Source organism: Pedobacter frigidisoli, from assembly GCF_032678525.1.
In the GTDB taxonomy this organism is placed as follows: Bacteria; Bacteroidota; Bacteroidia; order Sphingobacteriales; family Sphingobacteriaceae; genus Pedobacter; species Pedobacter frigidisoli_A.
Genome location: NZ_JAVTSE010000002.1, coordinates 1 through 115,343 on the forward strand (window position 1 = coordinate 1; position 115,343 = coordinate 115,343).

A 115,343-nucleotide genomic window follows, 5' to 3' on the forward strand; every position below is an offset into this window, starting at 1 on the left:
GAATCGACGAATAAACAGCGACCTAAGGGTGATGAGTCTATCCAGATATATTAATGACTGGTTTGTTTATTTATTGGTGGCAATTGGGATCTGAGTATTCAGCTATATGGTGACTGATTAGTCTAGTTATCAGTTGCAATTGCGGGATATGGATGGTGATCAGGTTAGGAAGCACTTATTATGTTTGGCATGATGGACAATTTTGCAATTTATTAATACTTTTACAGCCAATTTAAATCTAGACTGCTGATGAACTTGAAACTCTATGTTACACTTGCCGTTGTTGGGTTGGTGAAATTAGGTCACGCCCAGAATTTTAAGAATGAAGTTTCTGTGATCAGTGAAAATGATGCTTATGTAGATATCACCAGCGACCGGTATTATACCAATGGATTCTTCGTCAGGTATAAACATGCAGTTGACGGGAAGAAGTTAAGCGCTAACCCGACAAAAGAAATTCTTGGCTTTGAGGTGGGGCAAAAAATATATAACCCTTTTTACAGCTATGCACCTGATCCGGCAACTCACGACAGGCCTTTTTCCGCATACTTATATGGAGAAGTGAATTATAGCAGGTTCTACAGCCAACAACAAATGCTAAAAGTTTCTGCGCAACTTGGTATAAGCGGTAAAAATGCATTGGGTGAAACCTTTCAAAAGGCCTTTCATAAGCTAGTGGGACAGAATCAAATATCTGGCTGGGCCTATGCCTTGAATAGTGAGCCAACGATCAATCTTGGTGCGGAGTATAACAAAAGAATATTTAGCACGGAAAACGGGATACTGGATGGAACTGCAATGGCATCAGCATTTGCAGGAAACGTGACTACTAAAGCTAGTTTGGGAAGCATATTCAGATTTGGAAGATTTAATGAAATGGATGGATCAGCTGCGTTTGGTAGCCTGGTGAGTAATCATCACACCAGCAAAGCACAGCGAAAGTATGAGCTGTTCCTTTCTGTGATTCCACAAGTACATGCCGTTGCTTATGATTCGAGCATAGCAGGCGGTTTGTTCCTGAAGAACAAAGGGCCGGTTTCATTTCAGTCTAATCCTTTGGTTTTTACCGGCCAGGCTGGCCTGACGGTTTCTATAGCGAGATGGACAGGTAGTTATATGGCAACCTTCATTACCAATGAAGTTAAAAACAGCGCCCGGGGTTACCATTATGCATATTACAGTTTAGCCTATCGTTTCAGTAAAAGTTAATATGAGAAAACACCTACTAGCTATATTTTTTATTTTCGGGTTACTTTCAACACATGCACAGATTGCGCCTGAAAATCATTCCATCTTTTTCAAACCGGTATTTGGCACCCACATCAACAGCGATCAGGGGCATTTGTTTCAAGACCAGACCATTGGATTTGATGCTGCATATTTTAAAGACATCGAACAAAATAAAGATCACTGGATAAAAGCACTCGGTGCAAAATCTTATGGCTTAGGTTTTATTTTCAGAGATATCAGCCGGTTGAAAGGCGCAAAAGATACTTCAGCAAATTCTTTTGGTCAGGTATATGGACTGGTTGCCCAAATAGATTTTGAGCTTTTTAAATTAGGAAAGGCAAAATTTAACTTTACCCCGGGTATTGGCTTAAGTCTTACCAATAAATACTTTGGCAATCATCCGAAAAACAGATTTCTGGGAAGTCCGGTAAATGAAGCTATAAAAGCTGACCTGGGAATGGAATTACCAGTTGGCAAATACACCAGTTTACTCGCAGGATTTGGCTTCCTGCATATCTCGAATGGTGGGTTAACCGTACCCAATGGCGGATTAAATACCGGTAATATTTATCTCGGTTTAAAGCTAAATAACCCAAAAAACCCAACTGAGGAGAAAAGAAGCACATATGTTCCGTTACAAAAAAATTCAATCGAAATCAGTGCCGGTTTAGGCGCCAGAGGCGTTCCGCAGCAGAGTGATAAACATTTATTTAAAAGCGGCTTATATGCCGGATATAATTTTTATCTGAATGATATCATAGTTTTGAAGGCAGGTGCTGATGCCGTTTATTATTATACAGTTTACAATCCTGATGACTATGCCGGGACTTACCAGAACTACGGTACCTCTTACGACAGGTGGCGTACCGGTTTAAGTGTGGGTGCAGAGATCAACCTTTGGAGAATCACTGTAGGTGCCCAGGTAGGCAAGTATCTCCATTATAACAGATACAAGGAAGATGCCACCTGGTACTGGACATTCGGGCCAACTTACAATATTACCTCCCGTCTGGGCATTCAGGCAAAAACGTATATGCACTTTGCTCAGGCTGATTACGTAAACTGGGGATTGGTGTATCGCTTTTAATACTGTCCTGTACTTAACAAAACCAAAGTACAAGCTCTTACAGGCTCAATGTCGTGTTGATCGAGCATTTTTTCAAGCTCATAATTTTCTGTTCCCGGATTAAATATAACCCGTTTGGGCTTGGTTTCCAGAAGGTAGTTTTCATATTGAGGCTGCAAAGCAGGACCGATGTATAGCGTTACCGTATCAATATCCTGGTGAATTTCGTCAGGCCTTTCAATCTCAATTCCTGCGACTTCTCCTTTTTTAATCCCCACATTAATGATATCGTGATTGAACCTACGAAGCATGTGTGCCGCTTTATATGCATATCTGGATGGATCCGGAGATGCACCAATGATGAGTGTCTTTTTCATTCTAATATTAACAAGCCAGAGATTATAAAGTTTGTTAGGATTGACCTGGAATTGCATTGGCACAGTTAATCCCATCTATGGCGGCAGATACAATTCCGCCTGCATATCCCGCACCTTCAGCACATGGATAGAGTCCTTTTAATTGGGGATGCTGAAAAGTTTCCTTATCACGGGGGATACGAACTGGTGAAGAAGTGCGGCTTTCAACACCAACCAGAATCGCTTCATTGGTATAATACCCTTTTATTTTATTTCCAAAAAGTGGTAGCGCTGCTCTTAAGCTTTGCGACACAAATTCCGGAAGCAGGTTGTCGAGCATCACGCTTTTTGTTCCCGGAAGGTAAGAGTTTTTCGGAAGATCAATTGACAATCTGTTGTTTACAAAATCGACCATTCTTTGTGCGGGGGCAACCAGATTACCTCCGCCAGCTTCAAAAGAACGTTTTTCAATTTCAGCCTGAAAATTCAGCATACGCAGGGGGTCATATCCTTTAACATCATCTAAAGTAACCTGAACAACTGTACCAGAGTTGGCATAGGGGTTATTGCGTTTAGATGGCGACCAGCCATTTACTACGATTTCATTTTCCCCGGTAGCGCAAGGTGCAATGATTCCACCCGGGCACATGCAAAACGAAAACACGCCACGCGCACCTACCTGTTCAACAAGGCTATAGTATGCCGGAGGCAGAAACTCGGATCTGGTATCACAGTGGTATTGAGCAGTATCAATAATTTCCTGCGGATGCTCAATGCGTACACCCAAAGCAAAAGGCTTTGCTTCAATTAAGATATTTTTTTTATGTAAAAGCTCGTAAATATCCCTCGCCGAATGTCCGGTAGCCAGAATGATATGATCGGCAAATAGTTTATCCTGATAGTTAATTTCAATGCCTTTTACCTGACCAAATTCTGAAATGATATCGGTCATTTTTGCATCGAACATCACTTCTCCGCCTGCATTAAGGATGGTATCTTTGATCGATGTAATGATATGAGGCAATTTATTCGTCCCGATGTGCGGACGGGCATCAATGATGATATCTTTTTCAGCACCATGATCTACAAACACCTGTAATACTTTATTAATGTCGCCACGCTTGTTCGAACGGGTATACAACTTACCGTCAGAATAGGTTCCGGCACCGCCTTCACCATAACAATAATTCGATTCGGTATTAACCAGGCCTTGCTTATTGATTGCGGCTAAGTCTCTACGTCGTTGCTTCACATCTTTTCCCCGCTCAACGATCACTGGTTTTAATCCGTTTTCGATGCATTGCAAAGCTGCAAACAAACCTGCAGGACCAGCTCCGATGATGAGCACCGGTTTAGCATGACTTACATTTGGATAATTTATGGTATTGACTTCGGGGATTGGCTGTTCATCTACAAAGGCTCTGACCTGCAAACGGAAAATGACTTTCCGGGATCGTGCATCGATTGATCTTTTTAAGATTTCGTAACCATTGATACGATTTTCAGTAACCTTAAGCCCTTCGGCCAGTTTGGTTTTGATTATTTCGGTTTGCTCAACCTGATGGGGAAGCAAGGTGATCTCGATATCCTTTTGCATACAACTTGTCAGGTTTTTATCCTGAACCGATACAAAGATAAGATTTGATGCCGAAATAGCGCAGTGAAAATTCCGGAGGATCAGGATAGAAAACAAAATGTCACTTATTCTGATTAAATGTAACAAAGGCATGCAATTTGATATCTAATTCGTAAATTGAATAAATTTCAGTTGACATAACAAAAGACAAAAACCATAAAAATGAAAAGATTAGTATTTGGAATATTAGCTGCTGTGATTGCAGTTAGCACATTAAGTTCATGCGGTTATAATAGCATGGTTAAATTAGATGAGAATGTGAAATCGAAGTGGGGAACTGTGCAAACCCAGTATCAGAGAAGGGCTGATTTAATTCCAAACCTTGTGGCAACGGTTAAAGGGGCTGCCAAATTTGAGCAGGGAACGCTAACCGCGGTTACTGAAGCCCGTGCTAAAGCAACGCAGATGACCGTTAAAGCAGATGATTTAACCCCGGAAAATATTCAGAAATTTCAGGCCGCTCAGGGTCAGTTAAGTCAGGCATTAGGAAAATTATTATCTATTACAGAAAATTATCCTGAATTAAGGGCAACCCAGCAGTTCAGTGACTTATCGGCACAACTGGAAGGTACTGAAAACAGAATCACTGTTGCCCGTAAAGATTTCAATGATGCTGTGCAGGAGTACAATGGTAAGATCAGGTCATTTCCAACTAACCTGACAGCAGGTATGTTTGGTTTTAAACCTAAGGGCTACTTCGAGGCAGATGCTTCGGCAAAAGATGCTCCTAAAGTAGAATTTTAATTTTCAGTAATCATTTGAAGGGTAGTGGCTGTTTAATTGTGAACAACCTCTACCCTTTTTCATTTCATTTATACTATAGAAATGCCATTATTTTCAGATATAGAACAAGATAAAATAGCAAAGGCAATAGCTGATGCCGAAAGGGCTACTTCGGGAGAAATCAGAATTGCGATTGATAAGCATTGCAAAGCGGACCCCATTGAAAAAGCTGTGGAGTATTTCTCGAAGCTTGATATGGACAAAACAGCGAGAAGGAACGGTGTTTTAATTTACCTGGCCTATGCAGACCATAAGTTTGCCATTATAGGCGACTCCGGCATTAACAAGCTGGTTCCTGATGATTTTTGGGAAACCACTAAAATTGCCATGACCGCTCACTTTGCCAAAGGGAATTTAGCCGAGGGAATTATTGCTGGCGTTGCTTTGGCGGGAGAAAAACTTGCATTATTTTTCCCTCCACAAAAAGGTGACATTAATGAGTTGCCGAATGATATTGTATTTTTAGATCACCCGGAAAACAAATAAACCATGAGAAAACTATTGTTATTCATATTACTCGGGTTTACGTTTAGCTTGTCTTTTGGCCAGGATTTCCCGGCCAAACCGTCTACACTCGTTAATGATTATTCCGGCGTACTATCGGCCGATCAAAAACAGCAGCTGGAAAATAAACTAGTTGCTTTCGATGATTCATCTTCTACGCAAATTGCCATTGCAGTTTTAAAATCTGTTGGTGATTACGACATCAATGAGTATGCACTTGAGCTCGGAAGGAAATGGGGTGTGGGCCAAAGCGGCAAGAACAACGGAATTATGATTGTTGTAGCCGTGGGCGATCGTAAAATTTCTATCCAAACCGGCTACGGAGTGGAAGGGGTACTTCCTGATGTGTACGCTAAAAGAATCATAGATAATGATATTAAGCCTAATTTCAGGGATGGAAATTACTACGCGGGGCTGGATGAAGCTACAACTTCCATTATCAAATACACCAAGGGTGAATATAAAAACGACAAGCCTAAAACTTCTTCAAAGAAAGGAGCTGGTTTAGGTAGTGTATTTGTGATTATCATTATTGTGGTGATTATCATCATCATCAGCAGGCGTGGCGGCGGCGGTGGCAATCAGGTAATTGGCGGTCGCGGTGCATCTGATGCACTATTCTGGGCTATGTTATTTGGTAGCGGAAGCCGTGGTGGCGGAGGCAGTGGCTGGGGAAGCGGAGGCGGATCATCAGGTGGTGGTGGTTTCGGAGGCTTTGGTGGCGGTAGCTTTGGTGGTGGCGGATCAAGCGGTAGCTGGTAGGGTATATTTTTTTTATATTTACCATTATAATATTTAAATAGCTTGCATAGAAGAGAATTGATCATGGCGGAGATACAACGTTTGGCAGAGGTATTGTCGAAAATCATGGGCCTGAAACTTGAGGGGAAAACCGATGAGGCCAGCAGGCTCTTTGACCAAACCATCGTATCTAACTTCTCTCTTCCGGTTGAAGTACTGGAAGCTGATGGCGCAGATGCTTTTGATGAATGGCTGAAAGGTAACGAGATGCCTCCCGAGAAACTGGACTCATTAAGTGAATTTCTCTATTATGAACTGGGGTTAAGTGCTGAACGGAACAGCGTGATTGCGCCAAAGCTTAATTTGGTTTATCAGTATTTATCGGCTCATCACAAAATTGTGCACCTGGTAAATTTCCACCGTCAGCAAACCATACAACAATACCTCTAGGATTAAACCAACAGATTAAATTTAAACGAATGATTATAGAAAAGTGGCAAAAGCTTGCCTCTAAATATTTAGTAAGGGAGAGATGGGCAACCCTGAGGGTTGATGAACTGAAATTACCAAACGGAACGATCAAGGATGATTATTTTGTATTGGAGTATCCTGACTGGGCATCTGCAGTTGCGGTGACGGAAGAAGGTAAAATTATTATGGTTCGTCAATACCGCCATGCAGCCGATATTGTTTCATTGGAAATCCCAGGTGGAGTAATTGATGGTGACGAGGGTCCTGAAGCAGGAATAAAAAGAGAACTGGTAGAAGAAACCGGGTATACGTTTAAAACCTGCAGGCTCATCGCAGAACTTTATCCAAATCCGGCTACAGCGAACAACAAAACCTTTACTTACCTGTTAACGGGGGGCGTAAAAACCCATGAACAACATCTTGATGAGCACGAAATCCTGAATGTAGAAGAATATACCATCGACGAAGTAAAACAACTTTTAAAAGAGAATAAAATTGCACAATGTATTCATGTAGCTGCATTGCACTATGGGTTAATCGCTATAGATCAGGCACACATTTAATTACCTCGAATTAATTTAATATGCTGGAAAGTGCGGACTTGAGTCGGTCTTACTGCGTTGATAATGGCGGGGAACCCTTAATGATACTGCACGCAGCGGGGGATGAGCAGTAGCTGCGTAAAGGTACAGAAAGCGTTTGTGTTTAAGTAAATAAAAAAAGGGTGGTGATTTGAATATCAAATCGCCACCCTTTTTTTATTAAAAGTACAAGTGCAAATTAATTCTGCCCCGGACTAGCTCATTTTCAATTTCTTCTGGATATCGTGTACGTAAGCTTTGAACTTTTTATCCGTATCAATCAAATCTTCAACGGTTTGGCATGCATAGATTACGGTACTGTGATCACGTCCGCCAAAAAATGCACCGATTGTTTTCAAAGATGATTTTGTATGGCTTTTCGAAAGGTACATCGATATCTGACGGGCCTGAACAATTTCGCGTTTACGTGTTTGTGATTTCACCATATCAACAGGTACCTCAAAATACTCACATACCAGTTTCTGGATATATTCCATGGAGATTTCTTTGGAAGTATTTTTAATAAAGTTTTTCAACATCTGTTTAGCTAACGCTAAATCGATCTCTTTCTTATTTAAAGTGGCTTGTGCCAATAAAGATACCATAGCCCCTTCAAGCTCACGCACATTATTGTCAATGTTGTGTGCAACATACTCCACCACTTCTCCTGGCAGTTCAATACCATCGGCATACATTTTCTTTCTAAGAATTGCGATACGTGTTTCCAGATCCGGAATCTGCAAATCGGCAGATAAACCCCATTTAAAACGACTTAACAGACGTTCTTCTAAACCGGCTAAATCTTTTGGCGCTTTATCTGAAGTTAAGATAACCTGTTTACCAGACTGGTGCAGGTGATTAAAGATGTGGAAGAAGATATCCTGTGTTTTCTCTTTACCGGCAAAGTTGTGAACATCATCCATGATGATGACGTCCATTGCCTGATAGAAGTTAACGAAATCGTTTATGGTGTTGTTTTTTAATGAATCAACGAACTGCTGACAGAATTTTTCACAGCTTACATAAATAACCAGCTTATCTGGCATGCTGCGTTTAATTTCATTACCAATTGCCTGCGCTAAGTGGGTTTTCCCTAAACCTACTCCCCCGTAAATCATTAATGGGTTAAATGAGGTACCTCCTGGTTTAGCTGCAACAGCATAACCTGCGGAACGTGCAAGGCGGTTACAATCGCCCTCGATGTAGTTTTCGAAAGTATAGTTAGCATTTAACTGCGGATCTACATTTAATTTTTTTAATCCAGGTATGATAAAAGGATTTTTGATGTCCTTATTGATGGAAACCGGAATAGGCATAGATTGTACCTTAGCTTCAGCTCCGTTTCCATTTGATGGCATGTTAGTGGTATAAGGACTACCACTGTTGGATGATTTATCTACAACGATATTATATTCTAATCTGCCATCCTCTCCAAGTTGTTTTTTTACGGTCTTGCGAAGCAAGCCTACGTAGTGTTCTTCAAGCCATTCGTAAAAGAATAAACTCGGCACTTGTATGGTTAAAACCTTACCTTCTAATTTAAGGGCAGTTATTGGCTCGAACCAGGTTTTGAAACTTTGGGTCGGGATGTTATCCTTAATTATTTGAAGACAGTTCTTCCACACTTCTGTACAAGTTTTTTCCATTGCGATTTCTATATATTATTGATTTTCAGTACCGATTCGACATAAAGGGATGGTCCGTTTCGGGACTACGAATATTGATAAAATTATCAACATTTTAAACAAAATTCTGAAATAAATTGTAACCTACTGATAAGGAATTGAGTAGCCCTGTTAACCTCAATTTTTTATGTTGATAACTATTTATTAACATCGTTTTTCCACATTTATCACGATTTATTGGTTTCATCCAGATATTACTTCGGATCGCCACATGAAAAGCAAAATTCGCGCCATGAAGCCTTAAAACAAAGCAATATCGGCGAGTTTTAAGGTGTTAAACACAAAATACTGAGAATCAAGACACATATACCAAATGATTTTACCCGGAGATTATTTTGGATGGTATCATTGAAGAAATACATGGTATTTTAACCTCACACCGGACAAATATTTTGAAAATTATTCCCGATAAAATCCGCGAGCTAAACAGGGGTGAATGGCGGTGTAAGGTGCTGTAATATTAAGGTTTCAGACGACTCAACTGCGGGTGAACATGCAATTGATTAAGGGCGCTTTTAATACTCCCCAAATACGCTACGCAGTACATCGGCAATCTCTCCCAATGTTGCATATTCTTCAACTGCTTCAATGATGAACGGCATTAAATTGGCGTTTCCGCGGGCGGCTGTTTCTAAGGCAGCTAAAGCGCCAACAACGGCTTCATTGTTTCTGGATGCCTTCAGGTTGATTAGCTTGTCAATCTGAAGCTTACGGATTGAGTCGTCAATATTGAAAACTTCGGTTAAGCCCCCCTCTTCCTGGGTGAATTTATTTACGCCAACAGAGACTCTTTCGCCGGTTTCAATTTCTTTCTGGTATTGATAGGCAGCGCTGGCAATTTCATTCTGCATGTAATCATTTTCAATTGCTTTGACTGATCCTCCCATAACATCTATTTTTTCGATGTAAGCCCATGCGGCGTTTTCAATTTCATCGGTTAGGTTTTCCACGAAGAAAGAGCCTGCGAGAGGATCCACCGTATCGGTTACACCGCTTTCAAAGGCAATAATCTGTTGTGTACGCAATGCGATTCTGGCCGCAGATTCAGTTGGCAGAGACAAGGCCTCATCATAACCGTTGGTATGCAGTGATTGTGTGCCGCCGAGCACCGCAGCCATAGCCTGGTTACTAACCCTGATCACATTATTAAGTGGCTGCTGAGCGGTTAATGTGGAGCCTCCGGTTTGCGTATGGAAACGAAGCATTTGTGCTTTTTCATCGGTAGCCCCCAGATCTCTGGTTATTTTCGCCCACATTCTCCTTGCAGCCCTGAACTTACCAATTTCCTCAAAAAAATTATTGTGGCAGTTAAAGAAAAAAGACAGGCGTTTGGCAAAAACGTTGATATCCAAACCTTTTTCTATCGCGGCTTTGAGATATGTTTTCCCATTGGCCAGGGTAAATGCCAGTTCCTGTACGGCTGATGAGCCTGCTTCACGAATGTGATAACCGGAGATGGAGATGGTGTTCCATTTGGGCACTTCCTTACTGCAGAACTCAAATATATCGGTGATGAGCCGCATGGATGGTGTTGGCGGATAAATATAAGTTCCTCTTGCGGCGTACTCTTTAAGAATGTCGTTTTGGATGGTACCGGAAATCTGCCTGATGTCTGCTCCCTGCTTTTTTGCCAAAGCGATGTACATGGCCAGCAATATGGAAGCCGTAGCATTAATCGTCATCGAGGTTGTAATGTCTTTTAATGCTATTTTATCGAAAAGAATCTCCATGTCTTTCAACGAATCGATGGCTACCCCAACTTTACCCACCTCGCCGTCAGCCATGTCATGATCGGAATCATAGCCGATTTGGGTGGGTAAATCGAAAGCTACCGAAAGGCCGGTGGTTCCCTGTTTCAACAGATAATGATAGCGTTTATTGGATTCTTCAGCGGTTGAAAATCCGGCATATTGCCTCATCGTCCAAAGCCTGCCCCTGTACATATCCTTTTGAATGCCCCTGGTAAATGGAAATTCACCAGGTTGTTCTTCCATTGGCCTTGATGAAGTGTAAATTTCCTTTATCTCAATGCCGGATGTGGTGGTGTGTTTTTTGTGGCTCATGGTATATCTGGTTGAAGTTAAAATTATTTAACCGGTTGCGATGCGCAGCTAATGATCTGCGCAATGGTTAAAATAACACGGCAATATCTTTCTTAATCAGTTCGATTGTCAAATCGTAGGGATTGTCGCTAATGACAGCCATGTGCTGCAAAATAGCTTTGCTGAGTTCGACACCGCTGGCATTGACGGGCAATCCCTGAACTGCATTATTAATCATGGCTATGGTATCATCTTTCAGCTTCCGTACAACTGTCCAGGTTTGGCTAGCCACATATAACTGCTGCGTGATGTTGTGCTGATATTCAGAGCGGACTTCATTTAAAATTCCGGCCTGCAATGCAGCAATACTAATGCCCTGCTGATGCAAACGAACCAGTAAATTTGCAGGATTGATCCGATCGGTAAAAATAATCAGCCGTTCATGAGCCTGAAGCCGCAATGGCAGCAGATGTGCCCTGCTATCCTTATTCAGTTCGATATCTTTTAAATTAAAAAAGCGTTGTATATCGCCTTTTACGATATAATAGATTGCCATGAAGGCTAAAAAGATGCCGGCGAATAAAATGACTATATCAGTTAAAACTTGTTGAATGCCCATGCTTTGTTTACTTACGGTAATGTTAACGTTGAGTGAAAAGCAAAAATGTGCATTATTATTTATATTTCCTTTATGAGTACATATTCTCATTGATAAAAGAGCGAACGATAAATTGCTTTTTTATGATGTTAATTATTATACATATAAAAGCAATTTATCTAAGTTTGTAAAAGATAAAACTTGAAATAACATGAGCACAACAGTTGATACATCATTTGCACCGGTTACATTTTCGGAGGGTGCAACTAAAGAACTTACTAAATTAAGGGATCAGCAGGAAATTGGCCAGGATTATGGTTTACGCGTAGGCGTTGAGGGAGGTGGCTGTGCTGGTATGAATTACGTTCTGGGCTTTGACCAGAGAAAAGATGGTGATCAGGAATTTTTTATCGATGGCATTAAGGTTTTCATGAATAAGGCACATCAGATGTACTTAATGGGCATGATGATTGATTGGCAGGACGGGCTTAATTCACGTGGTTTTACCTTTGTAAATCCTAATGCAACCAGCACTTGCGGTTGTGGAACGAGTTTCTCGGCATAATTAAAAATATTATTGTAACATATATTGAAGTCCCGATGTCTAAACGTCGGGACTTTTTTATTGGCAGCGGATATAGCGGAGACATGAAGATAAACCAAATAGATTTCCCTATATTGACACTCAAATAATGAATTACAGAGAAAACATCAGACTGGCATTAGAATCTATTAAGGCAAACCGTTTGCGCACCATGTTAACGGCCTTAATCATCGCAATAGGTTTAATGGCCCTGGTGGGTATTTTAACTACGCTTGATGCTGTAAAGAAAAGCATGACTGATGCATTCAGTAGTATGGGTGCCAATTCTTTCACCATTAGAAATCGTGGTACTGGTATCAGAATCGGGAATGGAAAACGGCCAAAACCATTTAAATCGATACGGTATGAAGACGCAGTAAAGTTTAAAGACAGCCTGAATGCTCCGGCCACGGTTGCTGTGAGTGTTTTTGCCAGTGGTGGCTCTACGGTGAAATTCGGAAGTTTAAAAACCAATCCAAATATCAATATCCAGGGTATTGATGAAAACGGACTGGCTTCTCAGGGGCTTAATTTATCTGAGGGCAGAAATTTTGGCCTGTCTGAAGTATCACTGGGCAGCAATGTTTGCATTGTGGGTAATGAGGTTGTTGAGCGCTTGTTTAAGGATTCAGATCCGATGGATAAGTTGATTAACGTGGGGAATAACCGGTTTAAAATCGTTGGGATTTTAGAGAAGAAGGGTTCGAGTATGGGCTTTAGCGGCGACAGGGCTGTTTATGTTCCTTTGCTTAAAGCTAAACAAATCAATGCGAATGCTAACCCATCTTATACGATTACCGTTATGGTTGGCGACAACAATGACCAAGACGGTGTAATTGGTGAAGCCACTGCCTTATTCCGGAATATCCGCAAGGTGAAGGTGAGTGAATCGAATAATTTTGAGATTACCAAGAGTGATGCTGTGGCTCAAACCCTATTTGAGAATCTGGCATTTGTAGCAGTAGGTGGCATTGCCATTGGAATCATTACGCTGATTGGCGCTTCTATAGGCTTAATGAATATTATGCTGGTTTCGGTAACGGAACGTACCAGGGAGATTGGCATCAGGAAGGCTATTGGTGCAAATCCAAAAGTCATCAGGCGTCAGTTTTTAATTGAGGCGGTTGTAATTTGTTTGATGGGTGGCGTAATGGGTATTTTCCTGGGTATTGTTTTGGGTAATATTATCTCTCTCGCCATGGGGGGATCATTTCTTATTCCATGGGCATTTATTCTGGGCGGCTTTGTTCTGTGTGTATTGGTTGGCATTTTATCAGGATATTATCCGGCAAAAAAAGCGTCCCGACTTGATCCGGTTGAAGCATTAAGGTACGAATAAGCCTGCAGCCCCAGGGGCGGGCGAATAGTGAGCCTGGATAGAGATCCCGACGCATGGATGCGTCTTAAAGCAGTGTATTGTGCAACTGATGTTGCCCCAAAAGGCGTTGCATTAATGGTGTTGTCAGGCTATTTTCGAGTGCAGCGGCGTGTTTGAGGTGGTGCATATCGCTACCAATGAAATCTACCATATGATTTTCAACCATTTCTTCAGCCGTTTTTTTGGCGCCGGAGCCATAATATCCTGTCAGGGCAATAGAGTTCATTTGCAATAAACATCCTGTTTCCCTGATCTGATGGTAACTTTCGAAAGATGCATAATAGTATGGATACCTTTCGGGATGGGCAAGGATTGGTTGGTAACCGCTGTCCTGAATCAGTTTAATAAAGTCAAACAGATTTTGAGGCGGATTGATATAGGATAGTTCAAAAAGCATATAACCTGCCCCGAAGGTAAGGACATCTTTTTGTCTAACCTTTTTTTCTAAAGTTTCATCCAGATAATATTCTGCCGCTGCATCTATTTCTAGATCCAGTTGAATATCATCCAGACCTTTTCTTAACGTATCGAGTCCCCGATTGATGGTATCAGGCGTATTGCGAAAGTAGTCGGCCATGATGTGTGGTGTGGCGATCAACTTTTTGAAGCCAAGGGCCTTAAATTTATGCGCCAACGCCAACGAATCCTTTAAAGTTTGTGCGCCATCATCGATTCCCGGAATAATATGGGAATGCATATCGGTTCCAATACTGGAGAAGTTAAATTCGGGTACGATTTTTTTCTTTTTGAAGAATCCGAACATAAGAGGATACAGGTATTTAATTTATTTCTTTTGGCAAGTGAACATCAGCAGCTGCTGATGCCAGCTTGGTATCATAAATGCGTCTAAGCAGTTCGTTTAAATCATTGCTCAGATCGAACTGAATATCTTCATGGAGTTTTCTAAACTTATTGACTGTTACTTCTACGGTTTTGATGTAATAGGCAACAAAAAGGAAACCATAATCCCTGTAACCAAATGTTGATTTCCTATATTCAACCGGAATATGGTTTAGCACGAAAATTTTTAATTCGACTTCACCAACAGGATCTTTAGTGATTTTATAGAAACGGTTAACCGATGTAATCATTTTCCTGACTTGTGCCAGCGCATCTTTTGCGGCAAGCTTTTTCAATTCAGGAATGAGTTGAATTACATCGGCTTTAATGGTTTCTTTTCTATCTTCCAGATCACTTTCATCTTCCAGTAGTTTATAGTGAAGGTGTTCTGTGAGCACTTTATCTTTCGCGATTAAACGCAACAACAATTTGTCTTTTTCCTTTAGGGGTAAATCTGTGATTGCTGTTTTAAGATCTTTGTGCTCTGATAATTTCATTAATCAATTTTATTTAGCGAAGCAGGGGCTCAGCAAAGTTGTTCGTTAAAAGGGATTCGCTTTAATATACTTCTCCCACTCCCATGCCGAACGCATCATCTCATTTAAATCGAGTTGCGCTTTCCAGCCCAATTCGTCATTTGATTTCTGAACATCGCCATAAATCTGGACGATATCTCCGGCTCTTCTGGGGCCAATGTTATAATTTAATTTTTCGCCGTTCACTTTTTCGAACGCATCTATAATTTCAAGAACAGATGAACCTTTACCTGTTCCGATATTGAACACTTCATAGCCGGGTGATGTTTTGTTTTCGGCTAATCTTTTTACTGCGGCAACATGTGCTTTAGCCAAATCAACTACGTGAATATAATCGCGGATAGCAGAACCATCAGGCGTTTCATAATCGTCGCCATAAACCGTGATGGGGCCTCTTTTACCAATTGCAGATTGTGTAATAAAAGGCACGAGATTAGCGGGAACACCGTTTGGAAGTTCACCAATGAGCGCAGTTTCATGTGCACCAACCGGATTAAAGTAGCGAAGCGCAATCACGCGCAGATCGGGTGTAACTGCCGCAGTTTCTTCCAGAATTTCTTCAGCAATCTGCTTGGTATTTCCATAAGGAGATTCTGCTTTCTTTACAGGTGCCGCCTCAGTTACAGGTAAACTATCTGGCTGACCATATACCGTACACGATGAGGAGAATACGAAATCAATTTTGCTGTTGAAAGAAGTAAGCAGATTGATCAGGCCATAAAAGTTATTTCTATAGTATTTCAATGGTTTCTGAACTGATTCACCTACGGCTTTAGAAGCTGCGAAATGGATGATTCCTGTGATATCTTTATTCTGCTCAGCAAATTCCTGAACCGCCCTGTCATCCTGAAGGTCGATTTCCTGAAAATCGAACCATTTGCCTGTAATGGCATGAAGCTGGGTTAAAATTTTAATGTTAGAATTGGATAGATCGTCTACGATGACTACCTCATAACCTGCATTATGCAGTTCTACAACAGTATGGGAACCGATATACCCGGTTCCACCGGTAACTAGTATTTTTGACATCTTAAGGATTAAAATGGTAAAGTGCTATGCTGTGTAACCAATTGATTAGCGTATACAAAGCCTAATGGGTTTATATATTTTAAGCTTTTTAAATAAATTCGCTTTATCTTGCCACGAAGATAGGAATTTACAGCAATGCTTTTACTTTATATATTAGGAATTAGGGGTTACAATTTAATAATCCTGATTTTTTCTTTATTCAATACCAAGGCCAGATTATTCATAAACGGACGTAAGGATATTTTTAAAAAGATTGAAGAGCGCATCAAGAAAACAGATAAACCCATCTGGTTTCATTTTGCATCATTAGGGGAGTTTGAGCAAGGCCGGCCTGTTCTTGAAGCAATTAAAAGTGCACGGCCAGATAAAAAAATAATCGTTACCTTTTTCTCGCCTTCAGGGTATGAGATCAGAAAAAACTATACATTGGCGGAGGTTTTTTATCTGCCCGTAGACACAGCCTTTAATGCGCGCAAATTTCTTGACATAGTAAATCCGGAGATGGCCATTTTTACGAAATATGAATTCTGGCACTTCTATTTCCTGGGGCTAAAGGACCGCAATATTCCGCTATATGTAATTTCGGGAATTTTCAGACCTGGCCAGGCATTTTTTAAATGGTATGGTGGTTTTTATCGTAATATCTTAAAATCAGTAACCTACTTTTTTGTTCAGAATCAGGAGAGTGAAGAGCTGCTAAAATCTGTAGGTATAGACAATGTTACGATAAACGGCGACACACGGTTCGACAGGGTTTACGAAAATGCACAGATACCAAAACATCTGGCAGAAATAGAAAACTTTATTAAGGAGTCGCCAACCTTAATTTGCGGCAGCACCTGGCCAGAAGATGAAACATTACTTGCTTTGTTGCCTGGTAAATATCCTGACTGGAAGTTTATCATTGCGCCACACGAAATTCATGAGGGCCATATTGAAAACATTGAAAAGCTGTTTCCGGCAGGTAATATACGCTTCTCTGTTTTCAGTAAGCAGGCACAGGAGAATAATCTGCACCCGTCTGTTTTAATTATTGATAATATAGGTATGCTGTCCTCACTTTATCAATATGGTAAGGTAGCTTATATTGGTGGTGGTTTTGGCGCGGGAATACATAACACCCTGGAGGCTGCTGCATTTGGTAAGCCTGTTATTTTCGGACCGAAGTATGATAAGTTTCAGGAAGCGAAGGATTTGATCGCTATTGGTGCAGCAAAAAGTATTGCGAACTCCGCAGAACTGATTGAGGCATTTGATTTTTTCAAGGAGAATAAACCTGCAGCAGAGGCGTCGAAAAAGTATGTTGCGGATAAGAAGGGTGCGACAGCGCTTATTGTTTCAATGCTTACGAGATGAGTTTAGCATCAATGATTTCATCGATGATTTTACCAACAGGCTGATCGATTGAAACGGTAAGCACATCATTTTCTGCTGACCCAGGCTTTTCAAGCGTATCAAACTGACTTTTTAGTAAACTTGAAGGCATATACTGGTGTGATCGTTTACTAATGCGGTCGTGAATCAATTCAAAGCTACCCTCCAGGTAAACGAAGTGAATGGCAGGGTTATCCACCCTAAGTAAATCGCGGTAAGCTTTTTTTAATGCTGAACAGGCGATAATGCAATTTGCACCAGTTTCGGCATGCTCCCGCCCCACTTTTGCAATCAGTTTTAGCCAATCTAATCTATCTTCATCAGTAAGGGGGATGCCGGCAGCCATTTTATCTACATTTCTTTGCGAATGAAGATTATCGCCATCAATAAATTCGGCGTGAATAGCGGGCGCAAGGGCTCTGCCTACAACCGTTTTGCCACTTCCTGAAACCCCCATTAAAATGATGAACCTTGCCATAAATATATTATTTTATCATACCTGCTAAAGCATCGATGAACATTGGATTATCGTTCAAGCTTTCTACCAGCTGAACATGTTCTCCACCCAATGCCCTGAATTCTTCGTGATACTCAACCGTAATTTCGTAAAGTGTTTCCAGGCAATCGGCAACAAAGGCGGGACTGAAAACCAACAAACGTTTCTTGCCTTCAGCGGCAAGCTTTTTTAATACATCAGTTGTATATGGCTGTACCCAGGGTTCTTTTCCAAGTCTGGATTGAAAACAAACGGTATACTTATCTTTCGGAAGATTGAGTTCAGCTGCGATTAGTCTGGCTGTATCGTGGCCCTGCGCAGAATAGCAGAATTTATTGGTGTTGTTTAATGTCTGGCAGCAGTCGGCGCTTTTGAGGCAGTAATGACCCGTATGATCGCATTTTAGCAATTGCCTCTCAGGCAGGCCATGAAAGCTGAATAACACATGGTCATAACTTTCTACCTGATGTTTTCTTGCATTTTCTGCAAAAACCTTAATCATCAATTCGTTATCATGAAATGAGTTGACAAAAGAAACAGGCGGCACTGTGGGCCACTTACTTACCAGTTCCATTACCAACTGGATTACAGAGCCCGAGCTTGCAGATGCATATTGGGGAAACATTGGTATGACCTGAATACTTTCAACCAGACCTGCTTTAAGGTTTGCCAGGGCAGATTCAATTGAAGGGCTTTGATAACGCATGGCTAATTCCACATGATAATTGTTTCCCAACTTTTCCTGAAGCATTTTTGCCTGAATACGGCTATAGTATAAAAGCGGTGAACCGTTTTCATTCCATATTTCTTTATATAATTTAGCTGTTTTAGGGCTACGGAAAGGAACAATAATTCCTTTTACCAATAGTGTTCTGTTTAATTTAGGAATGTCAATTACCCGTTCATCCATTAGAAATTGATCAAGGTATTTCCTCACATCTGCAGTTGCCGGACTATCGGGGGTTCCTAAGTTGACCAGTAAAATTCCCTTTTTGCTCATTATTAATAAAGATATGTTTTGAAGCGCAAATATCGCTTTTTTATTGATTTTTGCCTATCGCTAACATGTGACGGCAAACATTTTTTAGTCAAATTTTAATCGGAGGCCGATATACTATTTGGTTTTATAGAGCTGCCACCAGGGTGTATAGGGTTTTTCGTGGTGTTCGAAATGGTAGCCAAAAAAGTAGCAGGTGATAAAGGCAAGGAAATGATTTTTTGGCAATGTTGAAGAATGATGTACATTATCGTGTTCCCCCTTGTGTGGAACGTAGGTCCCGAAATAAAATAACTGGAAGGTGCTTAACAAAGATGGCAGCACCCAGAATAAAAGAAGATTTGTTTCATCGATCCAGATTTTAAGCACATTGAAAGCTATTGCCATAATAAGGAGCTGGATAATACTTACGTAGTTTAGCATAAAGCTGAAATACCACCTCCAGAACCCATGGGGAGCATAGTCGGGATCTTCACCTGTATGAACATGCTGGTGATGCTGGTGGTGCTTGCGGTATAGCCTGTTGTAAAAGAAACCTGCATAAAGGAATACAGAAATATATCCAATTGCATTATTAACGAATTTATTTGATGATATGGTTCCATGCATGGCATCGTGTGCGGTGATGAACAAGCCGGTGTAGAGATGCATCTGCAAAAATATCAAAGGATACACCCAGTAATTATTCCATTGAAAATTTAGTTTGAGCAGAAAAAACAATAGTGCAAGCCAGCAGGAAATTACTGCTAATGCGATTACTATTCCAAAATTTGAAGGGGCTGTTTTCAATGGGTGCGTATTTATACTATAGCGATAACAGCAGAAAGCGGAAAAAGTTGTTTATTTAAATCTGCTCCAGCGCTGCTTTAACATCTTCCATGAGCCACATTGGGGTAGATGTGGCACCGCATATACCAACCTTATCGTTTTCTGAAAACCAGCTTTTGTCGATTTCTTCGACATTGGAAATGAAGTATGAGTTGTCATTGTATTTTTTACAAACATCATAGAGTACTTTTCCATTGGAAGACTTTTTCCCTGAAACAAAGACGATCTTATTGTAGTGACTTACGAAATCTTCCAGTTCCTCATAGCGGTTGGATACCTGCCTGCAAATGGTATCATTTGCTTTTACCTCATACCCGCGGCTCAGCAATTCATCTTTGATGTGATAGAATTTATCTGTGCTTTTAGTGGTTTGACTGTAAAGGGTGAATTTAGCTGGTAATTCAACGTTATCGAGTTCTGCAAGATCCTGAAAAACGATGGCCTTACCATCTGTTTGTCCTTGCAAACCGATTACCTCTGCGTGCCCATGCTTTCCAAAAATCAAGACCTGCTCATCATCATCATGAGAGTTTTTAATCCTGTTTTGCAGTTTTAGCACCACGGGGCATGAGGCATCAATGAGGGTGAGGTTATTTTCTAAAGCCAGTTGATAAGTAGATGGAGCTTCACCATGGGCCCTGATGAGTACTTTTTCATTGCGAAGTCCTTTTAAGATCTCGTGATCAATAATTTTCAACCCCCGGTTGGTGAGTCGTTCCACTTCCTCATCGTTATGTACGATATCGCCAAGGCAATACAAATAGCCTTCACTATCCAAGATATCTTCAGCCATTTCTATAGCGTAAACGACGCCAAAGCAAAAGCCCGATGATTTGTCGATACTGACTTGTAAGTTGTAACTCATTGTTGCAAAATTAAGCAAAAATATTTGTTCCGGCTGTCATGTATAAGACAACAAAAAAGATTAGCTGCGAAAGGAACATGGCTATGCCGATATACCGTTGTTGTTTGAGCCCTAAAGCGTAATAAAATTTCAAAAGAATGATTGAAACGATGAACCAGGCTATAAAATTCTGGAATGGTATTTCGTGCCAGTCCCACTGCCAGTAGTCGAACTTCATGGCAACCGGTTCGAGAAAGAAATCGAATAACACCAGAAGCAATGCGCCAAGTAATGACGCAAGAATGCTGTTCCTGATTTTGAGTGCCTTCATCATTTGTCCGACGCTGAAGATCAGTATTACCCAGTTAATGCCCATTAAAATAGGAACGGCAGCAATTTTATAGCCCAGGGTATTGCCATAGTAGTAACTTCCGAATATTTTTCCGGTATGGACGCCGAGTACTTCAACCAGAAATCCGCAAACGAATACTCCACAAACAAACAGGAGTAATCTTTTGATATCTGCATTATAAGTAAATACGATTACAGCAAACATTAACAGCAGGTGAAAAGGAACCAGCTTAATGAAGTAGGGTTGTGCTGCAGGAATCAAAAAACCAAGCAGACCAACTAAATGGAAAATAACAATTACAGCAACTGCAATTTTCTTAACTTTTAAATCGTCCTGATCGGTCTGCCCTTCCATGTACCTGTTTTTGAAATGTATTTTGTTATTGAAATCATTGAAATTATCAGAAAGAATAACATTTGAAAAGGATGCAAAATCAAATTTATCAAAACATTCTGTCCGGATAAATAGGAAATCATCATTCTGCTTAAAATGATCAATGTTAATGGCAATAACAGTAATGATAAATTAAAGTTTGCGATTAAAATTACTGGTCCGATAATCACCAAAAGCAGGTAAAATAGCAATATAAAGACGTTATTACCAAAACCTGCGAGTAAATTTTTACCAAAGCCAGCCAGGCTTTCGTGCAGATTCTTATACATTCTGCAATGTATCAAGCCATTAGCCAGCAGGGCTTCGGCATTAAATTTCTCCATCTTAACCAGCTTAATAATTTCCACATCTTCTACCACCTGATTTTTTACCTGTTGGTGCCATAATTGTTGACGGTAGTTGTCGGCATTGAAAAACATGCACTGTCCGCTGGCCGCTGCCAAAGCAGGATTCCGGGATATTCGGACTAACCTTAGGGGTAAGAGATTAAGTAAAATAAAATGCATTAAGGGAACAGTTAATTTTTCTCCCAGTGTTTTCATTACCTGATTGGTAAAAACACTTAACAATGCCAGGTTTCCCATCTCCATCCGGCTGATCAAGCTATTGATCAATCCTCTGTTTAGGGTTTCATCGGCGTCGACAAAGAGAAAATATTTACCCGTTGCTACTGAGGCCAGCTGATGGCAAGCATAGTTTTTGCCAAGCCAGTGTGCCGGCAGCGGTTCACCTTTGATAATGCTGAAATTAGGATTTACCGAACAGAATTCATTTACAAGTCCGAAGGTATTATCCTCGCTATGATCATCAAGTACAATGACTTCATAGTTGGTGTAGTCCTGATTTTTTATGGAATGAAGTAATGTTATTATATTTTCTTCTTCATTGCGGGCGGGAATGAGGATAGAAACTTTATCGTGATAATGCCTGATTACCCTCGGCAATTTCGGATTGGAGATAAAATTAAAAACTGTAACGGAAAATCTGATGACCAGAAAGATTAAAACTGCGTAGATAAAAAAGCTCATTCGATGATTTGTGTTTGTTTGACAACCGACTGATCATAGTGTTTATTGTAAGCGCTTTTTAACAGCTGCAAACTTACATATTCTTCTGTTTCCCAATTGTGGAGATAAGTTTGAACTACTGGTTTTCTTTTAGAAAAGTAATCGGTGAATGTGGCTGCAAATATGATGTTCATTCTCTTTTGACTGGAATTAATCATCTGCATAACACCCTTTTCGAAATGTATGTTTTTTACATGATTTGAATAGAGCTTTCCCTGCGGAAAAACAAGGACCAGGTTGTCTGGATTATCCAGCAGTTGCCCGGCATAATCTAAAGTTGCCAATACGTCTTTTCCTTTACTTTCTGCGGCAAAAGCACCAAGATATTTAAGAAATCCAACCTTTTTGTAATTCTCAGCACTTACCAGAACATGAAAATGTTTTTTAAAGAGCAACCTATTGAGGTAGAAAATAAAAAAGCCATCCCACCAGCTAAAGTGGTTGGCTAAAACCAGAATGGCAGCAGATTCTTTGATTTTCAGGTCGTTAAACCTAAAATCCGAAAAATCTTTTTTAATGATCAGCTTAATGTACCAGGAGAAAAAATTATAGATTAAATTATTTTTAAGCGGTCGATACATATATGGAAATTGCAAAAAATCTGTGTTAATTGCAAATTTTGCGGCATTTGATCATGGATTAGCTATGCCCGACAGCGATCTGATAAGATCCCTGGGACAGGTGAAGAAAATTTAGCTTAGATAAACCCTGTCTTCTTCTCCTTCAACATCCATGATTACATCGACATGCTCCTTCAACACTGTTGCGAGTTCAAGGCCGACAAAATCGGTTGCAATAGGGAATATTTTATGACTTCTGTCGATAAGTACTACGGTGCGTATTTTTTTATGTGGTGTATTCAGGAAAACGCCAAGGCCATAGGCCAGTGTTTTTCCACTGTTTAATACATCATCTACAATAATAATTACTTTATTTTTCCATTGCGTTTCATCGAGATCAGTTTTGGCAACCAGCTTACTGCTTTCTTTTTGAAGATCGATGCGAAGCATTGTTACTTTCAGTCCGGAAATTTTTTTCAGTACTTTTTCCAGCCGTATAGCCAGTTTATATCCACGATCCCATATACCTGCCAGAACAATTTCCTTTTCGTTCAGATTATCTTCTAAAATCTGATAAGCGATACGATCTATTTTCTGTTGAATCTGTTTCTGGTTGAGAATAAGTAATTGCGATGCCATGTATTTAAAGGTTGAATACAAAAAGAACGATTTTAAGGATGAAATTCAAACTATTTAAAAAATAATTTCGATTGGTTGCAACGTTTTGGCCCCAGGTGCGTCTTATGGATAACCTTAGAACAAAAACATGAAAACACTGACCAAATCTTCGCTGATTTTATTTTTAGTAACAGCCGGCTTTTTAGCCCGGGCACAGGAGGCAAAAAACTTTCCTGTAAAAAACTTTAACAGCATAGGTATAAGCAGTGGTATAGACCTGTACCTTACGCAAGGCGGGAGTGAAAGTGTAACTGTAAAATCGGATGCGGCAACCTTGAAAGATATTGTAGTTGAACAAAACGGCAGCAATATCAACATTAAATTTAAGGACGGCATTAGCTGGAGCGGCATGTTTAAGAACAGAATCATCAAAGCCTATGTAAGCTATAAAACTTTAACTGCTCTTGCTGCTTCAGGCGGTTCGGATGTGTTTACGCAGAACCTGCTTAAAACTGAGAAATTTGCTATCCGCTCATCAGGAGGTTCTGATTTGAAACTGGAAGTTTCCTGTGGAGATATCACCATTCAATCCGGTGGAGGAAGCGATATCGATTTAAAAGGAAAAGCCAATAATATGACTATTCAATCGAGTGGAGGAAGCGATATAGATGCTTACGAGTTTATTACCGATTATGCAAAGGTTCAGGTTTCCGGCGGGTCGGATGTTAATATTTATGTTAACAAAGGCTTAGAAGCGGCTGCGAGCGGCGGTGGCGATGTGAGTTATAAAGGCAATGCAGCATTGAGAAAAACATCAAATTCAAAGAGTGGCGACGTTCACCACATAAATTAAGAACTTTAGTTTAGTTAATGATAATTCGCCGTTTTGTGGATGCAAAACGGCGTTTTCTGTTTTCTGAGTGCTAGCCCCTACCCTTGTTGTATGGATAGTAAATGAAGTTTGCCCCTTCAGGAACAACCACAAAAATACACATGTGTTCTTCAGGACGTTTGTAGGCTTTTAAAAATGTATCCTTTTTTTCTTTATTGATAATTCCCTTTTCTACAAATTCCTCCAGGGTTGAGGCCTGTATTGTCCAATCTGTATTGAGTTCTTCTTTATTCAGGATCAGTTCGCCAATGTTTACTTCATGCTGGTGGGCAATGAAAATGGGATAAGCGGAAATCCCTTCAACCATAATTTCAACAGCTACCTCTTTAATGGCATCTGCATAGAATTGCAAATCTTTCTCCAGGCTAACCAACGGGCTTTCTTTTTTCCCCTGTGGTTCGCCGCTACCCTCGGGTGTAGCACTTAATAATTCTTCTCTATCCATATTGAATTTTGAATGAAATTCTATCTTCTAAATTTTAATAATACCACATTTTCTACATGTTGGGTATGTGGGAACATATCTACCGGTTTGATGCGTACCACATCATACTTTTCGTTGAGTAATTCCAAATCACGTGCCTGCGTTGCAGCGTTACAGCTTACATAAACAATTTTATCAGCTTCCATTTCCAGCAGGCGCTGCACCACATCTGCATGCATACCTGCCCTTGGCGGATCTGTGATCACCACATCGGGTTTGCCGTGCGCTAATATGAATTCTGCAGTCAGAATATCTTTCATGTCTCCTGCATAGAAGATTGTGTTATCAATTCCATTTAATTCCGAGTTAAACTTAGCATCCTCAATTGCAGTGGGTACATATTCTATTCCGACCACCTGTTTAACACTTTTCGCCACAAAATTGGCAATGGTTCCTGCTCCGGTATACAAATCGTAAACCAGTTCATCACCTTTAAATCCGGCAAAATCACGGGTGATTTTATATAATTCAAAGGCTTGCTCCGAATTGGTTTGATAGAAAGATTTAACACCGATTTTGAACCTGATGCCATCCATCTCTTCAAATATGTGATCGCGACCGGCAAAAAGATTGACCTCCTGATCAAAGATGGTATCATTTTTCTTTTGATTCACGATATAGAGTAAGGCGGTAATCTGGGGGAAAGCTTGTTTAAGAAATCCCATCAAGCCTTCTACCTGATCCTCTTCAGGATAGGCAAAAACCACCGCAACCATCACTTCTCCGGTACTGGATGTACGTATAATTAAATTACGCAGTGCCCCTTCATGGTTGCGTAAGTCGTAAAACGACAAACCATTTTCCAGTGCGTATTTACGTACTGCGTTTCTGATGGAGTTCGAGGGTTCGGCCTGTAAGTAGCAATGTTCGATATCGAGGATTTTATCGAAACGAAGCGGAACGTGAAAGCCCAGTGCGTTCATATCGAAATCTTCATCACGCTCTATATCAGTTCTATCCAACCAGCGTTTATTAGAGAAAGTAAACTCAAGTTTATTGCGGTAATAGCGGTCTTGTGCAGAACCTAAAATCGGCTCGGTATTGGAAGTATCTATTTTGCCGAGACGCTGAAGGGCTGCCTCAACATTTTTCTGTTTAAATTTTAGCTGAGAATCGTAACCCATGTGCTGCCATTTGCAACCGCCACAGGTACCGAAATGCGGACAGAAAGGCTCGGTACGTAATTCGGATTTTTGATGCAATTGCTCAATAATCGCTTCAGCAAAGTTTTTTTTCTTTTTGGTTAAGCGTACGTCAACCACATCTCCCGGAACTGCTTTATCTACAAAGATAACCAATTCATCGGCCTTGCCAACGCCTTTACCTTCTTCAGCAATATCAATTATCTGTACGTTTGGAATGATCGTTACCGTACCTGGTTTTCTTCTACTCATTATCGTGCAAAGATAAGGGGAAAAGCTGAAAGACTAAAGCCTAATGCTCAGGTAAGAATGAATACAAATAACGGCTTGCCCAGGGAAAGTTGTTAAGAAAAAGTTATGGCAGTATCATTTTATGCCGGATCAGGAAAACCCGGAATAAAGAAATCAGATTAAGCTCTACTTTCCGAAAAATTTGAATGCAGCTTCCCAGAAGCTATCTGACCAGTTAAACTTTAAGTCAAATTTCTCATCTACTTGTACAGAAAACTCTAATATTTCTTTGCTCATGATAAAAAACCTCCTCTATATTTACAATAATATCTAATTTATACCGGAAACCATAACAGTTCAAATTAAATTTATGTTAATTCATAGTCTAATACCATCAAATTACATTTGAAGGACAGACTGATAGTTTAAAAGCGGCAGTTACCATTATTGACACGGAATTTTCTTAGTATCTTTCGTTTTTAAATTACTGAATGAAAACGAAAATACTGTTTACGCTGCTTTTTGCGGCAGTGACAAGCTACGCACAAAATACAACTGATTCCTATTTCAAACTTACCCGCAAAGGTTTTAATGAAAAGGAGGCCTATCATACCACTGCATTTGTCGAGAAGTTCTTCCGTGTTCCGGGTAATACGGGTTTTAATGCGAGCATCCATCATATAGAACAGATTTTAAAAAATGCCGGATTTTCGGAGCAAAAGCAGAACGAATCGGAAGGCCTATTGACTTACCGCATTGAGAAGCGTCCAATGAAGAACAATACCTGGGAGCCTCTGGATGCGCGTATCGATATCGAAGGGAACCAGGAGCCTTTAATTTCATTCAAAAGCAACAGGAATATGATCCCCATCAACTGCGTGTCTACGCCTGCAGGAGGCATTAGCGCTGAAGTTGTATTTATCAATAATACGTCGGATCTTGAAAAAGCTGACGTAAAGGGAAAGATTATCTTTTCAGAGAATCATCCCTCCAGATTACTTGCTGCTGCAACAAAGGCAGGCGCGACGGGTGTAATCGGCTATGCGATGCCTAAATATACACAGCCTAAGATTCACCAAACTTCGATACAATTTAGCAGCATGAAAGTCAATAGCGAAGTATGGACATTATTATTGTCATATGCAGCGAAAGAAAGGCTTAAAGCTGCCTGCGCCAAAGGCATCACTAAATTGAAAGTAAATATTCAGACAAAGATTTATCCATCAGAGGAGTTAACTATTGTAGCCAACGTTCGTGGAAGTGAGCGGCCGGGCGAAAGGTTTGTATTTAGTGCCCATGTTCAGGAACCTGGCGCAAACGATAATGCGAGTGGAGTGGGTACACTTGCGGAAATGGCAAGGTTAACAGCAGATCTTGTTCAGACAAAAAAGATTGATCCTAAGCGAACAATTACCTTTTTATGGGGGGATGAAATTGTATCGACGAGGCGTTATATTACAGAAGACACTATCAGAGCAAAAGGTATTTTATGGGGCATGAGTCTGGATATGGTTGGGGAGGATACCAAAAAAACAGGAGGATCTTTTCTGATTGAGAAAATGCCTGATCCGTCGGCAATATGGACCCGGGGCACAGACAAACATACAGAGTGGGGGGCGGGAGATATGACAGAAAAAGACCTGTTTCCTCATTATTTTAATGATTTCATTTTCGACATCTGTAAGAAACAGGGCAAATTTGCCAACTGGACTGTAAACTATAATCCATTTGAAGGGGGCAGTGATCACACTCCGTTTTTACAGCATCAAATTCCGGGCTTGCTGATGTGGCATTTTACGGATGTATTTTACCATACTGATAACGACCGGATAGATAAGGTTTCGCCTACTGAGATGAAGAATGTTGGCGTGAGCGGTCTAACTGCTGCATATACATTAGTTTCTGCCAATGAATCGACAGCAGCGGCAACTGTTGCACAAGTGAAGGAAGATGCACTTGTACGTTTAAAAACCGAGTTCGAGCTGAGCAAAAAGGCATTATCGGCCGGCAAATCTGTTGCTGAAGAGCGGCATATTATTGAAGTATGGAGTAAGTGGTATGTTGATGCACTGGCCACCATTGGTAAGATGCCTGTTAAAGCAGAAACTACCAGAATCGGATCGGCTATAAAGGTTGCAACAGGTGATATTGAGAAGCAAACCGGTTTATATCTGAACGCATTAAAATAGGTTCTAAAGATAATTAAATATTTATCCTATTTTCGCATTATGCCAAAAGCAATAATTGTTGGTTCAGGGGTTGCAGGGATTGCTTCAGCCATCAGAATGGCTGTAAAGGGTTATGATGTAGCAGTATTTGAAGCCAACGGGTATCCAGGCGGGAAGCTCACGGAAATTTCTGTAAATGGATTCCGTTTTGATGCCGGACCAAGTCTTTTTACCATGCCACAATATGTGGATGAACTTTTCCGACTGGCGGGTAAAAATCCAGATGATTATTTCCAGTATGAAAAACTGGATGAAATATGTAAATATTTTTACGAGGATGGGCTTACATTAACCGCTCAGGCAGACCTGAACGAATTTGCCAAAGAGATTGAAGAGAAAACAAATTCAAGTGCTCAGGAAATCAAAAAATTTCTGTCAAAAAGCCAAACGATATATGATGTTACCCACCGGGTATTTCTTGAGCGATCTATCCATAAAATCAAAAGCTTTCTACATTGGGATACGCTTAAATCGGTATTTCGGTTTGGTAAAATTGATGCTTTCAGAACACAGGGAAAGGCTAATAATCTTTTTTTTAAAGATCAGAGAATAGCCCAGTTATTTAACCGCTATGCTACCTATAATGGTTCAAACCCTTATCAGGCACCCGCAACATTAAATGTAATTCCACATTTCGAATACCACTTTGGTGCTTTTTTTCCGAAAAAGGGGATGCATAGTATCACATTATCATTAATCCAACTCGCTAAAGATCTTGGGGTAAAATTCCATTTTAATTCAAAGGTGACTGAGATTGTGTATGATAAAGCGAAGGTTGCCGGGATTAAAACTGGTGGTACTTTCATTTCTGCAGCGCTAGTGATTTCAAATCTGGATATCTGGTTTACTTACCGTAATCTGCTGAAAAAACTCTCGCCTCCGACGAAATTATTATCACAGGAAAGAAGCAGCTCAGCACTGATTTTTTACTGGGGAATGAAGGGCAATTACCCCGAACTTGGCCTGCATAATATCATATTTGCGGAAGATTACAAGGCAGAGTTTGATGCGATATGGAGAGCCAAAACCATTTATCACGATCCTACGATTTATATTAACATCAGTGCGAAACACGTTAAAACTGATGCGCCGGATGGACACGAAAACTGGTTCGTTATGATTAATGTTCCAGCCAACAACAGTCAGGACTGGGATAGTTTAATTCTATCGGCAAAGCAAAATATCATCGCTAAAATTAGCCGTATTCTCAATAAGGATATTAATGGGAATATTTTATGTGAGGAAATATTAGATCCGCGGAGTATCGAAATGAAAACAGGCTCTTACCAGGGCTCATTATACGGAAACAGTTCAAACAACCAGTTTTCGGCATTTATGAGGCATTCTAATTTCAGCACTCAAATCAAGGGGTTATACTTTTGTGGCGGTAGTGTTCATCCCGGAGGCGGAATTCCATTGGCGCTTTTGTCGGCTAAAATAATCGATCAGGAAATAAAAAATGCTGAATAATTGAATTGTGCGTTTTTGCTATGCCTCTCCTTTTATTGCTGCCTCCAGTTTTTCGCCATCTAAGTCGAAAGCATCAACAATGATTTTTGCCTGTGTATAAAAGGGGTCTCTTTCAAGGAGTTTTACTTTTATAAATTCCAATAGTTGCTCATCGTTAAGATCTTTGATTAGCGGGCGTTTCTGGCGGTTGTGCAGCCTTGATACCAAGGCAGCCGGAGCCATTTGAAGATAAACCGTTTCGCCATGAGCATTCATCCATTGCATATTATCAAAAAAGCATGGTAAGCCCCCTCCCGTTGCTATCACACAATGTTCAGGATAATTAAATGTTTTAAGCATTTCACTTTCGTATTCCCTGAAGCCGCTTTCGCCAAATTCTGCGAAGTATTCGGCAATTGTTTTTCCGGTTCTGGAAACAATCTCTGCGTCAAGATCTATTACCGGACAATCCAGCCGGTGTGCCAGTTGCTTGGCTTTGGTACTTTTACCGCAGCCCATATATCCGACTAAAAAGATTTTCATCTGTATATTAATTTTAAAATTAATGTTAAGCTAATTTTATTCTCGGATCGATGTAAGCATATAAAACATCGACAAGAATATTGATGACTACAAAAACTAAGGCTATAAATAAGATTGAGCCCATTACCACCGGAAAGTCAGACATTTCGAGGGCTGCCACTGTTGTTCGCCCCAAACCATTATAACCAAAGATATATTCTACAAAAAATGAACCAGCCAATAGTGAGGCGAACCATCCTGAAATGGCTGTGATAACCGGGTTAAGTGCATTTTTTAAGGCATGTTTATATATGATCGTTTTGCTATCCAGGCCTTTTGCCCGTGCAGTACGGATATAATCCTGGGCGAGTACATCTAACATGGCGCTTCGGGTAAGCTGGACAATAATTGCCAGTGGACGGAGCCCCAGCGTAACCATTGGCAACCATAGGTTTCTTAATGTAAGTATTTCTCCATTGAAGGGGTCATAAGAATATAAACTGCCACTCATCTTCAATCCTGTATAATCGCTCAATACAAAGCCAAATAACCATGCAATAATGATTCCGGCAAAAAATGAAGGCGCAGATATACCCATGATGGCAAACGCATTTGCCGACTTATCAATCCAAGAGTCTTTATAAACGGCAGAGAGTACCCCCAGGAATACACCAATAATTGTGGCAAAGATCATCGCCGTTAAGGCGAGTATAAAAGTATTGGGAACAGTTTCTCCCAGAATATCCCGCACATCTCTTTTTGTTTGATAAGAGCTTCTGAGATAAGGCCACTTCAATACCAAAGCTTTGTTAGTGAAATTAATCAGCTTTACATATCTATATTTCTTCGCTGCAGCAGCATCGTTATCCAAAATGCTGAGGGGTGAGAGATCGTTTACATAAAGCAGGAACTGTTCGGGCCTGGACTTATCGAGACCAAATTCTTTACGAACAGCTTCCAGCGATTGCACATCGGCTCTTTGTCCCATGGTCATCCTGGCAGGATCGCCAGGGAGGATGTTGAAAAGCACAAAAACAACCAGGATGATACCGGCCATTACCAGTATTCCGTATAATAGTTTTTTTAGTGCGTATGCAATCATTATTTATCGAAATACTTTCTGCTCAACTGATCGAAGGTAGGTACATTGTGATTATGCCACTTATTCACCACCACGCCATTTCTTAATAAAATAACACCCGGGTTAGCCCTCACCATGCTCTTCAGGGGAACAGCATCGGCATAGAATACTTCTGAAAAAAGGTTGTTCTTTTTGATGAAGGCTTCAGCATCCTGAGCTGAATTGGAAGTTAATAAGACGGTTCGGATATTGAATTGCTGTGTTGCGTTTATGGCTAAAGCATTTAATTTTGCAATTGCATTTTCATTGGTATTACGCAAATCATAGGCTACAAAAACCAGACTGTAGTATGGATTTTCGATCAGTTCTTTAGTGTAATCGGTACCTGAGGCATCAGTGATAATCAGATCTTTAATTTTGGGTTCGTAGCCCTTTTTAACCAGGCGTTTAGTTGGCTCTCCTATTATTTCCCAGTTATTATCTTTCCAGATTTCTGTTTTAAGATAGGCCTTGTCGCTCATATCTTTTTCCTCTTTTGTTTTCTTGTTTTTAAGGTGATACATGATCTCAAATTCATCTGGTTTTTCTCCCGGAGGGATTACCATTAACGAAGGAATATGGGCACCCACTTTGTAGGGAAGAAAATCGATAACGGGCAAAACGTTATAGGTAAAAAGGCCGAAACCTAAAGAAACCAGGGTTACAACAACTGCAATATTGCGCTGAGTAGATTCTTTGCTGAAAAGTGGTTTGATGCGATCTTTGTATAAAAAGATCACGACGATTAATACCAGCAGAATCAAGTCTTTACTAAAGGATTGCCAAGGGGTTAGCGGGATGGCATCTCCGAAGCAACCGCAACTGGTTACTACTTTGAAGGCTGCAGAAATGAATGTTAAAAGGGTGAAAAATATGATTAATAACAATAAGCCCCATGCCACCTTTTTACTCCAGAAGCCCAGCAACAGAAGTGCACCAAGAACAATTTCGAGGGTACACAATAAAATGGCTATGGACGTGGCTGCGCCATTAAGAAAATTGAGATGAAAGACCTCGAAATATTCCTGCAACTTGTAGCCAAAACCTAGCGGATCGTTTGCTTTAATTAAGCCTGAAAATATAAAAAGTGCACCTACAAAAAATCTGGAAAAGCCTAAAGCAATATTTTTCATTATTTAACTCCTAATTTAATCAACGCAAAAACTGAATAGTTGAGCATATCCTGGTAATTGGCCTTAACCCCTTCTGATGCCAGGGTATGACCTTCATTGTCTTCTATTTGTTTGACACGGAAAATCTTCATCAGTATCAGGTCCGTTAAAGAACTGATGCGCATATCCCTCCAGGCTTCACCATAATCGTGATTTTTTGCAAACATAAGGTCTTTAGTTTCCTTAACTTTTTCCTCAAATAAGCGTTCCACAAGCTCATATGGCAGTTCATTCGGGTCAGTATCGGTTAATTCGAGCTGCATCATGGCTATGGCACAGTAATTTACAATCCCTATATACTCGGAGGTAGCTCCCTCGCCTACCAGACTCACCTTTTTTTCTTCTAATGTGCGAATACGCTGCGCTTTAATAAAAATCTGATCGGTAATTGAACTTGGCCTTAAGATGCGCCATGCAGTTCCGTAATCTTTTGTTTTTTTAAGAAATAACGACCTGCAAACTGCGATCACCTCATCAAATTCTATAGCGGTTTTTGTTTGTGCCAATTCGGTAAAATATTTAGTTTTAATGTATTTTTGCTGCGAAACAACAAAAGCTAAAGATACATTTTTAAAGCGAAACCCAAATCCCGAAAGGGTTTATTATGGCAGAAAAAAACTTTTTTGAACCCCGCCGAACGTTGAATATTCAAGGCAAATTAATTGATTTGAGCACGCCGAAGGTGATGGGAATCGTGAATATTACGCCTGACTCTTTTTATAGCAGCAGCCGTTCCAAATCTGCTGATGAAGCATTACGCAAGGTCGAACAATTGCTCGGTGAGGGTGCGACTTTTATTGATATCGGGGGATATTCTTCGCGTCCTGGTGCAAAGGACATTTCCACAGAAGAAGAGCTGGCCCGTCTAATTCCTGTTGTTGAAAATATCAGCAGGGAACTACCTGAAGCAATTATTTCAATTGATACATTCCGGGCCAAGGTTGCGGAAGAAACGATATCGGCAGGTGCCCACATCATCAACGATATTGCCAGTGGCGACATGGATAGCGGGATGTTTGAAGTTATTGCCAGACATCAGGTGCCCTACATGATTATGCACATGCAGGGGACTCCGCAAAATATGCAGCAAAACCCAGTTTACAATCAGGTAACCCTTGAGGTGATAGATTACTTAGCCAAAAAGGTTGCTGAGCTAAAAGCCTTACATATTCACGACATCATCATTGATCCTGGTTTTGGTTTCGGCAAAAGCATTGCCCATAATTACCAGTTACTGAATGAAATGGAGGACCTTAAAATATTTAATCTTCCGGTACTTGTGGGATTTTCAAGAAAAGGCATGATCCATAAAGTATTAGGCAATACTGCAGCTGACTCCTTAAATGGCACATCGGTACTCAATACCATTGCCCTGCAGAAAGGGGCGGGTATTTTGAGGGTACATGATGTTAAGGAGGCCGTGGAGTGCGTGAAACTGGTGGAAATGCTGCACGGATGATTTAACTATATAAAATTCAGAATTGTAAACTGCTCAGGGTTTTGCTATCTTGTGCCTAAATGAAAGGACTTGATTTCGATTTTGTGCAGTTTACGGTTACCGACGTGGTAGATATTGTGCTTGTGGCGCTTTTGATTTACTATGTCTACACCCTTATCCGTAATACCCTTGCTGTAAACCTATTGGTAGGAATGCTTATCATTGCGATTTTTTATCGTGTGGTGGATGCCCTGCATATGAAATTGCTCACCACCATTATTGAAAAGTTCATGAGTGTGGGTATTATTGCACTAATCGTAATTTTTCATCCGGAAATACGTCGCTTTCTGCTACTTATCGGTAAGAATGCTTTTCTGCAAAAAAACAAGGCCTGGTGGGGCTATCTTTTCGGCCGTAAAGAAATTGAGAGAAATAATCTGACACGGATAAAGCCTATCATCGACGCCTGTAAAAGCATGAAAAAAACCCGAACGGGTGCGCTAATCGTATTTGTAAAATTTTATGATGAGCAGTTTTTTGCGAATAGCTGCGAAGTGGTGGATGCAAAAATTTCAAAGCGCCTGCTGGAGAGTATATTTCAGAAAAACAGTCCGCTGCACGACGGTGCGGTGGTGATTTCTGAAAACAAGATAAAAAGTGCGAGCTGTATTTTACCGCTAACGGATAATGACCAGTTGCCTTCGCAATTTGGTTTAAGACACCGGGCAGGTATTGGTGTTTCTGAAACTACAGATGCCGTGGCGGTGATTATATCAGAAGAAACAGGCGAGATTTCTTATGCCAAACAAGGCAGGGTAAGAATGAATGTATCGTTTGGAGAGCTTGAGAAATTACTCAACAAAGATTTTTGAGTGAGGTAATATTAAAGAATGAAGAATCGGCAAGCGATATAATAAATCTTTATTGCCGATTCTTCATGATCATTTTCTAGCAATATTGCTCGAATGCACCGATCAGATTATCCGCGATCATTTGAGCCGGACGACCTTCGATTTGATGACGTTCGATCATGTGAACAAGTTTTCCATCTTTAAACAAAGCCATAGCTGGCGATGATGGAGGGAAAGGCATCATATGACTTCTTGCCTGATCAACAGCTTCTTTTTCCATTCCCGCGAAAACTGTTACCAGTTTATCAGGATGTTTCGAGTGAGCTGCTGCTGCTCTTGCTGCAGGACGAGCATTTGCCGCCGCGCAACCACATACAGAGTTTACAACAACAAATACAGTTCCCTCACCTTTAATGGCTTGATCAACTTCCTGTGCATTTTTTAATTCTTCAAAACCTACGTTAGTTAATTCCTTACGCATTGGTTCAACTAAATATTCCGGATACATTATGTTAGTTTTTTAATTACAGTTTTACCGTACAAAAATAAGAAAATCGGATGTGATGCAACATCCGATTTATATTTTTAAGGTAAAATTAAGTTAAGGGCTAATGAAAACCCTTAAAGAAATCATCGTATGCCTGAGGGCGTGTTAATGCTCCAACAACAGCTAGTACAATCAAAACGATAAACAGGACACTTAGAATGGTAGCAATCATTCCGCAGATTTTTCCTGCTTTTGCATTTTTATAGGAAGACTCGCTATACAATCCTGGGTTCTGATGATATTTTTTTACATCGCCGGCACCCAGAATCCAGGCAATAATACCAAAGACAATGCCGAATATCCCATAAAAGCAACATGCCGGGAGGGCAATAATTCCTAATACCAATGCAGCTGTTGCGTTAGGCAGATTCTGCTGTCCCATACCGAAACCACCCTGAAACTGTCCAAATGGAGGAGGTTGCTGAAAAGAAGGAGGTTGCTGAAATGGTGGAGGACCTGAAGACCCGGTATTAACTGGTTGTTCCGGAGTGCTTTCGTTTTTACTTAAATCTATAGGCTTGTGTTCCTGAGAATTATCTTGTTCTTCTGACATAGATTAGCTGATAAGTTGATGAGTAGATATTTTATAAATGTAGTTGATTAGGATAATTATTGCAATAGCTGCGTAAGCGATTTTGATTATCATGGCACCTGTTTTAATATTTACTGAGAGGTGCATAATGGTGAATAAGGCAATCATCAGAATAGGTATGGTTGCCGGATAAAAACGGAACGATTCCTCGAAATTCCCCTTGAATAATGAAATGACTGATCGCTGAAAGCCGCAGCCCGGACAATCAAAACCAAAGTAAGTTTTGAAAGGACAGGCAAAAAGATGATGACTGAGCCAGTGAGAGAAACTGTTATGATGCGCCATCGATGCTGACTATTTTACCTTGGCCCTCTTTCCAGGTTTTATATTCTTCGAGGTCTTTCAGCACCTGTTTATAAACCAGGTTTAAAACAAATATATCATCTATAAAACCTAAAACCGGAACAAAGTCGGGCACTACATCGATCGGGGATAGAAAATATACCAGGCCCCCGAGTATTGCAATAATTGAGCGTTTAGGAATTGCGGTGTAGTTTCCATTGATAAAGTCTTTCGAAACGGCTAACAGCAATACCATCTTATCCCAAACGCCTTCTAAGTCACTTCTATTGGAAACGGCTTTTCCGAGCGCATTTTCGACGGTGACGCTGACTTTTGATTTATCTTTTAGGATCGCTGATGCTCTGCTCTGCGATTTTTTGAAAAGATTCAGTATTTTATTTGTGTTCAGACCCATACACAAGATACAGCAATTACCAATCCATATTTTATTATGCAGCTGCAGACTTGAGTATTTCCAGGATATCATCCAGATACTTGCGTTCATTTGCCAGGCGTGGCACCTTGTGTTGCCCTCCTAATTTATCTTTCGATTTCAGCCAGTTATAGAAAGTATTGGGAGCCGCATTGTGCACTTTCGGCCTGCATAAAGCCATATCCTTAAATCGCTTTGCATCGTAGTCTGAATTAATTTCCCTAAGTGTTTGATCCAGGATATCGACAAATTTCTCGAAGTCATCTGGTTGTGTATCAAATTCAATGATCCATTCATGTCCACCGGCTTTCTCGCCCTCGAAATAAATGGGTCCGGCAGTATAATCTTTAATTTCAGCCCCGGTAGCACAGCAGGCTTTTGTTAATGCCTGTTCGGCATTATCTATGATCACTTCCTCACCAAAAGCATTAATAAAATGCTTGGTACGACCAGTGATTTTGATTCGATAGGGGGCCAATGAGGTGAACTGAATTGTATCACCAATCATGTACCGCCATAATCCGCCATTGGTAGAAATTACAATAGCATAATTTTTATGGAGTTCTACTTCTCCCAACAACAGGGCTTGTGGATTTTCCTCACCAATGTTTTCCATTGGGATAAACTCATAGAAGATACCATAATCCAGCATCAGTAACATTTCCTCTGAATTATCCTGATCCTGAATACCAAAAAACCCCTCTGAAGCATTGTAGGTTTCCAGGTAATACATATCATCTGAAGGAATTAGTTGTTTGAATTGCTCACGATAAGGTGTAAAATTAACTGCTCCATGGATGTAAACTTCCAGATTTGGCCATACTTCAAGCAGATTTTGCTTACCAGTTAATTCTAATACCTTTTTTGCCAGGACGATAGTCCATGTTGGAACACCCGAAATACTGGTTACATTTTCGTGAATGGTGGCTTCTGCCATCCTATCCATTTTGATTTCATAGTTATCCATCAGGGCAATGGACATATCCGGTGTGCGGTAAAACTCAGCCCAAATGGGAAGATTTTTGATTAATACGGCTGATAAATCGCCGTAAAAACAATCTTCATTTAGTTGGTTTACCTGATGGCTCCCTCCTAAAACAAGTCCTTTCCCGGTAAACATCTGGTTTTCCGGACAATTATTGCAATAAATAGAGAGCATATCTTTGCCCCCTTTGAAATGGCATTCTTCTAAACTTTCTTTGGAAACCGGAATAAACTTACTCCTGTCGCTTGTGGTTCCTGACGACTTGGCAAACCATTTAATATCTGATGGCCAGAGTATGTTCTGTTCACCTGCAAGCATCCGCTCAATATAGGGTTTCAGGGTATCGTAATTCTGGATTGGAACACGTTCCTGATATTGTTGGGGGGTTAGAATGGTTCTATAATCAAACATCCTACCCCATTCCGTATTTTCGGCACTATCAATTAAAGTGTGAAACCACTCCTGCTGTACATCGTGAGGATATTTCATAAAAAGCTCGATCTGGTGGATCCGCTTTTTCATTAACCAGGTAAAAATTGAATTTACAATTGCCATTAGCTTTAATTAGACATCGAATTTTTTACGTTTGAGCACAAAGTTCGAGCCAAGGTAAACCTTTCTAACCATTTCATTCTCTGCCAAAACTTCGGGCACCCCTTGCTCAAGAATTTTGCCCTCAAACAGCAGATAAGCCCTATCAGTAATTGAAAGTGTTTCCTGCACATTATGATCGGTAATTAGAATTCCGATATTCTTGTGTTTAAGTTTAGCTACAATACTCTGGATTTCTTCAACAGCAATCGGGTCTACCCCGGCGAAAGGTTCATCGAGCAATATGAAATTCGGGTTAGCGGCAAGCGCACGGGCAATTTCCGTTCTGCGTCGTTCCCCCCCGGATAATAAATCGCCCCTGTTTTTGCGTACTTTATGCAGACTGAATTCATTAATGAGTTCTTCAAGCTTATCTTTTTGTTCTTCTTTGCTCAGATTACTCATTTCGAGTATGGCGAGGATATTATCTTCTACAGTAAGCTTTCTGAAAACAGATGCTTCCTGAGCCAGGTAACCAATACCCTTTTGAGCACGGCGGTACATGGCATCTTCAGTGATATCTTCTTCCTCCAGGAAGATACGACCTTCATTTGGTTTGATTAAGCCTACAATCATGTAAAACGAAGTGGTTTTCCCTGCACCGTTTGGTCCGAGGAGACCCACAATCTCACCTTGACTAACACTAAATGAAACATCGTTCACTACAGTACGCTGCTTATATTTTTTTACCAGATTTTCGGCTCTTAATATCATATGTTTATTCGAAACCTTTAGGCTTATGATTTTAACTAATTAACTTTTATACCTTTTATATTGAGTTGCAAACGCCGCTTTTCCCTCCAGACGTTTTCTTCGATGGTGTAACAAACAGAAAACGGAACTTTTGGTTGAAGCAGATTCTGGAATTCGGCCAGACCAAACGCAATGCCTTCAAAAATAGGCGAATTTTGTTGTTTAATATTTATTTTTAAATGATTTGCACCCACTGTCATCGCAGGCTTACCGAGGTACACCTGGTGGGTTACAAATACGGGGGCTAAATTTTCGGGACCGAACGGCCCCATTTGTGCCAGGATGCGGTAGAACTTACCATCAATTTGAGATAATTCTATTTCTGCATCAATTTTAATCATTGGCGTTAACTGCTCTGAAGTAATGCTGGCGGATACAATTTCTTCGAACTTATCGGCAAAGGCATCTACATTATGCTCCTGCATGGTCAGGCCTGCAGCAAACTTATGACCTCCATACTGGTCAAGCAGATGGGAGCATCCGCTTAGCGCCTCGTAAAGATCGAAACCAATTACCGAGCGACAAGATCCTGCTACATGCCCGTTGGATTTGGTGAGTACTATTGTTGGCCTGTAGTACGTTTCGGTTAATCTGGATGCCACAATACCGATGACACCCTTATGCCAGTTTTCATTGAAAACAACGGTCGTTTTTTTATTTATGAGTACCTCACTATCCCCAATCAATGCCAGTGCTTCGCGGGTAATATCCTGATCGAAAGCTTTACGTTCAGTATTTTTAAGGTTGATGATTTCGCTTTGCTCCAGTGCGTTTCCATCTTCCTGGCACAGAAGCATGGCTACTGCATGTTTAGCATGATCTATCCGCCCGGCTGCATTAATACGCGGGCCGAGGGTAAATACCACATCCATAATGGTGTAGTTTTCCTTTTTACCGGAAACTTCCATTAAAGCCCTTAAACCCTCGCAAGGGTTTGTATTGAGTTTTTTTAAACCATAATAGGCAAGAATTCTGTTTTCCCCAACGATAGGAACAATATCGGCAGCAATACTGATCATTACGAGATCAAGGTATTGCAAAAAGTTTTCTTTAGGGAGATGATGTTTTTCTGAATAGGCTTGTGCCAGTTTGAAACCGATGCCACAGCCCGCTAATTCTTTAAAGGGGTAATCACAATCCTCCCGTTTTGGATCCAGCACCGCAACCGCGGCAGGGAGCTCGGCCCCAGGCAAGTGGTGATCACAAATGATAAAATCGATCCCCAACTGATTTGCATAGTCAATTTTGTCAACCGATTTGATTCCACAATCGAGGGCGATAATGAGCGTAAATCCATTTTTATGGGCGTAGTCGATCCCTGCGGTTGAAATTCCGTACCCTTCCAAGTAACGGTCGGGAATGTAATATTCGATATTTTCGGTAAGCTGCGAGAAGAAACTAAAGGTCAGGGCGACCGAAGTTGTGCCGTCTACATCATAATCGCCGTAGATCAATATTTTTTCATGACTGGCCAATGCATCATCGATTCTCTGGATGGCAACATCCATATCCTTCATCAAAAAAGGATTATGAAGGTGATTGAGATCCGGGCGGAAGAAATCTTTTGCCTCCTCAAAACTGCAGATATTCCGTTGCACCAATATCTGCGCAAGTGAGCGGTCAATATTGAGTGCTTCTGTAATTTTGGTTACCGTATCATCGTTACAAACTGATGCTTTTACCCATCTTTTTTCCATTTATTCTATCTCCGAAGAGTAAATATACATTTTAATTAAATATTGTTATACCAATTTGAGGAACTGCTAAAGTGAGCCGCTTTATTTCAGAATGTTAATTTATTTTTTATCTCCGGGATAATCCGCCAGGAGTTTAAGTAAAGTGGTTTTTTGGGTTGCGTATTTAGCATCATCGAAGAGATTTACGCGTTCTGAGGGATCCCAGGAAAGATTGAAGAGCTCCATTAGCGTCTGCTCTCCGTTTTTTGTAGAGCGGAGTTTCCAGTCACCATCTTTAACCCCTTCGAGCACATAATTGTGGTAGTAAATTGGACGATGGGCTTTATTGAAATTTTTAACAGTAAGCAAACCTGCTATTGACTCGCCGTCGAGTGTATGAGCGGGCAGTTTGGCGTTTGTCCATTCTGCGAGTGTGGGCAAAACATCGAGGTTTGAGAAAGGTTTTGAGAATTGCCTATCTTTCAGGGTGTGCCCTTTCCAGTAGATGATGAAGGGCACGCGGTGTCCGGCCTCATAGGAAATCCCTTTTGACCCTCTAAATATTCCGGCAGTGCCCACATGATAAAATTTCGTGAACCCATCGTCATACATGCGTTGTGGCGCATTAATCCAGGGACCGTTATCACTGGTAAAAATGAAAATGGTATTATCTGCCTCGCCTGATGCAACCAGCTGTTTCCAGATTTGTGCCAAACCTTCATCCATATCTTCAATAACATCACCAAGTTCACCTCCAGACGAGTGTTTTTTCCTGAACTTCTGCGCAGCAAAAGCAACAGGCAGGTGAGGCATATTCTGTGCAAGGTATAGGAAGAATGGTTTTTTTGCTTCAGCACTTTTCTTTATAAATTTAATTGACTCATGGGTATATGAGCTGGTTAGTATGCTGTCGTGGGGTTTGTATATTTCGGGTTTTGCATTTCTGAAGATTTTGATTGTCGTATCCGTTTTAACATAAGGGTAGCGGTAGTCGTGACTGTAAAGTGTTCCGAAGAATTGATCGAAACCTTTTTTGTTAGGCAATGAGGCGCCGTGATCACCAAGATGCCATTTACCAATCAATGCGGTTTGATAGCCAGCTTGCTTTAGCATTTGTGCAATGGTGACTTCATCTTCAGAGATCCCGCGTTTATCACCGGGGCCAATCGGGCGGGGCAAATCCATCCGGCTGCAGTACCTGCCTGTTAAAAGTGACGCTCTTGATGGTGTGCAGGTTGGTGATGTGGTAACGAAGTTTGTCGCCATGATTCCCTTCCCAGCCATGCCATCCAGGAAGGGTGTTTTGATTAAAGGATTTCCATAACAAGACAGATCGCTATAGCCCATATCATCGGCAAGGACAAGAATAATATTGGGTTGTTTTTGTGCGACAACCCAATGGTTGACCAGCAGCGAGCATATGAGAAATGTAAAAATCCTTTTCATGCCACCAATTTAATCATCATAAACCACAATAAATAAAACATGGCTGATTTTAACAAAACGATTAAATAAATAGATTGTTAACTTTGCAGCACATTAAAAACATCAATATTTTGCAAGTCCACACCCTATTTGAAGGAACCTATTCCGTTGATGCAACAAAGAAATTTGTTCCATTCGATTCTTCCATACATAGTTTTAAAGACCGTCCTGGTTCTTTATTTATTAACGTTCAGCCATTCCTGGTTGAATTAAAAAATGATCTGGTTTTGTTTGATACGGGATTGGGTTTCAGTGATGACCATGGTGAACTGATTTTGCATAAAAACATTCGTAATGCAGGCTTCGATCCTACAGATATAACGAAGGTGCTGATGTCTCATTTGCATTATGATCACTCTGGTGGTATGATCCATAAACTTGGGGATAAAACAGAATTAAGTTTTCCTGATGCAGAATATGTGATTAACCGTGGCGAATGGGAAACGGCTTTTAGTAGTACGTCTTCCTCTTATCATACTGATATTTTTGAATTTGTGCAGCGCAACGCGCAATTGCATTTTGTAGAAGGCGACGGTTTACTGGACGAATCAATTTCTTTTGAATTTACCGGAGCACACTGTCCGAATCACCAGGTATTTCTGTTAAGTGAAGGCAATCAGAAGGTGTTTTTTGGTGGTGATGTTTTGCCGGAGCCGGAAGAGCTGGTTAAAAATTTTATCGCCAAATATGATTTTGATGGACGCAAGGCGATGGAACTAAGGAAAGTGTTTGGCAAGCGCGCAGCGGAAGAGAACTGGGAATGTTTGTTTTACCATGGTAAAAGTGCCGCAACAGGTTTTGTAGACGAGGTAGAAGGTGGATTTAGAATCAGATAGGATAGAGACGGGAGCTTAAAATTATAATCACAAAAAAAGCGCTCAATAAATTGAGCGCTTTTTGCTTTCCCATCAAGTGGAAATTATTTTTTTGCTACTAATTTTACGCCGATTTCGAAGTTATCATCAATTGCTTTGTCGCCAATGCTATCAAAGAAAGATTTCGAACCATAACGGATGTCGTATTTAGTTCTGTCAACAGTGATTTTACCAGCTAAAGCTGAAACCGTACCATCTGTGTTAACTGTTACAGAGGCAGGAAAGCTTAGTGGCTTAGTAATACCTTTAATTGTTAGGTTACCTGTTACTGTTAAGTTTGCATCTGCACCAGTAACTTTAGTTATTACGAAAGTTGCAGTTGGAAATTTAGCTGTTCCAAAGAAATCGTCAGCTTTTAAGTGACCTTCTAATTTAGCGCTTCCATCAGCATCTTTGATAGAGTTCATATCAATAGTAAAAGTACCACCGGTTACTTTTTTGCCATCAACGTTTAAAGTTCCTGATTGTAGAGAGATTGTTCCGTTGTGAGAACCTGTAACTTTTTTACCAATCCAGGTGATGGTTGATTTTGCGGCGTCAACAGTGTAAGTAACTGGTTTAATAGTTGTAAAAGCTGATAATGACACAACTGCAACTAATAAAAAGATTGAAGAGATTTTTAATTTCATTTTCTGGTTTTTAAATTATGATACAAATATATGATTAAGGCCGGACCATTGTTATTGACCTATGTTAAGTTTTTTTAAAAATAACCCGTTTTATTTAAATTCATGCTATTGACAACAAAAATATGCTGAGGTTTAATAAGCGCTTTAAATCATTTAAATAAATTTCAATCATGGCGAGGATTAGCTAATTTTAAGGCATGAATCACTACGCAAAATCAATCCGTCCGTTTATCGGTGCCAAAGACTTTGAAACATCCAGAAGTTTCTACCGGGACTTAGGTTTTGAAGAAACGACTTTAGGCACCAACATGTCGGTTTTTAAAAGCGGCGTAATGGCCTTTTATCTGCAAGATGCCTATGTGAAGGACTGGGTTGACAACACGATGATTTTTATGGAGGTGAATGACGTTAACCAGTTTTATGAAGCGCTCTCGGCGCTTCGTTTGCCAGACCAATATGAAGGGGTAAAAATATCCCCGGTCAGAAAAGAGGACTGGGGAAGCGAATGTTTTTTACACGACCCATCAGGGATTCTGTGGCACTTTGGTACTTTCAGTTAAAAAAAAATCTGCAAGCTTCATGAAATGAATTCATAAAACTTGCAGATGACTTATTTTATCATATTGCTTCGTCGGCTGAAAAAGGCGCCCCGCAATGAAAGATAGATATATCTAAGGAACGATTTCCTCTAAATAACTTTCAACCGGCGGACAGGCACAGATTAAGGAGCGATCTCCATGGCTATCATTAACACGACCTACCGATGGCCAGAACTTACGTTCCAGAACATAAGGAAGTGGGAAAGCAGCAGTCTGGCGGCTGTAAGCATGATCCCATTCGTTGGCAGTAATTACTGAAACGGTATGAGGTGCATTTTTTAGCGGGTTATCGGCTTTATCAAAAGTACCATTTTCTACTTCGGTAATTTCTTTCTTGATCGAAATTAATGCATCGCAGAAACGGTCAAGCTCATGTTTTGGTTCTGATTCTGTAGGCTCAACCATTAATGTACCTGCTACCGGGAACGATACGGTTGGCGCATGGAAACCATAATCCATTAAACGCTTTGCAATATCTGTCACTTCGATTCCGAAAGCTTTAAATGAACGGCAATCTAAAATCATTTCGTGTGCACAACGACCCTGGGCACCAGAGTAAAGTACAGGATAATGTTGCTCTAAACGGGCTTTCATGTAATTGGCATTCAGGATAGCATACTTCGTTGCATTGGTTAATCCTTCTGCACCCATCATTGCGATGTAAGCGTGAGAAATAATCAGAATTGATGCTGAACCCCATGGTGCAGATGAAACTGCAGAAATTGATTTACCTTTTTCGATATCCACCACAGCGTGACCTGGAAGATATGGTACCAGGTGTTTTGCCACTCCGATGGGACCCATACCAGGACCACCACCACCGTGAGGAATACAGAAAGTTTTGTGCAGGTTTAGGTGACAAACGTCAGCCCCGATATTAGCAGGGCTTGTTAAACCAACCTGTGCATTCATATTTGCACCGTCCATGTAAACTTGTCCGCCATTAGCGTGGATGGTTTCACATATTTCGATAATGCTTTCTTCGAATACACCGTGTGTTGACGGATAAGTAACCATCAAACATGAGAGATTATCTTTATGCAATTCTGCTTTAGCTTTTAAATCTTCAACATCGATATTACCATTCTCTAAAGATTTAACCACAACAATTTTCATGTCAGCCATTGCTGCTGAAGCAGGGTTAGTACCATGTGCAGATGCAGGAATTAAAGCCACGTTACGGTGGAAGTCGCCTCTATCATGGTGGTAAGCACGGATAACCATCAAACCAGCATATTCGCCCTGAGCACCGGCGTTTGGCTGCAAGCTCATTGCTGCAAAGCCTGTGATTTCACTTAACCATTTATCCAGCTCATTGAAAACGGAATAGTATCCTAATACCTGGTCGGCAGGTGCAAATGGGTGGATACGACCGAAGTGAGACCAGGTAACCGGAATCATTTCTGCTGTAGCATTTAATTTCATGGTACAGCTACCCAAAGCAATCATTGAATGGCAAAGCGATAAATCTTTTGCTTCTAATGATTTGATGTAACGCAACATTTCATGTTCAGAATGGTGCGAATTGAAAATCGGATGTGTTAAATATGCAGAACTACGTTGTAATGCATATGGAATAACAGTTTCGACATTTTCTACCACTTCCACCTGATCTCCTGCAACACCTTTGGCTCTGGCAAAGATTTTAGCTATTAAAGTAATATCTTCAAAAGTTGTAGTTTCATCAACTGAGATGCTTACCGTATTGCCAATGTAGTTTAAGTTGATTTCATTATCCAGACAGTAAGCATGGATTCCACCTTTTGAATCACCCAAATCGAAACGAATGGTATCGAAGTAAGCTGAATTCAATTGCTCGTAACCAAGGTTTTTTAGGGTAGAAGCTAAACTTACAGCCAAACCATGTGTACGTTCTGCAATGGCTTTTAATCCTTTCGGACCGTGATAAGCTGCGTAAAAGCCCGCCATAATCGCCAGTAGTGCCTGAGCAGTACAGATGTTTGAAGTTGCTTTATCCCTGCGGATGTGTTGCTCACGGGTTTGTAAGGCCATACGCAATGCGTAGTCTCCGTGGCTATCGATGGTTACACCAATGATACGACCCGGGATAGAACGCTTGTATTCTTCTTTAGTTGCGAAGAAAGCTGCATGCGGACCACCAAAACCCATTGGAATACCAAAACGTTGGGTAGTACCCACAACGATATCAGCTCCCCATTCGCCTGGAGGCGTTAGTAAAGTGAGACTTAAGATATCGGCAGCAACTGTTAGTTTAATATTTTGATTATGTAATTCGGCAGCGAAGTTTTTATAGTCAAACACCTCACCATTACCGGCAGGGTACTGAACGATGGCTCCGAAGAAATCTTCAGTGGCAACAAAGTCTAAATGACTACCAATTACCAATTCAATACCATAAGGATTAGCACGGGTTTTTAAGATATCGGTAGTTTGAGCGAAAAGCAGTTCTGAAACGAAGAACTTTTTAGCTGCCTGATTTTTACGCGTACTGTATTGCATAAACATCGCCTCAGCAGCGGCTGTACCTTCATCTAAAAGTGATGCATTGGCAATTTCCATTCCGGTTAAATCGATAACCATAGTTTGGAAATTCAACAAAGCCTGCAAACGACCTTGTGCTATTTCAGCCTGATATGGTGTGTATTGGGTATACCATCCCGGATTTTCAAATACATTACGTAAAATTACTCCTGGCGTAATGGTATCATAATAGCCCTGACCGATAAAGCTTTTGAAAACTTTATTCAACAATGAAGTTTGTTTTAAAGCACCCAGATATTCAGTTTCTGATTTTGCTGCAGGCAGATTTAATGGCTGTTTTAATCTGATTGCCGTGGGAACAGTTTGTTCAATCAGCTCATCAATAGAATTTACGCCAACTGTTTGCAACATTTCAGCTGTATCAGCCTCATTAGGAGCAATATGACGATTTTGAAAATCCTCTTTGTAATGGATATTTAAGCTCATGCGGTATGAATAATAAATTTCGTGCAAAGGTAGGAAAAACGAACAGGTATTTCGCTATAAACCAGTGTAAAAAAGGTGTATTATCCATATAATAAAAGCGACAAAAAAGATCGATTTTAAGGCTAATTCACAACCTCAAGATTCGTGTATTGTACCGCAACTTCTATTTATTCGGAACGCCATGGTAATTTAAAAATTAAAGTTCGCTACAGGCACTTCGAACAAACTTTCTTAAAAAAGGTATTCATCTATTTAGTGTTACCAAATTCCTACCGTTGCACCTTCCAGCCTTCATCTTTACTTAATTTTAACTTATAGGTTTTAGTGATGAAGTTGCTATTTTTATTGGCATCCTTATCAAAAGGTTCAAAATCTGTGGTGACCATTTTTAATGACACCGTAACTTTGGCAGTGCTTGAATTTACCTGCTCGAAATTTACCGGCTTTTCATCGGATAGTGCATACTCAAGCACTTTAACAGTCGCTTTGTCTTTATCCTGTTTTAATACCAGGGGACTGGCTTTATCGGTAAGGGTTATCTGATAAACGAAACTGCTGTCTTTGGATAGAAATTTCTTTTTTGCTTCTTTCAAATTTAAGGTAACCAGCCCTTTACTTGCCAGGGTTTTGTATTTACCAAGCTCAAACATATCGTTGGTACTGTTAAACTTGATTTCGCCAAAGTTGAAGCGGGTTGTCTTGTATTCGGGGTTTGCTTTTAAATAATCTACAATGACCTCCCCTGCCTGATCCTGATTAATGGTGGTTTTAGTTTTGCATCCGGCAATGCCTATGATCAGAACTGATAAAATATAGGTAGCGATTTTTCTCATGGTTATTGCGTTATACTTTAAAGGTATTTAATTTTAGGTTAAACCGCAAAGAGTGAAAAGTGTTTCGAATTGAAATCTTATTGTCGCTCCAATATTTCCACCAGCAGCCGAATACTAAGCCGATCGTTTCAAAAATTTGAGGTTTGGCAAAACCATGGCAGATAAAATGATACAAACACCCAGCCACCGGAGGAACGATACCTGCTCTTGCAGCACAAAACCTGCCATCATAACTGCGACAGGTAGTTCTGCGGCGCTTAGTATAGAGCTTAATGCGGTACCTATTTTAGGGACGCCTTCTGCGTAAAATAAAGGAGGAATAACAGTACCGAAAACAGCAATGATTAACCCCCATTTCAACAACCTTCCGTGTAGTGCGCCATTCCAGATAAATGCCGGAGGAAAAAGTATGAAAATCAAAATGCATGCTCCGCTGATCATGAGTGCAGCTTTCTGAAGCGGCGGGTATTCATTTCCGATGCGTCCGCTCAACATGAGAAAGCCTGCATAACAGACTGCAGCCAGGAGGCCAAAACCTATTCCTTTGAAGTTTAAATCATTGATATTCGATTCCGCCATTCCGCTGGCCAGTACGGTTCCGGCTAAAACCAGAAAAACGGCAGCAAGCTGAAGACCAGATGGTTTCTTTTTATAAATAATAAAATCTAATAAGATACTTATCCATATAAACTGCATCAATAAAATGATGGCAACTGAATTGGGTACAAGTTTTACACACTGATAGTAGAAAATACTAACTAACCCGGTGCAAGTGCCCGCCAAAACCATTTTCCAATAAGGTGTGATCAGTTTTGGTTTCCTGGTTTTATATCCGGATATTCTGCTTTGGAAGAAAAATAAGACCCATAAAATTAACGCACCAAAAAATGCCTGGGCACCCGTCACATCTCCGAGCGTGTAGCCATCATGATAGGCCAGTTTAACAAAAGTAGACAGGATACCAAAGCTACAAGCGCCGACAAAAACAAGGAGGATTCCTTTTAGCATATTATTTTTTATCGCTAAATGTATTTTTAAAGTCTTTCAGCTTATTAAGTCAGTTGTTGTAAATACTTTTGGATAGTGGTTTCCAAACCCAGATAGAGTGCATCACTGATTAGGGCATGACCAATTGAAACCTCCAGTAAACCTGGAATACTTTGGGCGAAATAATGCAGGTTATGCAAATCCAGATCATGACCGGCATTAATTCCGAGTCCTAATCTATTAGCGTGATGTGCCGCAGCAATATAACTGACAATGGCCTTCTCCCGATCGGCAAAATAGTTATGTGCATAGGCTTCCGTGTATAACTCTATTCTGTCTGTTCCTGTTTCCACGGCACCTTCAACCATTTCCACAACCGGGTCGACAAAAATAGAAACGCGTATTCCTGCTTGCTGAAAAACGGCGACCATTTCTTTGAGGTAGTCTTTATGCTTTACGGTATCCCATCCGTGATTACTCGTGATCTGGCCTTCTGCATCGGGCACTAAAGTTACCTGAGCGGGCTGATTAGCTAAAACCAGATCAACAAATTTATCTTCGCGGCAATTGCCTTCAATATTAAATTCAGTAGCGATAACCGCTTTCAAATCGTAAACGTCCTGATAGCGGATGTGGCGTTCATCGGGACGGGGATGCACCGTAATTCCCTGTGCTCCGAAGCGCTCACAATCAAGGGCAACTTTAACCAAATCAGGATTATTACCGCCGCGGCTATTGCGCAGTGTAGCAATTTTATTAATGTTTACCGATAACTTTGTCATGAAACAAAGATAATGCTTTGCTCCTTTTAATCTGAAGCCTTAAAAAATTTTGACTTTTTTTTGCTCATATTTGCCTATCTGAGTGATTTAGTGCGGTGCATGAGTAACTGAATAAGTGAGTTATCGGATTTGTGAACGAAGTATGAATGATTGGATGACCAAATGCTGTAAATGAATATAAAAGACACTACGCTATACAAAATTTTAATTGCTGCTATCGCAATCGTGAGTTCACTGGCCTTGTTAGGCGGCATTATGGAACCTGATTCGGCCCTGTACGCCTCTATTGCCAAAAACATGGTGTTGCGGAATGACTGGATCAACATTTATGTTCGGGGTGCAGACTGGCTCGACAAACCTCATTTAACGTTTTGGCTGGCAGCCGCATCTTTCAAAATATTCGGAATTAATGCTTTTGCCTATAAGCTTCCATCATTTTTATTCGGATTGATCGGTGCAGGCTATCTTTACCAGTTAGCAAAAGATATTTACGACAAAAAAACAGGCTTAATCAGTGCTTTAGTTTTCCTGAGTGCACTTCATATCCTGATCTCCACATTCGATGTGAGGGCCGAGGTTTACATCACTACTTTCACTTTAGCTGCCATTTATCACTATTACAAGGCTCACCATTTTTCCTTTTGGCATATTCTTGCGGGTTCTCTTTCGGCTGCATGTGCAATTATGATAAAAGGCATTTTCGTTTTAATCCCTGTTTTTGGTGGGTTCATCATTTACTGGTTGTTAACCAAACAATGGAAAGAATTGCTGAAATTGAAGTGGTGGATAGCCATTATTCTTATTCTCATCTTCATTCTTCCTGAACTTTATACACTATACGTCCAGTTTGATTTACATCCTGAAAAAATTGTTTTTGGAACAACAGGTGTTTCAGGCATCAGGTTTTTCTTTTGGGACAGTCAGTTTGGACGGTTTTTCAATAATGGACCAATAAAAGGAAAAGGAGATATCTCATTCTTTTTACATACCACCTTGTGGGCTTTTCTACCCTGGTCGGTTCTATTTTACACAGCAGTGGTTACGCTTTTTAAAAAGAAAAACAGGAGCGCTTTACCCGCGGAAAGTATACTCATCTGGGCAAGTGCAGCCATTACTTTTTTACTGTTTTCATTATCTAAATTCCAGTTACCTCACTACATACTCATTATTTTACCTCAGTTTGCCATTATCACGGCTTGTTACGTACAAAAGCTTAATGGAAGGATGCTGAGTATTTTCACTGGCATTCAGAGCGGAATAGCAATTTTAGTAGTAGGAATATTGAGTATTCTGGCGCTGTTCTTTAAGTTTGAAAATTATTATTTATCCATCGTGATCATTGCCGTTTTTCTTATAGCGTCATTTATCATTTTCAAAGGTTCAAAAACCCAGACATTAATCGGGCGGAGCTGGTTCACCGCAGCGGGATTGATGATCTTTTTTTCCTCTTTCTTTTATCCTGCGCTTTTAAAATATGAGGCTGGTATGCAGGCTGGAAAGTGGCTTAAAGAAAATTACCCAGAGGCTAAGTCGACGGTTCTTCTTTACCGAGATGCCTACTCATTTGACTTCTACGCCAAAGGGGAACCTCAATATTTCTGGAGTTATGAGGAACTGGAAAAAGTAAACACAAAGGGACGTATTCTATTTGTTGATCAAAGAGAGATGGAAAATTTAAAATCCAAGTATCCTACTACGGTATTAAAAGACTTTGAATACTTTCATACCACTAAGCTGACGCCTAAATTCTTAAATTTAAATACGAGAAAAGAAGTGCTGGAGCATTTCTTTCTAGTTAAAATACTTTAAAATGGATTTATTTCTTCGAATTTTAAAATTTGGATTAACCGGCTTACTGGGTATGGCAATCGATTTTGGAGCGACATGGTTATTTAAGGAAAAGGTTAAAGTTAATAAGTATATCGCAAATGCTATTGGATTTACCCTTGCGGTAACTAATAATTATCTGATTAACCGTATCTGGACTTTCAAAAGTACGAATACACACTGGGGTACTGAATTCAGCAAATTTTTAATCGTGAGCTTGATTGGACTGGGTTTGAATACCATTATTATTTATCTGTTCCATCAGCGGAAAAACGGCACTAATTTTTATATCGCCAAATGTTTCGCGATACTGATCGTGTTTGTATGGAATTTCCTGGCAAATATGCTGTTTACTTTCAGGTAACGTTTTTGCCAATAAAGTAGAAGACAACGAGCCAGATGATTCCTTTAATCAGAAAAAACAGGAAGCCTGCGAGGCCTACCCTTTTGAACCATAATTTTACTTTTTCTTTATTCATGCCTTGCTTGTAAAGATAAAATTTTTGAGATAAATTAGAAAGATTTTAAATAAGGAATCATGAAGTTATCTAAAATTCTACTGCTCATCATTTTTGCAATCTTTAACTCAGATACGAGTCTTTATGCTCAGGATATGGAAGGTATAACGCGTTATAAGGTTAATTATGCGCTGGCGAGCACAGGGACGAATGACATGACTACCGTTCTGGCAACAAGAAGTTTTGTAGTCAAGGGTCAGAAATATGTTTTATTGCTAAACCCAAATACTTTCGAAACCAGGATAGATTTGGCCAACAAGTATTCAATGAGGAAGGTGGAGTGGCCTAAAGTTTTGGCGATTTTTAAAAACACGCCTTATGTAAAATCTTTAGAGGCAGCAGCCGCAAGAGATATTCAATTACAGAATGCAGGTATAGATCATGCTATTCCGAATGAGACCGGCATAGTCCTTACCATTGATTTGTGCCCTTCACACAAGCCACTCGACAGAATTATATTCGAATCGGTATTTGCCGAATTTAAGCGAATAGAAAAGCCTGCTCCAATTGCTATTTCCGTATCAGGGAAATGGATGTTGAAACATCAGGATGATTTGAACTGGCTTAAAAGTTTAGTAAAGAAAAACGAATTAAATATTACCTGGGTAAACCATACTTATAATCATGAAGTAAACAGCCTGCCGCTGTCGGAAAACTTTCTACTCGCTCCCGGCACTCAACTTGATGTTGAAGTACTGGAAAACGAAAAACTGATGTTGAAGAATGGATTGACACCGTCGTTATTTTTCCGTTTCCCCGGATTGGTTTCTGATAAAACCGTAGTGCAAAAAATTGAAGGGTACGGCTACCTTCCAATTGGAAGTGACGCCTGGTTAGCTAAAGGTCAGCAGGCAAATGCAGGCAGCATTGTATTGATTCACGGTAATGGAAATGAAGAAATCGGCGTTAAGGATTTTATTCAGCTATTGAAAAGCAAACAGGCTGATGTTAAAAACAGGCAGTGGTTGCTTTTTGACCTGAGACAAGGCCTGGAAAAGGAATTTGAATAGCGCTACTTCCCTTTGGTTAATAATTTTATCTCTTTCGCCTTAAAACGGTTATTTACGATTTCTCCGGTTACCTCGGCCTTGCTTACTGCATTACAGAAACCATGTTTACCATGCGCATCGCCAAAATCGTCGATTCCTTTGCCATCGACAAAATATGGTTTACCCTCAATCCTAACGGCTAGCTCACAATCTTTCCCTTTCATTTTAAACTGGCATTCGCCACATGCAATTTCTACAGTCTGTTTATTGATAACCCTGTGTTGCTGATCCGTTTTAGTGGATGCCTGAGCATGAATCTGTGTTGCAAACAGGCATAGGAATAATGCAAATAGTAAGTTTTTCATCTTTATATTTTTCAAATATATGTTTTCACCAGCAAAAGGAATTCTAAATATTTGTTAAATAACCTAAATCCATTTGATGAAAGGGTTAGCGTTTAAACCAAAAAGGGGCGTAGAAACTGCACACCCCTTTTTGACTTATTTATTCACGGCCTTTACCGAGACCGATGATTAATTTTAGTAACGATATTCGTCTGCTTTGAATGGACCTTCAACAGGAACGCCGATATAGTCAGCCTGATGTTGATCTAACACTTCCAGTTCCACACCGATTTTTTCTAAATGCAAACGGGCAACTTTTTCATCTAAATGCTTAGGTAAAGTATACACTTTGTTTTCGTAAGCAGCAGTGTTAGTCCAAAGTTCTAACTGAGCCAAGGTCTGGTTAGTGAATGAGTTACTCATCACAAAACTTGGGTGGCCTGTAGCACAACCTAAGTTAACCAAACGGCCTTCGGCAAGAACAATTACATCTTTACCATCGATAGTGTATTTATCCACCTGAGGTTTGATTTCTACTTTGGTATCGCCGTATGCACCGTTTAACCATGCCATATCGATTTCGTTATCGAAGTGACCGATGTTACAAACGATGGCTTTATCTTTTAATGCACGGAAGTGTTTCTCACGAACAATATCACAGTTACCTGTTGTAGTGACCACGATATCGGCTTCTTTAATGGCAGTGTCTAAACGTTTAACTTCGTAACCTTCCATTGCAGCTTGTAAAGCGCAGATAGGATCGATTTCAGTTACGATTACACGTACACCCTGAGAGCTTAAAGATTCTGCAGAACCTTTACCTACGTCACCGTAACCGCAAACAACAGCTACTTTACCAGCCATCATTACATCGGTTGCACGACGGATCGCATCAACCAATGATTCGCGGCATCCATATTTGTTATCGAATTTGGATTTGGTAACCGAATCGTTAACGTTAATTGCAGGTAAATGCAATGTACCGTTTTTCATTCTTTCGTAAAGGCGGTGAACACCGGTTGTAGTTTCTTCGGATAAACCCTTGATTGCCGCAATCAGTTCTGGATATTTATCGAAAACCATATTGGTTAAGTCGCCACCATCATCTAAAATCATGTTTAATGGTTGTTGCTCCGGGCCGAAGTGTAAAGTTTGCTCAATACACCAGTCAAATTCCTCCTCATTTAACCCTTTCCAGGCATAAACCTGAATACCCGCAGCAGCAATAGCCGCAGCAGCATGATCCTGAGTTGAAAATATGTTACAAGACGACCAGGTAACTTCTGCACCTAAAGCCGTTAATGTTTCAATCAATACAGCCGTTTGGATGGTCATGTGCAGACATCCTGCAATGCGGGCCCCTTTTAACGGTTGCGAAGGACCGAACTCTTTACGTAAGCTCATTAAACCTGGCATTTCTGCTTCGGCTAATTCGATTTCTTTACGGCCCCATTCTGCCAGTGAAATGTCCTTAACTTTGTAAGGGATATAAGTTGTCTCTACTGATGACATAATTTATTGTTTTTAAATGTGATGCAAAGTTACTCTATCCACACGTTAAACCCAAATAATTAAAAGAGCAAGGTGGTTTAACGATTGTAAAATCTTTCGATATCCGGAATGGAAAATGGGGTGAATTACCTCATCATTACCATCTCCATTCACCAGCAATGGTTAGAGGTTCTTTCAAGTTCTGCGATTCGAGAAAAGCTTTCAGTTCTTCTTCGCCCTGAACGCTAACAGGAATTTTTGCTGTTTTTGCCAAGGCGTAAGTAAGCATTGCACTATAGCGAACGGTATTTTTGAGTTGCTGTTCGTCAACGAGTTTAAAGCTATCGCCATCCGAATGGTAGAAAGGGCCCGAATTATTAGGTAATTTTCCTCCAAAACCACCTCCTGTTGGGATTCCCTCCAGCATAAATGGCTGATGATCGCTATGTAAGCCTGCACCGGCATTAAATAAATTTTTAAAGCCTGTATCTATCTTCACAATATCAGCTCCCCAGGCAGTAAACAATTCTTTCATTTCTGATCGGGATGTGGAGAAGCCTTTCGGATCGTTTGTCATATCATAATTGAGCATGAACTTAACCTGCCCAAGATTTTTATCTTTCTTTGCCTGATCGATATAGGCTTTTGAACCCAACAGGCCTTGCTCTTCACCCATAAACAACACAAATTCTACAGTTCGCTTAGTTTTTAAATTGAGTTTTTTGAATGTACGGGCCATATCCATAATGGCAAACGAGCCAATGCCGTTATCAATTGCGCCTGTGGCCAGATCCCAACTGTCTAAATGACCACCAACGACAATTTTATCTTTTGGTAGTTCACTACCTTTAAATGTGGCCACCACATTCCGCGCTTTGATGACACCCGAAAAGTTAGTCATGGCAATATGGGCAATTTGAGCCTGACCTTTTAGTTTTTCTTTAAGTGCCATGCCATCTTCAAGGCCGATGCACACTGCCGGAATTGGAATGAGTTTACCGGTAACTGAGGCTGTGCCGGTGAGCAGTACGCCACCTTTCACGGTATTGATGATAATCACACCTGTTGCACCATACTTAGTGGCAATTGATGTTTTTTCTGACCGGTGTAGTGATTTTGTTCCGGCCGGAGATCCGGGCAATACTCCAAGATAAATTAAAGCGATTTTCCCCCTGAACTTATCCTGATTAGCCTGGTAGTCTGCCTCCAATCCGTTACCGGCATCAACAATATCTCCTGTGACATCAGCACTTACCGGCGAATGTGCCAGAGTTACTGCCTTAATTTTAGATAAACTGTTTTTATCAGATCCGATCTCAACACTGATTGTTTTTCTCGCCCAGCTTTCCACTTCAAAAGGCTGGAACTTCACCTCACAACCGTAAGATTTTAATAAATCGAAAGCATACTGTTCAGCCTTCGCTCCATTTGGTGACCCCGTTAAACGGTGTCCGATGCTTTCGGTTTCATATTTTAAGGTTTGGTAAGCCTGTGAATGCTCCTGAACTTCGGTGTTGATCTTCTTGAAGGTATCACCGAAATTATCCTGAGCGTGAGCAAACAATGTGCTGCAAACCATTACAGCTGAAAAAAGGTATTTCATGAAATTTAAGTTGGTTGAAGTGTTGAAAATACAAAAATTAGTTCAACGGATTGGCCTGTAACGTATATTTTGCTTGAAACGTAACATCATACGCTGTTCTATCCTCAAAGGATTTTAAAGAGCTATAAATTCAATATTGAGACGAAAATATCAATACATATACCCTACTTGTGCGCTGTTTTCTTTGGAAAAACCAGCGATGCCACAATACTAATCACCAGAATAGCCAGAATGATAATTAAAGAATGTTCGGTGGTGAAGCCAATTTTCTCCAGGTAAGTATGCCCCAGCATTTTTACACCGATAAAAGCCAAAAGCACGGCCAGGCCTGTTTTAAGGTAATGGAACTTATGGATAATATTTACCAATAAAAAGAACATAGAGCGCAAGCCCATAATGGCAAAAATATTGGAAAAGAAAACAATATAAGGATCTTTGGTTACCGCGAAAATGGCAGGAATGGAATCGACGGCAAAAAGCAAATCGGTAAATTCAACGATCAGCAATACCAGAAACAAAGGGGTTACAAACCGCTTGTGGTCAATCTTCACAAAAAAGTTTTTGCCTTCATATTTTGGGTGGATGGCAAAAATTTTAGAAGCCCATTTTACCACAGGATGGTTTTCAGGATCGATCTTTTCATCCTCCTCTTTACTGAAGAACATTTTTATACCAGTGAAAACCAGAAATGCACCAAAAAGATACAGGATCCAGGCGAATTTGGCGATAAGTGCTGCACCTACAAAAATGAAGATGAAACGCATGATTATTGCACCAAGTATTCCCCAAAACAATACCCGGTGATAGTATTTTTCTTCAACTGCAAAAGCCGAAAATATAAGTACAATTACGAAGATATTATCTACAGAAAGGGCGTACTCAATTACATAGCCCGTTAAAAATTCCAGACCTAAATTCGATCTGTAAGTGGCTAAACTTCCTTCAAAATCGGCGGGATTAAGGGTTATGTGATGCTGATGTTTGGCCACGATCTCCTTTAAATGCGCGAAATCTCTGATGCCATGTAGCTGATGGCCTTCGGTAAGGAGAATGAAATAGAAGCCAATAGCCAGGGCAACCATAATGAGGCTCATTATTCCAGCCTGCTTCAAACTAATTACATGGTCTTTGCGACTGAAAAGTCCCAGATCCAGCGCCAGAATAAGCACAATAAACAATAAAAAGCCTAAACTGAACAGTAATTCGTTACCCATTATTTTTTTCTTTCTGTAGTGTATAGCACCAGTTGTTCTAATCCGGTTCTGGCTTCCCCTGCATCAAAAGCATGGAGGATGCCAAAGGCTTCATTCTGGTATTCCAACATTTTTTGATTGGCGTAATAAACGCCATCTTTTGCATTCACAAAGTCGATAATCTGCTGTATTTTAACCGGATCATCCTGGTGATTTTTAACCAGGTTGATGATCTTTCTGCGTTCAGCTTTATCTGCCTTGTTTAAGGCATAAATGAGTGGCAAAGTGACTTTCTTTTCTTTGATATCAATTCCCAAGGGTTTCCCAACATCGTCTGTTCCAAAGTCAAATGTATCATCCTTTATCTGAAAGGCTATTCCTACCTTCTCGCCAAAAAGTCTCATCTTTTCAATGGTTTCATCATCGGCACCAGCTGATGCCGCTCCGGCAGCACAGCATGAAGCAATCAATGAAGCTGTTTTTTGCCGGATTACTTCAAAATAAAGATCCTCAGAAATGTCCATCTTGCGAACTTTCTCCACCTGCAGCAATTCTCCCTCACTCATTTGCTTCACCGCTTCACTCACAATCTGTAACAATCGGTGTTCATTATTGTTTACCGAGAGCAACAATCCTTTGGCCAGTAAATAATCGCCAACCAGCACTGCAATTTTATTTTTCCATAGCGCATTGATTGAAAAAAAACCACGGCGTTCGTAGGCATTATCCACAACATCATCGTGAACTAACGTCGCAGTATGCAAAAGCTCTACCAGAGCTGCTCCCCGATGGGTTGACTCGGTAATACCCCCACAGAGTTTTGCAGCAAAGAACACGAACATTGGCCGCATTTGCTTTCCTTTTTGCTTAACAATATAATGGGTAATTCTATCCAGCAACGGTGCGTCGCTATGCATAGATTCTTTAAAGGTTTTTTCAAACGCTTTAATGTCAGCAGCTATAGGTTTCTTGATCTGTTCGATTCCCGGCATTAAGTCGAAAAATTTTGATTGCAAACTTAAGCTTATTTCCCATAAAAAGATAATGTACAGCATCTAATATTCGGCATATTACAGGCGTCAGGGCAAACAAGGGTGCATTCAGGGGCGCTTTGCAAAAAAATTCGTGATTTTAGCTTTCAAAGTTTACATTTAAACCACTATAACTTTGTTATGAAAAAGCGGTATAAATTGTTGGCTGGGTTTTCAGCACTTTTGGTGGCAGGCTATTTTTTGGGGCCAAAACCTAAGAAGCCAATTTATGATGCAGCGTTGCCTAAAATCCCTGAATTACGGGATTTAGACCTTTTCATTAGCAGCATAGAAAACCAACATCAGATTAAGCCAGGAAATGAAGCGGAAATTTTATGGGCCGGCCGTGCACATGAGCAAACTGAATATGCCATCGTTTACCTGCATGGTTTCTCTGCTTCAAAAATGGAAGGAAATCCGATCCATCTTAATCTGGCTAAAACCTTAAGCGCGAATCTTTTTCTTGCGCGTTTAGCTGATCATGGTATAGATAGCATTTCGCCTATGCAACAGTTTACTGCAGACAGGCTATGGGAAAGCTGCAAGCAAGCTTATGCTATCGGAAAGAAACTGGGAAGAAAGGTTATTTTAATTGGCACCTCAACGGGAGGGACTGCGGCCATCAAACTGGCTTCAGTTTACCCTGAAATTAATCGTCTGATATTATTGTCTCCTAATGTTGCAATCAATGATAAAAATGCCTGGTTGCTAAACGATCCCTGGGGTTTGCAAATTGCCAGAAAAGTACTGAGAAGCGAGGAACGAAAAGTAGACGGCAGAACCGAAGAATACAAGAAATACTGGTACACCAATTACCGCATTGAAGCACTGGTGGAACTGCAGGAATTTGTAGAAAGTACGATGTGCAAGGCTGTATTCAAAAAAGTAAAGCAACCCGTTTTAATGTTATACTACTATAAAAACGAACTTGAGCAAGATCCTGTAGTACGGGTTGACGCTATGTTGAAAATGTTTGCTCAACTGGGAACACCTGCTGGTTTGAAAAGAAAAGTATCGGTTCCAAACGCCGGGAACCACGTTCTTGGTTCGTATATTACTTCGAAGGATCTGCATACAGTGGAAAAAGCCATCAACGACTTTGCCTTGAATACTTTGCAGTTCAGCGAGGAGAAATCAACTATTTAGAGGTGATTTGATTCTTACTCACTATCTTGCAGAACCATATGAAATACAATATCCTAATTCTGTTGCTTCTTGTTTCTTTATCTGTATCAGCGCAAAAAAAGCACGCTAAAAATCCTTTGATTATAGGAGAAATCCTGGAAATACAATCTAAAGTATTAAATGAATCTCGAAAACTGAACATCTATTTGCCTGCAGATTATGCTCCCGATTCCGCGCGCACATATCCCGTTATTTACCTCCTTGATGGTTCTGCCAACGAGGATTTTTTGCATGTGGCCGGCTTGGTACAGTTCTTAAGTATGATTGACAAAATGCCGCAGAGTATAGTTGTAGGTATCGCCAATGTAGACCGTAAAAAAGATTTCACCTTCCCTACAAGCATTCCAAAAGATTTGAAAGACTTCCCGACTACAGGAAAATCCGACCGTTTTATTTCTTTCATTGAGCAGGAGTTGCAACCCTACATACAACAGAAGTACAAAACCAACTTTAACAGAACAATTATCGGCCAATCTCTGGGTGGCCTGCTTGCTACGGAAATACTGATGAAGAAACCGGAGCTTTTTAATCGCTATGCAATCATCAGTCCGAGTTTATGGTGGAACAACGAATCGTTACTGAATGATTTTACAAAGATTAGTCAGAAATATCCTCCAGGGCTTAAAGTGTACATTTCTGTTGGGACAGAGGGCAAAAGAATGGAAGACGACGCAAAGCTGCTGGCAAACATTTTAAAGGATGACAAAAAAATAAGCGTAAGTTATGTTCCTATGCCTGAAGAGAATCATCTTACCATTTTACACAAAAGCCTTTATAAGGGGTTGCAACTTTTAAATGCTAATTAAGATAAGCTTGAAGAGATATTCTTCACAATGATCTCGGCATGTACCCTGGAATTTTCGATAAACAGCTTGTGTGTGTCTAAACCTCCACAAACTACTCCGGCTAAATATAAGCCTTTAACGTTAGTTTCCATGGTTTCTTCATTATAAAACGGACATAAGCTTTCGGGCAAATCTATGCCGAACTTTCTTAACATAGAGAAATCCGGTTGATACCCAGTCATTGCAATTACAAAATCATTAGGGATTGTTTTTACTCCATCCGGTGTTTTAATGTCAACCTCATGATCTCTGATTTCCAGCAATTCAGAATTAAAATGGGCGGTAACTGCTCCCTCTTTAATGCGGTTTTCAATATCGGGACGAACCCAATATTTAACATGTGGACCTAGTTGGCCACTTCTGATCACCATGGTTACATTCGCGCCTTTGCGGTAAGTTTCAAGCGCAGCGTCAACTCCTGAATTATTCGCCCCGACTACCAGAACATTTTGAAAAGCGTATAAGTGTGGGTCTTTATAATAATGGGTAACCTTAGGCAATTCCTCACCTTTAACATTCATCAGCAGAGGCACATCGTAAAAACCAGTGGCAACTACTACATTCTTCGCGGTATATGTTGCTTTGAATGTTTGGATTTCAAAAACGTGATTATCCTTTACCACTTGCATTACTCTTTCAAAAAGGTTGATTCTGAGGTTAAATTTTTCTGCCACGCGCCGATAATATTCAACTGCTTCGTTTCTGTTAGGCTTTGGGCTAATCGTTACAAAAGGGACTTCTCCAATTTCCAGTTTCTGTGATGTAGAGAAAAAAGTCATAAACACGGGGTAGTTGAACAAACTGTTTACCAATGCACCCTTCTCGATGATGAGGTAACTCAAGTTTGCCTTTTGAGCCTCGATGGCACATGCCATCCCGATGGGACCAGCACCAATAATTAAAACATCGTAATGATTTTCGTTTTCAATCATAGTAAATTATTAACCACCTTAAGCAACATGGGTCACCGATGATTGTTTAAGCTTATTTAGAAATAAATCCTAACGTGTTACTAGTGGTGTTATCTGGAAAAATTAAGCCTTCATCGCCTTACTCGGGCAGGCAAAATCTGTTCTTTTTAAACTCGTATTTTTGATTGCTCCATAACCACCAGCAACATCAATTACATTTTCTACACCCCGTGATTTTAATATTGACGCAGCAATCATTGATCTGTACCCTCCTGCACAGTGAATGTAATAAGTGGATTTGGGATCAACTTCGTTTGTCCAGTCGTTAATGAAATCCAATGGTCTGCTTAAAGTAAACTCCAGATGTTCAGATTCATATTCACCAGGTTTACGAACATCCAGTGCAGTAATGTCATTTTCTTCAGCTGCGAGTTCAAAGGCTTCGGCAGAAATGGATTCGATGGTATCAATTTCTTTTCCGGAATCTGTCCATCTTTCGAAGCCTCCATCTAAATAGCCAATAGTACTATCATAACCAACACGTGTTAACCGTGTTATTGTTTCTTCTTCTTTATCCCGATCTGTTATCAATAAAATGGGTTGCTTCAAATCAGTGATCAGTGCACCAACCCAGGGTGCAAACTGCCCGTTTAATCCAATATTGATTGAATTTGGAATAAATCCCTTCGCGAATACCTGCGGATCACGGGTATCGAGTAGAATTGCTCCGGTTTGATTTGCGGTATCTTCAAATGCCTGAGGCATCAAAGGGTTCAAACCCTTTTGATAAACATTGTCAATGCTTTCAATTTCTCCTTTATTTATTGCCGCATTTTTAGCGAAATATTGTGGAGGAGGCATTATCCCTTCAGTGACCTCAGCTATAAATTGCTCTTTACTTTCAGCCTTAAGCGCATAATTAACTTCTTTTTGATGCCCCAGCGTATCAAATGTTTCCTTGCTCATGCTTTTGCCGCAAGCCGAACCTGCTCCATGGGCCGGATAAACAATAACATCATCTGCTAAGGGTTTAATTTTCTCGTTTAATGAATCGTAAAGCATTCCTGCTAGGTCTTCCATTGTCAAATCGCCCTTCTGTGCAAGATCAGGACGACCAACATCTCCGATAAATAAAGTATCACCGCTAAAAATACAGTGATCTTTACCGCTTTCATCGGTTAATAAATAGGTAGTTGATTCCAGCGTATGCCCTGGTGTGTGCAGTGCAGTAATGGTAACATTTCCAATTCTGAATTGCTCACCATCTGTAGCCACATGTGATTCAAATTGAGTTTTGGCGGTCGGTCCATAAATGATCCTTGCTCCGGATTTCTCAGCTAAATCCACGTGCCCTGAAACAAAGTCTGCATGAAAATGAGTTTCAAATATATATTTAATTTTTGCCCCGGCTTTTTCTGCTTTCCTTAGATAGGTTTCCACCTCCCTAAGAGGATCTATAATTGCAGCCTCTCCATTGCTTTCGATGTAATAAGCAGCCTCTGCTAAACAACCGGTATATATTTGTTCTATTTTCATGTTACAGATTTGAGATTGAGACAGGCGATTTGAGAGCTGACAGAGCCCTTTAATTAATCGTCATCTTTATCTTATAAACAAAAATAGAGCTAATTAACAATAAGCGAAATGATCGGAGTCATAATTGCAGAAGTTTTACCTAAACCTTATCATTAACTGACACCTCGTTTATAGGAAATAAAAAAATCTTGCCGGTTTTTGAACCCACAAGGCTTGAATAGGAAAAGATGCAAATGTTAATCGTGACTTAATTCTCCTCTAATTGATTTTTCCATGAGCTTACTGCTGTCCTCAACTGATAATTTAAGCCCCATAACAAACATCAGTTTGGTTACAGTTGCTTCGAATGTTAAGTCATATCCGCTCAAAACCCCCATTTTCTGTAATTCGCGACTGGTTTCGTAGCGGCCTAATTGTACAGAACCTTTTTTACACTGGGAAATATCGATAATAATTTTGCCTTTACTGATTGCACTGCGCAAACTGTCTAAAAACCATTCGGCGGTAGTTGTATTTCCTGAGCCAAATGTTTCCAATATAATGGCGTCGACTTTCGAATCGGTAATGGCCTGTACTGCCTGCGGTGTGATACCTGGATACAATTTTAAAACACCGATATTTGAATTAAAGTTGGTTCGGAGATTGAGCTTACCATCCGGCGCATTGAGCATATCATTTTTATTGAACTGCAAATGAACGCCCGCTTCAGCCAAAACCGGGTAATTAGGCGACCTGAATGCTTCAAACTTTTCACTATTATATTTGATAGACCGATTGCCACGGAACAGCTGCGCATCAAAATAGATGCAAACCTCGGGCACAAGTGCCTGGCCGTTTTCTTTAGTCGCTGCAATCTCCAATGCTGTAATCAGATTCTCTTTAGCATCAGTTCTGATCTCGCCAATGGGCAATTGAGATCCGGTTAAAATAACTGGTTTACCTAAATTTTCGAGCATAAAACTGAGGGCCGAGGCAGTGAAGGCCATCGTATCTGAGCCGTGAAGAATTACAAAGCCATCGTAAAGATCATATTTACTATAAATAAGCTCAGCAATTGTTTTCCAGATTTCAGGGTCCATATTGGAGGAATCCAAAACGGGGTTAAAAGAATGTACATCTAAATCGTAATCTAACCGGCTTAGCTCAGGCACATTATCTTTAATCTGCTCGAAATCGAAAGGAATTAACATCCCATTACTGGGATCATTTATCATACCGATGGTTCCACCGGTATAAATAATAAGTATTTTGGTCATTTGGTTGGTTGGGTTGCTCAGCGCAAAGAAACTAAAAAATTACAAATGATCAGGCATATTTTTAATATTGATAATAAATAGATATTTTTCAGCCAGATAAATATCAAATCAATAATAAAAGTGATTTAAATTAAAATTATAGCAACAAACGTACTAACTACGTCAATCAGTTTACGATTGGGTGATCAGAAACTTTAAGATTATTACTTAAACACCGAAAATCTTTCTGGAATTTTCTGTTGTGATATTCGCCACTTCTTCTACAGATACACCATATATATCAGCAAGCTTTTGAGCGATATAGATGAGATAACTACTTTCATTCGGTTTTCCCCTGAAAGGCACCGGCGCCAAATAAGGTGAATCAGTTTCCAGCACCAAATCATTCAGATCGAGTTCGGGAAGTACCAGGTCTAATCCAGCCTTTTTATACGTAACTACACCACCAATACCTAAATAGAAATTGAGATCAATCGCTTGCCGGGCCTGTTGAACATTTCCGGTAAAGCAATGGAAAATTCCCCTGAGTTTTTCATCCCGCTCACTTTCCAATACTTCAAATACTTCATCGAACGCCTCACGGCAGTGTATCACGATTGGCAAACCTAATTCTTTAGCCCACACAATCTGTTTTCGAAAGGCATCCTGCTGAATTGCCAATGTTGTTTTGTCCCAATATAAATCAATGCCAATTTCGCCAATAGCGTAAACAGACCTATTTGGAATACTGTTTTTAATGGTATCCAGTACTGAAATATAATCATCTTTAACATCACAAGGATGAAGGCCTGCCATCGCAAAACAGTTATCAGGATATTTACTCACCAGGTCATCAATCATGGCAATTGATTTGACATCCACATTTGGAAGGAACAAACGGTTTACATTATTTTCAAAACAACGCTCCATCAATTGCGATTGCTTATCGTTATCTTGTTCGTAATATAAATGGGTGTGCGTGTCGGTGAAAATCATTTGGTATCAGGCATATTATCAGGCACTAATCCTGATCGTCAGTAACAATATATTTATGTTTAAATTAAGCTTTCTTCTTTTTTGCTTTTTTAATTTCCGGTTCAGGTTCGAATGAATAGCCGTCAAATTCAAATTCTTTTTTTAAGAACTTACCTGTAAGGCTGATTGGATTTTGAACTAATCCCTCTGGTGTACCCTCAAAAAGTATTCTTCCTCCACCTGCGCCACCTTCTTGTCCAAGATCAATTACCCAGTCGGCAACTTTAACTACATCCAGGTTGTGTTCAATAACCAGCACGGTGTTTCCTTTTTCAACCAACTCCTGCAATACACCTAAGAGCACATTGATATCTTCGAAATGAAGGCCCGTTGTAGGCTCATCCAGTATATAGAATGTTTTGCCTGTATCTTTTTTCGAAAGTTCGGTTGCAAGTTTAACACGCTGCGCTTCACCGCCGGATAAGGTTACAGAGGATTGACCCAAAGTAATATAACCCAAGCCTACATCCTTAAGGGTTTTGATCTTTCTATATATGATCGGAATGTTTTCGAAGAAATTACATGCATCTTCAATACTCATATCCAGCACATCGCTAATTGATTTACCACGGAAGCGAACTTCTAAAGTTTCGCGGTTGTATCGTTTTCCGCCACACTCTTCGCATGGAACCTGAACATCAGGCAGGAAGTTCATTTCAATCACTTTTAAACCGGCCCCCTGGCAAGTCTCGCATCTTCCACCTTTAACGTTGAAAGAAAAGCGACCCGGTTTGTAACCACGTATTTTTGCTTCAGGAAGCTGAACAAAGAGGTTCCTGATATCAGAGAAAACGCCTGTATAGGTTGAAGGATTAGAGCGGGGCGTTCTTCCTATCGGAGCCTGATCAATTTCAATAACTTTGTCTATCTCTTTCAAACCACTTATTTTCTCGTAAGGAAGTGGTGTTTTTTTTGCTCTGAAGAAATGGTGATTTAGAATCGGATAGAGCGTTTCGGTAATCAGACTTGACTTTCCTGACCCGGAAACACCGGTTACTGCGATAAATTTACCCAAAGGAAAATCAACTGAAACTTCTTTCAAATTATGTCCGGTAGCTTTGATAATGGACAATTTATGCCCGTTTCCTGATCTGCGGAGTTTTGGGATTTCGATTTTTTTATCTCCGTTCAAATAAGCCGCAGTTAGGGTATTTGATTTAAGGATATCTTTTGCAGTTCCTTCAGCAACAACGGTTCCTCCGTGTATTCCTGCTCCCGGACCAACGTCAATTACCCAATCCGCTTCCAGAATCATGTCTTTATCATGCTCCACTACTAAAACGGTATTGCCCAGATCGCGAAGGTTTTTAAGTGCATTGATCAAACGCTCATTATCACGCTGGTGCAAACCGATGCTGGGCTCATCCAGAATGTACATTACATTCATTAACTGCGATCCGATTTGAGTAGCCAAACGAATACGCTGTGCCTCACCACCTGAAAGTGTACGGGCAGTACGGTCTAAAGTCAAATAGGTTAATCCCACATCGGTTAAAAAACCTATCCGGGCATTAATCTCCTTTAAAATTTCTTTAGCAATGATGTTCTGACGGTCCGTTAATCGTTCATCAACTTTCTCAAACCATTTGCTAAGGTTGTTGATATCCATGGATGAGAGATCGAAGATGTTCATTCCATCCACCTTGAAATGCAGGCTTTCCTTCTTCAAACGGGCACCGTGACACTCGGGACAGGTTTTTAGTTTGCGGAAGGCATCCATATCATCAGATGCAGACTCACTCCGCTTTTCGTTTTGCTCTTCCAACATCTTGATAATGCCGTCGAAGGTGATGTTATAATTCTGAACGTTCCATTTATTGTATTCTACTTCAACCTTGATCAGATCGGGTGCACCGTTCAGGATGATGTTGATCACCTCGTCGCTCAGTTTTTCGATTGGAGTCGACAGCGAGAAGCTGTATTTTTTGGCCAGAGCTTTTAATACCTGAAACATCCAGATATCACGGTATTCACCAAGAGGCGCTAAACCGCCATTGAGAATACTAAGTTTGGGATTTGGGATAACCGACTCTTTATCTACTACGAAAATATACCCTAAACCGTCGCAACGTTCGCAGGCACCATATGGCGAATTGAAAGAGAAGCTATTTGGCTGAGGTTCATCATAAGAAATACCTGTTGTCGGACACATCAGGAACTTACTAAAATGGGCTACATGATTATCTTTATCACTAATCTTTATTACACCCTTACCCATTTTCATGGCGGTTTGCACCGAATCTAACAGGCGTTTCCTGTCTTTTGTATCTACAATCAAGCGATCTATTACAACCTCGATGTCGTGGATTTTGTAACGGTCGACCTGCATTTTAGCTGTGATATCTTTGATTTCGCCATCTACCCTCACCTTCACATAACCCTGTTTACGGATTTGCTCGAACAACTCGCGGTAGTGACCCTTTCTCCCTTTCACCACGGGTGCCAGTATATTTACTGGTGCACCATCAAATTTATTGAAGATATTCTGGAGAATCTGGTCTTCGCTCATGCGCTCCATTTTCTCCCCGGTATTGTATGAGTAAGCATCGGCTGCACGGGCGTAGAGTAAACGCATGAAATCGTAAATTTCAGTTATGGTACCTACCGTTGACCGTGGATTTTTACTGGTTGTTTTTTGCTCAATGGCAATAACCGGGCTTAGCCCGGAAACCTTATCTACATCCGGACGTTCCATACCTCCCATAAACTGGCGGCTGTAAGCACTAAATGTTTCCATATAGCGCCGCTGCCCTTCGGCATAAATAGTATCAAATGCGAGGGATGATTTTCCACTACCACTCAGCCCGGTAATCACTACCATTTGGTTTCGTGGGAAACTAACGTCTATATTTTTTAAATTATGTACCCTGGCACCGTATACTTCTACATCTTTTTGCTCACCGAGGTCGATAGATTTATTGCTCATATTTGTTGAAAAGTTGAGGAGAAACTGAACCCGTAAGATGGCTGAATTTCAACATGCAAAATTGCTAAAAATTTTATCAAAAAGAAAGCTCAAAGCAATCTGTATTGAGGATTAATTGTCATAATGTCGACTTCGATTTCTGAGGAAACCAGAAGACAAACCAAAACGCAAATAACTGTAGTGATCCTGAAAATAAATATTGTAATTGTCCTCTCCATAATAACCAACCGCAGCCATCAAAAACACATTGTTCATGAAAGGAAAACTATAATTGAAATTAATCTCGGCATTCAACCGCTTCTGTATATTGGTCATGTTTTTTAATGGAATCTGATTTACCGCATAAGAAATCTCACTATTTAAACGCCAAGTTTCTTTTTCGGTTTTGACTTTTGTCTTATTTCGGGCATTCTTCTCAATCTCATCGTACCTGCGCAGCGAAAAACTGTACAATAATCTGGTAAAACCAAAACCTCTGTCTAAAACAGGCTCGTACCTAAAAAACTTATACCACTGCAAACCTATGCGGTGGTTAAAGGAATAAAAACGCTCGTCAGGCTTTACAGCGGTGAGAAATCCAAAGCGGTAAGATGCCGTTAAGTAATTGGCATTGAAGTTTCCGGTTGCCGTATTTATCGTTCCATCGGCATTTACCGCATCCTGATCCTGCCCGTTGGAGTGATGGGTAAAAGCCAGCTCTCCGTATCGATAATTTTCGGGCTCGGTATTTAGCCTGGCATAGAGCACACCACCCAGCCTGTAACTCGGCGTACGTACACCTGCTGAAAATTCATTTCTTACGCGAACGGTAAAATCGGGGATGATGGAAAAGGCAACCGGAGACTTATAACTTCCCAACAACATGTAAGTTGTGGTTAAGCGGCCATTGATCACATATTTCGACGGTGCACCTAATTCTCCATACGGGGAAGTATAAGCGAAATCAGCATTTTCTTTATAAAGGGACACGTATTGCTTGTTGGCATATTCCCTCCTGATGGCTAAGGAGTCTTGTGCCTGTAGCTGAAAGGCGGCAACAGATAAAATGAGCGTTAAAAAAATTTTCATCATATCCGAGATAAACGTTGATGAATGCTGTATGGTTTTATTTCCTGGTAAGATATATTGAAATGCCGCAAACCATTACCACTCTATGGTTGTCCCGTTCTCAGTCGGGTGACCGGTACATACCAAAACCCTTCCCTCTTTTATTTCTTCATCTGTGAGTATCTCATTATAATCCATGCGCACATTTCCACGGGTGCAATTGGCCACGCAGGTACTGCAAACTCCTCCGCGGCAACTATAAGGTAGCTTGATTTTATTTTCGAGCGCTACATCCAAAATCCGTTTCGGCCAGGGAACATCCAGATAATAAGTTTCGCCTTTAAAATTCAAAATTACGGAATAAGTAGTTTTATCTACTGATTTCTCCGAACCATCATCCTCATCCACTTCATCCTCGGGTAAAACAAAGGTTTCCCTTTTAATCTGCTTGATATCAAAACCCATCCCAAGTAAAGTTATCCTACACAGATCCATATAAATGATAGGCCCACAGGTATAAAACAAAACCTTATCCCGCTCAAAATGTAAATGTTCTTTTAATAACTTTTCTATATAAAATTTATTCAGTCGGGCAGTCATCAGGTTTTTGCTATTACTAAATATCCAAATGATTTTCAATCGTTCAGGATATTTCTGCTGCCACTCGATCAATTCATTATAAAACAGAGCGTCATCTATTGACTTGTTACTGTAGATTAAGGTGATCAATGATTTTGTTTCGCGAACCAATGCCGTTTTGAGGATAGAGAAAAGCGGCGTAATCCCCACTCCCGCAGCAAATAGAAAAAGATCCCTTTCCAGCTCCTCTTCGGGCAAATAACTAAACAGTCCCTGCGGTTCTTGTGCCTCTACTATATCGCCAACAGCAGTTTTATGATGCAAAAATCTGGAAATCTCACCATTTTCTACTCTTTTAACTGTTATAGCCAATGGTTCGTCTACATCAGGCGAACTGTTGAAGGAGTAAGATCGTCTAACTTCACCATGCTTGCCTTCAAAAACCAAAGAAACAAATTGCCCTGCCATGTATTTGGGATATTTCCCTTCTACCTCCTCAAATTGAAAAGTAATATTTTCGCCAGGCTGATTGATGATTTTATTGGTGCGCAGTTTGAACATAGTGCAAAGAAAAGGATTAATGTTGAAAGACTAAAGCTGAACGGATAAAGACTTGCAGGGACGGACTGTGGGGGAAAATACATTCAAAAAAAAACGTCCCGATTTTATATCGGGACGCCTTACCAAATGCTTTGTCTTTATCTTAATTCTATTACTCGGCGTTATACGCCAATAATACACGCGGTTTTTCGTATCCGTAACGTTTAGGGTGCTCCATAATCTGCTTCATGGAAATTACTTTGTATACGTAACCACCCGTTTCACGGTTTAGTCTCATTTTGTAGTAATTATCTTGATTTTGATTATTGATCTGCTTGCGCAGGCGGCCATCGCCAACATTGTAAGCAGCAGCAACTAGCGTCCAGCTCTCCAGCCCTCTATACATTTCTTTAATGTACTTACAGGCTGCGATGGTTGACTTACGCAAGTTATAGCGTTCATCCACGCTAGTGTTTACCTTTAATCCATAGGTACGCGCTGTACCCGGCATAAACTGCCAGATTCCTGCTGCACCTTTAGGCGAAATTCCTTCCCGCATTCCTGATTCAACCAAGGCTAAATATTTGAAATCATTGGGAATTCCGTAGGCGGCAAGAATTGGCTCTATTACAGGAAACCATATTGCAGCCTTTTTGTGCAAGATATTCGTTTGTGTGTTCTTGTACATGTGTGCGGCAAGAGTTTTTTTCATTTTTCTTTCTACCCTTTTATCGCCCAAAGGCAGGGTTTCATCCGCGAAATTTAACTGGGCCATTAAAGTAAGAGGTTTCACAACGTCTTGAACTTTGATACTATCAGTTTTTGTTATTGTAGAGCTTAATTTTTCTTCCTTAAAAAGACTTTTTTGTACTAAGGGCATTTGGTAAGTGAACACTTTTGCCAAGATAAATAGTGTTGCCACTACTGAAAATGGTACGATGTGTTTCTTTAACATCTTCCTCCTTTTTTTGGTGAAACTTATATAAAAACGTCGGCAAAGCTAAAAAATAATAAGCACATTATCAAATAGTTACAATAAACACCCCGAAAAACGGCCTTTAAAGTGCTTAAAACGTGGATTTTAAATTTTGATTTTCGACTCATTTTTTCTATTTTAGAGGCTATTTTTGAGCTAAATTTTTCGACTCCTGCACATTGTTTTGTTCAGCATTATTTCATAAATTTGCAGCCCGCATTTCCAATGCGGTTAAAAGCGTATCATGATAAATAAAAACAACAGGAACAGTCGGGATGACAAGTCCAAACCGGGCAACCGGAGAACAGAAGGCAGAAGTAATTCAGCCGGATCTGATAAAGACAGTAAATTCAAAAGATCATCCGATTCAAAAGAAGGCTTCAAACCCAGAAGCGCAGACGGTAAGGATTTCAAATCGAAATCATTCGGCGACAAAAAAGATTTCAAACCAAGAAGTGGCGGACGTGATTTTAAATCGAAAGATGCAGAACCACAAAGTTTCAAATTTGGAGACCGTGAATTTAAATCTAAAGATGCTGGTGCAAAATCAGAAGATCGTGGATATAAATCGAGAGAAGGCGGATCAAGAGATTATAAAAGCAAAACCGGCGATCGTGATTTCAAACCAAGGGAAGGTGGATCAAGAGACTTTAAACCCAGAACAGGAGACAGAGATTTTAAATCAAGAGAAGGTGGAGCGAGAGACTACAAACCAAGAACAGGAGAGCGTGATTTCAAGTCTAAGGATGGAGATTCGAGAGATTTTAGACCGAGAACTGGGGAACGTACTTTCAAATCGAAAGACAGTGGATCGAGAGATTTCAAACCAAGAGAAGGTGGCTATAAGGATTATAAATCCAGAGGTGGAAAATCTGATGACTTTAAGCCAAGTGCCGGAAGCTCAAGAGATGTAAAGCCCAGGGAACCAAGGGAAGGTGATACACGTCCTTTCAGAAAACGCGAGGATGCGGCACCGAGAGACACTGAATTTAACCGCCCCGAAAGAACGGTTATTGCCCCTGCCCGCAAAACCAACGAAGATAAAGGCTTAATTCGCCTGAACAGATATATTTCCAATGCCGGAATTTGCTCTCGCCGTAAGGCTGATGAATTAATTGCAGCTGGTGTAGTTACCGTGAATGGCGAGGCTGTTACTGAACTTGGACACAAAGTTGACCCTGCGAAGGACCTGGTTCGCTATAATGGTGAATTATTAAAACGTGAGAAAAAAGTTTACGTACTGTTAAACAAACCAAAAGATTATATCACCACTACTGACGATCCTCAGGAACGCCGTACAGTGATGCAATTGGTGGATAAAGCCAGTCGCGAACGTATTTACCCTGTTGGTCGTTTAGACCGCAATACTACCGGCTTATTGTTAATGACAAATGACGGTGACCTGGCAGATAAATTATCTCATCCTAAGAACGGGATTACCAAAATTTACAACGTTGAGCTAGATAAGGCTTTATCACAAGGCGATTTAAATAAGATTGCTTTCGGTTTAGAACTTGAGGATGGCTTGATTAAACCAGATAACATATCTTATGTTGCGGGTGGAACCAAAAAAGAAATTGGTATCCAGATACACAGTGGTAAAAACAGAATTGTTCGCCGTATTTTCGAACATTTAGGTTATAGCGTAGAAAAATTAGACCGTGTAGTATACGGAAATTTAACTAAAAAAGATTTGCCTCGTGGCAGATGGCGTTACCTCGAAGATCATGAACTGATTCAGATCAAACACCTGATAAAATAAAATACAAAGGCAACCGAGAGGTTGCCTTTTTTGATTTAAATACCACTGGAAAATACGTTTAAACTCTATCCCGCACTATCGTATCGCTATTAAAAACGTTTGCGTAATTGGCTTTATAAAGATTATTTAACCAATGGCTGAACATTTTTTTTCTCATATTTGTTGAACACAAGGATTAATTATGAAAAGGTACTTTGGAATATTTTTAATGTCGCTCTTATCGACAGCCGCTTTCTCTCAGCAAAACACATACAACCTTATTGTTGGAACTTATACGGCCCCCGGAAAGAGCGAGGGCATCTATACCTATAGTTTTGATATTACTGGCGGAACAGCGACACTTAAAAACGTAACCCGGGATACAACAAACCCGAGCTACCTTGCTATTTCATCAGATAGAAAATTTGCTTATGCAGTAAACGAAACCGGCAACACAAGTAGCGTAAGTGCTTTTAAATATGACGCAAAGACTGGTAATTTAACTTTTCTGAATAAGGTAGATAGCCATGGTGCTGATCCGTGTTTTATTACCGTAGATGATCAAAATGTCATTGTAGCAAACTATTCAGGCGGGAGCCTGGCTGTTTTCTCCCGTGAGGCTGACGGATCAGTATCAGAGGCCATTCAGGTAATTAAACACACGGGAAAAAGTATCGATCCGCAAGGCAGACAAAAAAGTGCACATGTGCACATGACTAATTTTACGCCAGACCATAAGTATCTGGTGGTTAATGACCTGGGCGAAGACCAAACCTATATTTACAACTATAATCCCGTTGGAAAAGAGAAAACGCTAACTCAAAAATCAGTTATCAAAGCTACTCCAGGTACCGGGCCAAGACACATCACTTTTAGCCCGAATGGTAAATTTGCCTACCTGGCCCACGAATTCAATGGCGCTGTTTCTGTATTTGCTTACGCCAATGGAAGCCTGAGAAAGATGCAGGAAATCAACACCACCCCTAAAGATTTTAAAGGAAAAATTGACGGGGCAGATATCCACATTTCTCCTGACGGTAAATTTTTATACGAAACCAATCGTGGCGATGCCAATAGTATCTCTGCCTTCTCCATCCTGTCAAATGGAAAATTAAAGTTCATCGAAACGGTAAGTACCTTAGGAAAGGGACCGAGAAACTTTTCGATCGATCCATCCGGCAAATTCTTATTAGTGGGCCATCAGTACACCAACAACGTCGTGATTTTCAACCGCAATAAAACCACAGGAAAACTAACCGACAGCGGAAACAGAATTGATGTAGGCGCTCCTGTTTGCCTGGTGTTCGATAAATAAACAAAAAAAAGATTCACATTTCTGTAAGTCTGTATTTTGTTTCACTATATCTAACTAAGCTGTTTCAGCAACTTTAGCTACATTACGGTAAGGGTAAGAATTGCAAATGTGGCGGCGAGCGAAACGACCTGGTGAATCTGCATTAACCAGTTTGATATAGATTGCTCTTGGTACATCAAAATACTCATACGCACTACCATCGAAAAACTGAATGTTTAATACCGATTGTTTATATTCGAAATCAAGAATATTTGAATTGGTAATGGTTTGTGTGTAAATCTCTAAATTTTGTTCGCATGTTTCAGGTGCAATGCTAACCAGGAAGTGATAAGCTTCGATAATCTCTTTGCTCTTTGCCTCTGCCTCCAGTCTCTCCTCCTCTACCTGAAACTTATCAGGGTGGTATTCTTTCATCAGGGTTCTATAAACCGACTTAAGGTCTGCAAGCTTGGCGGTTTTATCTACACTCAAAAGCCTTCTATAATCTACTATTTTCTTCATTTGCGGCAAAGGTACGATTTATAATGATTTGATTTTGAGAAAGTTTTAAAATTACAAGTATTTCTTTTATAGCCTTTAAGCAATTGGAATGGCTGCCCTTTGAACCCAGAAAGCAAAAAAGGTCGCCCGATATGGGCGACCTTAATTTATAGAAGGAGATTTTGAACTATTTTGGCAAACCGTTTTCGGGTTTAAGTTCTTCAAGAACTGGAGCACTTAATCCAATTAAGCTTTTTTGAAGCACGTCATTCTTTTGTTCGAAGATTACAATATCATTTTTACCGGTTTTAAGCCAGCAACCTGGCAGGTATAAGGTTTGCTGGGGCCCCACGCTCCAGTAACGCCCTATATTAATCCCATTAACAAATACAATTCCTTTTCCAAAGCCACGCATATCCAGAAAGGTATCACCTGTTTTGGTCAGATTAAAACTACCTCCATACAGCGCTGGCCTTCCTGCAGTGGCAGTATTCCTGGCGCCGGTTAGATCGGGCACAACATCCATAGGCAGTTTGTACATATCCCAGTTACCTGTAATGGTTTGTCCGTTAATGATAACAGGCGAAATAATTCCCTTTGTACTATTGGTAATTTTGGCGCCGTAGTTAATCCTTCCCATATTCTCCACCACAATATCAAGCGTTGCATTAAATGGTATATCAATCTCGCAGTCGTACTTTTTGTAATAGCTGTTTAATTCAGCAACCTTAGCACCATTTACATATACAATCGCATAATCGCGCAAACCTGCCAGTTCTAATTTACCACTTATGGGCTGGTTAAATTTTTTACTATATAAAACGTAACCGTGTCCCTGGTTTAATTCTTCAAAAGTTAAAGGCTTATCATCATTTACAGGCGCTATTTTATTTCTGATATCATCTAAATCTACAAACTGATTTAATGCAATATTATTAATCTCGATGACTGGGTTCTTTGCAGGCACAGGCGGCGTATCTGCAGTTTTAAGCATCGATCGCAAAGTATCGTATTTTTTAGTGGCCCAGCCAGCCTCACTGATAGGCGCATCGTAATCATAACTGGTTAAATCTGGCTGTATATCATGTTTGTTATCATAATTAGCCCCCGAAGTAAAGCCGAAATTTGTACCGCCATGTACCATATAGTAGTTAAAGGAAACGTTACCATCCAGGTATTTTTGCGTTTGTTTGGCGACATTTTTATAGGAAACTATAGGGAACGGCTCTGCCCAGTGATCTAACCAGCCCGGATAAAACTCTGCTACCATGTAAGGGCCTTTCCCACCGTTAAACTTATTAACGGTTTCTTTGAGTTTAGCTACATCATCCTCTCCGTTTGCAGTAGGCAAGGCACCTGGTAAGGCACCCCCGTCAAATAACCAGCTTCCATCAGATGTAAAAAATGGCACATTAAATCCAACATCCTTTAATTGCTGAAACACTGCAGCACTGTATTTTTTGTGGTCTTCTATACTGATGTCCTTACGTTGTGCCACATATGAACCAAATTCATTTTCTCCCTGAACCATAATAATCGGGCCGCCGTTTGAAACCAATAAATTCTTAACCTGACCATATAGCGCGGTGAAATAGGCTTTTGTTGCTGCAAGATATTGCGGATTGTTGCCTCGGATGACCATTCCCGGAACTTTCACCAAAAACCATGGATATCCACCAAACTCCCATTCAGCACAAACATAGGGACCGGGGCGAAGAATTACATACAACCCCTCTTCCTGAGCAATCTTGATGTACTCGGCAACGTCTTTATTTCCCGATTTGAAATCCCACACACCAGGAGCGGTTTCATGGTAATTCCAGAAAACGTAAGTAGCTACAGCATTTAAGCCCATTGCTTTCATCATTTTGAGCCGATGACGCCAGTAAGGCTTTGGGATCCGGGCATAGTGCATTTCACCACTATGAATTTGAATGGCTTTACCGTCGAGCAGAAAGTTGCCATCTGCAATAGCAAATGTGTGTTTAGCAGTTTTGGTCTGGGCATCAGCATTTGATGCCATCGCACAGATTAAAAGCAGCGAAAAAAGTTTGATTTTCATTTTAGTTCATTTTTTTTCTAAGGTTCGGCATCACAAGAAAGATCTTGACAATTAATAGGGATATTTATTTAAAAAGATGAAGCAGCACGATTTTCTTTTAGAAAAACTGTTGTTTCTATCCTTTTCAGGCGAAAAAATCTGCCGGAAAGACAAACGTTTGATCACGTTCAAATTTGCTGAAACAAAGATTTTCTGTTGCTCAAGGCATACTTAAGCCTTTAAATATAAACCAATAAGCAACAGAAATGCAAATTTTAGTATTTGACTTGCATCGAATTTTCGATAACCTCTTTATAAAAATCAATATAAAACGGAAGGATTTTTTTGAGATCAAAATCCTGCGCCCTTGTAAATGCATTCTCTTTAAACCGTTGTAAGGTATCGTCGTTTTGTAAGATCGTTATTGCATTTGCAGCCATCGCATCTACATCGCCTACATTACTCATATAGCCGCAAAATCCATCAACATTTAATTCAGGTAAACCACCTGCATTTGTTGTAATGGCAGGAACCTTACAGGCCATTGCTTCCAATGCTGCCAAACCGAAGCTTTCAGATTCTGATGGCATCAGGAACAAATCGGAAACAGAAAGGATTTCTTCGACCGCATCCTGCTTACCCAGAAACCTTACACTGTCGCAAATGTTCAGACTTCTGCAAAGTTGTTCATCATAAGCGCGCTCAGGCCCATCGCCAACCATCAATAACTTAGATGGAATAACAGCCTGCACTTTTTCAAAAATTCTGATTACATCAGCAGTTCGTTTAACCTTTCTGAAATTGGATGTATGAATCAGTATACGTTCATTGTTTGGGGCAATTGCCTTTTTAAAATGGTCTTTGGCCTGCAAGCTAAAACGGCTGAAATCGATAAAATTAGGAATTACTTTGATTTCTTTAGTAATTTCAAAGTGGTTGTAAGTGTCTTCCCTTAAGTCATCCGATACCGTTGTAACGCCGTCGCTCTGGTTGATGGAGAATGTAACCACAGGTTTATAGGTTGGATCTTTCCCTACCAAAGTAATATCAGTTCCGTGTAATGTGGTTACAACGGGTATATGAATGCCGTAACTGGCCAGAATCTGTTTCGCCATGAAGGCTGCCGAGGCATGTGGAATTGCATAATGTACATGCAACACATCAAGCTGTTCAAACCGAACTACATCAACCAGTTTACTGGCTAGTGCAGACTCGTATGGTGCATAGTCAAACAATGGATAATCACGTACAGAAACTTCATGATAAAACAGGTTTGCCGAGAAAAAATCGAGCCGCGCAGGCTGGCTGTAGGTAATAAAGTGAACCTGGTGTCCTTCGTTTGCAAGGGCTTTTCCAAGCTCTGTTGCAACTACTCCACTACCGCCAAAAGTGGGGTAGCAAACAATTCCTATTTTCATTTAATAATGCGTTGTTGTTAATGCAAATGTAGCCGATTTTAATGTATAATATGTGTCGGTGGATTGCAATAAAAAGAGACCGGAGAATTCTGTAAAAGAGACCAGTGAGGCTAGATAAAAGAATAAAATTCCGGATTGTAAATTCACTTGATTACTTCAGATTACGCATCTCTTCTTTAATGACGAGAAAAAGCTCGTTTGGTCGCTGCGTTCCGATGAAGTATTCCAGGCCATCGCGATCGGTAAGTACCACTGCGTCTTTACCAGAAGAATAAAAACGGATGGTGCCCTTGGTATGGAGATTATATACCGGGTTGTTGAAAAAGTAGCGGCTATAGGTGGCTTTCCTTACGTCAACGATACTATTGAGATCAATTTTAACACGTTTGGTAGTCCACAGGCCGTCGAGAATCATACTGCCGTTATCCACTATAATTTTATACTGGATTAAAAACAGCAGCAGCATGGAAACACCGATAATACCGAAGCCAACAACCAGAAAAAGGTCCTGTGTATTGTCGCGGTCACGCTCGTATACGTAAGCGGCAAAACAAAAGGCAGCCATAATCAAGCGGATGAAAATGCGAACATAATCACGGCCGATGTATTGTTTTTCGATATAGGCGTACCTGCTTTCCACTTAAATAATTTTGAGTTCGAATATAACAACTTTTTTGGTTGCTTGTGACAATTTATATCTATTATCCTGCCGCATGCCTGCAATCCAGATGATATCGCCATTACCGTTTACAAGAATCGGGCAAGCGCGCTTGATGTGTACAGGTACTTTCTCATCAATAAAATAATCGCTTAATTTTTTAAGGTTTCGCATGCCCAGGGGAATAAACCTGTCGCCATTTTGCCAGCTTCTAACGACTAATGGAAAAATCAGTTGTTGAGCATCAACAAATGCCTTATTAACGTTCACTTCATACTTAATTTCTTCTGTGTGTACTAATGAAATTTTTTGACTTCCGAAAATGATTTGGGCTGTTGCAGGATGGAAAATCTGATTGGGTAAATTACCCTTCATTTTTTCTACCACTACAAGATCACCCCGGTTAACAATGAGCTCATGCGTAAGGCTATAGAAATGTATTCCGCTTGGGGAATCCAGGTTATTCAGCACATCGTCAATTACACCTGATGTAAAACCAAAGGGCTTGAGTAATTCAAATAACAGTAATTTCCGGGGCGATAATTGTTTGACCTCTGCTATAGAAAGATAAATCCCGTCTGTTTTTTTTCTTAATAATCTTTCGCATAATACTTTGACCTGCTTTTTCAGGAATGACTCGATTTCGGCAAAACGGGCAATGTTCTCTGCAAACGTTTTTTCCAGATTTGGATTGATCTCCTGCAAATGAGGAATAACCTGTAAACGCAGTTTATTTCTGGTATAACTGGTACTTAGGTTCGAGCTGTCTTCAACAAAATCAAGGTGATTTTCATCAACCAGATGGTTAATCTGCTCACGGTTTAAAAACAATAGCGGACGAATCAGTCTGCCTCTCTTTGGCACAATGCCATGCAAGCCACTAATGCCTGTTCCTCTGGTGAGATTGATTAACACTGTTTCGATAGCATCATTCTGATGCTGGGCTAAAGCAATATACTCATATCCATACTGTTGCCTGATTTCCTCGAACCAGGTATAGCGCAAATCGCGTGCAGCCATTTGAGTGGAAACTTTATTTTCCGCTGCATATTTTTTAGTATCAAAATGCGTTATATGGAAAGGGAGATTAAGGGTTTCGGCAAGTAGTTTTACAAAACTTTCGTCCCGTTGCGCTTCCTCTCCGCGTAAATTGAAATTACAATGCGCTATACTAATATTTGCGCCTAAGGCCTTGAACAAATGAACCATTAATACCGAGTCTTTCCCCCCGCTAACGGCCAAAAGAATTTTGTTATCCGCAAGAAATAGCTTATGCTGCGCTATGAAGTCCTGAAATTGCTGTACGGGTAACATTTGTCAAAAATATTTAATTTTAACTGGTATTCCGAACGTTCGGAACAAAAAACTAACTTTGTAAGGTGCAAAAACTATTTGTCTTTTTCGTATTACTAATCAGTCCAATCTTTTTACTCGGCCAGCAAAAGGGCTCGAAAATCGAAATTGTTTCCTATTCAAAAATTTATGGCGATATAAAGAATAATTTAACCCGCCTTAGAAACCCCGTTTTTAAACAAGATAACGCTACGCTGACCTGCGATAGCGCCGTATATTACAACAAGAGAAACTATTTCGAGGCTTATCAAAACGTTCATATTAACCAGCTAACAACAGATATTTATTCCGATCAACTGGAATATGATGGTAATAAAAAACAGGCTCACCTGACAGGGAATGTTAAAATGATTGATCCCACATCCATTTTAACAACTAATATTTTAGATTATAACACGCTAAGCAAAATAGGCACCTATACAACAGGAGGCAAGATTGTAAACAAGGAAGTCACCCTTACCAGCAAGAACGGCTATTACTTTAGTACGAGCAACGACTCCTATTTCAGGTATGATGTAGTAGTGGTTACACCCCAGGTAACCATTAAGTCGGATACGATGCGTTATAACACCCAAACCAAATGGACATATTTTTATGGCCCAACCAACATTAAAGGTAAAGACGATAACCTTTACACTGAAAATGGCGCCTATAACACTTCTACAGAAGATGCTTATTTCGGCAAGAAAAACCTTTATACCCAAGGTACCCGCTCACTGAAGGGCGATAGTTTGTATTACTATGGCAAAGTAGGCTATGGCCGGGCTGTTAAAAACATTGTATTTTCTGACACCAAGGACAAAATGAAAATGTTTGGTGATTTAGGGTACTATTACAAAGCAGATCAGCGAACCCTGGTTACCAAAAATGCTTATCTGGGTATCGGAACCGAAGATTCTGTTACTGTAAAAAACAAAAAGCAACCTGATAGTTTATGGATGGGTGCCGATACCCTGGAGACGCAAATGGTTTTACAAAAGTCATTGAAACTAATACCTAAAATCTCCATCAAGGCCGATAATCAGATTGGAGATGATGATGAAGAAACTGGTGGGACAAAAGAAAAAAAAATAACCGAAGCAGAACTTAAACAAATGACTTCCCCTAAGGAAGAAAAGGATAAGCGTGGTGGAAAAAATAAAAATGCTAAAAACAAGCCAAAAGATGGCAAAGAAGGTGTAATCCCTCCTGATGCGTTAAAAGATAAAAACGCAGCCAAAGACCAGATAGACTCTACTGCGAAAACATTAAAGGTTTTAGTGCCAGATAGTGTAAAGCAAAGTAATATTCTAAAAAACAAGGCCGATTCTATAGTGAAAAATCTTCCGACATTAAACGCTGATAGTTTGAAAAAGCAGTCGGGCGCCAAGGTGGCTGACGCACTAAAGAAAACGCCAAAAGCAAATCTGGATAGTCTGAATAAAGGTCTGGATAAATTGGTATCTAAAACAGATAAAAGCAAGCTTACGGCGAACCAGAAAATTTCGCTTAAAAGAACGGATACCACTGTTCGAAATCCGGCAGATACCCTTCAGGCACGGGTTATAAAGGCTTACCATGGTGTGAAAGTTTTCAAAACCAACATACAGGCAAAAACCGATAGTTTATTTTACACCAGTGCTGATTCTACATTACGGTTGTACAATAACCCGATCATCTGGTCGGAAGGGTCTCAGCAAATTGGCGATACCATCTATGTACAATTTAAAAACAAAAAATTAAACAATTTACAGGCCATTAGAAATGCCTTTCTGGTTAATACCCCTAAAGACTCCCTCCGCTTCAATCAAATCAAAGGCAGGCTGATGACGGGCTTTTTCAAAGACGGAAAGTTCAAAAACCTTTATGTTGACGGCAATGCAGAAAGTATATATTATACCCAGGATGACAGCACCAAAGTTTATAAAGAGATGAACCAGACGGTAAGCAGCCGGATTAAGTTTATTTTCAAAGACAATGAAAACGACATCGAGGATATTGTTTACATTAAAAGTATTGAGGGGGCATTAAATCCTGAAGTGAAGGTAGCAAAAGACCTTACTTTAAAAGGATTTTCATGGAAACCAGGTGAAAGGCCAAAGTCTAAAAAAGATGCTGTCGGATCATCCGGGAAAAATAAATTCAAGGCAAAACCGCAGAACGGGAAAGCACCGGTAAAACCTAAAGTAGTGATTGCTGCAAAACCTGCGGGCGCTGCGATATTGGTTAACAAAGCCAAAACTGCAGCTAAGAGCGATAGTACTCAACTGAATAAAAAGCCGTTAGTAGGCAAAGCCGCAGATACAACAAAGGCACCGCTTAGGCCCCAGTTAATTAAAACAGACTCCATCCCGGCTAAAAAGGCAGGCTCCGTTCAGAAATAATCTGATTAGGCCCGCAAGGTAGAAGATAAGGCTAAAGCTAAATTCAAAAAGCCTCTTCCTGGTGGGTTTAAGGGCATTTATGCGGAAAAAAGGGGATTTAAATGGGTTTAGACCGGGTTTTACTTGCATTTACCCAAACAAGGTGCAAGGAATGTGCAAGCAAAGTGCAAGGAAAACCCAAGTGAGTTATCCGCGACGGTACTACCAATCTGCCCGGAAACTACCGGATATACAGGTCTGGCGTCTCTCTTATTTTGAAAAACTCGAATTAATCAATGAAAAGCAGGTGAGTGAATATTCCTGACTGTGGTTATCGGGAATTAGTGTTTAAAAAATCGATCATCTTTTTTAATGCGATGGCCCGGTGACTGATTTGATTCTTTTCAGCCATACTCATTTCTGCAAAAGTAATGGCATAACCCTCAGGTTGAAAAACAGGATCATATCCAAAACCTGCAGAACCAGACAATTCAGTTCTGATTGTTCCTTCAACCGTTCCCTCAAAGAAATGGTTAACCCCATCCTGAACCAAGGAGATTACCGTCTTGAATCTGGCTTTCCGGTTTGACTGGTTTTTAAGTTTTTCAAGCACAAGATTTATATTCTCCAGACTATCCCTGCTACCACTGTAGCGCGCCGAATAAACTCCTGGTTCATTATTTAAAGCGTCTACCTCCAAACCACTGTCATCCGCGAAACAATCGAGATTGAAATGTGCTACCACATACTGGCTTTTTAATGAGGCATTCCCTTCGAAGGTATCAGCCGTTTCAGGAATATCGTCGGTACACCCAATATCCTGCAGGTTTAAGACTTCGTATTGCCCTTCAAGAGCCTGTCGAATCTCCTGTGTCTTATGTTTATTATTCGTTGCGAAAACTAGTTTTTTCATGGAATTATATGAGTTTTACCTACTAACCTGAGGATAACCTCTGCAGCATGGCGATAAACCTGGTACTTTATGTCTGAGTATCTGTTATCTATTTGATCTTTTGAAGATTTCCCCACAGTAACTTTTTCGCAGCAATATCACTGTCGAGTTGATGCAGGTTTGGGGCAAATATGATTTTGGTATTGGCATGAAGAATAATTTCATTCTGCCAGGTCAGGTTTAATTTTAGATGACTGATTTCTACTCCAAAGGATAACATGATAACAGGTTTGAAAAACTGCTGCAAGGCAATGAAATCGGACCCAGTATAGTTTGCATAATTTACCAAAGCGAAATCAGCTGTAGCGAGATCTACTGCTTTAACAATTTTCCGCAGTAATTCGCGCCCTTCAGGCGTACTTACATCGTTGTCTTTATCATTAACCAGAATCAGCACTGATTTCTTATTTCCGCCGAGGAACTTGAATTCAACAGACGCTGTTGGTTCAGCGACAATAGGTATTGATTCTGCTTCTGAAGTGTAATTTTTTAACTTTTCTTCAGATATAGCAGTAGGAATGTGAGCCGTTGAGGGAGTAGAAAGCGATGGATCAGGCTTTTTATGTTCGACAATTGTATCAGGCAAAACGGCCTCAGTAATAGCAGAATGAGGCATTTTTACGGTTTTATCCTCCACTGCAAAAACCTCATCTGTAAAAAATAAGCGTAAAGCGTTTGCATTGTTGGTAAGCTGGTTTTCCATTCGTATTTTTGCCCGATAATATTTTCTGTTAAAATTAGTTAAATATCTTATAATAGCACCGCTAATTGTTACTTTTATCCATTAAAATTTATAGACTGCTCTGCGTGAGGAAAGCTTTTTGCTTATTTATTTTCAGCTTTGTTTCAGGCATTTCATTTGCCCAGAATGTTGCTGTAATAAATGGTAAACCTGTTAGCGCCAAAGAGTTTATGTGGGCTTACAAAAAGAGTCATAACGGAAGTCTTAGCACTGATTTAAATGAATTGCAAGCCTACTTAAACCTTTATGTAAATTTTAAGCTAAAGGTTTTGGATGCCAGAGAAATGGGTCTTGATAAGAGCAATACCTATCAGGAAGAAGTTAAAACTTATGAGGAAGCGCTTGCATCCCATAAAAAAATACCTTCTAACAGTAAGGACCACGATTTGCTGGTAAATGAATACAAAGAAGGCGTGTTAATGTTTAATGCCTCAGAACAAAAAATCTGGAACAAGGCACAGGAGAGCGATCAGGCAATTGAAGATTATTATAAACAAAACAAACAAAATTACAACAAACCTTTAAGCGAAGTGAGAGGTGAAGTGATTACTGATTATCAGCAAAGCCTCGAAGAAAACTGGGTGAAAGGACTTAAACAAAAATATCAGGTAAAAATTAACGAAAACGAGTTGAAAAAACTTGCCAGGTTATAATATCAGCTTACAGTATAAAATTGAATAACATAATAATTAGAATGAAGAAAGTTTTTTTAGTAGCAACCGCTTTAATCTGCTTATTTTTAAGCAGCTACGCTCAGACAAAAAAGCATAATATCGATAAAGTTGCTGCTGTGGTGGGAAATAACATTATCCTGCTTTCAGATTTAAACCAACAGTACACCCAATATCTTTACCAGGGAAATCCTGCAAATGAAGAAATCAAGTGTAAAATTTTACAGAATACGCTTACTCAAAAGTTGCTTAAGCAACAGGCTGAAATAGATTCTGTGATGGTTGAAGACAATCAGGTAGATGATGAAGTAAATAAACGTATGCGCTATAGCATGCAACGTGCCGGTGGACAAGAACGCTTAGAGCAGTTCTTAAATAAATCGGTGCTGCAATACAAAGATGAGATCAGGCCATCAGTAAAGGATGAATTGATTGCTCAAAAAATGCAGCAAAAAATTACTGAAAACATCAATGTAACCCCGATGGAAGTTGAAAAGTATTTCAAATCACTGGGTGATAGTATCCCTGAGTTTAACACTGAAGTTGAAATTGGAGAGGTAATTCTAAAACCACAACTGAGCAGGGAGGAAAAACAAAGATTTCGCGATAAGATTGAAGCGCTTCGCCTGCGTGTAAAAAGTGGTGAAGACATGGGTGTGTTAGCGAAAACTTATTCAGAGGATCCCGGATCTGCAGCTGACGGCGGTGATTATGGTTTTATCGACAGGAATACAATGGTAAAAGAATTTACCGCATGGGCCTTTAAACTAAAAGCCGGAGAGATATCTCCTGTGTTTGAAACCGAATACGGTTTTCACTTTTTACAGGTGCTGGAACGCAGAGGAGAGCAGGTTCACGTTAGACATATTTTGATTATGCCTAAAACTACCCCAGAGAGTTTAACCCGCCTGCAGAAACATGCAGATAGTATTTATAACAATATCGTAGCGAGGAAATACAGTTTCGCAGCTGCAGCGAATTTGTTTTCTGATAATAAAGAAACCAAATACAATGGCGGAATGATGCTGAATGCGGAAGATGTTCAGTCAAGAAGTACCTTTATCCCGGTTGATAAGCTTGATCCATCGGTATTCCTGGTAATTGATACCATGAAGATCGGAGGTATATCTAAACCGAACCTTTACACAGGTGCTGATGGTAAAGAAGGTTACCGTATTCTTTACCTGAAATCGAAAATCCCTCCTCACAAAGCTAATCTGGCACAGGATTTTCCAAAAATCAGAGATGCTGCACAACAAGACAAAATTAGTCGTACCTTAAGCGAGTGGTTTGAGAAACGTCGTGAAAGCACTTACATTAAAATTGACGATGAGTTCGACACCTGTAATGAATTAAAAATCTGGACGAAGCATAAAGAAGCAAAATAAAATTAATGCATTATAAAAACGAAGTAGAAGCTGTTGATGCGCTTCATCAATCTTTCAACAAAATAAAAGCCGAAATCGGTAAAGTTGTAGTAGGTCAGGATGACATCATAAAATCTGTTTTAATCGCCATTTTCAGCAACGGACATTGTTTGCTGGTTGGGGTACCCGGATTAGCAAAAACCCTACTCGTTCAAACTGTAGCTTCTGTACTGGATCTTGATTTTAACAGGATTCAGTTCACCCCCGACTTAATGCCAAGCGATATCATTGGCGCAGAAATACTTGGAGAAGACAGGCACTTTAAATTTATTAAAGGCCCTGTCTTTTCTAATATTATCCTTGCTGATGAGATTAATCGGACACCCCCTAAAACTCAGGCGGCGCTTTTAGAAGCAATGCAGGAAAAAGCAGTTACTGCAGCTGGCCAAACCCATACTTTACCGAAGCCATTTTTTGTGCTGGCTACCCAAAATCCGATTGAGCAGGAAGGAACCTATCCTTTGCCAGAAGCACAACTGGATCGTTTTATGTTCAACATTCAATTAAACTATCCTGCTTTTGCAGATGAACTGAATATCGTTCGTAACACAACCAGCAACAAAACCGTTCAGCTTGAAAAAATTATTCATGCCGATGAAATCCAGTACTTTCAGAAATTAATACGGGATATTCCGGTAACGGACAATGTGTTGGAATATGCCGTAAAGCTGGTAGCCAAAACACGCCCGAATAGTGAATACGCTACTGAGGCAATTAACAAATACATCAGCTGGGGTGCAGGTCCAAGGGCTTCGCAATTCCTTGTGCTCGGTGCAAAATGCCACGCTGCAGTGACGGGGAAATATGCTCCGGACATTGAAGATGTACAGGCTGTTGCAGAAGCGATTTTACGCCACCGTATTGTTCGCAACTACAGGGCCGAGGCTGAAGGGTTATCGATTGAGAAAATCATACAAAACTTATTGTAAGCAGCGCCAAAAAGTGATTGGTGCAACTATAGTTTTTTAACGCAAAAGGCAACATATATCCTGATACAAATGGCCAATTAATCTTTTTATTTTAATTTTGTTATTATCTTTACCACTCAATTACAAAGCATAAATTAAAAATATTCGATATGTCAGCTCACGATTCACACGCACCGGCTCAGGAAACAAAAGGCATTTGGGCTTTACCATTAACAGCCTGGATTATTGTATTGCTTCTTCTTGTAGCTTTCACAAGACCAATTTTTCATCACGAAGAAAGTGCTGCAGATGGTCATGAGAAAACAGAGGCAAGCCACTCAGAGCACGCTGAGCCGCACCACTAGGCAAAAATAGTTAGTAGGTATAAAAGAGAAGCGCTGAACCATTTCAGCGCTTTTCTTTTATCTGTTCAGTTGTCCCATAATGTTGGGGTAGTCTGTTATAATGCCATCAACGCCAAGGTTCATAAAGTACTTCACTTCTTTAACGGTATTCACCGTCCATGGAATAATTTTAATTCCCATGTCATGGCAGCGATCAACAAGGCCCTTGCCTACCAGAACAGAATACGGACTGTAAATGGTTGGCTTAAATCCTAATTTTTCAATATAATCTTCGAAAGGTTCTTTCTCATCGATGAGCAATGAAGTTTGAACTTTAGGATATTTTTCATGTAAATACTGCAGCGTACGCATGTCAAACGATTCGATGATGACGCGCTTAGCAAGCTTTTTTTCATTGATGATATCCATAATCAAGTCAACAAATTCTGCCGGTTCAGGCTGAAATTCATGGTCACCATTTTTGATGGTTTTGGTTTCAATACTATAAACAGGCTTTTTCAACTTATGCTCTTTTACATATGCTTCAACCGCATCAATGGTTTCTGAAAGTAAAGGTTTATAAGCTTTAAACTTCATCTGACCAGGAAAGCGGCTATGCACCTTGCTGCCTACATCGAACTTTTTAACTTCTTCATAATTCATTTTATAAATGTTGAAGTTCTTTTGATCCTTTAATGTAATAGGTTTACCATTGGGCTGAAGTGAAATTTCATTATTGAAATAGGGTTCTTGCGACAATACCACCATTTTATCTTTAGAAACTACAGCATCCATCTCCAGTGTTGTCACCCCCAGATCGAGTGCTTTAAGCATTCCTTCTATCGTATTTTCGGGCATGATCCCCCTTGCACCTGCTTTTCCCTGAATATCAAATTTTTGTTTTTGCGCCGAGGCAGCAGTAAGCAACATGGCGAATGCCGGAACTAAGAGTAATTTTTTATACATAAACTTGAAGAAGTTTGATTGGTTTAAAATATGTTGACTTATAGCAAAAACAGTGCTCGTTTTTGTTTAACGGAAAAATAATTGCCCTGCCCGGCATTCATCACTTCAGGCAAATGAAAATTTTGCTAATCTGTAATACAGTGCAGGGCAGCTGACTTAAACGAAAACACAACGCACAAAAAAAAGGGCTCCTTTTACAAGTAAGCCCTTTTTCAATTCACATTGGTTGTATTTATCTTTCAGCAGGTACAAAGGCCTGAACAATTAAATTCCAGCTTGAATCTGCCGCTTTTTCGTATACAAAAACATAATTAAAGCTTTCACGTAAATCGGCTTTATAGTCTACTGTTGCAACACCATATGTATAAGCCAGATCGCTGCCTATTGCTTTATCAACGCCTGTAGTTTTAAGATTGATTTTACTGATCATGCCATTATAAAATGAAACGATTTTCCCTTTGCCTTCTATAGCTTCATTCCCAGGGAAAAGTAAACGGGCATTATCCGTTAAGAAACCGCCAAAAGCCGCGATACCGTGAGTTTTTAGTAATGTATTTAAAGTTTTCTCAGTGGTTAGAATAATTTCTCTTCCGGCTTTAATTTCCCTTTCGTTCATGAACTTTGGTGCAACATGATCTTTTGGCTCAACAAACTGTGGGGTTACTTTAGCTAAAGGCTTGTTGCTGGTTGTTCCTAAATCAACGGCCAGCTTCCATTTACCATTTTCAGATTTCCATACGGTTAAATATTGTCCGTATTTCTTTTCTGTACCTCCCAATTCATAGGGCCCTGTTGTAAATCCGAGATCTCCGCTGCGTGAAACCTTTGCGAGGTTTGGTGTCCAGCTTACTTCACTATCACCTTTCTCCTGTCCGGCATAAAAAGTTTTAGCACTAACCGGATTAGGTCTGAAAACCAGTGTATTTGCCGAGGAATATTCAATATAAGATTCCTTATCTCCGTTTTTTGCAATCGATTTGGCAAATTCCTTTTCAGCATTGACCAGCGATTTGGTTGTACCATCGTTTTTTTGTGCAAAAGCAGTGAGCGCTATAACAGAAGCTATTGCTGTAGAAAATAAGTGTTTCATTATAAATTTTAGATAATATGTTTGGCGAATATAAAATTTTATTAAGTGTATAGCCCTAAAAGTAATTAACAATTACACATTTCATGTGTCCTGTAAATCCTTTCCAAAACCGTTTGCCCACTCAAAAATAACCGATTGCCATTAATTATACCTTGCTCCAGGTTGTACCCTCTTTACTATCTTTCAACTGTATACCTAATTCCTGCAAGCCAATCCGGATTTTATCTGAAGTAGCATAGTCTTTATTTGCTTTGGCTTCGGTTCTTAAATTAATGACCATATCTAAAACCCCGCTCAAATCATTGCTTCCTGCATCTTCATCTTTCAATGCAAGGATATCAAAAACGAAATCATAAACCAGGTTTTTAAGCTGAGCGAGCGATTCTGCAGAAATCTTCCCTTTACCATCATAAATGGTATTGATAATCCTTACCGCTTCAAAAAGTTCAGCAATTAACACAGGGCTGTTAAAATCATCGTTCATGGCATTGATACAGTTTTCTCTCAATGCGTTGATGTCGAAATCATTTTGTTCGGATACTGTGAGTTTATCCAGCAAACCTACTGCCGACATCAGTCGCCGGAAACCTTTTTCAGAAGCATCGAGTGCATCATTAGAAAAATCCAGCGTACTTCTGTAGTGTGCCTGTAACATGAAAAACTTTACAGTCATAGGGCTATACCCTTTTTTTAGCAAAGGATGATCGCCAGTAAATAACTCTAATGGCAAAAACCCGTTGCCAGCCGATTTCGACATACGTGTGCCGTTAACCGTAAGCATATTGGTGTGCATCCAATAACGTGCAGGCTGTTTATGACTGCATGCTTCGGACTGGGCAATTTCGTTGGTATGGTGTGTAGCAGCAAGATCCATTCCACCTCCATGAATATCAAATTCATCACCCAGGTATTTAGCGCTCATTGCCGAACATTCTATATGCCAGCCGGGAAAACCCATGCCCCATGGCGATTGCCATTGCATTAATGTTTCCGGCTTTGCCTTAATCCATAAGGCAAAATCCAGCCTCCCCCTTTTTTCATCCTGTCCACCGAGTTCCCGGGTGTTGTTCAGCATGTCTTCGAGGTTTCGGTTGGTAAGTATAGTGTAATTATATTCTTTACTGTATTTCTCTACATCAAAATATACATTACCGTCAATCTCATAGCCATAACCATTCGCGATGATAATTTTGATCATTTCGATCTGCTCGATAATATGGCCTGTGGCGGTTGGCTCAATGCTCGGCGGCAATGTATTAAACATTCGCAATACATCATGAAAGCCGAGTGTATACTTCTGCACAATTTCCATTGGCTCCAGCTGTTCCAGCTTTGCGCGCTTTGCGAATTTATCATCTCCTTCATCCCTATCGCCTTCCAGGTGACCTGCGTCGGTTATGTTGCGTACATAACGCACCTTAAAACCTGAATATTTTAGGTATCTGAAAATTAAATCGAAAGAAACAAAGGTGCGACAGTTACCTAAATGCACATCGCTATAAACTGTAGGACCGCAAACATACATTCCCACATTAGGGGCGTTTAGCGGTTGAAATAATTCTTTTTTACGTGAAAGCGTATTATAAAGCTGTAAGCCAGTATTCATATTGCAAATGTAAGATTAAGTTAGAAACCTGAAATGATTTAATAGCGGAATGTGTATCCACGATAGGCTTATGATTTTTCACTAACAAATGATCACCAGAAATTAACTTAAACCATATTATTACAACCTTCAAACATTTCAATATTACAACATTCCAATCCTATTCATTAACTTTGCATCATGATTGATTTACCGGTAGTACCTGCTGTAACTGAAGTTAAACGTAAACCAGATTGGTTACGTGTTAAATTGCCTGTTGGAAAAGAATACGCACAGGTTCGCAGTTTGGTTGATACACATAAACTTCACACCATTTGCGAGAGCGGCAATTGTCCGAATATGGGCGAATGCTGGGGAGCAGGTACCGCAACATTCATGATTTTAGGAAACATCTGTACCCGAAGCTGCTCATTCTGTGCGGTTGCAACAGGACGCCCATTGGCGGTTGATGTTGATGAGCCCAACCGGGTAGCAAATTCTGTTAAATTGATGGGTGTTAAACATTGCGTAATTACTTCGGTAGACCGTGATGACTTAAAAGATGGCGGATCAATTATCTGGGCCGAAACGTTACAGGCAATACGCCGTGAAAGTCCTGTTACGACATTAGAAACATTAATTCCTGATTTTAAAGGTCAGTGGGATAATTTATACCGCGTTTTGGAAGAACGCCCCGAAGTGGTTTCACATAATATGGAAACCGTTAAACGCCTCACCAGACAAGTGCGTATCCAGGCCAAATATGATAGAAGCTTAGAAGCTTTAAAAAGAATATCTGAATTTGGTTTAAGAACTAAAACAGGCATTATGCTTGGATTGGGTGAAACCGAGGAAGATATATTTGAAGCGATGGATGATTTAGTCGCCAATGGTGTGCATATTCTTACTTTAGGACAATATTTACAACCTACCCGTAATCACCATCCTGTGGTTGACTGGATTCATCCAGACACTTTTGCGATGTACAAGGAAGTTGGTTTGGCTAAAGGTCTGAAATATGTAGAGAGCGGACCGCTGGTGCGATCTTCATATCATGCTGAGAAACATTTGTTCCCAATCGAAGGAATTAAATAAGACCTGATTAGTAATTGTTTTATAAATCGCATTCCCGGCAGGAATGGTTTTACAAAACATTTCTTTGCAATTTATGTTCTGATTTGTATCTTAGTAACCAATAGTGACTGCATTAAAGAAACCATCCCTAACCGAAGCTGAACTAGTTTTAGCACTGCAATCGAAAGATTCTGCGGTATTAAAAACACTGTACAGCATGTATTCGTCGGCCCTTTACGGGGTGATTACCCGCATTATTACCCATACCGAGCTTGCAGAAGATGTATTACAGGAAACATTTGTAAAGATCTGGCAGTCGGCCGAAAACTACGACAGTACTAAAGGACGTTTGTTTACGTGGATGATGAATATCGCCCGTAACCTTTCTATAGATAAGCTTCGCTCAAAAGATTTTAAGAATTCACTCAAAAACCAAGATATAGAAAATAACGTAAGTTTCGTTGATGAACAAAACAAGGTTACTTTTAATCCCGACGTACTGGGAGTTAAGCAACTTGTAGAGAACCTGAAACCAGACTTACAATCAGTTCTCAATTTAGTTTATTATAAAGGCTATACGCATGTAGAAGCCGCAGAAAAGTTAGATCTGCCCCTAGGTACGGTGAAAACCCGAATCCGACTGGCTATTATTGAATTGAGAAGGAGTTTTAATTGAGCGTGGAAAATTTAAAAGCATATATCGAATCTGGAGTACTTGAATTGTACGTTCTCGGTGATTTATCGCCGGAAGAAGCGTTGCAGGTAGAGGAAATGGCAGCACAAAACCCTGAGGTTAAAGCAGAACTTTCTGCTATTGAGCTGGCCATGGAAGAGTATGCGATGCAAAACGCTGTAGAACCATCTGCAGGTGTTGAAGCAAAACTATTTGAAAAATTGGGATTTGAAGCTGAACAGGATACTGTTTACCAATCTGATACTACTACTACGGAGCCCAAAATTCTTCGCCTTGATGGCAGTAATGGCAAAGTCAGAACCTTGCGTTTTGCATTAGTTGCCTGCATTGCTTTGTTGGTGATTAGCACGGCTGCATTATTTATCACTTACAACAAGCTTAATGATGCTCATGACCAAATTGCTTCGCTTAATTTAGATAAGCAGAAATTTGCCGGAGTGGTAAGACGACTTGAATTTGATAATAAGGGCCTGGATAACATGGTTGCAATGAATGATAGCAAAGAATGGGCAACCATTCGCATGGCTGGCCAAGCTTTTAGTCCAAAATCTAAAATGAATGTTTACTGGAATAAAAATGATAAGAGCGTTCTGATTAATTATGTGGCGATGGATTTACCGAAAGCTGATGCAGAACATGAATATCAGTTATGGGCACTGGTAAATGGTAAGCCAGTAAGTTTAGGTGTTTTTGGAAAAAGTGATTCAACGAATGCAGAGGCGCTTCAGAAAATGCAAACCATACAGGAAGCACAGGCATTTGCAGTTACACTTGAACCAATGGGTGGAAGTGTAAATCCGACAATGGAAAAATTAACCGTAATGGGTGGTGTTTAACGCCTGTCATGGAAAAGTATATATCCCGGTAATGTGTATCACTACCGGGATTTTTTTTGCTTAAGATTTTTGCGCGTACTTTACTTCTTCATAGGGTTGCACCAATACCCAGCCTTCTCCAAAAAACTCCAGTTGAAAAGACTCCCCACTGCCCCGGCCAATAAATGAGCCGAAAGTGAGATTGGTTTTGATGTTGGGAGATAGATTCTCAGACCAGGCCACAGTTGCATTTGGATCTGTGTAAACTGGTTGATTGGCACTAACCCTAAGTAAAATAGGTTCTCCATGGGTAGTAATGGCAATATAACCACTACCTGAAAGCTTCACCTGAAACAGTCCCCCACTTAGCATGCCAGCGATACTTTTCAGCATTTTTATTTCATTTTTGATGCTGTCGTCAATTGCCAGGACATCATTTCCATTTACAAAAACGGACTCATTCTGAAGCTTGATAATCTTTACTTTTTTACCCTCATCTGCCAGATAAAGTTTTCCCGTTCCCGCCGCGTGCATAAGTGATGTTCCTTCTCCTGAAATCGCTTTTTTAAGCAAACCACCAAGGCCTTTACTTAGAAGCCCCTCGCGTTTAAAATCGATATTACCAATATAGGCAACCATCGATCCTGCTTTAGCCATGATTTTCTGATTTCGAAGGTTAACCTCCAGCATAGCCGGTTTTTCCAGTTCGAAAAAATCATTCTCGTTTGGGTCCTCTGCTGACTCCTGAATTAATTCCTTTAGGGTGTATTCTTTTTTTGATTCCATAATTGAGATGGTATTTAGTTTTCCAGACAAAACCCCGTCAATTCCCAGGCCAAAACTCCAAGGCTTTATCGCTTATCGATTTGATGATTAGACAAAGCGCTAAAGAGCAGAAGCAAATAAATCAAATTATCTGTTTTATCGTGTGGGAAACCTTTTCGGCAAGCTGAGCAGCATTCACCACGAATTGACCGGAGGCCAGATCATCACCTGTTTTTCCGTGGATGTAGCAAGCTAATAGGGCGGCATCGAGTGCAGTATAGTTTTGAGCCACAAAGGCAGCAATAATCCCTGTTAATACATCTCCCATTCCGCCTTGTGCCATTGCAGGATTACCCGTTGGATTGATGTAAACCTCTGAATTGGGAGAACAGATGAAAGTATACTGATTTTTAAGCACGATAATAATCTGAAGCTCCTTTGCTTTAGCTTTAGCTGTTTCTACCCGGCTCCACCAGTTATCGTGCGATCCGAAAAGGCGATCGAACTCCTTCATGTGAGGGGTGAGAATTGAATGTTTAGGCAACTGCCTGATAGACTCAGAATTTTCACCGAGTATATTTAATGCATCAGCATCGATAACTAAAGGCTGCCCGATTACAATGAGGCTTTCCAATAATTTTGCGTTTTCAGCAGATACACCCAGGCCGCAACCGATGGCGATGCTCTGATATTTTGATGCATCTTCTATCCGTGTGTACTCATCTCTGGGTAAAGCCATCACCTCGGGCAAAAGGGTATTTAATGCTACTAAACCGCCAGGTGGGATGCAGGCAGTTGTGAGACCTGCGCCGGCATGTAGGCACGCCATTGACGATAATATTGCAGCCCCCATGGTAGTGGTATTTCCTGCAATGATTAAAGCATGCCCATAAGTCCCTTTATGACTAAAAGTTTTTCGGGGTTTGAGGATCTTGCGAATGTCTTCCTCTTCCAGCAGGTGAATATCGCTGTCTTGAGAGGCTATAAACGCTTCATTGAGACCAATTTCGACTACTTCATAATGTTCTGTTGCTTCAGCCGACTCCGGAAAAAAGAAATTGATTTTAGGACGCTGGAAACAAATGGTCTTGTAGGCTTTTATACCATTGTAGTTTTCAAAGATCATTCCCTCAGATGGAAAACCTGTAGGGACATCCACGGCGTATATGCGTGAAGGAAAAGCATTGATGATTTGAACCAGTTCAGCATATTCACCCGTCAATGGCTTGTTTAAGCCTGAACCGAGAATGGCGTCAATCACGACATCGGCTAAGACTGCTTTTGCCCCGGCGGGTTGGTTCAGCGTTAAAATCTCACAACCTGTTTGTTCCAGGCATTTTAGATTTTCGCTAAAGTCATCACTCTGTTTATTACTGAAATTTACAATATATGCTTTGATATGCCTGTATCCGATTTTGAATAACAAACGCGCAATCCCCAAACCATCCCCGCCATTATTACCTTTGCCGCAAAAAACAGTGATATTTGCACTCAGATCAGTTACCTCTTTAACAAAATTCGCTACGAAGGCCTGAACAGCCCGTTCCATCAAACTGATAGACGAAACCGGTTCGTTAGCGATGGTAAAAGCATCTGCAAGACGCATTTGTGATGAAGTTAACAGTTTTTGCATATTAGCCTGAATAGATCATACCTTATAATACCCGAATCTCAATTTTTGTTTGACAGGGGAAGCGAAATGATTTGAGCTGATTCTGGTTTAGAATTAAACGGTAACATTTTGCCCTTTTACGTCAAATGCGTCGCGCAGGCCAATTGCCAGAACGTTAAATGCATACACTGTTAGCATAATTGCAAGCCCGGGCAAAATGGCCAGATAGGCAGCATCCATGATGATGTAGCCATAGTGTTCTTTGATCATACTCCCCCAGCTCGGGGTAGGTGGCTGGGCACCGAATCCTAAAAAGCTTAAACCTGTTTCTAATAATATTGCAGATGCAAAGTTGGAAGAACCCACCACCAGAATAGGGCCGGCGATATTTGGAAGGATATGTTTAATGATGATTCTGCTTTTGGTAAAACCCAATGCACGGGCGGCTTCAACAAATTCAACCTCTTTTAAAGCCATTACCTGTCCTCTAACCAAACGTGCCACATCAACCCAGGTAGATAATCCAACAGCGATAAAAATTTGCCAGAAACCCTTTCCTAAAGCAAAAGAGATGGCAATAACCAGCAGAAGGGAAGGTAATGACCAGATCACATTCATCACCCAGCTGATCAGCGCATCGACCCTGCCGCCAAAGTAGCCTGCAACAGCGCCTAAACCAACGCCAATAAACAAGGATATCAGTACTGCCATTATTCCTACAGAAAGCGAAACACGTATACTCAAAATGAGTCTGCTTAGTAAATCCCTTCCGTAAATATCGGTTCCCAGAAGATAGGTTTGACTATAGATATTATGTTTCTCGAACAAAGGTTTAACACGTTCGATATTATTCGGGAGCACACAGTCAGGACAAAGATCAGCCAGCTTATATTTCGTTTCCTTCGATTTTTCTTCCTCACCGATGTATTCCGTTACGAAGACATCCCGGTTAGCAATACGGTAGGCGGTAATTGGAATACTTTTAAAATCCGGAGTTTGACCGTTAAGCATTTTCTGAAACCAATTTACCTGTGGGATATGGTAATAACGCTCCACAATCAGAAACATGAATTTTGCACCGGGTTTTTGCTTGGCAATCTGCACTTTCTGGATGTTTGCATCGGGAGAACTATCAGGCATAATTAAATATCCCAGAATGCCCATCACCACCAATAATAAAATGAAAATCAGGCCCACCAATGCCAGTTTGTTGCGCTTAAACTTTAACCATACTTTTCTTGAGGGGCTATTATCCATCATCTCACCATTCTGCCTTTCCAGTTGTATTTTCCGCTATTACCTGCGATTCCTATGTAAATAATATAAATGATATGCAACACGTTCAAAACAGGTATCAGTACGAGTAGGCGCCGCCTGTTGGCAAAACCTGTTACATCCCATAAAAATAACATTTCTAAAATCATTTTGACTAGTAACTGATACAATGTAACCGTTAAAAGCAAGGGAAAAAATAATCCTGCAATAAAATTTGCCAGGATACTCAGGTTAAACAACCACACGAAAACACCCAAAACGATGATTGACTTGTTTTTATACCTTGTACTTTTAGAAGCCCATCTCTTTCGTTGCTGAATAAATGATTTTAAATTCTCCTTCGCATGGGTATAAACAATTGCTTCCCTGTTTCGAAGAAAACCAATCTGGTTAGGGTATTTCGCGGCGATTTTATGAAGCAGTAATTCGTCGTCGCCAGAGGCGAGATCGTCAATACCCTGAAATCCACCTACTTCATAAAACGTTTTTTTCTCGTAGGCTAAGTTTGCACCATTGCACGTAGAAGGCTGCTTGTTTCCAATAGTCGATGCACCCAAGCCGATGAGATAAAGGAATTCCAGAGACTGCAATCTTTCAAAAAAGCTTTTTTCTTCAAAGTAAGCCACGGGTGAAGAGATCATTTTGTAATCTTTATCTTCATAAAAGCTTACGATGCCCGAAAGCCAGCGATTGCCCATTACACAATCTGCATCCGTTGTAATGATTAAATCGCCGCTGCATGAGCCAATAGCGGTTTGAATGGCCTTCTTTTTATACGAATTCAAAGCCCGGTCTTCGTTTAATTTAATGAGCTTGATCCCCTGATCGGCATAGGCGCTTACAATGTGAGCCGTTTGATCTGTAGAATGATCATCAATGAAAATAATTTCAGTCAGCGTTTTTGGATAGTCCTGAGCGATGAGTGCCTCTATTGTTCTTTTAATATTTAGCTCCTCATCTCTTGCCGCAACAATTACCGAAACCTTTGTATGAGGAATGCGATCAATGGTTTTTACAAAGCGCAATTGATACCATCCTTTAATAAAGGTAAACACAAGAAAACCATAAATAAAGGTTAATGCAGCAGAAAAGAGACTAATTAGTTTTAAGATTTCCAAAAAAATTAAGTTTAAAGACAAAATATGAGCCTAAGATAGCAGGAATAATGATATTTATGAGCCAAATGCTGGCAGTACATGCAATTACAGCAACATGCTGATCGGTGATGTGTTTAAAAAGTTCGACAGCAGTGACACTTCTAATGCCTACATCGAAAAGATCGAGCGAAGGAAGTGCTGATTGAACCAAAAATAACAAGCAGGTCATCATAATGATATCACCATAGTTTAAGCCCGGAATTAACCAAACAAAAAGGATGAAATACTGAGAGCTGAAAACCAGATATCTTGCAAAGCAGAATAAAATGATTTTAAACAATTCTCCTTTTCGGTAACGACCTAAAATACTATAAAATTTTTTATACTTCCTGGTAAACTTAAAGGATAGCAACAGGCCGTTTAACCAGCGTATGTTAAAATAGAAAACCAGAAAAAAGAGGCTAAATACAATAGCAAAGAAAACAACCGTGATAAAGAATACCCTATCCATAGGTACAAACCTGTAAACAAAAAAACATGCAGCTATGGCGCCAAACACATTGGTAAGTACTAACTGGCCGATACTCCCCACACTCATCGCCACAATACCTACTACTCTTCTCTTGGGGGATAAAAAGAACACACGGCCTCCGTATTCACCTAAACGATTAGGGGTAAAGATTGCCATCGTTAAACCACAAAAAACAGATTCAACTGCCCTATAGAAGCTAATGCGTTCAATGTTATACATCATGTGCTTCCATTTACCAGCCTCTAAAAACCAGTTTAAAAACATCAGCAGCACAACAAGTCCTATAACGCCAACAATTTCAGGTTTTGGGATGTCTTTTAGCAGGCTTCGGAAATTTTCCAGATTCTTGTTTGCAATCAGTTTATGGTATATGAACCAAAAAGCGAAAACCACAATTGCAACTTTGATGAGTATGGATAATATTTTTTTCTGCTTGCCTGTCAAGATTATCTATTTAGTTTGCAAATATGCTTAATATTGCTGTAATGTTGAACGAAAAAAAGGAGCGCATCATTTTAGGTATTGATCCTGGAACTGCGGTGATGGGATATGGTATCATCTTAGAAAAGGGTAATAAAACCGAATTGCTGAGTATGGGGGTTGTTAAAATGACTCACCTTGATGATCCTTTTCTTAAACTTCAACGCATTTTTGAAAAAACAGTTGTACTTATCGATCAGTATAAGCCAGATGTTTTAGCTATCGAAGCCCCTTTCTATGGTAAAAATATTCAGGTATTACTAAAACTCGGCAGGGCTCAGGGTACGGCGATAGCAGCAGCGCTTTCGAGAAACATCTCTGTAACTGAATACTCACCCCGGAAAATTAAACAATCTATTACCGGAAATGGGAATGCCACTAAAGAACAGGTAGCCGCTATGTTACAACGTTTACTGAATTTTAAGGAAACCCCTGAGTTTCTGGATGCCACAGATGGCCTTGCTGTAGCGGTATGTCATTCCTTTCAAAAAGTGACCACCAGCGGCAAATCGAAAACATATTCGGGCTGGGAATCATTTGTGAGTGATAACAAAGTGAAGGTTAAAGGCCTCGCGGTTAAGACTAAAAAGTAAACTAAGTGCTAAAAATTAAAGGTACGGAGCGCGCTTTTTTGTTTAGGTTGCCCCGTACCTTCCAATAATTTACATTGAAACCTTACTAAGATTGGCTTTGATTAGCCCAATTTCTGGCAGCCAGGTCTCTCGCCTTCTTATCTTTTTTAACAAAATACTTAATGATGAAAAACAAGGCTAAAGCCACTATAATCAACATCCATAAATTAGCAATACCCAGAATAATTTCTTTGAATATAGTCCACCCGTTTGTAATACTTAGCCATAGCCGGTTTGCAAACCCGGGCTTATAATCATACACATTATCGTTGGCAACAGTCATGGTTTTGATGGTATTGTCCTGATAAAAGTTCAATGTGATGGTGCTGTATTTTACGCGACTGTCTATCAGCAGATTCTGTATTTTTTTATCGACATAATCATCTTTGATTAGGAGCGAGGTTTCTACATTTGGACTTTTCTTCGTCGCCAGTTTATTGATTCTCCGAACAGCATCTTCCCTGTTATCGGCCTTCAGTTTGTTTGCGAGATACATTAGACTCTGGTCATCTAATTTCATGGACTGACGATCAACAAACAGGGCCATTTTAGCGATGGTGTTGGTAAAGTCGTCCAGGCGTTCAGCAGGAACTTTTGCCACCAGGTAGCCTTCGGTTCTATAGGCAGTAATTTCTTTTAGCGAATCGGCCGATAATTTTACCTTTTGCGTTTCCTGAATAATGCTTTCTGTTGAAAACTCTGCTATAGTCCCACCCTCTGCTTTGATGCGCTTGCTAAGGTTCTCTTTGGTCTGCTGCACATCTTTAACGCGAAAACGGATGTCGGCAGTTTTAACAATTTTCTCTGTAGCGACCGTATCTGCCATTTCAGCTAATCTGATTTCCTCAGTTGATGCAACAGATTTGTCTCTTTTTTCATTCTGGCAGCCGAATAATCCTGCTGCTAAAGCCAGTACTACGATAATTCTTTTCATAATTCAATAATATTATGCTCGTGAGCGTTTAGTGCTGAAATGTTTGAATCCAAAAAAAACAATAATGCCGATCACGATCAGTATCCACGAACGTGCGATAAGAAGTAAAAACTCCTGAAACATTTGCCAGCCTGAATTCAGTCCTGTGCTTAACCGTTTTAAAAAACCTGGCCTGTGATCAACCAGATTATCATTTGCCACAATTACTTTCCTGACACCTTTATCCTGATAAAAACTTAGCATTACAGTGCTCAATTTGGTCTTTTGGTTGAGATCCAGATTATCCATCTTCCTGTCTACAATTCCGTCCTTCATATCAACCAGCTCCTGACTTGATTTGGCTTCTTTTGATGCGAGCGCTTTCGCAGCCTTTAGTGCTTCTTCCCTATTTTTTGTTTTTAAGCTATTGCGTAAATATGCTATACTCTGATCGTTGGCCTGCATTTTGGCACTATCAATCTGTTCGGCCCTTGCAGCAACCAAATCACTAAAAACATTGAGGTAAGCCGGAGGTACACGGGCAATAATTACCCCCTCTGCTTTGAAAACGGTTGTTTCCTGAAGTGAGTCGGCACTGTAGGCAACACGTTCCTGATCTAAAGTGGTGGTTTGAATGCTTGATTCTACAATACTGCCTTCCAGATTGGAAACAATCTTACTGATCTCCAGTTTAGTTTGTACGGCGTCTTTTACTTTAAAACGCATATCGGCAGTTTTAATAACTTTACTTACCAGCTCGGATTGAGCTGTTGTTCGCTCGTTATTAACAGATATGGTATCGCTTGATTCTGATTTTTTCTCGCTATTGCAGCCAAACAGTATGGCACATAAAGCCATAGCAATGATATTCCTTTTCATGATTCAATGGTTTAAAATGTATGATCAATTTAAAATATTGCTTCAAATGGCCATGAGAAGTGAGCATTTCCGGTTAGTGTATCCTGCTCTATTTTCTCTTTATACAAAAAAGTGATTTAGGTAACCCTGTGAACAAAAATCTCTTTAAGGAGATGCTGATTAGCTTGAGATTCCACAAGTTCGAAAATAAAAAAGCCGATCATGATGGTTCATAATCGGCTTCATATTTAGAGAGAAATTTTATTTATGCATCTAAAATTTTGAAAACACCCTTAATTGCGATGATTGCGCCAATGAATAAAATTATCCATGAAACTAAAGAGAGTTGCCAAGAATCGTGAGCGAAACGCAGATAAGTTCCAACAATGCAAACCAGTACACCAAAAATTATCATTCTATAAATTCCTGGCTGATTCGCCGTTTGCATACTCTCTGTATTGTGCTTTAATTCGTTGTTTTCCATAATGTTTATTTTTATGATGCAGCAAAAGTAATACTTATTGCCGAATATTTATACATACTTAGTAACTTTTTAATCGTTCTAAACGCTGTTTTCCCTTGTCTTTATCCGAAAGGTTTTCGCCTTGATACAAAGGCTTTTCCCAGTCGCCATACATTGGGTTTGGCAATACAATATATTTTATGCCAAAAATGTTTTGATTGGCATTTACCTGTTCATTTGTGTTCTTCTTTTCCCGATAAAAGATATTGGAAAAATCACTTAAATTATCCCCACATAACATTAAAATATCATGGGTTTCGGCTATCTTTTGTCTACGTGGTTCTTTATTTGATGTTCCCTTTGAAACCAATAAATGTGCATCATCAGCATAAGGGAAGCCAAAAGCTTGTAGGTTTTTCAGGGTCGCTGCATGGTCTTTTTCATCACGGTTACTCAGGTAAAAAGTTTCGATATTCTTCGAAGCCGCAAACTTTAAGAATGCCAGTGCGCCGGGAACAGTATCTGCCTTTGCCAGATTGGTCCACTCTGTCCAGTCTGCGGGGTTGTAGCTTAAACCTTTTCTGATTTCACGGCCCTGAAAGGGAGAATTATCTAAAACAGTTTCATCTATATCCACAATAACACAATTCGGTTTTTTACTGGTATCTGCCCATAGTGTTTCTTTTAATGATAAGCGGGCAAAGTTATAAGCCTGAAAACAAAGTGCCCTGTACTCGCCACTTGTTTGCTGCCAAAGTACGGCATTGGTGTAATCACGTGCCGGCGATTGTGCTTTTGCAAAAAAAGAAGTGAGCGCAAAAATGATGGAGATATATTTTTTCATTTTTATTTATTTGCCGCAAAGATAAGGCTCATAAACCAGATAGTCATTTCGAATCTGTGAAATAAATTTTAGCGGCTTAAAAAATCTGCCCTCTCGTTTCGTGATGGAAACATTTGAACTTTCGAGAATCGATGCAAGAATAAAATAATTTTGAACTACCAAACAGCGCACAACAAAAAAGCCCATTTCAGTTAAGAAACGGGCCTTTGTATTTTTAAATATTTTATGCCTTCATACTTGAAACGCCCGACTTAGTCTTATCCGTTCAATGCAGCTGCACCACTTACAATCTCAGTTAGCTCAGTTGTAATGGCTGCCTGACGAGCCTGGTTGTATGAAAGCTTTAACGACTTTAATAATTCACCTGCGTTTTCAGTTGCTTTATCCATTGATGTCATCCGTGCACCATGTTCTGAGGCATGAGAATCAAGAACAGCTTTATATAATTGAATTTTAATTGACTTTGGGATTAACTGCTCTACAATCTCTTCCTTAGATGGCTCTAAAATATAATCGACGTTTGACGTTTTAACCTCAACCTGTGCTGCTTCTTCTGCTTTAGGCAAAGGTAATAATTGCTCAGTTGTGATGAATTGAACGGCAGCATTTCTAAAGCGATTGTAAACCACCTCAACACGATCAAAATCACCATTAAGAAAGCCAGCCATAATGACATCAGTAATCTTGGTTACATTCTCAAAAGATAAAGCAGAATACACTTCGTTATTGTTTCCGATAACGTTGTATTTACGTTTTTCGTAAAAATCCTGAGTTTTCTTACCAATAGAGATAATGCTAACATGACCATTTTTGAATTGCTCACTATACTTTTCTGCAATTAAGTTGTTGGCCGCTTTAATTACGTTCATGTTAAAAGCACCAGCCAAACCACGGTTTGAGGAAACAGTAACAATTAAAACCTTATTGGGTTCACGCTCCTGGATAAAAGGTGATGAAGAACCCTCTAAACTTGCAGAAAGATTTCCTAAAATCTCTTTCAGTTTAGTTGCATAAGGACGTAAAGCGATAATTGCATTGGTGGCACGTTTCAACTTAGCCGCCGAAACCATTTTCATAGCTTTGGTAATCTGCTGGGTGGATTGTACTGATGCAATACGGTTTCTTACTTCTTTTAAATTAGCCATTCTTTAAGTATCGAGTATTGAGTATCGAGTATCAAGATGGGATTGTCTTCCTGTCTTGATACTTGATACTAGCTACCTGTATCTAATTAATATTTACTTGAAATCTCTTTTGCTACTGTATCTAAAACACCTGTAATGGTATCATCAAATTTACCAGCTTTTAGTGCTGCTAAAGTTTCCGGATGACGCATTTCGAGTTGAGTTAAGAATTCAGTTTCGAATTCTTTTACTTTCGCAACCGGAACATTACGCATTAAGTTTTTAGTACCAGCGTACACAATCGCAACTTGTTTCTCAACAGAAAACGGAGAGAATTGTGCTTGTTTTAACATTTCCACGTTACGTGCACCTTTATCTAAAACCGATTTTGTTGCAGCATCTAAATCAGAACCGAATTTAGAGAAAGCCTCTAACTCACGATATTGTGCCTGATCCAGTTTCAAAGTACCGGCAACTTTCTTCATCGACTTAATCTGAGCGTTACCACCTACGCGGGAAACCGAGATACCTACGTTAATTGCCGGACGGATACCTGAGTTAAATAAATTTGACTCTAAGAAAATCTGACCATCGGTAATTGAAATTACGTTAGTAGGAATATACGCAGATACGTCTCCAGCTTGTGTTTCAATAATCGGCAAAGCCGTTAATGAACCGCCACCTTTCACGATATGTTTGATAGACTCTGGCAAATCGTTCATTGCTTTTGCGATATCATCGTTAGCATTGATTTTTGCAGCTCTTTCAAGCAAACGACTGTGTAGGTAGAAAACGTCACCAGGATAAGCCTCACGGCCTGGTGGACGACGTAGTAACAAAGATACCTCACGGTAAGCAACAGCTTGTTTAGACAAATCATCATAAACAATTAATGCTGGTCTACCTGTATCTCTGAAGAACTCACCAATTGCAGCACCTGCAAACGGAGCATAAAACTGCATAGGAGCAGGATCAGCAGCAGAAGCAGCAACAACAACTGTATATGGTAAAGCACCGTTCTCTTCCAGTGTACGTACAATGTTTGCTACAGTAGAGTTTTTCTGACCGATAGCTACGTAAATACAGAACACAGGCTGACCTGCTTCATAAAATTCTTTTTGATTGATAATGGTATCGATACAAACAGCAGTTTTACCAATCTGACGATCGCCAATTACCAGCTCACGCTGGCCACGACCGATTGGAATCATCGCATCAATTGCTTTGATACCTGTTTGTAAAGGCTCGTTTACCGGCTGACGGTAAATTACACCCGGAGCTTTACGCTCTAAAGGCATTTCGTAAGTATCACCTAAGATTGGTCCTTTACCATCTAAAGGCTCACCCAAGGTATTTACAACACGGCCAAGCATACCTTCACCAACTTTAATAGAGGCAATTTTTTTGGTACGTTTGATTGTATCACCTTCTTTGATCTCGTCTGATGCACCTAACAGTACCACACCAACGTTATCTTCTTCAAGGTTTAATACAATACCTTGTAATCCGCTTGCAAATTCAACCAACTCACCCGATTGAACTTTAGTTAAACCGTAAACACGGGCAATACCGTCGCCCACTTGCAACACGGTACCAACTTCTTCCAGTTCGGTTTCTGATTTGAAGCCCGCCAATTGCTGTCTGATAATTGCCGATACTTCGTCTGGTCTTACCTCTACCATAATTTTATGTTATTTTGATATCTTTTTGTAAATGTTTTCTATGTTAAACGTTTGGCGTAAAGCGGATGAAACGCAAAACGCTTATCGCCATGCGCAAAACTTAGTGCGCAAATTCCTTTTTTAGCTTATTTAAGCCGCTGGCAATACTCGCATCAAACTGCTTGTCACCTACTTTTAAAATAAACCCGCCAATCAGCTTTTCATCAATTTTTTCATTAACAATTACTTCATTGGCACCCAATTCTTTTTTTACAATTGCAATAATCTGTGCTTTAGCTTCATCGCCCAGGGCAGTAGCCGAAGTAACATCTGCAGTAACAATACCTTTAATTTCGTTGTATTGCTTAATGAATTGTTTGGCAGTAGCAAACAAGATTGCCGAACGACCTTTATTTACAACTGTTTTAAAAAATGTAAGGGTTAGCTTACCTACTTTATCTGTAAAAATTCCATTCAAAATGCCAATCTTTTTATCTAAAGGCACAATTGGATTTTTTAATATCGCTTCTAGTTCAGGTGTTTCATCAACAACCTTCTCAAACAATACCATATCATTATACGATTCAGCTAAACCGTTGTTTTCAACAGCTAAGTCGATTAATGATTTGGCATACCTGCCTGCAACTTTAATTTCTGACATATTCTTAGGTGTGAGATGTGAGCGGTGAGATGAAAGATTTGAGAAATAAACCCAGATCTAATATCTAATGTCTCAAATCTATATTCTCAAACTAGTTTAATTCAACGTCTTTTAACAAGTTCGCAACCAAAGCTTCCTGTTTTGATTTATCATCCAGTTGTGTACGTAAAACACGTTCAGCAATTTCTAATGATAAAGTAGAAACCTGATCTTTAACTTCAGCTAATGCTACTTTTTTCTGATTCTCGATTTCTATTTTGGCTTTTTCAATTAATTTCGAACCTTCAACCTGTGCTTGCTTCTTAGCTTCATTAAGGATGCTGTCTTTTAAAGTCTTTGCTTGCTTTAAAATCTCATCACGCTCAGCACGGGCTTGCTGCATTAAGTCTTGATTCTGACTGGTTAAACGAGCCATTTCCTGTTTAGCCAATTCTGCCTTGTTTAAAGCATCATCAATACTTTGCTCACGCTCATGGATCGACTTCATAATTGGTTTCCATGCAAACTTCGCCAACAAAAACAACAACAATAAAAAAGCGATGCTATTCCAAACCAATAAGCCTACTTCAGGAACTAATAAATCCATTTTATATATCTAATATTATTATTACAACAAACAATTTAAACAAGAACCTAAACGGCAATCCCGAATAGGTTCTTGTATTGAGTTTTTCTTTGATTATTTTGCGATCAAAGAAACTACTACTGCGAATAAAGCAACCGCCTCGATAAAGGCTGCAGCGATAAGCATAGCAGTTTGAATTTTTGAAGCGGCTTCTGGTTGACGAGCAATTGATTCCATTGCAGATCCACCGATTTTACCGATACCTAATCCAGCGCCTATTGCAGCTAAGCCTGCGCCGATTGCAGCTAATGTTCCAGTCATTTTCTGATTTATTTATATTTATTTAACAATAATGTTCAACTATTAATGGTGGTCTTCTACCGCCATGCCTATAAACAAGGCCGAAAGCGTGGTAAAAATAAACGCCTGGATGAATGCTACCAAGAATTCGATTAAGCCGATAAACACAGCGAAGAAAATTGATGCAGGAGCAATCCAAAGCGAGTTAAAGATAAAGATCAAGCACAATAAAGACATTACTAAAATGTGACCAGCGGTAATGTTTGCAAATAACCTGATGGCTAAAGCGATTGGCTTTGTTAATGTTCCGATTAACTCCAAAGGAGCTAAAAAGATTTTCATTGGAACAGGAACGCCCGGCATCCAGAAGATGTGTTTCCAATAGTGTTTATTTCCTTTAAATGTGGTGATCAGATAAGTACAAACTGCTAATACAGAAGTTAAAGCGATATTACCTGTTACGTTAGCGCCCCCTGGGAAGAATGGCACCAAACCCAGTACGTTGTTCATCCAGATGAAGAAAAATACTGATAACAGGTACGGCATAAAAGCACTGTATTTATGACCTAGATTTGGTCTGGCAATATCATCACGAACAAATAAAATAATTGGTTCTAAAAACGACTGTAAACCTTTTGGTGATTTACCGTTTCTTTTGCTGTAAGATGATGCAATTGAAGTAAACATTATAACCAGTACCACTACCGACAACAACATACTAAAAACGTTCTTAGTGATTGAAAAATCTAAAGGACGAACATTAGTTACTACTTCAGCACCATCTTTTTCTACATGAGAAACAAATGCACCATGCTCGTTTGGCGTTGCATTGGCATAATAAATTTTATTATGTGCCATTACAAAACGCTGTCCGTTTTTCTCTACCACTTCCTTGCCATCATCATTGAATTTGAAAGCGGAAGAACTAAAGGTTACCAAACCATTATCAGTCCATAAGATAATTGGCAAATGCAAAGTAAAACCATGCTCACCATGACCGAAAAGTGTAAAGAAATGACTATCGCTAATGTGATGGAAGATGAAAGATGTAATATCAAAACCTTTTTCTTTTTCAGTGTTTCCTTCACCGTGATTAGCTACCGCTCCAGCCTCATGAGTAGCGGTTACTGCTGTATCTACAGGCAACGAAGAAACGGTGTCAGCTTGAGCGAAAGTATCATTCTTGATAGATAAAAACGCTATTAAAAGCGTAAAAGCAACAATTACCTTCTTAACTTTCGACATAAAAACTTGGTTAAAATCCATTTATTGGCAGTTTTTTACTTTAAATTTTGGTGGCGCAAGTTACGCAACAAACAGTACATTTCAAAGACGGTAAACAATAAATAAACAGAAAAAAAATTTAGTATAAAAAGAAGCCCATCTCCCTTAGCTTTTATACTGTAAATCAACACAAAAGCCATACAAAAAATCATCTTCACTCCAATCGATCCCATTATTGCCATTACACCAGCCTGGGGGTTACGTTTCAGGCCTATATTAACCAACACATAAGCCAGATAGGTGATTACTGCCATGAAACCAAAAATCAGCCAGAAATCTGAAACAAATAATAAAGTATTCGGGAATAATGCAGGTAACGTAGCTACAAAAGCTACTGAGATACCAATCAAAATTAAATACAGGCTTGTAAATTTGGCTAGATTCAACTAAATAATTTCTTTATTAAAAACTTTCGCAAAGATAAGTTTTAATCTGATTTTAATCCGCATAATGACGCAAAATTTTGATAATTAAATTGTTGGCCAGCAACCGGAAGGCTATAAACCTATATGGTGAAGACTATTTTTGCCTGGTTACCTGCCTGATCACCTGATATAAGGCAATGCCAACTCCAAGCAGTGCGAAAGCCGCAGTAATGAGCTTTGTTTCACTATTTCTGGCCTCATCAATTTTATACCCTATGAAGGTCAATAATCCAATGGTAGCCACCATTTGAAAGCCTATGGCTGAATATTTTGCAGCCGCATTTACTTTATTCTTTGTATCTTCTTGTTTAGGATTTTCCATTTATTAATGCAATAATTAAATTAACTTTGAATAATTAAAATCTGGTACCTGATAAAATAATTTTATCGGAATTTTGTTTATTGAATATCCACTAACGCGATTATCATACTTGAAAAACATCAACAAAGCTTTCACTCCACTCATTTTTTGCGTCGGCCTGCTGTTTATCTGTGGCTGCGTTGCAAATAAAGATACAGGCTTCGACCGTAGATTTCAAAACCTGACGGCAAGATATAATTATATATACAATGCTAACGTGCTCCTCTCAGAATACAATGAAGGCCTGCTACAAAGCTACACCGATAATTATGAAAAGTTTTTACCCGTTTACCTCGATCCCGAGCCACAGGTAAATCTGGTATTGACATCTGGCGCACCCAACAAACAACTGGACGAAGTCATTTCCAAAGGCCAGTCAATCATTAACGAGAAAAGCTTCAGCAATTATATTGATGATGCCTACATGCTGCTCGGAAAAGCCAATTACCTGAAAGGAAACTTTTTCATTGCCTCCGAGTATTTTGATTATACAGCCAGAACCTATAAAACAGATCTCAAAACTTTCATCATGGCCATGAACTGGAAAGCCCGTAGCCAGATGGAACTGAACAACATGGTTTTTGCTGATAAAATTATCGATACCATGTTACGTGCATCTGATGAGCTGAAAAAAGACCTTGCAGAGCCACTTGCTACAGCTGCCCAGATGCGCATTTACCAGAAACGTTATAAAGAAGCGATGCTGTTATTGCAAAGTGCGGTCAGATTAGCTGATGAAAAACAATTGCGTATCCGCTGGCAATATATACTGGCACAACTCCAGGAAAACGATAACGACCTGCAAAACGCATTTATCAATTATACCAAAGTTGAAAACAGTAATGCGCCTTTTGAAATGTACTTTCATGCCAACTTACAACGAATCAAGCTGAAGGCATTGATTAGCGGTTATAAAGTTAATGAGGAAAAGGCTCTTCTGGCATTGTTAAAAGATGATAAAAACTTCGATTATACTGATCAGATTTACTACCAGGTAGGTGAGCTGTTTGCAAAGGAAAACAATTTCGTTAAAGCTCAGGAAAATTATCAGAAGTCTGTAGAGAAAAGCGCTAAAAACCAAAATCAGAAAGCACTCTCCTATTTAAAAATTGCTGACTTGAATTTCAGGGAGTTTAAGAATTACGTAAAAGCAAAACTATATTACGACAGTGCCGTAGCCATTCTTCCGAAAAATTTCCAGGATTATGACAACATTGTTAAGAAAGCAGAAAATCTGCAGTACTTAACTGATCGATTTACAATTATCGCAAAAGAGGATACGGCTCAGTTTATTGCCAGACTCCCTGAAGGTGAACGTATTGCCCGTGTAAAAGCATACCTTATGCCTAAGGTCGAGGTAACAGACATAACCGGTACAGGCAGCCAATCCATCAACAACCCGTCTTTTCCCAATCAAACACTTAACCCCTCTTCACCAGCAACAGGGAGTAGTACTTTCTATTTCAATAACAATGCAGCCATAAGCTCCGGCTTTGCTGATTTCAAGAAACGTTGGGGAAACAGACAGCTGGAAGATAACTGGCGCCAGAGTCAGCGGTCTTCTGCCCAGGAGAATAACCAGGTCATGTCCGGAGGGAAAGTAGCCAACAAGATTGTTCCGGCAAATGGTACCGATACAAAAAATGCCGATGGCCAAACCTCTCTAGAAAAGCAATATCTGGAGGCATTACCAGTTACGCCAACATTGCTCGCTGCTTCAGATCAGAAAATTATTGATGCTTATTTCGAAATCGCCAGTTTTTATCAACAGGAACTAAATGATAAAGCAGAGGCCGTTAAAACCTACCTGGAATTATTAAGAAGGTATCCGGAGAACAATCACCTTGTTGCCATCTATTATAGCTTGTACCTAAATTATCAGGGGCTGGATCAGAACAAATCTAATGAATACCGCCAGCTGGTATTAACCAGATTTCCTGAATCGAGCTTTGCAAAAACCATTCTGGATCCTTCTTACTCCGCTAAACAAAGTCAGATGGAAAATATGGCAATCAATAACTACAATCTTACTTTCAATGCCTACGCCAAGAAAGATTATCCTGGTGTAATCAAGCAAGCCGATGAAAATATTACCGCATTTCCTGATAATGATTTTGCACCACAGTATGCCTACTTGAAGGCGATTGCAATAGGCAGAACTTCAAAAGTAGACGCGTTATTAACCGAGTTCAATCACATTACTTCAACTTATCCAAATGATATGATCATTACACCGCTTGTTCGTGATCACCTTAAATATATAGAGGCAAACATGGAGGAGTTTAAACAACGCCCGGTAGCGCTGATTGATTTCGATTCAAATGAACCACGTTTTGTTAATCAGGCTCCAGCGGTTGCTCCGGCAAAACCACTCGATCCTGAAAACAAACCGGCAGAAGTGGAAAAAGACGCCGAACCTGTTACCAAACCCGTTGAGAAATTAGCAGAAATCAAACCAGTTGATCCTGTGAAGCCTGCAAGCATTTTCAGTGCTGCAAAATCTGAGGAGTATTATTACGTTATTGATGTTGCAGATGCAACATTGACATTAAGTTCATCCCGTTTTGGTATTGGCCAGTTTAACCGCGGAAACTATCCCGACAATGATTTGGCGCATAAATTGATAGAGCTGGATAACGATCAGCTGATTTACGTGACCAGTTTTATCGACCTTGATGATGCCAGACTTTATGAATCGAGCATTACAGGCCAGTTGAAAAACATTATGAAAGTGCCGGCAAACCTTTATAAAGGCTTCATCATCAGCAAGGAGAATTTTGAAAAGTTAAATTCAAGAGCCCGTATTAATGAGTACTTAGATTTTTTAAAAGACAATTATAAATAAGATAGTAAAGGCCTTCAGCCGTATCCTTTCTTAAAAATTGATAAATTTGCCCCTCAATCTGTTTTGATTGAAGCATATTTTTTAACAACAACACACAAAATGAACAAAGCCCTTTCTGCACAGGAAATAAAAAGATATAGTTTAGTGATCTGGAAAGTATTAATCGGTGGGATAGGCATCTTTGCAATTTTCATCTCTATGATAGGCTTTGGATTGTTTGGAGCTTTGCCCTCATTCAGGGATATCGAACACCCAAAAAGCAACCAGGCATCAGAAATTATTGCTGAAGACGGGCGTACCCTGGGAACTTATTTCGTTCAAAACCGTTCTAATGTTACTTATAAAGAAATCTCACCAAACGTAATTAACGGTTTAATTGCCACGGAAGACACCCGTTTTAAAGAACACTCGGGAATCGACTTCAAACGTACTTTCACCATCATTGGATATAATTTAATTGGAAAAAAACAAGGTGCCAGTACCATTACACAACAACTGGCCAAAAACTTGTTTCCAAGAGAATCTAACCTGAACTTTTTCTCACTGGTACTAACCAAATTCAAAGAATGGATTGTGGCAGTTAAGCTGGAGCGAAACTACACAAAGGAAGAAATCATCACCATGTATCTAAATACCGTTGATTTCGGTAATCAGGCCTATGGAATTAAATCGGCTGCAAGGGTATATTTTAATACCAGCCCGGATCAGCTTACTTTAACCCAGGCAGCAACTTTAGTAGGGATGCAAAAGGGAATTACTATGTACTCGCCTACCCGTCACCCTGAGCGCTCCAGAAACCGCAGAAATACCGTTATGGCTATGATGGTGAAATCAGAGCTATTAACCCAGCAGGAGTTCGACGAGCAAAAAGAAAAACCGCTCGATCTGCACTTCAATGCAGCTACTGTAAATGATGGAATTGCACCATACTTCCGTTCGGTATTAAAAAATGATATTAAAGCCATTTTTCAGGATCAGGGAATTAATAAGCCTGATGGAACACCGTATGACCTGGACCGTGACGGACTGAAAATCTATACTACCTTGAATTATGATATGCAGCTTTACGCTGAAGAAGCGCAAAAAGAGTATATGAAAATTTTACAGGCGCAATTTATCAGTAGCTGGAAAGACCGAAACCCTTATAAAGACAAAACTTTACAGATCGAACAGGGGATTAAGCGCTCCGACCGTTATAAATCGTTAAAACTGGAAGGTAAATCGGATGACGAAATCACGGAAGATTTTAATACCAAAACGGATATGACCATTTTCACATGGAAAGGAAATATCGACACGGTCATGAAACCAATCGATTCAGTACGATATTATAAAATGCTGTTACGTAACGCCATGATGTCTATGGATCCAACCAACGGACATGTAAAAGCCTGGGTAGGCGGGATCAATTATGAACATTTTAAGTATGACCAGGTAAAAATGGGAACCAGACAGGTAGGTTCAACCGCTAAGCCATTCACATACACGGTAGCTATAGAAAATGGGTATTCTCCCTGCTACTCGGTAGCGAATACCCCGGTTACCATTGAAGGTTTTGGCGATCCGTGGACACCCCGAAATTCGGGAAAACCACTCCCTGGAAACATTACTTTACAAAAAGCACTTGCCTATTCCCAAAATTTTGTGACCGCCTATCTAATGAAACAGGTGGGACCGGTTGCTGTATCGAACCTCGCTACGAAAATGGGTATTCCCAATGTGCCACCGTATCCTTCTATATGCCTGGGTACATTTGATTCATCAATATACAATATGGTAGGTGCTTATGGTGCTTTCGCAAATAAGGGGGTATACACAAAACCAATCTATCTACTACGGATTGAGGATAAAAATGGCGTCGTTCTCTTTTCCCAAAAGGAAATCCCGAAACCAGTAATGAGTGAAGAGGTAGCCTATGTAATGACAAGAATGCTTAAAGGTGTTGTTACTGGTGGAACCGGCTACCGACTTATTGGGAAGTACAAGGTAAATGCGCCAATCGGAGGCAAAACCGGTACCACCCAAAACAACTCGGATGGTTGGTTCATGGCCATCACACCACAGCTGGTGACTGGGATCTGGACCGGATGCGAGGATCGTGCAT

112 protein-coding genes (1 of these 112 running past the window's edge) are annotated in these 115,343 nt (G+C 40.0%); 35 read left to right on the forward strand and 77 right to left on the reverse strand.

Annotated features, from left to right (window positions below; genetic code table 11):
- The first annotated feature begins 249 nt into the window (after positions 1-249).
- Both R2Q80_RS04945 and R2Q80_RS04950 read left to right on the forward strand, forming a co-directional pair.
- The gene (locus R2Q80_RS04945) at positions 250-1,209 is read left to right on the forward strand and encodes a lipid A deacylase LpxR family protein (protein ID WP_316798531.1); all 960 of its coding nucleotides are present in this window, start codon (positions 250-252) and stop codon (positions 1,207-1,209) included.
- Position 1,210: 1 nt separating this feature from the next.
- A complete protein-coding gene (locus tag R2Q80_RS04950) occupies positions 1,211-2,317 on the forward strand; it encodes an acyloxyacyl hydrolase (RefSeq protein WP_316798532.1) in 1,107 nt (368 codons plus the stop codon).
- Here the strand turns inward: R2Q80_RS04950 and R2Q80_RS04955 are convergent.
- Together R2Q80_RS04955 and R2Q80_RS04960 are read right to left on the reverse strand one after the other, a co-directional pair.
- Positions 2,314-2,673 (reverse strand): CoA-binding protein, encoded by a 360-nt coding sequence (locus R2Q80_RS04955; RefSeq protein WP_316798533.1) that lies wholly within the window; start codon positions 2,671-2,673, stop codon positions 2,314-2,316. The two genes, R2Q80_RS04950 and R2Q80_RS04955, sit on opposite strands and share 4 nt — an antisense overlap.
- 34 nt (positions 2,674-2,707) lie before the next feature.
- A complete protein-coding gene (locus R2Q80_RS04960; protein WP_316798534.1) occupies positions 2,708-4,249 on the reverse strand; it encodes an NAD(P)/FAD-dependent oxidoreductase in 1,542 nt (513 codons plus the stop codon).
- 201 nt (positions 4,250-4,450) lie between these two features.
- On the opposite strand from R2Q80_RS04960, the gene R2Q80_RS04965 reads away from it, so the two are divergent.
- From R2Q80_RS04965 to R2Q80_RS04985, 5 genes are all read left to right on the forward strand, one after another.
- Complete coding sequence (locus R2Q80_RS04965) at positions 4,451-5,032, forward strand: LemA family protein (protein ID WP_316798535.1); 582 nt, start codon at positions 4,451-4,453, stop codon at positions 5,030-5,032.
- Positions 5,033-5,113: 81 nt separating this feature from the next.
- Positions 5,114-5,557, forward strand: coding sequence for a TPM domain-containing protein (locus R2Q80_RS04970; protein ID WP_316798536.1), 444 nt, complete (start codon positions 5,114-5,116; stop codon positions 5,555-5,557).
- 3 nt (positions 5,558-5,560) lie between these two features.
- On the forward strand, positions 5,561-6,337 hold the full coding sequence (locus R2Q80_RS04975) for a TPM domain-containing protein (protein ID WP_316798537.1): 777 nt from the start codon (positions 5,561-5,563) through the stop codon (positions 6,335-6,337).
- Positions 6,338-6,379: 42 nt separating this feature from the next.
- Positions 6,380-6,766: a hypothetical protein gene (locus tag R2Q80_RS04980; RefSeq protein ID WP_316798538.1), complete on the forward strand. Its 387-nt coding sequence runs from the start codon at positions 6,380-6,382 to the stop codon at positions 6,764-6,766.
- A 29-nt stretch (positions 6,767-6,795) separates the two neighbouring features.
- Complete coding sequence (locus R2Q80_RS04985) at positions 6,796-7,350, forward strand: NUDIX hydrolase (protein WP_316798539.1); 555 nt, start codon at positions 6,796-6,798, stop codon at positions 7,348-7,350.
- Positions 7,351-7,583: 233 nt separating this feature from the next.
- Here R2Q80_RS04985 and dnaA read toward each other — a convergent pair whose 3' ends face one another.
- The 3 genes from dnaA to R2Q80_RS05000 all read right to left on the reverse strand — a co-directional run bounded on the left by dnaA (position 7,584) and on the right by R2Q80_RS05000 (position 11,714).
- Positions 7,584-9,014 carry a chromosomal replication initiator protein DnaA gene (gene dnaA / locus R2Q80_RS04990; protein ID WP_316798540.1) on the reverse strand — a complete coding sequence of 477 codons (1,431 nt, stop codon included), beginning with the start codon at positions 9,012-9,014 and terminating at the stop codon, positions 7,584-7,586.
- A gap of 554 nt (positions 9,015-9,568) precedes the next feature.
- Positions 9,569-11,116 (reverse strand): methylmalonyl-CoA mutase, encoded by a 1,548-nt coding sequence (locus R2Q80_RS04995; RefSeq protein WP_316798541.1) that lies wholly within the window; start codon positions 11,114-11,116, stop codon positions 9,569-9,571.
- 67 nt (positions 11,117-11,183) lie between these two features.
- Positions 11,184-11,714 (reverse strand): hypothetical protein, encoded by a 531-nt coding sequence (locus R2Q80_RS05000; protein WP_316798542.1) that lies wholly within the window; start codon positions 11,712-11,714, stop codon positions 11,184-11,186.
- 190 nt (positions 11,715-11,904) lie between these two features.
- On the opposite strand from R2Q80_RS05000, the gene R2Q80_RS05005 reads away from it, so the two are divergent.
- Together R2Q80_RS05005 and R2Q80_RS05010 are read left to right on the forward strand one after the other, a co-directional pair.
- A complete protein-coding gene (locus R2Q80_RS05005; protein WP_047800322.1) occupies positions 11,905-12,258 on the forward strand; it encodes a HesB/IscA family protein in 354 nt (117 codons plus the stop codon).
- 127 nt (positions 12,259-12,385) lie between these two features.
- Entirely contained in the window at positions 12,386-13,615 is a 1,230-nt protein-coding gene (locus R2Q80_RS05010) for an ABC transporter permease (protein ID WP_316798543.1), read from the forward strand.
- A gap of 64 nt (positions 13,616-13,679) precedes the next feature.
- On the opposite strand, the gene R2Q80_RS05015 is transcribed toward R2Q80_RS05010, so the two are convergent.
- From R2Q80_RS05015 to galE, 3 genes are read right to left on the reverse strand one after another with little or no spacing between them, the layout of a single operon-like run.
- A complete protein-coding gene (locus tag R2Q80_RS05015; protein WP_316798544.1) occupies positions 13,680-14,417 on the reverse strand; it encodes a tyrosine-protein phosphatase in 738 nt (245 codons plus the stop codon).
- Positions 14,418-14,433: 16 nt separating this feature from the next.
- Positions 14,434-14,991, reverse strand: coding sequence for a hypothetical protein (locus tag R2Q80_RS05020; protein ID WP_316798545.1), 558 nt, complete (start codon positions 14,989-14,991; stop codon positions 14,434-14,436).
- A 45-nt stretch (positions 14,992-15,036) separates the two neighbouring features.
- The gene (galE, locus tag R2Q80_RS05025) at positions 15,037-16,059 is read right to left on the reverse strand and encodes a UDP-glucose 4-epimerase GalE (protein ID WP_316798546.1); all 1,023 of its coding nucleotides are present in this window, start codon (positions 16,057-16,059) and stop codon (positions 15,037-15,039) included.
- A gap of 135 nt (positions 16,060-16,194) precedes the next feature.
- Between galE and R2Q80_RS05030 the strand changes: the two genes are divergently transcribed.
- Positions 16,195-17,415, forward strand: coding sequence for a 3-deoxy-D-manno-octulosonic acid transferase (locus R2Q80_RS05030; RefSeq protein WP_316798547.1), 1,221 nt, complete (start codon positions 16,195-16,197; stop codon positions 17,413-17,415).
- On the opposite strand, the gene R2Q80_RS05035 is transcribed toward R2Q80_RS05030, so the two are convergent.
- From R2Q80_RS05035 to R2Q80_RS05070, 8 genes are all read right to left on the reverse strand, one after another.
- Positions 17,405-17,911, reverse strand: a complete 507-nt coding sequence (locus R2Q80_RS05035; protein ID WP_316798548.1) for a gluconokinase — start codon at positions 17,909-17,911, stop codon at positions 17,405-17,407. The two genes, R2Q80_RS05030 and R2Q80_RS05035, sit on opposite strands and share 11 nt — an antisense overlap.
- 7 nt (positions 17,912-17,918) lie before the next feature.
- Positions 17,919-18,929 carry a ferrochelatase gene (gene hemH / locus R2Q80_RS05040; protein ID WP_316798549.1) on the reverse strand — a complete coding sequence of 337 codons (1,011 nt, stop codon included), beginning with the start codon at positions 18,927-18,929 and terminating at the stop codon, positions 17,919-17,921.
- Positions 18,930-19,043: 114 nt separating this feature from the next.
- Complete coding sequence (locus tag R2Q80_RS05045) at positions 19,044-19,715, reverse strand: fatty acid desaturase (RefSeq protein WP_316798550.1); 672 nt, start codon at positions 19,713-19,715, stop codon at positions 19,044-19,046.
- A gap of 55 nt (positions 19,716-19,770) precedes the next feature.
- Positions 19,771-20,619, reverse strand: a complete 849-nt coding sequence (locus R2Q80_RS05050) for a 4-hydroxy-3-methylbut-2-enyl diphosphate reductase (protein WP_316798551.1) — start codon at positions 20,617-20,619, stop codon at positions 19,771-19,773.
- 10 nt (positions 20,620-20,629) lie between these two features.
- Positions 20,630-21,304 carry a carotenoid biosynthesis protein gene (locus tag R2Q80_RS05055; RefSeq protein ID WP_316798552.1) on the reverse strand — a complete coding sequence of 225 codons (675 nt, stop codon included), beginning with the start codon at positions 21,302-21,304 and terminating at the stop codon, positions 20,630-20,632.
- Complete coding sequence (locus R2Q80_RS05060) at positions 21,274-22,371, reverse strand: glycosyltransferase family 2 protein (RefSeq protein WP_316798553.1); 1,098 nt, start codon at positions 22,369-22,371, stop codon at positions 21,274-21,276. The genes R2Q80_RS05055 and R2Q80_RS05060 overlap by 31 nt, the downstream gene beginning before the upstream one ends.
- Positions 22,368-22,991: a 1-acyl-sn-glycerol-3-phosphate acyltransferase gene (locus tag R2Q80_RS05065; protein WP_316798554.1), complete on the reverse strand. Its 624-nt coding sequence runs from the start codon at positions 22,989-22,991 to the stop codon at positions 22,368-22,370. Before R2Q80_RS05065 ends, R2Q80_RS05060 begins: the two co-directional genes overlap by 4 nt.
- A 111-nt stretch (positions 22,992-23,102) precedes the next feature.
- The gene (locus tag R2Q80_RS05070; RefSeq protein WP_316798555.1) at positions 23,103-23,609 is read right to left on the reverse strand and encodes a phosphoribosyltransferase family protein; all 507 of its coding nucleotides are present in this window, start codon (positions 23,607-23,609) and stop codon (positions 23,103-23,105) included.
- Between the two features lie 127 nt (positions 23,610-23,736).
- Between R2Q80_RS05070 and R2Q80_RS05075 the strand changes: the two genes are divergently transcribed.
- Complete coding sequence (locus tag R2Q80_RS05075; protein WP_316798556.1) at positions 23,737-24,441, forward strand: head GIN domain-containing protein; 705 nt, start codon at positions 23,737-23,739, stop codon at positions 24,439-24,441.
- A gap of 70 nt (positions 24,442-24,511) precedes the next feature.
- Here the strand turns inward: R2Q80_RS05075 and R2Q80_RS05080 are convergent, their stop codons facing one another.
- From R2Q80_RS05080 to R2Q80_RS05090, 3 genes are all read right to left on the reverse strand, one after another.
- The gene (locus tag R2Q80_RS05080) at positions 24,512-24,925 is read right to left on the reverse strand and encodes a hypothetical protein (RefSeq protein WP_316798557.1); all 414 of its coding nucleotides are present in this window, start codon (positions 24,923-24,925) and stop codon (positions 24,512-24,514) included.
- 20 nt (positions 24,926-24,945) lie between these two features.
- Positions 24,946-26,358, reverse strand: a complete 1,413-nt coding sequence (gene rlmD / locus R2Q80_RS05085; protein WP_316798558.1) for a 23S rRNA (uracil(1939)-C(5))-methyltransferase RlmD — start codon at positions 26,356-26,358, stop codon at positions 24,946-24,948.
- Positions 26,359-26,523: 165 nt separating this feature from the next.
- The gene (locus R2Q80_RS05090; protein ID WP_316798559.1) at positions 26,524-26,634 is read right to left on the reverse strand and encodes a phenylalanyl-tRNA synthetase subunit alpha; all 111 of its coding nucleotides are present in this window, start codon (positions 26,632-26,634) and stop codon (positions 26,524-26,526) included.
- 194 nt (positions 26,635-26,828) lie between these two features.
- Between R2Q80_RS05090 and R2Q80_RS05095 the strand changes: the two genes are divergently transcribed.
- Positions 26,829-28,526 carry a M28 family peptidase gene (locus R2Q80_RS05095; RefSeq protein ID WP_316798560.1) on the forward strand — a complete coding sequence of 566 codons (1,698 nt, stop codon included), beginning with the start codon at positions 26,829-26,831 and terminating at the stop codon, positions 28,524-28,526.
- A gap of 39 nt (positions 28,527-28,565) precedes the next feature.
- Positions 28,566-30,035, forward strand: a complete 1,470-nt coding sequence (crtD, locus tag R2Q80_RS05100; RefSeq protein WP_316798561.1) for a 1-hydroxycarotenoid 3,4-desaturase CrtD — start codon at positions 28,566-28,568, stop codon at positions 30,033-30,035.
- Positions 30,036-30,053: 18 nt separating this feature from the next.
- Here the strand turns inward: crtD and R2Q80_RS05105 are convergent, their stop codons facing one another.
- Genes R2Q80_RS05105 through R2Q80_RS05120 form a run of 4 tightly spaced genes read right to left on the reverse strand, consistent with a single transcriptional unit; the run spans position 30,054 to position 33,334 of the window.
- Positions 30,054-30,557 carry a shikimate kinase gene (locus R2Q80_RS05105; RefSeq protein ID WP_316798562.1) on the reverse strand — a complete coding sequence of 168 codons (504 nt, stop codon included), beginning with the start codon at positions 30,555-30,557 and terminating at the stop codon, positions 30,054-30,056.
- 25 nt (positions 30,558-30,582) lie between these two features.
- Positions 30,583-31,638: an ABC transporter permease gene (locus tag R2Q80_RS05110; protein ID WP_316798563.1), complete on the reverse strand. Its 1,056-nt coding sequence runs from the start codon at positions 31,636-31,638 to the stop codon at positions 30,583-30,585.
- A complete protein-coding gene (locus R2Q80_RS05115; protein WP_316798564.1) occupies positions 31,638-32,789 on the reverse strand; it encodes a BT_3928 family protein in 1,152 nt (383 codons plus the stop codon). The genes R2Q80_RS05110 and R2Q80_RS05115 overlap by 1 nt, the downstream gene beginning before the upstream one ends.
- Positions 32,789-33,334, reverse strand: a complete 546-nt coding sequence (locus tag R2Q80_RS05120) for a DUF1599 domain-containing protein (RefSeq protein WP_316798565.1) — start codon at positions 33,332-33,334, stop codon at positions 32,789-32,791. The genes R2Q80_RS05115 and R2Q80_RS05120 overlap by 1 nt, the downstream gene beginning before the upstream one ends.
- Positions 33,335-33,432: 98 nt before the next feature.
- Between R2Q80_RS05120 and folP the strand changes: the two genes are divergently transcribed.
- Positions 33,433-34,287 carry a dihydropteroate synthase gene (folP, locus tag R2Q80_RS05125; protein ID WP_316798566.1) on the forward strand — a complete coding sequence of 285 codons (855 nt, stop codon included), beginning with the start codon at positions 33,433-33,435 and terminating at the stop codon, positions 34,285-34,287.
- A 59-nt stretch (positions 34,288-34,346) separates the two neighbouring features.
- A complete protein-coding gene (gene cdaA / locus R2Q80_RS05130) occupies positions 34,347-35,138 on the forward strand; it encodes a diadenylate cyclase CdaA (RefSeq protein ID WP_316798567.1) in 792 nt (263 codons plus the stop codon).
- A 76-nt stretch (positions 35,139-35,214) separates the two neighbouring features.
- Here cdaA and R2Q80_RS05135 read toward each other — a convergent pair whose 3' ends face one another.
- From R2Q80_RS05135 to R2Q80_RS05170, 8 genes are all read right to left on the reverse strand, one after another.
- Positions 35,215-35,625, reverse strand: coding sequence for a BrxA/BrxB family bacilliredoxin (locus tag R2Q80_RS05135; protein WP_316798568.1), 411 nt, complete (start codon positions 35,623-35,625; stop codon positions 35,215-35,217).
- A gap of 100 nt (positions 35,626-35,725) precedes the next feature.
- Positions 35,726-36,217, reverse strand: coding sequence for a CCC motif membrane protein (locus tag R2Q80_RS05140; RefSeq protein ID WP_316798569.1), 492 nt, complete (start codon positions 36,215-36,217; stop codon positions 35,726-35,728).
- 3 nt (positions 36,218-36,220) lie between these two features.
- Positions 36,221-36,541, reverse strand: coding sequence for a DUF2752 domain-containing protein (locus R2Q80_RS05145; RefSeq protein ID WP_316798570.1), 321 nt, complete (start codon positions 36,539-36,541; stop codon positions 36,221-36,223).
- A complete protein-coding gene (locus R2Q80_RS05150) occupies positions 36,528-36,953 on the reverse strand; it encodes a YkvA family protein (RefSeq protein WP_316798571.1) in 426 nt (141 codons plus the stop codon). The genes R2Q80_RS05145 and R2Q80_RS05150 overlap by 14 nt, the downstream gene beginning before the upstream one ends.
- A gap of 34 nt (positions 36,954-36,987) precedes the next feature.
- Positions 36,988-38,511 (reverse strand): GH3 auxin-responsive promoter family protein, encoded by a 1,524-nt coding sequence (locus R2Q80_RS05155; protein WP_316798572.1) that lies wholly within the window; start codon positions 38,509-38,511, stop codon positions 36,988-36,990.
- Positions 38,512-38,520: 9 nt separating this feature from the next.
- Entirely contained in the window at positions 38,521-39,261 is a 741-nt protein-coding gene (lptB, locus tag R2Q80_RS05160; RefSeq protein WP_316798573.1) for an LPS export ABC transporter ATP-binding protein, read from the reverse strand.
- Positions 39,262-39,296: 35 nt separating this feature from the next.
- The gene (gene recJ / locus R2Q80_RS05165; RefSeq protein WP_316798574.1) at positions 39,297-40,997 is read right to left on the reverse strand and encodes a single-stranded-DNA-specific exonuclease RecJ; all 1,701 of its coding nucleotides are present in this window, start codon (positions 40,995-40,997) and stop codon (positions 39,297-39,299) included.
- A 99-nt stretch (positions 40,998-41,096) separates the two neighbouring features.
- Positions 41,097-42,422, reverse strand: a complete 1,326-nt coding sequence (locus R2Q80_RS05170; protein ID WP_316798575.1) for a sulfatase-like hydrolase/transferase — start codon at positions 42,420-42,422, stop codon at positions 41,097-41,099.
- An 83-nt stretch (positions 42,423-42,505) separates the two neighbouring features.
- Here R2Q80_RS05170 and R2Q80_RS05175 point away from each other — a divergent pair, with 83 nt between their 5' ends.
- Positions 42,506-43,297, forward strand: coding sequence for an MBL fold metallo-hydrolase (locus R2Q80_RS05175; RefSeq protein WP_316798576.1), 792 nt, complete (start codon positions 42,506-42,508; stop codon positions 43,295-43,297).
- An 83-nt stretch (positions 43,298-43,380) separates the two neighbouring features.
- Here the strand turns inward: R2Q80_RS05175 and R2Q80_RS05180 are convergent, their stop codons facing one another.
- Entirely contained in the window at positions 43,381-43,965 is a 585-nt protein-coding gene (locus R2Q80_RS05180; RefSeq protein WP_316798577.1) for a YceI family protein, read from the reverse strand.
- Positions 43,966-44,162: 197 nt separating this feature from the next.
- Here R2Q80_RS05180 and R2Q80_RS05185 point away from each other — a divergent pair, with 197 nt between their 5' ends.
- A complete protein-coding gene (locus R2Q80_RS05185) occupies positions 44,163-44,525 on the forward strand; it encodes a glyoxalase (RefSeq protein ID WP_316798578.1) in 363 nt (120 codons plus the stop codon).
- Between the two features lie 111 nt (positions 44,526-44,636).
- Here the strand turns inward: R2Q80_RS05185 and gcvP are convergent, their stop codons facing one another.
- The 4 genes from gcvP to R2Q80_RS05205 form a co-directional block, all read right to left on the reverse strand.
- Positions 44,637-47,513, reverse strand: a complete 2,877-nt coding sequence (gcvP, locus tag R2Q80_RS05190) for an aminomethyl-transferring glycine dehydrogenase (RefSeq protein ID WP_316798579.1) — start codon at positions 47,511-47,513, stop codon at positions 44,637-44,639.
- Positions 47,514-47,782: 269 nt separating this feature from the next.
- Complete coding sequence (locus R2Q80_RS05195; RefSeq protein WP_316798580.1) at positions 47,783-48,346, reverse strand: hypothetical protein; 564 nt, start codon at positions 48,344-48,346, stop codon at positions 47,783-47,785.
- Between the two features lie 114 nt (positions 48,347-48,460).
- The gene (locus tag R2Q80_RS05200; protein ID WP_316798581.1) at positions 48,461-49,354 is read right to left on the reverse strand and encodes a DMT family transporter; all 894 of its coding nucleotides are present in this window, start codon (positions 49,352-49,354) and stop codon (positions 48,461-48,463) included.
- 44 nt (positions 49,355-49,398) lie between these two features.
- Positions 49,399-50,115 (reverse strand): pyridoxine 5'-phosphate synthase, encoded by a 717-nt coding sequence (locus tag R2Q80_RS05205; protein WP_316798582.1) that lies wholly within the window; start codon positions 50,113-50,115, stop codon positions 49,399-49,401.
- A 171-nt stretch (positions 50,116-50,286) separates the two neighbouring features.
- On the opposite strand from R2Q80_RS05205, the gene R2Q80_RS05210 reads away from it, so the two are divergent.
- Entirely contained in the window at positions 50,287-51,924 is a 1,638-nt protein-coding gene (locus R2Q80_RS05210; protein WP_316798583.1) for an ArnT family glycosyltransferase, read from the forward strand.
- Position 51,925: 1 nt separating this feature from the next.
- Positions 51,926-52,306 carry a GtrA family protein gene (locus tag R2Q80_RS05215; RefSeq protein ID WP_316798584.1) on the forward strand — a complete coding sequence of 127 codons (381 nt, stop codon included), beginning with the start codon at positions 51,926-51,928 and terminating at the stop codon, positions 52,304-52,306.
- Here the strand turns inward: R2Q80_RS05215 and R2Q80_RS05220 are convergent.
- Positions 52,299-52,421 carry a hypothetical protein gene (locus R2Q80_RS05220; protein WP_255352162.1) on the reverse strand — a complete coding sequence of 41 codons (123 nt, stop codon included), beginning with the start codon at positions 52,419-52,421 and terminating at the stop codon, positions 52,299-52,301. The two genes, R2Q80_RS05215 and R2Q80_RS05220, sit on opposite strands and share 8 nt — an antisense overlap.
- A 59-nt stretch (positions 52,422-52,480) precedes the next feature.
- Between R2Q80_RS05220 and R2Q80_RS05225 the strand changes: the two genes are divergently transcribed.
- Positions 52,481-53,470: a polysaccharide deacetylase gene (locus tag R2Q80_RS05225; protein WP_316798585.1), complete on the forward strand. Its 990-nt coding sequence runs from the start codon at positions 52,481-52,483 to the stop codon at positions 53,468-53,470.
- A gap of 2 nt (positions 53,471-53,472) precedes the next feature.
- On the opposite strand, the gene R2Q80_RS05230 is transcribed toward R2Q80_RS05225, so the two are convergent.
- The 5 genes from R2Q80_RS05230 to R2Q80_RS05250 form a co-directional block, all read right to left on the reverse strand.
- Positions 53,473-53,814, reverse strand: a complete 342-nt coding sequence (locus R2Q80_RS05230) for a DUF6370 family protein (RefSeq protein ID WP_316798586.1) — start codon at positions 53,812-53,814, stop codon at positions 53,473-53,475.
- 174 nt (positions 53,815-53,988) lie between these two features.
- A complete protein-coding gene (gene ahcY, locus R2Q80_RS05235) occupies positions 53,989-55,305 on the reverse strand; it encodes an adenosylhomocysteinase (protein WP_316798587.1) in 1,317 nt (438 codons plus the stop codon).
- A 136-nt stretch (positions 55,306-55,441) separates the two neighbouring features.
- On the reverse strand, positions 55,442-56,887 hold the full coding sequence (locus R2Q80_RS05240; protein WP_316798588.1) for a M20/M25/M40 family metallo-hydrolase: 1,446 nt from the start codon (positions 56,885-56,887) through the stop codon (positions 55,442-55,444).
- 164 nt (positions 56,888-57,051) lie between these two features.
- Positions 57,052-58,101 (reverse strand): TerC/Alx family metal homeostasis membrane protein, encoded by a 1,050-nt coding sequence (locus R2Q80_RS05245; RefSeq protein WP_316798589.1) that lies wholly within the window; start codon positions 58,099-58,101, stop codon positions 57,052-57,054.
- Positions 58,101-59,072: a polyprenyl synthetase family protein gene (locus tag R2Q80_RS05250; RefSeq protein WP_316798590.1), complete on the reverse strand. Its 972-nt coding sequence runs from the start codon at positions 59,070-59,072 to the stop codon at positions 58,101-58,103. The genes R2Q80_RS05245 and R2Q80_RS05250 overlap by 1 nt, the downstream gene beginning before the upstream one ends.
- A gap of 180 nt (positions 59,073-59,252) precedes the next feature.
- On the opposite strand from R2Q80_RS05250, the gene R2Q80_RS05255 reads away from it, so the two are divergent.
- On the forward strand, positions 59,253-60,257 hold the full coding sequence (locus R2Q80_RS05255; protein ID WP_316798591.1) for an alpha/beta hydrolase: 1,005 nt from the start codon (positions 59,253-59,255) through the stop codon (positions 60,255-60,257).
- A gap of 38 nt (positions 60,258-60,295) precedes the next feature.
- Complete coding sequence (locus R2Q80_RS05260) at positions 60,296-61,102, forward strand: alpha/beta hydrolase (RefSeq protein WP_316798592.1); 807 nt, start codon at positions 60,296-60,298, stop codon at positions 61,100-61,102.
- Here the strand turns inward: R2Q80_RS05260 and R2Q80_RS05265 are convergent.
- The 8 genes from R2Q80_RS05265 to R2Q80_RS05300 all read right to left on the reverse strand — a co-directional run bounded on the left by R2Q80_RS05265 (position 61,099) and on the right by R2Q80_RS05300 (position 71,905).
- Complete coding sequence (locus tag R2Q80_RS05265) at positions 61,099-62,073, reverse strand: YpdA family putative bacillithiol disulfide reductase (RefSeq protein WP_316798593.1); 975 nt, start codon at positions 62,071-62,073, stop codon at positions 61,099-61,101. The two genes, R2Q80_RS05260 and R2Q80_RS05265, sit on opposite strands and share 4 nt — an antisense overlap.
- 102 nt (positions 62,074-62,175) lie before the next feature.
- A complete protein-coding gene (locus R2Q80_RS05270; protein ID WP_316798594.1) occupies positions 62,176-63,588 on the reverse strand; it encodes an MBL fold metallo-hydrolase in 1,413 nt (470 codons plus the stop codon).
- 236 nt (positions 63,589-63,824) lie between these two features.
- Positions 63,825-64,844: a type I asparaginase gene (locus R2Q80_RS05275; protein WP_316798595.1), complete on the reverse strand. Its 1,020-nt coding sequence runs from the start codon at positions 64,842-64,844 to the stop codon at positions 63,825-63,827.
- A gap of 207 nt (positions 64,845-65,051) precedes the next feature.
- Positions 65,052-65,819, reverse strand: a complete 768-nt coding sequence (locus tag R2Q80_RS05280; RefSeq protein ID WP_316798596.1) for a TatD family hydrolase — start codon at positions 65,817-65,819, stop codon at positions 65,052-65,054.
- 64 nt (positions 65,820-65,883) lie between these two features.
- A complete protein-coding gene (uvrA, locus tag R2Q80_RS05285; RefSeq protein ID WP_316798597.1) occupies positions 65,884-68,784 on the reverse strand; it encodes an excinuclease ABC subunit UvrA in 2,901 nt (966 codons plus the stop codon).
- A 111-nt stretch (positions 68,785-68,895) separates the two neighbouring features.
- The gene (locus R2Q80_RS05290; protein ID WP_316798598.1) at positions 68,896-69,855 is read right to left on the reverse strand and encodes a hypothetical protein; all 960 of its coding nucleotides are present in this window, start codon (positions 69,853-69,855) and stop codon (positions 68,896-68,898) included.
- 72 nt (positions 69,856-69,927) lie between these two features.
- Positions 69,928-70,971: a ferredoxin--NADP reductase gene (locus tag R2Q80_RS05295; RefSeq protein ID WP_316798599.1), complete on the reverse strand. Its 1,044-nt coding sequence runs from the start codon at positions 70,969-70,971 to the stop codon at positions 69,928-69,930.
- Between the two features lie 151 nt (positions 70,972-71,122).
- Positions 71,123-71,905 carry a lytic transglycosylase domain-containing protein gene (locus R2Q80_RS05300; protein ID WP_316798600.1) on the reverse strand — a complete coding sequence of 261 codons (783 nt, stop codon included), beginning with the start codon at positions 71,903-71,905 and terminating at the stop codon, positions 71,123-71,125.
- A 265-nt stretch (positions 71,906-72,170) separates the two neighbouring features.
- On the opposite strand from R2Q80_RS05300, the gene R2Q80_RS05305 reads away from it, so the two are divergent.
- Together R2Q80_RS05305 and R2Q80_RS05310 are read left to right on the forward strand one after the other, a co-directional pair.
- Complete coding sequence (locus tag R2Q80_RS05305; RefSeq protein WP_316798601.1) at positions 72,171-73,688, forward strand: pseudouridine synthase; 1,518 nt, start codon at positions 72,171-72,173, stop codon at positions 73,686-73,688.
- Between the two features lie 181 nt (positions 73,689-73,869).
- The gene (locus R2Q80_RS05310) at positions 73,870-74,982 is read left to right on the forward strand and encodes a lactonase family protein (protein WP_316798602.1); all 1,113 of its coding nucleotides are present in this window, start codon (positions 73,870-73,872) and stop codon (positions 74,980-74,982) included.
- 54 nt (positions 74,983-75,036) lie between these two features.
- Here the strand turns inward: R2Q80_RS05310 and R2Q80_RS05315 are convergent, their stop codons facing one another.
- The 5 genes from R2Q80_RS05315 to tilS all read right to left on the reverse strand — a co-directional run bounded on the left by R2Q80_RS05315 (position 75,037) and on the right by tilS (position 80,893).
- Positions 75,037-75,483, reverse strand: coding sequence for a KTSC domain-containing protein (locus R2Q80_RS05315; protein ID WP_316798603.1), 447 nt, complete (start codon positions 75,481-75,483; stop codon positions 75,037-75,039).
- Between the two features lie 166 nt (positions 75,484-75,649).
- Complete coding sequence (locus R2Q80_RS05320) at positions 75,650-77,524, reverse strand: beta-galactosidase (protein ID WP_316798604.1); 1,875 nt, start codon at positions 77,522-77,524, stop codon at positions 75,650-75,652.
- Between the two features lie 254 nt (positions 77,525-77,778).
- Complete coding sequence (gene bshA / locus R2Q80_RS05325) at positions 77,779-78,921, reverse strand: N-acetyl-alpha-D-glucosaminyl L-malate synthase BshA (protein ID WP_316798605.1); 1,143 nt, start codon at positions 78,919-78,921, stop codon at positions 77,779-77,781.
- A 151-nt stretch (positions 78,922-79,072) separates the two neighbouring features.
- Positions 79,073-79,561, reverse strand: coding sequence for a hypothetical protein (locus R2Q80_RS05330; RefSeq protein WP_316798606.1), 489 nt, complete (start codon positions 79,559-79,561; stop codon positions 79,073-79,075).
- Positions 79,562-80,893, reverse strand: a complete 1,332-nt coding sequence (gene tilS / locus R2Q80_RS05335) for a tRNA lysidine(34) synthetase TilS (RefSeq protein WP_316798607.1) — start codon at positions 80,891-80,893, stop codon at positions 79,562-79,564.
- 65 nt (positions 80,894-80,958) lie between these two features.
- Here tilS and R2Q80_RS05340 point away from each other — a divergent pair, with 65 nt between their 5' ends.
- Positions 80,959-83,295, forward strand: a complete 2,337-nt coding sequence (locus R2Q80_RS05340) for an OstA-like protein (RefSeq protein WP_316798608.1) — start codon at positions 80,959-80,961, stop codon at positions 83,293-83,295.
- A gap of 310 nt (positions 83,296-83,605) precedes the next feature.
- Here R2Q80_RS05340 and R2Q80_RS05345 read toward each other — a convergent pair whose 3' ends face one another.
- A complete protein-coding gene (locus R2Q80_RS05345; RefSeq protein WP_316798609.1) occupies positions 83,606-84,187 on the reverse strand; it encodes a non-canonical purine NTP diphosphatase in 582 nt (193 codons plus the stop codon).
- Between the two features lie 88 nt (positions 84,188-84,275).
- Positions 84,276-84,929 (reverse strand): hypothetical protein, encoded by a 654-nt coding sequence (locus tag R2Q80_RS05350; RefSeq protein ID WP_316798610.1) that lies wholly within the window; start codon positions 84,927-84,929, stop codon positions 84,276-84,278.
- Between the two features lie 104 nt (positions 84,930-85,033).
- On the opposite strand from R2Q80_RS05350, the gene R2Q80_RS05355 reads away from it, so the two are divergent.
- From R2Q80_RS05355 to R2Q80_RS05370, 4 genes are all read left to right on the forward strand, one after another.
- Complete coding sequence (locus R2Q80_RS05355) at positions 85,034-85,621, forward strand: hypothetical protein (protein ID WP_316798611.1); 588 nt, start codon at positions 85,034-85,036, stop codon at positions 85,619-85,621.
- Between the two features lie 41 nt (positions 85,622-85,662).
- On the forward strand, positions 85,663-87,027 hold the full coding sequence (locus tag R2Q80_RS05360; RefSeq protein ID WP_316798612.1) for a peptidylprolyl isomerase: 1,365 nt from the start codon (positions 85,663-85,665) through the stop codon (positions 87,025-87,027).
- A gap of 5 nt (positions 87,028-87,032) precedes the next feature.
- The gene (locus tag R2Q80_RS05365) at positions 87,033-87,995 is read left to right on the forward strand and encodes an AAA family ATPase (RefSeq protein WP_316798613.1); all 963 of its coding nucleotides are present in this window, start codon (positions 87,033-87,035) and stop codon (positions 87,993-87,995) included.
- A 149-nt stretch (positions 87,996-88,144) separates the two neighbouring features.
- Positions 88,145-88,339, forward strand: a complete 195-nt coding sequence (locus R2Q80_RS05370) for a hypothetical protein (protein WP_316798614.1) — start codon at positions 88,145-88,147, stop codon at positions 88,337-88,339.
- A 57-nt stretch (positions 88,340-88,396) separates the two neighbouring features.
- Here R2Q80_RS05370 and R2Q80_RS05375 read toward each other — a convergent pair whose 3' ends face one another.
- The 3 genes from R2Q80_RS05375 to cysS all read right to left on the reverse strand — a co-directional run bounded on the left by R2Q80_RS05375 (position 88,397) and on the right by cysS (position 91,980).
- Positions 88,397-89,284 (reverse strand): glycerophosphodiester phosphodiesterase family protein, encoded by an 888-nt coding sequence (locus tag R2Q80_RS05375; RefSeq protein WP_316798615.1) that lies wholly within the window; start codon positions 89,282-89,284, stop codon positions 88,397-88,399.
- A gap of 232 nt (positions 89,285-89,516) precedes the next feature.
- On the reverse strand, positions 89,517-90,374 hold the full coding sequence (locus tag R2Q80_RS05380; protein ID WP_316798616.1) for a nuclear transport factor 2 family protein: 858 nt from the start codon (positions 90,372-90,374) through the stop codon (positions 89,517-89,519).
- A 145-nt stretch (positions 90,375-90,519) separates the two neighbouring features.
- Complete coding sequence (gene cysS / locus R2Q80_RS05385; RefSeq protein WP_316798617.1) at positions 90,520-91,980, reverse strand: cysteine--tRNA ligase; 1,461 nt, start codon at positions 91,978-91,980, stop codon at positions 90,520-90,522.
- Between the two features lie 180 nt (positions 91,981-92,160).
- On the opposite strand from cysS, the gene lipA reads away from it, so the two are divergent.
- The 3 genes from lipA to R2Q80_RS05400 all read left to right on the forward strand — a co-directional run bounded on the left by lipA (position 92,161) and on the right by R2Q80_RS05400 (position 94,563).
- Positions 92,161-93,054: a lipoyl synthase gene (lipA, locus tag R2Q80_RS05390; protein ID WP_316798618.1), complete on the forward strand. Its 894-nt coding sequence runs from the start codon at positions 92,161-92,163 to the stop codon at positions 93,052-93,054.
- 103 nt (positions 93,055-93,157) lie between these two features.
- Positions 93,158-93,709 (forward strand): RNA polymerase sigma factor, encoded by a 552-nt coding sequence (locus R2Q80_RS05395; RefSeq protein ID WP_316798619.1) that lies wholly within the window; start codon positions 93,158-93,160, stop codon positions 93,707-93,709.
- Positions 93,710-93,711: 2 nt separating this feature from the next.
- Complete coding sequence (locus R2Q80_RS05400; protein WP_316798620.1) at positions 93,712-94,563, forward strand: anti-sigma factor; 852 nt, start codon at positions 93,712-93,714, stop codon at positions 94,561-94,563.
- A 60-nt stretch (positions 94,564-94,623) separates the two neighbouring features.
- Here R2Q80_RS05400 and R2Q80_RS05405 read toward each other — a convergent pair whose 3' ends face one another.
- The 5 genes from R2Q80_RS05405 to R2Q80_RS05425 form a co-directional block, all read right to left on the reverse strand.
- Positions 94,624-95,328, reverse strand: a complete 705-nt coding sequence (locus R2Q80_RS05405) for an AIM24 family protein (protein WP_316798621.1) — start codon at positions 95,326-95,328, stop codon at positions 94,624-94,626.
- A 121-nt stretch (positions 95,329-95,449) separates the two neighbouring features.
- Complete coding sequence (locus R2Q80_RS05410) at positions 95,450-96,940, reverse strand: NAD(P)H-hydrate dehydratase (RefSeq protein WP_316798622.1); 1,491 nt, start codon at positions 96,938-96,940, stop codon at positions 95,450-95,452.
- A 93-nt stretch (positions 96,941-97,033) separates the two neighbouring features.
- Positions 97,034-98,179 carry an ABC transporter permease gene (locus R2Q80_RS05415; RefSeq protein ID WP_316798623.1) on the reverse strand — a complete coding sequence of 382 codons (1,146 nt, stop codon included), beginning with the start codon at positions 98,177-98,179 and terminating at the stop codon, positions 97,034-97,036.
- Positions 98,176-99,312: a glycosyltransferase family 2 protein gene (locus R2Q80_RS05420; RefSeq protein ID WP_316798624.1), complete on the reverse strand. Its 1,137-nt coding sequence runs from the start codon at positions 99,310-99,312 to the stop codon at positions 98,176-98,178. Before R2Q80_RS05420 ends, R2Q80_RS05415 begins: the two co-directional genes overlap by 4 nt.
- Entirely contained in the window at positions 99,290-100,267 is a 978-nt protein-coding gene (locus R2Q80_RS05425) for a lysylphosphatidylglycerol synthase domain-containing protein (protein ID WP_316798625.1), read from the reverse strand. The genes R2Q80_RS05420 and R2Q80_RS05425 overlap by 23 nt, the downstream gene beginning before the upstream one ends.
- A 41-nt stretch (positions 100,268-100,308) precedes the next feature.
- On the opposite strand from R2Q80_RS05425, the gene ruvC reads away from it, so the two are divergent.
- Complete coding sequence (gene ruvC / locus R2Q80_RS05430; protein WP_316798626.1) at positions 100,309-100,896, forward strand: crossover junction endodeoxyribonuclease RuvC; 588 nt, start codon at positions 100,309-100,311, stop codon at positions 100,894-100,896.
- 85 nt (positions 100,897-100,981) lie between these two features.
- On the opposite strand, the gene R2Q80_RS05435 is transcribed toward ruvC, so the two are convergent.
- From R2Q80_RS05435 to R2Q80_RS05490, 12 genes are all read right to left on the reverse strand, one after another.
- A complete protein-coding gene (locus R2Q80_RS05435) occupies positions 100,982-101,869 on the reverse strand; it encodes a DUF4349 domain-containing protein (protein WP_316798627.1) in 888 nt (295 codons plus the stop codon).
- Positions 101,870-101,881: 12 nt separating this feature from the next.
- Complete coding sequence (locus R2Q80_RS05440) at positions 101,882-102,727, reverse strand: DUF4349 domain-containing protein (protein WP_316798628.1); 846 nt, start codon at positions 102,725-102,727, stop codon at positions 101,882-101,884.
- Between the two features lie 244 nt (positions 102,728-102,971).
- Positions 102,972-103,190, reverse strand: a complete 219-nt coding sequence (locus R2Q80_RS05445) for a hypothetical protein (protein WP_316798629.1) — start codon at positions 103,188-103,190, stop codon at positions 102,972-102,974.
- 58 nt (positions 103,191-103,248) lie between these two features.
- The gene (locus R2Q80_RS05450) at positions 103,249-104,013 is read right to left on the reverse strand and encodes a 5'-nucleotidase, lipoprotein e(P4) family (protein WP_316798630.1); all 765 of its coding nucleotides are present in this window, start codon (positions 104,011-104,013) and stop codon (positions 103,249-103,251) included.
- A 257-nt stretch (positions 104,014-104,270) separates the two neighbouring features.
- On the reverse strand, positions 104,271-105,158 hold the full coding sequence (gene atpG / locus R2Q80_RS05455; RefSeq protein ID WP_316798631.1) for an ATP synthase F1 subunit gamma: 888 nt from the start codon (positions 105,156-105,158) through the stop codon (positions 104,271-104,273).
- A gap of 86 nt (positions 105,159-105,244) precedes the next feature.
- Positions 105,245-106,819: a F0F1 ATP synthase subunit alpha gene (gene atpA / locus R2Q80_RS05460; protein ID WP_316798632.1), complete on the reverse strand. Its 1,575-nt coding sequence runs from the start codon at positions 106,817-106,819 to the stop codon at positions 105,245-105,247.
- Between the two features lie 100 nt (positions 106,820-106,919).
- A complete protein-coding gene (gene atpH / locus R2Q80_RS05465) occupies positions 106,920-107,459 on the reverse strand; it encodes an ATP synthase F1 subunit delta (RefSeq protein WP_316798633.1) in 540 nt (179 codons plus the stop codon).
- Between the two features lie 91 nt (positions 107,460-107,550).
- The gene (locus R2Q80_RS05470) at positions 107,551-108,045 is read right to left on the reverse strand and encodes a F0F1 ATP synthase subunit B (protein ID WP_047800237.1); all 495 of its coding nucleotides are present in this window, start codon (positions 108,043-108,045) and stop codon (positions 107,551-107,553) included.
- Between the two features lie 93 nt (positions 108,046-108,138).
- Positions 108,139-108,345, reverse strand: a complete 207-nt coding sequence (gene atpE / locus R2Q80_RS05475; protein ID WP_010601523.1) for an ATP synthase F0 subunit C — start codon at positions 108,343-108,345, stop codon at positions 108,139-108,141.
- Positions 108,346-108,387: 42 nt separating this feature from the next.
- Positions 108,388-109,569 carry a F0F1 ATP synthase subunit A gene (gene atpB, locus R2Q80_RS05480; protein ID WP_316798634.1) on the reverse strand — a complete coding sequence of 394 codons (1,182 nt, stop codon included), beginning with the start codon at positions 109,567-109,569 and terminating at the stop codon, positions 108,388-108,390.
- A 35-nt stretch (positions 109,570-109,604) separates the two neighbouring features.
- Positions 109,605-109,994 (reverse strand): hypothetical protein, encoded by a 390-nt coding sequence (locus tag R2Q80_RS05485; RefSeq protein ID WP_316798635.1) that lies wholly within the window; start codon positions 109,992-109,994, stop codon positions 109,605-109,607.
- Positions 109,995-110,127: 133 nt separating this feature from the next.
- Positions 110,128-110,355, reverse strand: a complete 228-nt coding sequence (locus R2Q80_RS05490) for an AtpZ/AtpI family protein (protein WP_316798636.1) — start codon at positions 110,353-110,355, stop codon at positions 110,128-110,130.
- 109 nt (positions 110,356-110,464) lie between these two features.
- On the opposite strand from R2Q80_RS05490, the gene R2Q80_RS05495 reads away from it, so the two are divergent.
- Together R2Q80_RS05495 and R2Q80_RS05500 are read left to right on the forward strand one after the other, a co-directional pair.
- A complete protein-coding gene (locus tag R2Q80_RS05495; RefSeq protein ID WP_316798637.1) occupies positions 110,465-113,239 on the forward strand; it encodes a gliding motility protein in 2,775 nt (924 codons plus the stop codon).
- Positions 113,240-113,338: 99 nt separating this feature from the next.
- Positions 113,339-115,343, forward strand: partial view of a transglycosylase domain-containing protein gene (locus R2Q80_RS05500; protein WP_316798638.1) — the 5' portion only. Its footprint extends 215 nt past the window's final position; 2,005 of the gene's 2,220 nt are visible here — the first part of the coding sequence; it begins with the start codon at positions 113,339-113,341; the stop codon falls past the right edge of the window.

Coding starts and splice junctions, on each gene's coding strand:
- R2Q80_RS05105 (WP_316798562.1), bottom strand. CDS start 30,557: ATGAAAATCTTTTTAGTCGGATATATGGGCTGCGGTAAAAGTACCAAA.
- R2Q80_RS04995 (WP_316798541.1), bottom strand. CDS start 11,116: ATGAGCCACAAAAAACACACCACCACATCCGGCATTGAGATAAAGGAA.
- R2Q80_RS05270 (WP_316798594.1), bottom strand. CDS start 63,588: ATGAAAATAGAACAAATATATACCGGTTGTTTAGCAGAGGCTGCTTAT.
- R2Q80_RS05060 (WP_316798553.1), bottom strand. CDS start 22,371: ATGAGCTTTTTTATCTACGCAGTTTTAATCTTTCTGGTCATCAGATTT.
- recJ (WP_316798574.1), bottom strand. CDS start 40,997: ATGGAAAAAAGATGGGTAAAAGCATCAGTTTGTAACGATGATACGGTA.
- R2Q80_RS05145 (WP_316798570.1), bottom strand. CDS start 36,541: ATGGCGCATCATAACAGTTTCTCTCACTGGCTCAGTCATCATCTTTTT.
- R2Q80_RS05440 (WP_316798628.1), bottom strand. CDS start 102,727: ATGAAAAGGAATATCATTGCTATGGCTTTATGTGCCATACTGTTTGGC.
- R2Q80_RS05450 (WP_316798630.1), bottom strand. CDS start 104,013: ATGAAAAAATATATCTCCATCATTTTTGCGCTCACTTCTTTTTTTGCA.
- R2Q80_RS05415 (WP_316798623.1), bottom strand. CDS start 98,179: ATGATGGATAATAGCCCCTCAAGAAAAGTATGGTTAAAGTTTAAGCGC.
- R2Q80_RS05010 (WP_316798543.1), top strand. CDS start 12,386: ATGAATTACAGAGAAAACATCAGACTGGCATTAGAATCTATTAAGGCA.
- atpB (WP_316798634.1), bottom strand. CDS start 109,569: ATGTCGAAAGTTAAGAAGGTAATTGTTGCTTTTACGCTTTTAATAGCG.
- R2Q80_RS05135 (WP_316798568.1), bottom strand. CDS start 35,625: ATGTATCCGGAATATTTAGTTGAACCAATGCGTAAGGAATTAACTAAC.
- R2Q80_RS05215 (WP_316798584.1), top strand. CDS start 51,926: ATGGATTTATTTCTTCGAATTTTAAAATTTGGATTAACCGGCTTACTG.
- R2Q80_RS05275 (WP_316798595.1), bottom strand. CDS start 64,844: ATGACCAAAATACTTATTATTTATACCGGTGGAACCATCGGTATGATA.
- dnaA (WP_316798540.1), bottom strand. CDS start 9,014: ATGGAAAAAACTTGTACAGAAGTGTGGAAGAACTGTCTTCAAATAATT.
- R2Q80_RS04960 (WP_316798534.1), bottom strand. CDS start 4,249: ATGCAAAAGGATATCGAGATCACCTTGCTTCCCCATCAGGTTGAGCAA.
- R2Q80_RS05315 (WP_316798603.1), bottom strand. CDS start 75,483: ATGAAGAAAATAGTAGATTATAGAAGGCTTTTGAGTGTAGATAAAACC.
- R2Q80_RS05320 (WP_316798604.1), bottom strand. CDS start 77,524: ATGAAAATCAAACTTTTTTCGCTGCTTTTAATCTGTGCGATGGCATCA.
- R2Q80_RS05210 (WP_316798583.1), top strand. CDS start 50,287: ATGAATATAAAAGACACTACGCTATACAAAATTTTAATTGCTGCTATC.
- R2Q80_RS05200 (WP_316798581.1), bottom strand. CDS start 49,354: ATGCTAAAAGGAATCCTCCTTGTTTTTGTCGGCGCTTGTAGCTTTGGT.
- cdaA (WP_316798567.1), top strand. CDS start 34,347: ATGAAAGGACTTGATTTCGATTTTGTGCAGTTTACGGTTACCGACGTG.
- R2Q80_RS05490 (WP_316798636.1), bottom strand. CDS start 110,355: ATGGAAAATCCTAAACAAGAAGATACAAAGAATAAAGTAAATGCGGCT.
- R2Q80_RS05005 (WP_047800322.1), top strand. CDS start 11,905: ATGAGCACAACAGTTGATACATCATTTGCACCGGTTACATTTTCGGAG.
- R2Q80_RS05230 (WP_316798586.1), bottom strand. CDS start 53,814: ATGAAAAACTTACTATTTGCATTATTCCTATGCCTGTTTGCAACACAG.
- R2Q80_RS05305 (WP_316798601.1), top strand. CDS start 72,171: ATGATAAATAAAAACAACAGGAACAGTCGGGATGACAAGTCCAAACCG.
- R2Q80_RS04950 (WP_316798532.1), top strand. CDS start 1,211: ATGAGAAAACACCTACTAGCTATATTTTTTATTTTCGGGTTACTTTCA.
- cysS (WP_316798617.1), bottom strand. CDS start 91,980: ATGAATACTGGCTTACAGCTTTATAATACGCTTTCACGTAAAAAAGAA.
- ahcY (WP_316798587.1), bottom strand. CDS start 55,305: ATGTCATCAGTAGAGACAACTTATATCCCTTACAAAGTTAAGGACATT.
- R2Q80_RS05115 (WP_316798564.1), bottom strand. CDS start 32,789: ATGAAAAATATTGCTTTAGGCTTTTCCAGATTTTTTGTAGGTGCACTT.
- R2Q80_RS05265 (WP_316798593.1), bottom strand. CDS start 62,073: ATGATTGAAAACGAAAATCATTACGATGTTTTAATTATTGGTGCTGGT.
- R2Q80_RS05380 (WP_316798616.1), bottom strand. CDS start 90,374: ATGAAACACTTATTTTCTACAGCAATAGCTTCTGTTATAGCGCTCACT.
- R2Q80_RS05140 (WP_316798569.1), bottom strand. CDS start 36,217: ATGTCAGAAGAACAAGATAATTCTCAGGAACACAAGCCTATAGATTTA.
- R2Q80_RS05070 (WP_316798555.1), bottom strand. CDS start 23,609: ATGGCATCGCAATTACTTATTCTCAACCAGAAACAGATTCAACAGAAA.
- R2Q80_RS05365 (WP_316798613.1), top strand. CDS start 87,033: ATGCATTATAAAAACGAAGTAGAAGCTGTTGATGCGCTTCATCAATCT.
- R2Q80_RS05035 (WP_316798548.1), bottom strand. CDS start 17,911: ATGGCAAGGTTCATCATTTTAATGGGGGTTTCAGGAAGTGGCAAAACG.
- R2Q80_RS05050 (WP_316798551.1), bottom strand. CDS start 20,619: ATGAGTTACAACTTACAAGTCAGTATCGACAAATCATCGGGCTTTTGC.
- R2Q80_RS05225 (WP_316798585.1), top strand. CDS start 52,481: ATGAAGTTATCTAAAATTCTACTGCTCATCATTTTTGCAATCTTTAAC.
- R2Q80_RS05055 (WP_316798552.1), bottom strand. CDS start 21,304: ATGGAAGGGCAGACCGATCAGGACGATTTAAAAGTTAAGAAAATTGCA.
- R2Q80_RS05195 (WP_316798580.1), bottom strand. CDS start 48,346: ATGAGAAAAATCGCTACCTATATTTTATCAGTTCTGATCATAGGCATT.
- R2Q80_RS05205 (WP_316798582.1), bottom strand. CDS start 50,115: ATGACAAAGTTATCGGTAAACATTAATAAAATTGCTACACTGCGCAAT.
- hemH (WP_316798549.1), bottom strand. CDS start 18,929: ATGAGCAAAAAGGGAATTTTACTGGTCAACTTAGGAACCCCCGATAGT.
- R2Q80_RS05020 (WP_316798545.1), bottom strand. CDS start 14,991: ATGAAATTATCAGAGCACAAAGATCTTAAAACAGCAATCACAGATTTA.
- R2Q80_RS05240 (WP_316798588.1), bottom strand. CDS start 56,887: ATGAAATACCTTTTTTCAGCTGTAATGGTTTGCAGCACATTGTTTGCT.
- R2Q80_RS05155 (WP_316798572.1), bottom strand. CDS start 38,511: ATGGCAATTGTAAATTCAATTTTTACCTGGTTAATGAAAAAGCGGATC.
- R2Q80_RS05375 (WP_316798615.1), bottom strand. CDS start 89,284: ATGTATAAAAAATTACTCTTAGTTCCGGCATTCGCCATGTTGCTTACT.
- gcvP (WP_316798579.1), bottom strand. CDS start 47,513: ATGAGCTTAAATATCCATTACAAAGAGGATTTTCAAAATCGTCATATT.
- R2Q80_RS04975 (WP_316798537.1), top strand. CDS start 5,561: ATGAGAAAACTATTGTTATTCATATTACTCGGGTTTACGTTTAGCTTG.
- R2Q80_RS05295 (WP_316798599.1), bottom strand. CDS start 70,971: ATGTTCAAACTGCGCACCAATAAAATCATCAATCAGCCTGGCGAAAAT.
- R2Q80_RS04985 (WP_316798539.1), top strand. CDS start 6,796: ATGATTATAGAAAAGTGGCAAAAGCTTGCCTCTAAATATTTAGTAAGG.
- R2Q80_RS05280 (WP_316798596.1), bottom strand. CDS start 65,819: ATGATTTTCACCGACACGCACACCCATTTATATTACGAACAAGATAAC.
- R2Q80_RS05075 (WP_316798556.1), top strand. CDS start 23,737: ATGAAAACACTGACCAAATCTTCGCTGATTTTATTTTTAGTAACAGCC.
- R2Q80_RS05405 (WP_316798621.1), bottom strand. CDS start 95,328: ATGGAATCAAAAAAAGAATACACCCTAAAGGAATTAATTCAGGAGTCA.
- R2Q80_RS05300 (WP_316798600.1), bottom strand. CDS start 71,905: ATGTTAAAGAAACACATCGTACCATTTTCAGTAGTGGCAACACTATTT.
- R2Q80_RS05000 (WP_316798542.1), bottom strand. CDS start 11,714: ATGGGCATTCAACAAGTTTTAACTGATATAGTCATTTTATTCGCCGGC.
- R2Q80_RS05090 (WP_316798559.1), bottom strand. CDS start 26,634: ATGAGCAAAGAAATATTAGAGTTTTCTGTACAAGTAGATGAGAAATTT.
- R2Q80_RS05360 (WP_316798612.1), top strand. CDS start 85,663: ATGAAGAAAGTTTTTTTAGTAGCAACCGCTTTAATCTGCTTATTTTTA.
- R2Q80_RS05250 (WP_316798590.1), bottom strand. CDS start 59,072: ATGCCGGGAATCGAACAGATCAAGAAACCTATAGCTGCTGACATTAAA.
- atpG (WP_316798631.1), bottom strand. CDS start 105,158: ATGGCTAATTTAAAAGAAGTAAGAAACCGTATTGCATCAGTACAATCC.
- R2Q80_RS05290 (WP_316798598.1), bottom strand. CDS start 69,855: ATGATGAAAATTTTTTTAACGCTCATTTTATCTGTTGCCGCCTTTCAG.
- R2Q80_RS05310 (WP_316798602.1), top strand. CDS start 73,870: ATGAAAAGGTACTTTGGAATATTTTTAATGTCGCTCTTATCGACAGCC.
- R2Q80_RS05110 (WP_316798563.1), bottom strand. CDS start 31,638: ATGATTGCATACGCACTAAAAAAACTATTATACGGAATACTGGTAATG.
- R2Q80_RS05220 (WP_255352162.1), bottom strand. CDS start 52,421: ATGAATAAAGAAAAAGTAAAATTATGGTTCAAAAGGGTAGGCCTCGCA.
- crtD (WP_316798561.1), top strand. CDS start 28,566: ATGCCAAAAGCAATAATTGTTGGTTCAGGGGTTGCAGGGATTGCTTCA.
- R2Q80_RS05350 (WP_316798610.1), bottom strand. CDS start 84,929: ATGGAAAACCAGCTTACCAACAATGCAAACGCTTTACGCTTATTTTTT.
- R2Q80_RS05410 (WP_316798622.1), bottom strand. CDS start 96,940: ATGCAAAAACTGTTAACTTCATCACAAATGCGTCTTGCAGATGCTTTT.
- R2Q80_RS04955 (WP_316798533.1), bottom strand. CDS start 2,673: ATGAAAAAGACACTCATCATTGGTGCATCTCCGGATCCATCCAGATAT.
- lipA (WP_316798618.1), top strand. CDS start 92,161: ATGATTGATTTACCGGTAGTACCTGCTGTAACTGAAGTTAAACGTAAA.
- R2Q80_RS05150 (WP_316798571.1), bottom strand. CDS start 36,953: ATGGGTCTGAACACAAATAAAATACTGAATCTTTTCAAAAAATCGCAG.
- R2Q80_RS05245 (WP_316798589.1), bottom strand. CDS start 58,101: ATGGGTAACGAATTACTGTTCAGTTTAGGCTTTTTATTGTTTATTGTG.
- R2Q80_RS05435 (WP_316798627.1), bottom strand. CDS start 101,869: ATGAAAAGAATTATCGTAGTACTGGCTTTAGCAGCAGGATTATTCGGC.
- R2Q80_RS05180 (WP_316798577.1), bottom strand. CDS start 43,965: ATGAAATTAAAAATCTCTTCAATCTTTTTATTAGTTGCAGTTGTGTCA.
- R2Q80_RS05185 (WP_316798578.1), top strand. CDS start 44,163: ATGAATCACTACGCAAAATCAATCCGTCCGTTTATCGGTGCCAAAGAC.
- galE (WP_316798546.1), bottom strand. CDS start 16,059: ATGTCAAAAATACTAGTTACCGGTGGAACCGGGTATATCGGTTCCCAT.
- R2Q80_RS04945 (WP_316798531.1), top strand. CDS start 250: ATGAACTTGAAACTCTATGTTACACTTGCCGTTGTTGGGTTGGTGAAA.
- R2Q80_RS05470 (WP_047800237.1), bottom strand. CDS start 108,045: ATGGATTTATTAGTTCCTGAAGTAGGCTTATTGGTTTGGAATAGCATC.
- R2Q80_RS04970 (WP_316798536.1), top strand. CDS start 5,114: ATGCCATTATTTTCAGATATAGAACAAGATAAAATAGCAAAGGCAATA.
- R2Q80_RS05345 (WP_316798609.1), bottom strand. CDS start 84,187: ATGAAAAAACTAGTTTTCGCAACGAATAATAAACATAAGACACAGGAG.
- R2Q80_RS05030 (WP_316798547.1), top strand. CDS start 16,195: ATGCTTTTACTTTATATATTAGGAATTAGGGGTTACAATTTAATAATC.
- R2Q80_RS05260 (WP_316798592.1), top strand. CDS start 60,296: ATGAAATACAATATCCTAATTCTGTTGCTTCTTGTTTCTTTATCTGTA.
- R2Q80_RS05065 (WP_316798554.1), bottom strand. CDS start 22,991: ATGTATCGACCGCTTAAAAATAATTTAATCTATAATTTTTTCTCCTGG.
- rlmD (WP_316798558.1), bottom strand. CDS start 26,358: ATGAGTAGAAGAAAACCAGGTACGGTAACGATCATTCCAAACGTACAG.
- atpH (WP_316798633.1), bottom strand. CDS start 107,459: ATGTCAGAAATTAAAGTTGCAGGCAGGTATGCCAAATCATTAATCGAC.
- lptB (WP_316798573.1), bottom strand. CDS start 39,261: ATGATATTAAGAGCCGAAAATCTGGTAAAAAAATATAAGCAGCGTACT.
- R2Q80_RS05370 (WP_316798614.1), top strand. CDS start 88,145: ATGTCAGCTCACGATTCACACGCACCGGCTCAGGAAACAAAAGGCATT.
- atpA (WP_316798632.1), bottom strand. CDS start 106,819: ATGGTAGAGGTAAGACCAGACGAAGTATCGGCAATTATCAGACAGCAA.
- R2Q80_RS05170 (WP_316798575.1), bottom strand. CDS start 42,422: ATGAAAAGGATTTTTACATTTCTCATATGCTCGCTGCTGGTCAACCAT.
- R2Q80_RS05015 (WP_316798544.1), bottom strand. CDS start 14,417: ATGTTCGGATTCTTCAAAAAGAAAAAAATCGTACCCGAATTTAACTTC.
- uvrA (WP_316798597.1), bottom strand. CDS start 68,784: ATGAGCAATAAATCTATCGACCTCGGTGAGCAAAAAGATGTAGAAGTA.
- tilS (WP_316798607.1), bottom strand. CDS start 80,893: ATGTTACCCGTACAGCAATTTCAGGACTTCATAGCGCAGCATAAGCTA.
- R2Q80_RS04965 (WP_316798535.1), top strand. CDS start 4,451: ATGAAAAGATTAGTATTTGGAATATTAGCTGCTGTGATTGCAGTTAGC.
- R2Q80_RS05080 (WP_316798557.1), bottom strand. CDS start 24,925: ATGGATAGAGAAGAATTATTAAGTGCTACACCCGAGGGTAGCGGCGAA.
- R2Q80_RS05255 (WP_316798591.1), top strand. CDS start 59,253: ATGAAAAAGCGGTATAAATTGTTGGCTGGGTTTTCAGCACTTTTGGTG.
- bshA (WP_316798605.1), bottom strand. CDS start 78,921: ATGAAAATAGGAATTGTTTGCTACCCCACTTTTGGCGGTAGTGGAGTA.
- ruvC (WP_316798626.1), top strand. CDS start 100,309: ATGTTGAACGAAAAAAAGGAGCGCATCATTTTAGGTATTGATCCTGGA.
- R2Q80_RS05445 (WP_316798629.1), bottom strand. CDS start 103,190: ATGGAAAACAACGAATTAAAGCACAATACAGAGAGTATGCAAACGGCG.
- folP (WP_316798566.1), top strand. CDS start 33,433: ATGGCAGAAAAAAACTTTTTTGAACCCCGCCGAACGTTGAATATTCAA.
- atpE (WP_010601523.1), bottom strand. CDS start 108,345: ATGACTGGAACATTAGCTGCAATCGGCGCAGGCTTAGCTGCAATAGGC.
- R2Q80_RS05095 (WP_316798560.1), top strand. CDS start 26,829: ATGAAAACGAAAATACTGTTTACGCTGCTTTTTGCGGCAGTGACAAGC.